Consider the following 82,816-nt stretch of genomic DNA (forward strand, 5'->3'; position numbering starts at 1 on the left):
TGTAGACGTCGTGGATATCGCCGGCCTCAAGGGTTGCGACATAGACGCCTTTGTTGGGCTGGCGGAGGAGGAGCCGCTCACCGGCCAGTTCGGCGAAAGCTTCACGGACCGTATTCCGGGAGACGCCCAGATCCTCGGCGATGGTGGCTTCGGTGAGCTTGGAGCCGGGAACAAGGAAGCCTTCTGCCAGTTGATACCGCAGTTCTTCGGCCACGCGCTCAGCCACGGACGGAACCCTGAGCCGCATTCTGGCGCGTGCACCGTCAAAGCCAGCGTGTTCGCTTGATTCCTGATCTGCACCGGCCATGACACTAAAATTACACGATCGCCGAAAATTAGGATCGCTGGATTGTTGAACAATCCAGCAGATTGGTGCATTCTTGATGTAACGCACATCACGAGGCAGGGATCACATCATGGCAATCATCGATCTGAACAGCGACGTCGGCGAGTCCTTCGGCCGCTGGACGCTTGGCGATGATGCGGCCATGTTTGAGTCGGTGTCCAGTGCCAACGTCGCGTGTGGATTCCACGCTGGCGACCCCAGCGTCATCCGCAGCACCTGCGAGAAGGCGGTGGAGGCCGGCGTCGTTATTGGCGCCCACGTCGGATACCGCGACCTCGCAGGCTTCGGCCGCCGCTTCATGGATATCGACCCCATGGAACTCGCGGACGACGTTGTGTACCAGATCGGAGCGCTGCAGGCGCTGGCCGCCACGACGGGAGCCAGCGTCCAGTACGTGAAACCCCACGGCGGTCTCTACAACGCGATCGTCAAGCACACCGCCCAGGCGCGTGCCGTCGTCGAGGCCGTGAAATCGGTAGACCCCAACCTTCCGATCCTCGGCCTCCCGGGCTCCGAAGTCCTCCGTCTCGCTGAAGACGCCGGTCTCCGAGGCATTGCTGAAGCATTCGCGGACCGCGCTTACAACCCTGACGGAACGCTCGTCTCGCGCAACCAGCCGGGTGCTGTTCTGCACGATCCCGCCGAAGTTGCGGAGCACGTCCTACGGATGGCCACCGAACAGTCCGTCAGGACCACGGACGGTTCCATCCTGAACATCCGCGCAGAAAGCATATGCGTACACGGTGACTCACCCGGAGCCGTTGCCATGGCCACCGCAGTGAAGTCCGCTCTGGCCGGTGCCGGCGTGACCGTCGGCTCGTTCCTCTAGCCCATCCCGGGCGCCCCGCACCATCCCTCATCCCCCGGAGGTCATCATGACCAGCACCAACAACGCAGCCAAGGCAGCGACAAGGAAGCCGCCACCCGGTGCGCTCAAGGCGTACGTCGCCAGCCTCACCGGCACCTCGCTGGAGTACTACGACTTCGCCATCTACTCAGTGGCGTCAGCACTCGTTTTCCCGAAGATCTTCTTCCCGGGCAATGACGAATTCGTTGCACTGCTGCTCTCGTTCTCAGCATTCGCGGTGGGCTACTTGGCCCGTCCGATTGGCGGCGTCATCTTTGGCCGCCTGGGTGACAAGATCGGCCGTAAGTACGTCCTGGTTTTCACCCTTGTCCTCATCGGGGTGGCAACTGTGCTCATCGGAGCGCTGCCAGACTACTCCGTCATCGGCGTCGCAGCCCCAACCATTCTGGTGCTGTTGCGCTTGGCCCAGGGCATCGGTGTCGGCGGCGAATGGGGCGGCGCTGTCCTCCTGTCGAGTGAATTCGGTGACCCCAACAAGCGTGGTTTCTGGTCCTCGGCAGCCCAGATCGGTCCGCCGGCGGGCAACCTGATGGCCAATGGCGTTCTTGCCATCCTGGCCGCCTCACTCAGCACCGAAGCCTTCCTTTCATGGGGCTGGCGTGTAGCTTTCCTCGCTTCAGCGCTTCTGGTGGTGTTCGGCCTGATTATCCGCCTCAGGCTCGAGGAAACCCCAGTGTTCAAGGCCATCCAGGCCCAGGGGGACCGCCCCAAAGCTCCCATTAAGGAAGTCTTCACGACGCAACCCAAGGCGTTGGTGGCTGCAGCACTCTCACGCGTTTGCCCCGACATCCTGTACGCGCTCTTCACGGTGTTCGTCGCCGTTTACGCCACCAAGCAACTGGGCATGACCACGGGCAACGTCCTGTCCGCCATCCTGATCGGTTCCGCCTTCCAGCTCTTCCTGATCCCGATGGCCGGGGCGCTGACCGACCGCTTCAATCGTCGCTGGGTCTACGGCATTGCCGCAGCAGCGACCGCAGCCTATATCCCCCTCTTCTTCCTGATGATCCAGGGCAAGTCCGTAGTAATGCTGACTATCGGCACTGTGATCGGTTTGGCACTTCACGCCTTCATGTACGGCCCCCAAGCAGCCTTTATCACCGAGCAGTTCCCTGCCAGGCTCCGCTACGCGGGCAGTTCGTTGGCTTACACGTTGGCCGGCGTGATCGGTGGAGCGGTCGCACCCATCATCTTCACGGCGCTCTACGGTGCCGCGGGCGGTGGCTGGTACTTGATTGCCGTCTACATCCTCGTTGCGGCAGTTGTCACGATCGTCGGGATGCTCCTGGGCCGCGACCCCAAGCCTGAAGAAGACGTTCGTTTGATGCAGGGGACGCACGCTCAGCCGGCGGCGTAGCGAAAAGATGGAAACCGTGATGCACACGACCACCGCAAAAAAGGTTCGATCCGTTCGTCCGGTCGGCACCCGGGCTGTACTGGCCGAACTGGATGGGCTGCAGGATGTCCTCGCCCTGCAGTACATGCTCAGCAAGGCGCCGTTGCCGGGGCAGGTGGACGTTCTTGCCGCCGCAGAAACGGTGATGGTGGTTGGTGAGTCCGCAGCGGCCACCCGCGCCATCGGCGCCCGGCTCCTGGAGTTGGAACTCAGTGCGCCGGAAGTCACTGATTCGGGCTTGGTTGTTATCGACACCGTGTACGACGGCGACGACCTCGCCGATGTCGCGGAGCTGACCGGCCTGAGCGTGGACGGCGTTGTCGCCGCGCACACCGGCCAGATCTGGACAGTGGCCTTTGCAGGCTTCGCACCCGGTTTCGGCTACATGGTGGGCGAAAATGAAGCACTCACGGTTCCCCGCCGTCCTTCACCACGCACGGCGGTTCCTGCGGGATCCGTGGCCCTCGGTGGACAATACTCGGCGGTTTACCCTCGCCGTTCCCCCGGTGGGTGGCAGCTGATCGGCCGGACAGGAGCCAAGATGTGGGATCTGGAACGGTCCCAGCCTGCCTTGGTTCGTCCGGGCGACCGGGTGCAGTACCGGGCGGTCCGCGAGGTTGTGGTGGCTGGTGCCTCACCGGCGAGCGAACCTGAAACGGAGCACCACCCTGACTCGGGTCTTCGAATTCTGAATCCGGGTGCCCAGAGCCTCATCCAGGACCTGGGCCGCCGCGGCTATGGTCCGCTGGGTGTCTCTGCTGCGGGTGCCTTGGACCGGGCTTCATTGCGACGGGCCAACCGGTTGGTAGGCAATGATCCCTCGGCCGCCGCCATTGAGAGCGTCAATGGCGGGCTCACTATCGAGGCGGTCGGCGACCAGGTGATTGCTGTGGCAGGTGCGCCGACGACGCTGGCTATCCAGTCGCCGTCGTGGGTTGAGCCTGAGGTCGGCGGCGCGCACCGGACTGTCCCGATGGCCGAACCTTTCGCGCTGCTCGACGGCGAAGTACTCACCCTGGGTGCCCCCGAGTCCGGCTTTCGGAATTACGTGGCCATCCGGGGCGGAGTAGACGTTCCCGAGGTCCTGGGTAGCCGTTCGGCGGACACGATGTCCGGGATCGGCCCGGCTCCTTTGGTTATAGGACAGATGCTCCCGGTGGGCGAAGCTACCGTTTCCACTGCTGTTGGCAGCCCCGAACTGCAACCCGAATTCCCGGGCAACGGCGTCACGGAGCTGGACGTAGTTCCCGGACCCCGGGCCGACTGGTTCGACCAGGAGGCGCTTGATTCGCTGTGCTCCCAGGAATGGGTGGTCACGCCGCAGTCCAACAGGGTGGGCATGCGTTTGGACGGCACCCCGCTGGAGCGTAGCCGCGAAGGTGAACTACCCAGTGAAGGCACCATGGCCGGAGCCCTCCAGATTCCACCCGCCGGACTGCCCGTGCTGTTCCTGGCCGACCACCCCATCACCGGCGGCTATCCGGTAATCGGCGTGGTGCGCGATGAACACCTGGACCGTGCCGCGCAGGTGCCCATCGGCGGACGAATCCGATTCCGGTTCGTTCCGGATTCAACGACTTTTATGAACACCCCAGAGAAGTGAGTATTTGATGCGCAAGGTCCTGATCGCGAACCGTGGCGAAATCGCCGTCCGCGTCGCCCGTGCTTGCGACGACGCCGGCATTGCCTCGGTGGCCGTTTACGCGGACATCGACGCCGATGCCCTGCACGTTGCCACTGCGGACGAAGCCTACAGCCTGGGCGGAAACTCTCCCGCTGAGAGCTACCTGAACATCGGGAAGCTGCTCGCGGTGGCGGAGCAGTCCGGCGCGGACGCCGTCCACCCCGGCTACGGCTTCCTCTCCGAGAACGCCGATTTCGCACAGGCAGTGCTCGACGCCGGGCTCGAGTGGATCGGTCCCTCGCCGGAGTCGATCCGGCAGTTGGGCAACAAGATCACGGCCCGCGAAATCGCCGTCCGCGCCGGGGCTCCCCTTGTTGCCGGCAGCGACGGCCCGGTTTCTTCGGCCGCCGAGGCTCGCGCGTTCGCTGAGGAACACGGACTTCCCATCGCCATCAAGGCTGCCTTTGGTGGTGGCGGCCGCGGACTGAAGGTGGTTCGCGAACTCGCCGAAGTGGAGGAAGCCTTCGATTCCGCCGTCCGTGAAGCTGTGGCAGCATTCGGTCGCGGCGAATGCTTCGTGGAGCAGTATCTGGACCGGCCGCGCCACGTCGAGGCCCAAATCATTGCGGACGTCCATGGCAACGTGGTGGTGGTGGGCACACGTGACTGCTCCCTTCAGCGCCGACACCAGAAACTCGTGGAGGAAGCTCCCGCGCCCTTCCTGAGCGATGCCCAGCGCCAGCAAATCTACGATGGCGCGAAGGCAATCGTCCGTGAAGCCGGCTACTTCGGTGCCGGAACCGTGGAATTCCTGGTCTCTGCGGATGGCGCCGTAGCCTTCCTCGAGGTCAACACCCGCCTCCAGGTTGAGCACCCCATCACGGAAGAAACCGCTGGAATTGATCTTGTGCAGGAACAGTTCCGGATCGCTGCAGGGTTGCCGTTGAGCATTACCGAGGATCCCGTGGCGCGCGGACACTCCTTCGAGTTCCGCATCAACGCGGAGGACGTGGGCCGAGGCTTCCTGCCCTCACCGGGCACCGTGGCTCTCCTCGAGGCGCCCACCGGACCGGGCATCCGTTTGGACAGCGGTGTACGCTCCGGTTCGTTCGTTGCGCCGCAGTTTGATTCGCTGTTGGCCAAGCTGATCGTCACTGGAGCAGATCGACAGCAGGCGCTGCGCCGTGCCCGCCGTGCCCTCGCTGAAATCAACATCACTGGGCTGGCGACTGTTCTACCGTTCCACCGAGCCGTCCTGGAGTCCGAGGACTTCACCTCCCCTGCCGGACTCAGGGTGCACACGCGGTGGATCGAAACCGACTTTGCGGACAAAATTCCCGTGGACCCCGAGTACAACGTGGTGGCCCCGGGAGGAGAACGGCGAACCATCACTGTCGACGTTGATGGCAAGAGGCTCGCCGTGGGTCTTCCAGCCGATTTGTTGGATGGTTGGGCCCGGTCAGGGCAGGGCGTCCCAGCCTTTTCTACATCGACCGATACGCCGGGTTCTGTCACCGGCATCGGTGCCGCACCCGCTGAGTCCGCACTGGTCTCCAGCATGGCGGGCACAGTGGTGAAGTGGCTCGTCGACCCGGGAGCCGAAGTTACCGCCGGTGATCCGTTGGTTGTCCTGGAAGCCATGAAGATGGAAACCCAGGTGCCCGCGCACCGGTCGGGCACCCTGTCAGAGGTAGTGTCGGCCGCTGGCGGAGTTGTTACGACGGGCGCTGTCCTGGCCCACATCGAGTAGGAGCCCTCGCCTATCGCGTTGCCAACCCGCTGTTCCGTCGCTGGCCAGCAACGGAACAGCGGCCCGGCAACGGCCTAGGTGGACGGCTAGGACCTAACGGCTACGCCCAGCACGCTGTCCAGGAGACCGTTGCGGAACTTGCCCGTGGGGTCGTTCGCCTGGACGAGCGCGCGGAAATCCCCGAAACGGGGGTAGAGAGCGGCAAAGTCGTACTGGCTGGGGGTGAAGAGTTTGCCCCAGTGCGGCCGGGCACCGAACGGACGCAGCGCTTCCTCGAGTTCGGGGAGTACCGCCTCCACCTCGGCCTGCAGGGGCTTCCACGTGAAGTGCAGCGCTACGCTTTGCTGCTGGTAGAAAGGGCTGAGCCAGAACTCGTCCGCGGCCACTGTGCGGATTTCGGAGATGAACAACAGCGGTGCCAACGTGGCCGCCAGGCCCCGGATAGCCTGCAGTGCCGCAGGCGCCTGGTCCAGGGGCAGCAGGAATTCGCTCTGGAGTTCCTCGCCATTGCTTGGCGTGAATTCGTGCCGGAAGTGCGGCAGGCGATCAAGCCACTTTCCGGGGACGTCCAGCTGCTCGGTGCAGTTCTCGGCGGACATATCAGGCAGCGGGTGCAGTGCCGCGGTCGCAGGCGTCCCGCCGAACAGGTCCGCAAAAGGAGCTTCGGTGTCCAGCGCCTTGAACCACACCTGGGGGATGGCATCTCCCGTGTAATTCGTGAAGAAGCTGACGCTGTAGGCGCTGGCCGCGATGGTGTGGAAGTTCGCCAGGGCGCCGTCCCAGGACAGATCAGTAAGGACACGCTGGCGGACCTCGTAGCTGGGCCTGACAGCAAGCTCCAATCCCGTCACAATGCCCAGGGCTCCCACGCCCACCACGCTGGCGAGGAATTCGTCGTCGTCCACGGTGAGTGTCACCAGCTCGCCGGAAGCGCGCACAAGGTCAACGCCCACGACGGCGGCAGCCAGGGAGGGGTTGTTGACCCCACTGCCGTGCGTGCCTGTTTGGATGGCGCCGGCGACGGAGATGTGGGGAAGCGATGCGAGGTTGTGGATGGCGTATCCCTGTTCCTCCAGCGCGCGTCCCAGCGCGCCGTAGCTGATCCCGCCGCTGACCTTGACGGTCCCTTTGTCTTTGTTGAGGGCAATTTCCTGAGGCAGGGCGTCGAGCACGATGTGGGTCCCGTCCGTGTCGGCGACGGTGTTGAAGGAGTGCCGGGAGCCGAGAGCCTTGATGCGGGACGCATTGGCGACGAGCTCCTGCAGCTCGCCAACCGACGTGGGTCGGTGCACTTCCGTGGAGGAGTACTCGAGGTTTCCTGCCCAGTTCTTCATTGAATGATCTTCCAGCTTGGGATACAGATAACTCCCGTAATTGTTAACGCTCTCAACTAATTGCGTCAAGGGGAGTCCAACTGGTTGAAGATAGAGTTCAGGAAATGCGCTGTCTACCAGGAGTCGCCCCGTGAGCAAGGGATCCAAGCCCACCATCCGTGACGTTGCGATGGCGGCCGACGTATCGCTGACCACGGTGTCATACGTGCTCTCCGGCCGGCACGGCGGCACAACCCGGATCAGCCAGCCCACCCAGGACCGGGTGCTGGCGGCGGTCAAAGAGCTGGGTTATGTGCCAAATCAGGCTGCCCGGGGAATGCGTCGGGGCAAGACGGATGTTGTGGCTGTGGCGATCGGGAACCTCGAGTGGCCTTGGGACCGGGCCTTGGCAACAACGGCCGCAAAGATCCTGCCCGAGCATGGGTTCCAGCCAGTGATCCTGTTGGGCGACGATTGGCGTCAGTTCATGATGTCCGGCGGTGCTGATGGTGTGATCATCGGCTACTTCCCGGAATCGAGGTCCGAGGACGAAACGGTCACGGAGCTGGCCCGCCGCGGGGTTGCCCAAGTGGTGATCTCGGGGACCATGAAACCGCAGGGATTCGACGTCCTGGCCCCTGAATCCGAGGCTGGGCTGAGGGAGTGCATGGAGTTCCTCACCGCGTCCCACCGCAGGATCGCCTGCATCCGCAGGGCCGATCCGGCAGGCCGCCGGAAGAGCCGCTATGCCGCATACGCTGCTTGGCTTGAGAGGGCCGGAATTCCGCTCGACGAGTCTCTGGTCAGGACGTCGAACCATCACCCGGCTACAGCGTACCGGTCGGCGCTCGAGCTGCTCCAGATGCCCAACCGGCCCACCGCCATGGTCTGCACCGACGACATGGAGGCGTTGCAGGCCATCCGAGCCGCCTACAGGCTGGGCCTTCGGGTGCCTGAAGATATCCAGATAGTTGGTGTGGGCAACTCAACGGAGGGTCAGGAATACGATCCCGCGTTGACCACCGTGGGACCTGACCCCATCTTCGAAAAGGTGGTCCATATGCTCCTGGACCGCCTGTCTGGCACCACTCCCGCCGCCGGCGTCCGGGTGGCCTCGCCGTGGAAACTGCACCGGCGCGGCACCACCCGGGGTTAGTCCTTCAGCGGACGCCGAGCCAGCCAGGCGGCGACAATCGCGCCGGAAATGTTGTGCCACAGGGAGAACACGGCGGACGGCAGTGCGGCCAGTGCGCCGAAGTGGGCGGTAGCCAGCGTGGCGGCCAGCCCCGAGTTCTGCATGCCCACCTCGAATGCGAGGGCACGGCGGGCTTTGTCGTCCAGGCGGCCGAGTTTGCCGGCCAAGTAGCCCAACCCCAGGCCAAAGCCGTTGTGGAGGACGACTGCCAGGAAGACAATTCCGCCGGCAGCAACGATCTTGCTGGCGCTGCCCGCCACGACGATCGCCACGATCAGGGAAATAACGACGGCGGACGCCCAGGGGAGTACCGGAAGGACCTTTGCGACCAGCTTGGAAAGGAACAAGCGGGCCAGCAGGCCTGCGATGACCGGCAGCAAGACGGTCTTTACGATGTCCAGGACCATGGCGCCGGCGTCGATGTGCAGGAAGGAGCCCGCCAGGAACAGCGTCAGTGCCGGTGTCACGAGGGGTGCGATCAGCGTCGAAACCGAGGCGACAGCCACAGAAAGGGCAACGTCGCCCTTGGCAAGGAACGCCATGACGTTCGAAGCAGTACCCGACGGAGCGCAACCCACCAGAATGAGGCCCACGGCCAGTTCCGGCGGCAATTGCAGAAGAACGGCGATGAGCCAACCGGCGCCGGGCATGATCACGTAGTGCGCCACAATACCCAGTGCCACGGCCCAGGGGCGGCGGGCAACCGAGGCAAAGTCCGGTGGGGTCAACGTCAGGCCCATGCAGAACATAATGGTGCCGAGCAGGTAGGGGACTGCGGTGCCCATGGGTTTGAAGACATCCGGAAGCAGGAACCCGAGGACACCTGCTGCCACCACCAGGAGCGGGAACACCGTCACGGCAATACGCGCAATCCTGGCCTCAGCGGCAAGGGCTGCGTTCGCGGGTTCTTGGGTCTTTGACGGGGTATTGGTTGCCTCAAGCATTCATCCATGCTCACACTTGGCGCGCGGCAGGGACGACTTCGTTACATTCACGGCCGTGTATATGTCAGATGACCGTCGTCTCATCCCGGGTTTGATCAGGAGTTGAGCTTCCCCGCCAGACGCTCCCGCATGCGCACGCTGGCCTCGTTCAGCCCAATGAACTCCACCTCGCGCCCATGGTTGCGGTACTTCTCAGTCACTGAATCGAGGACGGCCACCGTAGACGCATCCCAGATGTGCGAGCCGTGGAGATCGATAACTACGCGATCTATGCCTTCTGAGGAATCCTTTGCGTAGTCGAACTGGGTGTAGAGATCGTTGGATGAGGCGAAGAAGAGTTCACCGTCTACCGTGTACGTCGCCACGGTCTCTCCGTTGAGCTCCAGTTCGGTCCGCTCGACTGTCGCAAAATGGGCCACCCGCCGCGCAAACAGCACCATTGCGGTCAGAACGCCGACGCCGACTCCCACCGCCAGATTGTGTGTCGCCACCACAGCGGCAACGGTCACCAGCATCACCGCAGTCTCGGATTTCGGGAGGCGCTTCAGGGTTGAAAGCCGCACGGAGTGCCAGTCGAAGGTGATCAGGGAAACGAAGATCATGACGGCCACCAAGGCTGCCATGGGGATCATTCCCACAACGTCACCCAAGACGACCACCAACACCAGGAGGAAAACGCCTGCAAGGAACGTGGACAGCCGGCTGCGTGCCCCCGAGCCTTTGACGTTGATCATGGTCTGCCCGATGACGGCGCATCCGCCCAGGCCGCCCAGGAACCCGGTCACGATGTTTGCCGCACCTTGGCCCCACGAGACCCGTGTCTTGTTTGAACGGGTGTCCGTGATGTCGTCCACCAGCTTGGCGGTCATGAGCGACTCCAGCAGACCCACCAAGGCCATGGACAAGGCGAAGGGTGCGATGATCCGGAACGTCTCCAGGTTCAAGGGGACGTTGGGCAGGAAGAAGCCCGGGAGGCTGTCCGGGAGTTCGCCCTTGTCGCTCACGGTCGGAACGTCGATTCCACCAAGCACAGTGACCAAGGTGATGAGCACAATCGCCACCAAGGGAGCAGGAACAGCCTTGGTGAAGCGCGGCAGAAGAAACACGATCACCAATCCCACGATGACGATCGGATACACCGCCCAAGGGACGTTGAAGAGTTCCGGCATTTGCGACATGAACACCAGGATGGCCAGTGCATTCACGAAACCGATCATCACCGAACGCGGGATGAAACGCATCAGCCGTGTCACCCCCAGCACCGCCAGGATGATCTGGAAAACCCCGGCAAGGATGATCGTGGCAATCAGGTAGTCGAGTCCGTGTTCCTTCATCACCGGAGCGATCACCAGTGCCACCGCCCCGGTTGCCGCGGAGATCATGGCGGGACGGCCTCCCACCAGTGCGGTCACCACGCCCATGGTGAACGAAGCGAACAACCCGATCCGAGGATCCACGCCCGCAATCACCGAGAACGCGATGGCCTCCGGGATGAGTGCCAAAGCCACCACGAGACCCGCGAGGGATTCCGTCAGCAGGCGGCGGGGCGAACGGAACGTCACCCGCAGTGACATGAGTTGCTCGGGAGTCATGGGTCCTTATTGGGGGCGGTCTTTACAAAGCAGTCTGACGGTAGCGCTCAATCTGCTTAAGACGCCGCTGGAGGCTGTCGCGCCGCGGGTGCGGAACGACGTCGGGCGCCTCGGCGGTGAGATCAATGTGTTCGGTTCCGTACTGCCACAGCAGGAGGTCATCCAGGAGGCGGTCGGGGCCGGGGGAGTAGCGGTGGTCCAGGGCCTTGCGGACCTCGGTGATCCGGTTGGCGCTGAGCAGCCCAGCCAGTTCCACGGTCTTGGTCAGTCCGTGGGCGGCAAGCAGCTCGGCGGCCCATCCCCAGTCGTCATCAACTTTACGGTCAACGTGGGGAAGGAGCGTCCGCCAGACATCACGAACCCGGTTGGGAGTCAGGGGCGAACCGCCCTCACCCTCCAGGTCCCAGTAGCTGCGGACTTCCTCGTAGCGCTCATGGAGGTCGGCGAAGGCGCTCTCCACCGTTTCCAGCATTGCCGCGGTTGCTGTGAACTGACGGTCGAAATGGGGTGTCCAGGCGCGTGGATCTTCGGCCTTGAAACGGATGTCGTGCTCAATCTCGCTCCAGGCGTGCGCGAACACTGTACGGATCTGGCATTCGAAGAAATAGCTGCCGTTGGCCGGCATGTCCGGATTGAAGACGTGCTGGTACTCCTTGACGGCCTCGTTCTGGATAGTGCGAAGGATCAGGTGGCGGCTGGAGTAGCCGTAGGTCCCGGACTCGATGGAGCCGATGTCCTTCTCGCGGTCGCCACGGCAATCAAAGAGCTGACGCTGCCGCTTGATGATGTTGGCTACCGCAGCGTTTTCGGCGGGCAGCTTGGTGATGACACGGATGCCCACCATGTCGTTCAACGTGCGGAAAGGGTCCGGGAACTTGAGGACCCGCGGACCGCCCGGCTCCAAGGGATCATCCGTCCGGGAAATCTTTTCCCGGAACGACTCCACGGTCTTTGTCCGTCCCGTGACGAACAACGGCGTGACTTCGGCGTCGTTCAGCATGTCCCTCAACGTGAGCAGGACATCGCGGGTAACGCGCTTGAGGGCAGGGCGAACCCGCTCATAGAGGGCCACGTTCGCGTCCACTGCGTCGCGCTGGTCCTGGTCCAGGCTGTCCCAATTGCTTGCCATGCCCCCAGCTTACGGGTCGGGTCCGACACTGAACCCGGCCACTCGCCGTCGGGGTGCCCCTAGCCAAACTTCCGGATCGTCACGATAGGCTCAGTACAAAGGAGGGCGCAATGTTGCGGCACAAGTACAGCTACGGCGAACACCCCAGTCAGTGGGGCGAACTCTTCATACCTGAACCGAACAACGGGAACCATCGCGGCGCATCAGCAGCTGCCGGTGGAGTCGCCGTTGTGATCCATGGCGGCTACTGGCGCTCGCAGTACGGTGCGGAGCTCGGTGAGCCCCTTGCGCGGGACCTTGCAGCGCACGGCATCACGGCCTGGAACCTTGAATACCGGCGGGCAGGGAACGGCGGTGGTTGGCCCCATACTTTCGAGGACATCCTGGCCGGCATCGACCATCTGTCCGAAATCGCGGGCGACCACGACCTCCAGTTGGGCAAAGTGGTGGCACTCGGGCATTCGGCTGGCGGTCACCTTGCTGTCTGGGCCGCCGGTCGTGAGCGGCTTTCGGCCATAGGAACTCCCGACGCCGACCGCCAACTGGTGCGCTCACCCGAGGACAACGCGGTCCACCTGACAGGCGTGGTGAGCCAGTCCGGCTTGCTCAACCTTGCGGCCGCGGAGAAGCTCAACCTCAGCAACGGCGCAGTCTGCAACCTCATGGGCGGTGATTCGGCCAGATTCCCCAAACGGCATAAATACGCGGATCCCATGAGTTTGCTGCCCATCAACGTCCCCGTCTATGCCGTGCACGCCACGGAAGACGAGGACGTTCCTGCAAGCCAGTCCGAAGCCTACGTTGCTGCGGCCACGGCTGCCGGTAGCGCGGCCCAGCTGTTGCGCGTGCCCGGCGACCATTTCGACCTGATCGATCCCAAGGCAGTGGCTTACAAGAAGTGCCGCGAGCTGGTGCAGCGATTGCTCTCGTAATTGTTGGGCTGCGGAGGCCGCGCTCTGGCAGAGTGGTCCCATGCTGACTGTCATTGGTGAAGCCCTGGTGGACGTCGTTCAACGCTCCTCTGGAATCGAGGCGCATGTGGGCGGGAGCCCGCTCAACGTGGCAGTCGGGCTGGCGCGCCTGGACCACCCCGTCCAGTTCATCGGGCGGTACGGCCGCGACGCTTACGGCGACTCGATCGCCGCGCACCTGCGTTCAAGTTCGGTGATGGTGCCGCTGCCGCCGGACGACAAACCAAGCAGCGTCGCCACCGCTGAAATCGACGACGACGGCGCCGCCACCTACGCGTTCGACCTCGCTTGGGAGTTGCCCGGCCTCGCCCCGCGGCTGCCGCTGATGCTGCAGGGCACCACCCTGCTCCACACAGGTTCCATCGCCACTGCCTTGGAGCCCGGCGCCGCGGAGGTGCTTTCCGCCGTCGAGCATGCCCACCCGGCCAGCACCATCAGCTTCGATCCCAACTGCCGTCCAAGCATCATCACGGACGTCGACTACGCACGTAGGCAAGCCGAACGCTTCGTAGTGCTGTCCGACGTCGTAAAGGCCTCTGACGAGGACCTCGAATGGCTGTATCCCGGCGTCGATCCGACGGAATCCGCGCGCCGTTGGCTGGCCCTGGGCGGCGACGAAGGACCTGCGTTGGTGGTGGTGACCCGTGGATCACGCGGGCCATGGGGGATCACACGGGCCGGGGAAACGGAAGTGGCCGCGCCCTCCGTGAACGTCGTGGACACTGTGGGTGCGGGGGACTCGTTCATGGCCGGGCTGCTGTCCGCGATTGTGGACCACGGGCTGGACGGGGCGCAGAACAGGGACGCGCTCCGGGCCATGCCTGCGGAGACACTCGCCGCGATCCTGGATCATGCAACGCGTGCTGCCGCTGTCACGGTCTCGCGGGCCGGGGCCAACCCCCCGACCCGCGCCGAGCTCAACCAGGGTGCGGCTTAGGAGCTAGCCGGCCCCGTGCCCTGCGGCTACCTCTTCACCGGCCTTGACCGGGCCCGGTGGGGTGCCCTCACCAAAGGGGTTGCCGCCCAGGGCCTCGCGTCCGTGGTCGGTAAGCCACCCGGACAGGTCCGGGCCGGCAGGAACGATCTGCGTGGGGTTAATATCCTCATGCACTATGTAGTAGTGCTGCTTGATCTGCACGAAATCGATGGTGTCGCCGAAGCCCGGAGTCTGGAACAAGTCCCGGGCGTAGCCCCACAAGGCAGGCATTTCATTGAGCTTGTTCCGGTTGCACTTGAAGTGTCCGTGGTAGACGGCATCGAAGCGGGCCAGGGTGGTGAAGAGCCTGACATCGGCCTCCGTGATGGTGTCGCCCACCAGGTAGCGCTGGGTCGTCAACCGTTCCTCCAGCCAATCCAAGGCTGTCCACAACCGTTCGTAGGCGGCGTCGTAGGCCTCCTGTGAGCCCGCGAACCCGCACCTGTACACGCCGTTGTTGACCTCGGTAAAGACGCGCCTGTTGACCAGGTCGATCTCCTCGCGCAGGTGTTCCGGATAGAGCTGCGGGGCGCCGGGCCGGTGGAACTCCGTCCATTCCGTGGAGAAGTCCAGAGTGATCTGGGGGAAGTTGTTGGTGACCACTGCCCCGCTGGGGACATCGACAATGGCCGGAACAGTGATGCCTCGGGGGTAATCCGGGAAGCGGCGGAAGAACGCCTCCTGCAGCCGCTCAATGCCCAGCACGGGATCCTTGCCGTCCGGATCGAGGTCGAACGTCCAGGAGCGGGCGTCGTGTGTGGGTCCTGGCTGGCCGAGGCTGATGACGTCTTCGAGCCCAAGGAGCCTGCGGGCAATCACAGTTCGGTTGGCCCACGGACATGCCCGCGCTGCGATGAGGCGATACCGTCCCGGTTCGACAGGCCAGCCCGGTTCTCCGTCAGGTCCGGGTGCGCCATCGCGGGTGATGCGGTCCTCAATATAATTCGTGTCCCGGTTGAACTCACCGCCGGTGACATACGCGCCGCGTGTGCTGTGTTCTTCGATTGTTCCGGTCTTCTCGCTCATGAACCCACACTATGGGGCACTTCCAGGGCTGCGCTATCACTTGGCTTCGGCGGCGCCAGATCAGCAGCCCACTAGACTGGATTGATGCGGCTCGTAGCAAGCGATATTGACGGCACCATCCTCGGTCACGACGGCAAAATCAGTGACCGGACCATCAAGGCATTCCAGGCGTGCCGTGACGCAGGGGTGGAATTGGTCTTCGTCACGGGCCGGCCGCCGCGGTGGCTTTACCCGCTTCAGGAGCAGCTCGGCCACAGCGGAATCGTGATCTGTTCCAACGGCGCGGTCGTGTGGGATTTGGAATCCGAAAAAGCACTTTCCTCATGCGTCCTGGACGCCGCGTCAGTCTTTGAGGCCCGCCGCATCATCAAGTCCATCAGGCCCGATGCCCTGTTCGCGGTCGAAACCCTGACAGGTTTCCAGCTGGAGCCGGGCTTCATCGAGAACGAAACCAGTGAGCTGCTTGCCGAGTTCACCCCCCGGCCGTTGGACGAGACGCTGACGGCGGATGACGCCGTCGTAAAGTTCCTGGCGATCACCCGCAAGGGCACCCCTGACGATTTCCTTGCCGAGGTGCAGCCGGCAGTCGCCCACTTGGTGAGCACGACGCATTCGGCCCCACGCACGGCAATGCTGGAAATGTCCGTCCAAGGCATCAACAAGGCCGTCACCCTGGCCAAGTACGCCGAGTCGCTGGGGATCGAGGCCGCGGACGTCGTGGCGTTCGGGGATATGCCCAACGACATTGAGATGCTCCGTTGGGCGGGCCACGGCTACGCGATGGCCAGCGGACACCCGGAGGCCATTCTTGCCGCCGGCCAGCAGGCTCCCCACTTCGACGACGACGGCGTGGCCCAGGTTCTTGAGGCGAAACTCACCGAACAGCGGGTTTAGTTTCCGAACCGCGGGACCCAACAACGGACGTTGTCGCAGTAGCGGTCAAAGTCTGTGCCAAACCGTCGGCGGAGATCAGCTTCTTCGTGGGGCCTCACTGCGTAATTCCACACCAGCGAGCCAATCACCGCGTAGGCGACCACCAGCCACGATCCCAGCATGAGTCCGATGGCAGCGCCCTGCACGATTCCTGCGAGAGCCATCGGGTTCCTGATCCAGCGGTACGGCCCGGCGATGACCAAACGGTTGGGCATCGCGGACGGCAGCGGCGTGCCCTGTCCAAGGGTGGACATGGCCAGTGCTGAATAGATGCCCAGTGCGCTGGCAAGTACCAGGAGGACCGCGCCTATCACGCCTGCGATGCCAGGGATCGGCAGGGCGACAGCCCAGCGGTGCTCCAGTTCTGACACCGCGAGGGGAATCACTCCCAGGAAGAAGCTCCAGAAGAGCACGAGTTGCGCGAAAGTCGTCGCGACATGCGGAGCTGCCGTGGGGCGTTGCGCTGCTGGGCGGAACGCGAACGGACCGCGGAGAACCCACTCAGATGGCACTCGTCCGTAGGCAACGAGGCAGAGCGCCACTATGGAACATGCGGACGCGGCGGCCATGGCCACAACGCCCCACCCTGCTTCGGTGCTGATGGTGGCATAGCTTGCCAACGCCACGGTGACCAAGCAGGTCCAGGCGGTGGCGATGACAGCCGCCGCCTTGTTGCCACAGGCCGCCACGGCCGAAGCCACGACGAACAGCGGGATATCCGCACAGGCAACCATGACAGGATCCAACCGTCCAAGCGTTAATTCACGGATCAGTGGCAGGGCAAAGACTGAGATCCACCAGGCAGCCCCCGCCACGGCCTGCGCGGCAAAATATGCCCGCCCCCACGCAGGCCCCGTCACGGGTGCCGCACGCCCTTGCCCGCCAGCAGGGCGCGGTAGCCCTCCTTATATGTGGGGAAGGTGAGTTCGACCCCGGTGGCCCGTACACGCTTGTTCGAACAGCGTTTGTCGCCAGGGCCGGCGTCGGACGCGTCGCCGGGTGCCGCCGTCGGGGGTTCCGGGCAGCCCAGTTCAGCAGCAAGAAACCGCATGACCTCGCCCATTTCTGCCGCGTGATCGTCAACGCCTATGTACACCGGATCCGGAGCCTGGTCCATGGTGGTGAGGTGGACGATCATGGCTGCGGCGTCGTCCCTGTGGATGCGGTTGGTGTGCCGGGGCCGGGCGGGAATGACCGCTTGTCCTGTGCGGACCTGGTCAATCAGCCGGGTGCGTCCCGGTCCGTAGATGCCGCCCAGGCGCAACGAGATGGCCTCTGTGCTGGTGCCTCGGGTCCGAGAGAACAGCAATTCTTCGGCCTCCACCAGCACTTTTCCGCTGAAGCGCGTCGGCTCCGTGGCCGTGGACTCGTCCACCACAGCCCCGCCGGAATCCTTGTACACAGCCGTGGAGGAGACGAAAAGGATCCGGCGCGGCTCCAACCTTTGCCGCTCCAACGCGTCCAGCACGTTCCGGGTGCCCTCCAGATAAGCCGTGCGATAGGCCTCCTCGGTGGAGGTATCGGCTGCCACGGCAATCACCACGATGTCCACATCCGAGGGAAACTCCGGCAGGTCCTTGGCGAGGTCCGCGTACATTCCACGGATCTGGGGCGGCAGCTTTTCGGGGGACCGACGCAGGCCAACAACCTCACGGCCGGCGGCGGCGAAGCGAAGCCCGGCTTCGGTTCCGAGGTCGCCGCACCCGGCAATCAATACAGTCATGCCCCTAGTTTCGCAGGCCGCAGCTGTCACCGAGTTCCCAGCCTCCATACAACCGGCGTTCACGTGGCACCCGTAGGCTTTCAGCCACGGACTTGTTAGCACGTCGAAGGTGCAGGGGAACCATGGCAAAGCGTAGGATCAACGATTTCACCACTGCGCCGTTGCGGCGCATCGAACCGGACCATCACTGGCGCTCGCTGCGGCAGGGCGACCGCGTCAAGGTCACGCTCACCCCCGGTTACGAGTCCGCAGGTGTGGTGGACGCCGTCACCGGAGACGCCACAGCAGTTTGGGTGGAGCTCGACGGCGGTCGCGGCCGGACGCTGGTGCACGTCAGCGACGGCGTCGCGATCGTTCCACACGAGGCCTGACACACTTCTTTGGGGCGGACGTCGGCTACGCTACGGGTGTGAAGCTGCCCTATTTCCTCCGCAAGGACGGTTCGGTTGGCCCTTTGGCCTTCGCGCACCGGGGTTTTTCGTTGGACGGCCTGGAGAATTCCATGTCAGCCTTCAAAGCTGCAGTCGAATTGGGAACTGCGCATCTGGAAACGGACGTGCACACCACCCGTGATGGCGTGGTCCTTGTCTTCCATGACTCGTCCCTGGACCGGGTGACCGATTCCGTGGGCACCGTCTCCTCGCTGACCGCCGCGGAGGTTGCCAAGGCGCGCATTGGTGGGATGGAGCCGGTGCCAACGTTCGACGAGCTGGTTACCTCGTTGCCGGACGCCCGGCTGAACCTGGATGTCAAGGACTGGAACTCGGTGCGCCCCTTGGCGGAGGCCATTGAGAGGCATGGAATCCACCACCGGGTCCTGGTGACGAGCTTTTCGGACAGGCGCCGCCGCGCAGTCCTTCGGCTGTTATCACGGCGTGTGGCCTCCTCGGCCGGCAGCACTCTGACGGCGCTTTTTGTTCTTCTGGGTCCTGTCCTGCCCGCCACTTTGGCACGGAAGCTGCTTGCCGGCGTCGACGTTTTCCAGGTCCCGGTCCGCTACGGAAGGCTCCCGGTTGTGACTCCGGGTTTCGTCCGACGCGCCCATCGGCTGGGCCTGCAGGTGCATGTGTGGACCATCAATGAACCCGCGGAAATGGACCGGCTGCTGGATCTTGGCGTGGACGGTCTCGTGTCCGACCGGCTCGACCTCCTCAAGGAAGTCCTGGTCCGTCGCGGCGAGTGGGTGTGAGCGAGCGTTTGGTTGAAGCGGGTGGGATGTGAGCGAGGGTTGGGGGGAACCGGACCCTCGCTCACATCCCTACCGTTTCCCGTGGACCCTCGCTCACATCCCCAGGGTTTCGACGGCGCCCGACGGGTTGGGCTGACACCCAAAAACCTACGTGAGATGGTGGTCAGTACCAGCAGCCACTGTGCGAGGGAGATTGGCGTGACCCTGTTCCGTTTAGCGATCCTTGATGACTACCAGCAGGTCTCCGGGGATTACGCCCCGTGGGAGTCACTGCTCGACGACGACGTGAAGGTCAGTGTTTTCAGCGCACCTTTCGTGTCGGAGGAGCAGGCCGTGGCCGCCTTGGCGCCGTTCGACATCATTGTGGCGATGCGCGAACGCACCCGGTTCCCGCAGAGTGCCTTGGATGCCCTGCCGAACGTCAAGCTCCTGGTGACTACGGGCATGGCCAACGCCGCCATTGATATGGAAGCGGCAAAGGAGCGCGGGATTGTGGTGTGCGGGACGGCTGGTTCACCGGCGGCGGCACCGGAGCTGGCATGGGCGCTCCTGTTGGCATTTGCCCGGAACCTTCCTGTGGAGGAGAACTCGCTCAGGACGGGGGAGTGGCAAACGGGCGTTGGGTTCGAACTCGAGGGAAAGACCCTGGGCATTGTGGGCTTGGGCAAGATCGGTTCCCGAATGGCCCGCTACGCCAAGGCCTTTGGGATGGACGTCCTGGCGTGGAGCCAAAACCTCACCGCCGAAGCAGCCGAAGCAGCGGGCGCCCGGAAGGTGACAAAAGAGGAGCTGTTCCGCGAGTCCGACGTGGTCACGCTGCACCTTCGGTTGTCGGAGCGTACGGAGGGCATTGTGGGAGCCAAGGAACTCCGGCTTCTGGGCCCGGAGGGGCTGTTGGTGAACACGGCCCGGGGTCCGCTGGTGGACGAAGCAGCACTCGTACAGGCCCTGGAGGAAGGCTGGATCAGGGGCGCCGCCTTGGACGTCTTCGACGAGGAACCGCTTCCTTCCGGGCATGCATTGTTGCACTCTCCCCGGACGGTGCTTTCGCCGCACATCGGCTACGTGACGCACGAGAGTTACCGGCAGTTTTATGGTGGTGCGTTCGAGGACGTGAAAGCGTGGCTTGCGGACGCTCCGGTTAGAGTGTTGAACGGCTAGGTTACGCTGCGGCAAGCGCTTTCCCAGCAAAGCTGGCAAGATGGATCCATGCGTATCCTCATCGCCCCCGACAAGTTCAAGGGATCCCTGACCGCTGCCGAAGCCGCGTCAGCCATGGCCGAAGGCGCCCTCCGCGTCTACCCGGATGCCGTGACCACCCAGTTCCCGGTGGCCGACGGCGGCGAAGGCACACTGGATGCCGCCATCGCAGCGGGCTACGAAGAGCGGAACAACGCCGTGGTTGGGCCCATCCTCAAGCCTGTTGGCGCTTCCTGGGCGATCCGCAAGGACGCATTTGGCGGCGCCACTGCCGTGATCGAAACCGCGCAAGCATCCGGCCTGGCGCACATGGAGCCGACTCCCGAGAACTCGCTCCGCGCCCACAGCTACGGCTGCGGCCAGCTGATCGCCGCCGCTCTCGAAGCCGGTGCCACTGAGATCGTGCTGGGGTTGGGCGGTTCGGCAATGTCCGACGGCGGCAGCGGAGCCTTGCGTGCGTTGGGGCTCAAGCCCCTCGATGCCGCGAGGAACGTGGTGCCCCTCGGCGGCGGTTCGCTGGCCGACGTCGTCGCCTTGGATGTCTCCGGGCTGGATCCGCGGCTTTCGGCCGTGACGTTCCGCATCGCCGTCGACGTCCGGAACCCGCTGTACGGGCCTGATGGCGCCGCACATGTTTTCGGTCCGCAGAAAGGCGCCGATGAGGACGCCGTAGAGAAGCTCGACGCCGGCCTTCGCAACTGGGCATCGCTCCTTCGGGAAACCACCGGCCGCGACGTTAACGTGCCCGGAGCCGGAGCGGCAGGCGGGTTCCCGGCGTCGTTCCTGGCCTTTACTGACGCTGCGCTGGAAGGCGGCTTCGCGTTGGTCGCAGGCCTCACGGGCCTGGCCCAGCACCTGGGCGAGGCCGACCTGGTCATCACCGGCGAGGGGTCCATGGACGAGCAGTCGCTCACGGGCAAGGCGCCGATCGCGCTAGCCGACGCCGCCAGTGTGCACGGCATACCAGTGGTGGCCGTTGCGGGGCGCATCACGGTCACGCCGGAAGACCTGGCGAAGCACGGGATTGTGGCTGCCGCGCAGTTGCTGGACGTTGCACAGCGCAAGGATGGTGTTCCCGACGTCGCCGATGCCGTGGCTAATGCGGCCAAGTACCTGGCGTGGGCGACCAGCCAGGTGCTTGAAGGGGCGTAGCGCCTACTGGCGGTAGCCCTCAACCTCGTCGACCGGCCGGGGCTCGGCGTCGTCGGGGTTCTCGCCGGCGTTTTTCTTGGCGCGACGTTGGCGCAGCAGGTCCCAGCACTGGTCCAGCTGTGCCTCCAGCTGGGCGAGGCGGGCGCTGTCATCCCCCGCCCCAGTGCTGGTGGAGTCGCGCAAGCGGTGTTCCTCCTCGACCAGCGACTGAATACGTTCCAGCAGGTCCTGGTTATCCATGCTCTGTCTCCTTTGTGGTGGGACGCTTACGTTCGAACGTAGCCCAGCCGACGGGGTGCGTCTACTCTCAGCCGACGGCATACTTGGGTCATGAAATTCACTACGACCATCGTGGGCGATGGCAACAAGGCTGGCATCGAGGTTCCGGACGAGGTTGTTGACGGGTTGGGTGCCGGAAAGCGCCCGCCGGTGGTGGTGACCATCAACGGCCAGAGCTATCGCAGCAGCGTTGCGGTGATGGGCGGCAAATACATGGTGGGCGTCAGCTCGGCGAACCGTGAACTGACGGGCGCTTCCGCTGGGGACACGGTTGAGGTTGGCTTGGAAGTGGATACCCAGCCCCGCATCATCGAGGTGCCCCAGGACTTGGCTGCCGCGCTGGACGCCGAGCCTGGGGCGAAGGCCTTTTACGAGACCCTGAATTACAGTTCGCAGCGGAGGTACGTGGAGCCGATCGGGGACGCCAAGACGCCGGAAACCCGTGCCCGGCGGATCGCAAAGGTGGTTGCGGATTTGAAGGCCGGGAAGAAGTAGCTACACGCCGTTATCGAGCGAGCGAGTCGACCCGCCGCCGCGGCCACACGCCGTGGCCGCTAGGCTGGACTTTTCGAGCTTTGGAGGCTGGCAGTGGTTTACGACCCCGAGCGCGATCTGCGGGACGATGAAGTGTATGCCGAGCACAAGGAGGCCGTGGCCAATGGTCAGAAGCGAGTGCTCCGCAGGACCAGCACCGGCGAACTCCACAGTTATGCCGGCGATGAGATTGGATTCACGCCAGGTCGCGGCCAGGCGCAGGTGAGTTCCTGGTGGGGGATGGCGATTCTGTCGGCATTCGGATGCCTTGGGTTCGTTGCGTCGGTGGCGATGCTTCTGTCCCCGCTTTTTCAAGGAGATAGCCCCTCATGGGGCGCTCTTTGGGGTATGGGGCTGGCGGGGTTTATTGCCTGGTATGGATTCAACCTGTCCAGGGACGAGTACAAAGCCACGCGGCTTCGCAAACAACGCGGTTCTCCTATGCCGGGCACCGGTTACGTTGATGTGCAGCTGCTGGAAACAGGCCGGCGCCGCGCCAAACGAGGCAGGCGGGCTCCGCCGTCGTGCGTTTAGTCTTTCCGCAGACTGTACGTGCTCACCACGTTGCCCTTGCTGGTGGCGTACTGGTCCTCCAGCACCAGCCGGTTCAGCGGATCACCGTCCTCGAAGAGCCGACGGCCGGTACCGGCAATCACCGGGTGCGTCATCAGGGTCAGCTCATCGAGCACGCCCGCGAACAGCAGTTGGCGTACCAGCGAGATACTGCCGCACACGGCGATCTCACCGCCGTCGCGGTTCTTGAGTTCCGTGACGAACTGCTCCACGTCGCCCTCAATCAGGTGCGAGTTTTCCCATTCCAGCGGCTCAGCCAACGTGCGGGATGCGACGAACTTCTCGACGGGGTTAATGAATTTGGCGAAGTCGTCGTCCTGCGTCGCGTTCGGCCAATACTGGGCCCATTCCTGGTAGCTGATCCGGCCTAGGACCACAGTGTCCACGGTATTGATCATCTTGGTCAGGCCCTTGCCAAGGTCCTCGTCAAAGCTATCGAACTGAAACTTGAACGGATCCTGGACCACGCCATCGACGGAGTGGAACAGTCCGGCGGTAACTTTGCGCATCGGTGCCTCCTGTTAGGCTGCTCGGCTTGCTGTTTGGAATTCGCGGGACGGAAGGGCAGTCACGTTGCCGGGGGCAGGGTTGAGTTTGACCGGCATTTCATGGAGCTCAGCATAAACCTTGAGCTGATCCAGGGCTTCGGGATCCACCATCGCGTCCGTCAGGTCCATCTCGACGCCGAGACCGCCGCCCAGGCTCCTGGTCCGCTGAACCACCGGATACAGCCCCTGCAGGCTCTGTGCGGTCACGTGACCGGTCGCTGCGATCTGGATCTGTTCGCCGTCAACGTCGACGCGAACAACTACGGAAAGCTTCTCGCTGGTCAATGTACTGCCTTTCATCGTTGCTGCCACGCTGCAGCGCCCCCCAGCGTATGTGGCGAGTGTGACGTGCGCAACATTGCGACGAAAAGGCGAGTGCCGCCGTCGTACTTCTCGTGAAAGTACGACGACGGCACCCGGGTTTGGTGCCTCGGTGGCCGCTAGGCGGTCTGGCCGGCGTGTTGGCCTTCGGAGATTTCCTCCACGACCTTGGCGTTGAAGGCGGGCAGGTCGTCCGGTTTACGGCTGGTGACCAGGCCCTGGTCCACGACGACTTCCTCGTCGGTCCAGTTGGCGCCCGCGTTCTTCAGGTCCGTCTGGAGCGTGTGGTACGAGGTGACGTTGCGGCCCTTGATTACGCCGGCCTCGATGAGGAGCCATGGGCCGTGGCAGATCGATGCCACGGGCTTGTGCTGCTCGAAGAAGGCTCGTGTGAAGTTCTGGGCGTCCTTGTCGACGCGGAGGTTGTCCGCGTTCACGACGCCGCCCGGGAGTACCAGGGCGTCGAAGTCGGATGCATTGGCGTCTGACACCGCGAGGGTTGCATCGAAGGTGTCGCCTGGCTCGGTGCCGTTGTAGCCCTGGATGGTGCCCTTTTCAGGGGCGATGAGCGTAGGTTCGCCACCGGCGTCCTTCACTGCTTGCCATGGGCTGGTGAGTTCCACCTGCTCCACCCCGTCCGTCAGCAGGAATGCGACCTTCTTGCCCGAGATGTTGTGTTCTGACATTGTTCCTCCTCTTGTTCGGCTGCCTTTTGGGCACATGCCGTTGCTGCGAGAGTTGTTTGTCTGACCTGTTCCAGCCTAGGGAACACGGTCTTAGTAAGCAAGCTGACTATTTGCTCCGTCGGGCAGCGCTGCTCTTCCGAGTGGCTTTCGCGCCCGGGCCTGCACCGGCGTGTGGCTACCGGATAGTAGGCTGGGTCGCATGACGTGGGGGCGCCGGTTCCTCCCGCACCCCGGAGGACTCGACCCATCCACGCCCGGAGCGCTTCCCACTGGCTGGAAGACCTACACCCTGTGGCAGCACGCCGACTCGGGCGTCTCCCCGGGGACCAGAACGTCTTCAACGGAACGCTGACTCAGCTGAAGTCCTTCGCCACCAATCCCGGACCGATCTTCTCTGATATCTCCGGTGGCCAATTCACCACCGAGATCACCTGGCTTGCCAGCAAGGGCATCAGCACGGGCTGGACCGAAGCCAATGGAACCAAGACCTACCGGCCGCTTGAACCAGTTGCGCGTGATGCCATGGCCGCGTTCATGTACCGCCTGGCAGGTTCGCCGGCCTACAGCCCGCCCGCAAAGTCGCCTTTTGCGGACATTGCCACGAACAATCCGTTCTACAAGCAGATCACCTGGTTGGCGGCTAGCGGCACCAGTACCGGCTGGGCCGAGGCGAACGGAACCAAGACCTACCGTCCCCTGGAGCCGGTCGCCCGCGACGCCATGGCCGCACTCATGAGCCGCTACAACGCCAGGTTCGGGAGCAAGTAGCGGGCCGTTGCGGGGCTACTTCCCCTTGCGTCCCGTTCGCTTGGCGGCGGCGTTCATCGCCGACTTCACCGCAGGCGGCAGTCCCGCCGTCTCGGTCTCCGGTTCAGCAACGGTCCCACGCCAACGGGCGAGGCCTTTCATGCCGTGGTAGATCACCAGTGCTGCAGCTGACCCAAGGGCGATGCCGGTGAACTTCAGCTCGCCAATGGTCCACGTGTAGTCCGCGATCCCAATGATCAAAGCCACGGCAGCGGTGGTCAGGTTGATCGGGTTGGAGAAATTGACCTTGTTCTGCACCCAGATCTTCACGCCAAGGACGCCGATCATGCCGTAGAGCATCGTCGCGGCGCCACCCAGGACGCCCGGCGGGACGGTCGCGATCAGTTCTCCGAATTTCGGGGAGAAGCTCAGCAGAATGGCGAAGATACCGGCCACCCAGTACGCCGCCGTCGAATAGACCTTGGTGGCGGCCATGACGCCGATGTTTTCTGCGTACGTGGTTGTACCCGAACCGCCGCCGAATCCGGCAAGTACCGTCGCGGCGCCGTCGGCCATCAGTGCGCGCCCGGAGACGCCGTCGAGGTTTTGGCCGGTCATAGCGGCTACCGACTTCACGTGCCCGACGTTCTCGGCCACCAGCACCAGCACCACCGGCACAAACAGGCCCACAACCCCAATGTGGAACTCGGGCGTCTGGAAGAACGGGAGGCCAACCCAGGCTGCGGCGTCCATTTTTTCGTAGCTGACCTCGCCGCGCATCATGGCCACCAGGTACCCAACCACAACGCCCACCAGGATGCTCAGCCGTCCCAGGATGCCGCGGAACAGGACGGACACCAGGATGATCGTCACCAAGGTGACCAAGGCGGTGACGGGAGCGGCGTCGAAGTTGTTCTTCGCGGCAGGGGCCAGGTTGAGGCCGATCAGCGCCACGATGGCGCCGGTGACGATCGGCGGCATGAGCCGGTTGATCCATTCGGCACCGAACTTCTGCACGACGGCACCAATAAGGGCCAGTACGACGCCGGCCAGCACCACGCCGCCCAAGGCGCCGCTGACGCCGTATTGCTGTTGGGACGCCATGATCGGGGCGATGAACGCGAAGCTTGAACCGAGATAGCTGGGCACCCGGCCCTTAGTGACCACCAGGAAGAGCAGCGTCCCGATGCCCGAGAAGAACAAGGTGGTGGCTGGTGGCATGCCGGTGATGATGGGGACCAGGAAGGTCGCCCCGAACATGGCCACAACATGCTGCATGCCGATGCCGATGGTCAACGGCCACGCGAGCCGCTCATCCGGTGCCACCACGTGGCCGGGCCGGATGGACTTGCCGTTGCCGTGGAGCTTCCATTTGGTGCCGAGCATGCTCATGGCAGGCCTTCCTCAGAAGAGTGTTGGGATTCGGTGCAACATTACCGCCATTGCGGGGCCTGCTCTACGCGCTTCGCGCTGGATTCGGCACGCATGGCGGGCCCCGCAACGCAAAGAAGCGACACGCGGAGTCATGCTTTGTGCGCAACGTCACGCGCCGTCATGGGAAGAGGACAGGCAAGGTTGAAGTTGCAACCATGGAAAGCAGAAGTGCCCGGCCGCCCACAAGGCCTGGCCCAGCGAAAGGTTCATCCATGACGATTGCACACGAAGAAGCAGTCATTGACGCCGCAGCAGTCGACGCCATTTTTGCCGAAGCCCGTACCGCCAACAGCTTTGCCGGTGAGGTTACCGAAGAGCAAGCCCGCGCCATCTATGAGCTCACCAAGTTCGGCCCGACGGCTTTCAACTCCCAGCCGCTCCGCGTGACCTACGTCCGCTCGGACGAAGCCCGTGCCAAGCTGGTGGACCACCTGTCCCGCGGCAACCAGGCGAAGACCGCATCCGCACCCCTGGTCGCGCTCCTGTCTTACGACACCAACTGGCAGGGTCAGTGGGACAAGTTCCTTCCTGAGTACGGTGCGCCCAAGGCCATGTACGACGACAACGCTGAACTTGCTGCAGCCACGGGCAACAACAACGCCCACCTGCAGGCTGGCTACTTCATCCTGGCCGTCCGCTCGCTCGGCTTCGCCGCAGGACCGATGACCGGAGCCGACTTCGCCGCGATCGACGCCGAATTCTTCCCGAACGGTGACCAGAAGAGCTTCCTCGTGGTCAACATCGGCCAGCCCGGCCCGGACGCCTGGGGCGCAGCCAAGCCGAAGTTCTCCTACGACGACGTGGTCCGCACCGTCTAGCACTCCGAACACAGAACCGCCCGCTCACCTGAGGTGAGCGGGCGGTTCTTGTTTTAAGCGGCGGTTCCTGTTTAAGGGCCAGTGGTGTTCCAGGAGGCCGGGATGTGATAGAGCGTTGGGAAATCCCGTCGGTTTCGTGAGTGAGCGTTGGTACTCACCGACGCTCGCTCACGTCCCGCCTGCTTGGGGCGGACGCTCGCTCACCTACGAGATGACCCCGTCCACCAGCGCCTTGGCTTCTTCTTGAACCTGCTTCAGGTGGTCGGCGCCCTTGAAGGACTCCGCGTAGATCTTGTAGACGTCCTCGGTGCCGGAAGGGCGTGCCGCGAACCAGGCGTTCTCCGTAACCACCTTCAAGCCGCCGATCGAAGCGCCGTTGCCCGGTGCCTCGGTGAGCTTGGCGGTGATTTCTTCGCCGGCCAAGGAAGTTGCCGTGACGTCGGCGGCGGAGAGCTTGCCCAGCTTGGATTTCTGCTCACGTGTGGCGGCGGCATCGATTCGCGCGTATACGGGCGCACCGAACTGGTCGGTGAGGCCCTTGTACAGCTGCGAGGGGGAGGAGCCGGTGACGGCCGTGATTTCCGAAGCCAGAAGAGCGAGCAGAATGCCGTCCTTGTCGGTGGTCCAGACGCTGCCGTCGAGCTTGTTGAAGGATGCTCCGGCTGATTCCTCGCCACCGAATGCGCCTTCGCCGGAGAGCAGGCCAGGGACGAACCACTTGAAACCGACCGGCACCTCAACCAGCTTGCGTCCGAGCCCGGAAGCAACGCGGTCGATGATCGAGGAGGAAACCAGGGTCTTGCCCACCACTGATTCAGGGTTCCAGCCACTGCGGTTCCGGTAAAGGTAGTCGATGGCCACGGCAAGGTAGTGGTTGGGGTTCATGAGGCCGCCGTCGGGGGTGACGATGCCGTGGCGGTCAGCGTCGGCGTCGTTACCGGTAGCGATGTCGTAGGCGGCTGTACCGTCCGCACCCACTGACATTCGCTTGATCAGGGAGGCCATGGCCGACGGCGACGAGCAGTCCATGCGGATCTTCTCGTCCCAGTCCAGGGTCATGAAAGCCCACTGCGGATCGACCGTGGGGTTAACCACCGTGAGGTTCAACTGGTGGCGCTCGCCGATTTCGCCCCAGTAGTCCACCGAAGCGCCGCCCATGGGATCTGCGCCGATGCGGACGCCGGCCTCACGGATCGCGTCGAGGTTGAGCACTGAGGGGAGGTCGTCCACGTAGCTGCTCAGGAAGTCGAACTTGCCGGTGGTTTCAGCGTTCAAGGCATCGTTCAACGGAATGCGCTTAACACCACGCAGGCCGTTCTCCAGCAGTTGGTTGGCGCGGTCGGCGATCCAGCCTGTGGCGTCGGTGTCAGCCGGGCCGCCATGGGGCGGGTTGTATTTGAAGCCGCCGTCACCGGGCGGGTTGTGGCTGGGGGTGACCACGATTCCGTCGGCCTGGGGCGTGCCCGGGGCTGCTTCGCGGTTGTACTTCAGGATGGCGTGGCTCAGCGCTGGCGTGGGTGTGTAGGCGTGCCGTGCGTCAACCAGCACGGTGACTCCGTTGGCGGCCAGAACTTCAAGCGCGGAGTTCTGTGCCGGTTCGCTGAGGGCGTGGGTGTCCCGTCCTATGAACAGCGGCCCGGTGATGCCCTGGCGCCCGCGGTACTCGACGATTGCCTGCGTGATCGCGAGGATATGCGGTTCGTTGAACGACGCCTTCAAGCTGGATCCGCGGTGTCCAGACGTTCCAAACGCCACACGCTGCGCGGGATCACCCAGGTCAGGAGCGACGTCGAAGTACGCGTCCAACAGGGCTGTGATGTCTACAAGGTCTTGGGGAAGGGCAACTGTGCCCGCTCGGCTAGCCATGGGGTCCAGCATGCCAGACCTCGGGGCCTGCCGACAGGAAATGTCCGGGATCCGGTCCCTGTGACGCCGAATGGCGCCCACGGCTGCCGCCCCTGAATGAAGATTAACCCCTTGTTCAAGTACGGCTGCTAGCCAAAAGAACGCTCCGCCCCGGTCCAGTGAACAGGGGCGGAGCGGGGGTGTCAGAGAGGAGGCGCCGCTAGACAGCCGTGTAGCCGCCGTCGACGAGTACGTACGAACCGGTCATGAAGCTGGCCTTGTCAGAAAGGAGGAACGTGGTGACGTTCGCGATCTCTTCTGCCTTGCCCAGGCGGCCGAGCGAGTGCTTGGCTTCGAGGCCGTCGATAACTTCCTTCGGGGCGCTGGCCAGGAGCGGGGTGTCGATGTAGCCCGGGCCGATGGCGTTGACGCGCAGGCCCTGGGCGCCGTATTCGGCGGCTGCGTTTTTGGTCAGGCCGACGACGCCGTGCTTGGCTGCGGTGTAGGCGGCATTGCCGGGTGCGGCGACGGCACCGTGGATCGATGCCATGTTGACGATTGCGCCTTCGGAAGCGCCTGCTGCGAGGATGGCCGGGATCTGGTAGCGCATTCCGTACAGGACGCCGCTCAGGTTGATTCCAATAACGCGGTCCCAGTCATCGATGTCGACTTCGCCAATGGGGGCGTTGGCTCCGCCGATTCCGGCGTTGTTGACGGCGTAGTTAAGGGCACCATAGGTCTCGACCGCGAAGTCGACGGCTTTCTTGCTGTCCTCGGCAACAGCTGTGTTGCCCTGGAAGGGTACGGCCTTCCCGCCCGCGGCAGTGATCTCATTGGCTACGCGGGTGGCGGCGTCGAGGTTGACGTCCGTGACAACCACGTTGACGCCGTTCTTGGCGAGGTCCTTGCTGATCGCTTCGCCGAGCCCTGAACCGCCGCCGGTGACGAGCGCGGTTTTGCCTTCGAAGTTACCCATGATTCCTCCTTCGCGGGACGAATCCCGCAGATTCCGTAGTTAGCGCTGCTTACGTCGCTATTAGTGACAACCCTGCGCTTCCCGTTCATATTCCATGCATATGCATGAATCCCGTCACATGTGTCCTACTTATGCACCGCCCGCGACGGCGGTAGTGTTGGGATCAAAGACCAGATAGCAGGGGGATTCCTATGTCAGATCAGCCATCCAAGGACAACGAGGACAAGCCTGCGGGCTACCAACCGCCGCAGTACGTTCCGCCCGCACAGTTCAGCGCACCGGAGGCCAGCGCGCCGCAGCCCGCCACGCCGGATTACAGCACGCCGGATCAGGGGGCCAACGCCACCCAGCCAATCCCGCCGCATGAGCAAAGCGCCTATACGCAAAACGCCCAAGGCCAGAACGACTTCTACACCCAGCCGCAGCCCCCAAGCCAGAGCGCTTACTCGCCGGGTGACTACAGCCAGCAGCCGCCGTCGCCGTACGGCCAGCCGCCCAGCCCGTACCAGCAGCAGGCATTTGGCCAGCAGCCCTACGGCCAGCCGCAGTCACCGTACGGCCAGCCGGCGTACTACGCCATGCAGGCTGAACCCAAAGGCCTAAGCATCGCCAGCATGTGCTGCGGCATCGCCATCTTTGTGGGCTTCGGCTTCTTCATCCTGCCGCAGATCGCAGCGGTGATCCTTGGCCACATCGCGCTCAAGCGGGAACCAGCGGGCAAAGGCATGGCCATCGCAGGCCTGGTGATGGGCTACATCGGCATTGCACTGACCGTAATCTTCGGCATCATCTTCTTTGCCGCGATCGGGGCCTCCACCAGCCGGTACAACTACTAAGCAAAAGCGAACGACGGCGACCCTTGCGTCAGGTGGGAATCCCACCAGGCGCAAGGGTCGCCGTCGTTGGTCAACGTCCGGCTGTGTCGGTTGTCAGCGAACCCCGCCCATCAACTTCTTGATCGCGGGAGTTGCCGAAGCCAGGCCCACGGCGAGCACCACTGCCACGCCGCCGATGCCCAGGAAGTACGGCAGCTCGTCGTGCGGGTTGTAAAGACCGGCCAGGATGCCGGCCAGGGTGGTGCCGAGGGAGACGGACAGGAAGAACAGGGCCACCATCTGGGTGTGGAACGCCTTCGGGGCGAGCTTGGTGCTGACGGACAGGCCGATGGGGGAGAGGAACAGCTCCGCCAGCGTGAACAGGAACAGGATTCCCACCAGTGCCAGTAGCGGGGTCTTACCGTCGCCCGCCAAAGGGATGAAGGCCAGGAAAGCAATGCCCATGATGAACAGGCCCGCAGAGAATTTCAGCGGCGAGCTGGGCTGCTTGGGGCCCAGTTTGGTCCAGAGGGCAGCCATGACGCCGGCAAAGATGATGATGAATACCGGGTTGATCGATTGGACCCACGCGGCCGGCATTTCCCAGCCGAAGAGATTGCGATCCAGCTTCTCCTGCGAGTAGACGGCAATGAACGTGAACTGCTGCTGGAACAGTGCCCAGAATGCGGCGGATGCGATGTAGAGCGGGATAAAGGCCACCACGCGCTTGCGCTCCAGCCCGGAGACCAAGGGACTGCGGAAGATCAGGACCAGGTAGATCACAGAAGCTCCGATTGCGGCGTACGCCATGCTGCGGGCCAGGTTGTTGGCGTTGACGAGCCCCGTTCCCAACAGGACGCCTATCACCACAAGGATGCCCAGGAAGATCAGCCCGTACTTTGTGCGGTCCTTCGCCGGGAGCGGGTTGGGGACACGGTGTGCTTCCTCGGGCAGGCGCTTGCGGCCGAGCGCGTAAATGACCAGGCCGATAGCCATGCCCACGGCTGCGGCACCGAAGCCGATATGGAAGCCGAAACTCGTCTGCAGCCAACCGGTGACCAGCGGCCCAATGAGTCCGCCGATGTTGATGCCCATGTAGAAGATGGAGAAACCTGCATCGCGGCGCTCATCCTTCTCGCCGTACAAGGTGCCAACCAGGGCCGTGGCGTTGGCTTTCAGGCCACCGGAGCCGACGCCCACCAGTACCAAACCGGGAATGAGTCCCGGAATCCCCGGAATCAGTGCCAGGGCGATGTGCCCGCCCATGATCATGATGGCGGAGCCGAAGAGAACCTTCTCCGAGCCGAACAGACGGTCGGCGAGCCATGCGCCGAGGATCGTCGACAGGTAGACGCCTCCACCGTAGGCGCCCACCAGGCTGGCAGCGAGGCCCTGGTCAATGGAGAGGCCGCCCTGTTCGGCGGTGAAGTACATGTAGTAGAGCAGGATGCCCTGCATGCCGTAGAAGGAGAATCGCTCCCACATCTCCACGGAGAAGAGGCTGGCCAGCATTTTGGGGTGGCCGAAGAATGACGTATCGCCCGAAGCCTTTGTAGGCTCAGCCGTGGTTTGTGGAGTGCTCATTTTCTCAATGCTGGCACTGACCGCGGGCATTGTCACATCGATAGATGCTCAAGGCAAGCACTTTCCATATGCTAGACACGCGTGCCCGCGGTCAGGAATGAGCCTCCAGAGAAGCTGCCACTTGGAGAAGCTGCAGCTCAGAACCCATCCGGCCAATAAGTTGGATCCCCATCGGCAAGCCACCAACGGTTGTGTGAACCGGGATGCTGATGGCCGGCAGTCCGCACACGTTCACCATGGAGGACCACGGCGCGTACTCGCACTGCCTTCTGTAGTCGTCGTCGGCGTCGCCGGACCACTCGCTCGGCCAGCGCTCGCCGCTGTGCCCACCGCCGGTGAACCAGCCGATGGGCCGAGGCGTCTGCGCCAAGGTGGGCATGAGGATCAGGTCCCACGGAGAGTACTGCGCAATCGTGTCGTGCTGGAACTGCCGGAGGAAACCCAGCGCTTCGTTGACCTTGGATGCGCTCCGCTGTTGCGCCCGGCGCCGGAACGTCCGGGTCAGCGGAGTCAGCAGCGCCTCCCGTCGGGGTGCTATCCGGGCGCTTCCGACGCCGGCGGTCCAGGCTGCGGTGAACGCTTCCGGATAGCGGTTGTCGTACCGGATCTCCGCTTCGCTGACGCTGTGACCCGCCTTTTCCAGCAGCTCGCGGCCCCTCGCCAGAGCGTCCATCGCTTCAGGCTCAATCTCGAAGGGATAGATCCCGGCCCATGGACTAGCCAGGCTCATACCGATTTTCAGGGGCTCAGGCGCCCGACCCACGTTGGCGAGGTATCCGCCGTCGGGCGCCTGGTCCCGGGGGACCAGGGCGTCCATGAGCAAGGCGGCATCGGCGGCTGTCCGGGCGAGCGGGCCGGTAACCACCAACTGCGCCGTATCGCCGGTGCTGGTGCCCACGGGCACAGTGCCCCGCCCGGGCTTCAGGCCTACCAGTCCGCAGGCACCGGCCGGAATCCGGATGGACCCGCCGCCGTCGGTACCCGGCGCGAACGGCACCAACCCTGCGGCCACTGCGGCAGCGCTGCCGCCCGAGGAGCCGCCGGAGCTTCGCCCCGGTGAGTGCGGATTGCGCGACGGCGGTGCCACGCGGTTTTCGCTGTAGGCCGTCAGTCCAAACTCCGGAACCTGCGTCTTACCCAGTGGGATGACGCCGTGACGCCTCAAGTGCGCCGCCAACGCGCCGTCCTCGGACGCTGGCTTGTGGTCCAGGGCCGCGCTGCCGTGCGTGGTGGGAACCCCCGCGACGTCGGTGAGGTCCTTGAACGCCGTGGGCATCCCGTGAAGCAGGGGAAGTTCCTCCAGCCTGCCCTGGCGCGAGAGGCGGGCATGCAACTGGTCGGCGGTGTTGGCTGCGGTCAGGGCTTGTTCCTGGATGACCGTGATGAACGCGCCGAGGTGCTTGTTCCGCTCCTCGATGACGGAGAGGAAGTGTTGGGAGGCCTCGCGGGCGGACAGATCGCCGGAAGCCAACGCATCACGGAGTCCTACGGCGGTCAGGCCGGCCGGGGCCCGGGACGAAGGATCAGCCAAGGAAACGCGACTCCAACCGCTCCTCCACTGCCACGGCGTCCACGCTCTCGCCCGCACCGGCCGTCACCCGGAAGGCTGCCTTGTTCTTCACCTCGGAGACCACCTCCACCAGTTCCGTGCCCCGGTAAACCAGCCCGACGCCGTCGTCCGTGCAGTGGGTTTCACCCAGCGTGCCGTTGGCCACCAACGCGTGGATGGCCGGCGCGCGGCGGGGTTCGGAGTCGTAGTGCACGCCGCTGGCGTAGGGCAGGAAGCCGAGGGCGTCTGTGACCGGGCGCAGTTCCGGACCGAAGGAGTCGGTCACGCCGCCCTGGTACCAGCAGATCGAACCGGCGGAAACGCCGGCCAGCACCACGCCGCCCTCCCAGGCCTTCCGGAGGGCCCGGTCCAGCCCATGCGCGCGCCACACCGCCAGCAGGTTCACCACCGAACCTCCGTTGACCCACACCACGTCCTGTTCCAGGAGATGCGCTTCCGGGTCAGCGATGTTCGGCATGGTGAAAAGGTTGAGGTGGCTGAAGTCGAAACCCGCAATCCTTGCGGCCTGGTCCATCTCGGCGGCCCACCAGCGTTGATCGCCGGACGCCGTGCCGATGTGCGTCACCCGCGGCGCGCGGCCCGTCACGCCGGAGAGCTCCACGGCGTAGTGCATCAAGTGGTTGAACTCGATCCTGGTGCGTTCGCCCGGCTTGTATCCGCCGGACGTCGCCAGGATGGTGGGTTGCCCAGCAGGCACGGGGTGCTCCTCACGGTTTCGATGGATTGCTTCGGGTCCAGTCTTAACGCCTGCGCTCCCGTAAGCAACCGCCTGCGGGTCCAGGTTACTGCTTCGGGCTGCGAGGACTAGGCTGGATGCTGGACTTAAATCGATGGGAAGGGACCCCAATGAGCGACTTTGACACTGTGCCTGTTGGCGACATTCCGGCTGATGCCAGCATCCTGGACGTCCGCGAAGACTACGAATGGGTGGCAGGGCACGCCGAAGGTGCACGCCACATCCCCATGGACCAGCTGCCGGCGCGCCTGGACGAGCTTGACCCGGACGACGACCTCTTCGTCATCTGCCGCACCGGCGGCCGATCTTTCCGGGCAGTTCAGTGGCTGGTCGGCCAGGGCTACTCCGCGGTGAATGTTGCCGGTGGGATGGACATGTGGCTGGAAGCAGGAAAGCCGATGGTTTCAGACAACGGGCTCAAGCCGGTAGTTCTGTAACCAGCGCATATAACCATCAAGGAATATTAATGTCGGCAGTCACCTACACGTTCCTCGGCCCCGAGGGCACCTTCACCGAGGCTGCCCTCATGCAGGTGCCGGGCGCTGCTGATGCCACCCGCATTCCCTGCACCAACGTCAACACCGCCCTGGACCGGGTCCGGGCAGGCGAAGCCGATGCGGCCATGGTCCCCATCGAGAACTCGGTTGAAGGCGGGGTCACTGCAACCCTGGATGCGATCGCCACGGGCCAGGAGTTGCGGATCATCCGTGAGGCCCTGGTTCCCATCACCTTCGTTCTGGTGGCGAGGCCCGGCGTCGCGCTTTCCGACATCAAGCGGATCTCGACGCACGGCCACGCCTGGGCGCAGTGCCGCCTCTGGGTAGACGAACACCTGCCCAACGCGGACTACGATCCGGGTTCCTCGACGGCGGCCGCGGCCATGGGCCTGTTGGCGGACGACGCACCCTATGACGCGGCAATCTGCGCCCCGCTCATCGCAGCCGAACAGCCCGGGCTGAACGTCCTGGCCGCGAACATCGGCGACAACCCGGACGCCGTCACACGGTTCATCCTGGTGAGCCGCCCCGGCCCGCTTCCGGAGCGGACCGGAGCCGACAAGACCACAGTCGTGGTCCCGCTTCCGCAGGACCACCCCGGCGCCCTCATGGACATCCTGGACCAGTTCGCGTCCCGCGGCGTGAACCTCAGCAGGATCGAATCGCGGCCCACCGGACAGTATCTGGGCCACTACTTCTTCAGTATTGACGCCGATGGCCACGCCGCGGATTCGCGGGTAGCGGATGCGTTGGCGGGCCTGCACAGAATCAGCCCGGCAACCCGGTTCCTTGGCTCCTACGCCCGCGCGGACCGGCAGGCAGCCGTTGTGGCTCCGCACACGTCCGACGCGGCTTTTGCCTCCGCCCACGCGTGGGTGGACTCGCTGCTCAAGGGCTCGTAGGCGCTGTCCACAAGGCCCTTTCGCAGTGATGGAAGTGTGCGTATGCTTGCCTGATCCATAAACGGTGGATGAATTACCAACGAAGGGAGCGGTCATGACTGTCCACAGCGATGACAAAGACGGCCAGGGCATGATCGTCAATCCCAAGCCCTCGAGTGACAACAAAGATGACTGGGACGGCGACGATGCTGATCGTGCGGATCGCCTCCGCTTTGAAGAAGAACAGGCCATGATCAAGGAGCAGTCCGAAGCCCGGGCTGCCGCGAAAGCAGCGGCCGAAGAAGCCGAGCGGAACGCGGCCCAGCCTGACGCCGGGGCTGTCTAGGCGGTCTTCGCCTTCGGTACGCGCACCAGCAGGGAAGCTGGCTCAACCTGCACGGTGACCTTCGTGGCCTCACCGGAGGGATCGCCGTCGAGCTGTGTGGCCATCGGTTCCTGGCTGCGGATGGTCACCTTGCCCGAGCGGTAGAAGCTCATCATGGGCAGGTTGTGCTTGTGCTTGAAGAGGATCTTTGTGTACATGGCGATCCAGCCGAACGCGCTGCGCGGACTCATCACCACGATGTCCAGCATGCCGTCGTCAATCATGGCCTGCGGAATGAAGTCGATGCCGCCCGGGATCAGTCCACAGTTGGCGAAGAGCACGCTGCGGATCTTGCGTGCCTGTTCGGGCTCGTCATCCATGGTGATGCTGACGCGCTTCCGCCGGCCCGGCAGGTGGCGCACGCCGGCTTCGGTGTAGGCAAGCCAGCCAACGGTCTTCTTGAGCTCTTCCCGGGTATCGCCGACAACTTCGGCGTCCAGGCCCATGCCCGCGATCACCAGGAACGTGTGCGTGGATGCGTGGCCGGTGATGCTGTTGCTGATGGCCATGGTGGCGGTGTCGATGTAGCGCTGGTGGCCGAACAGCGCTGTCTGGATGCAGCCCTCCATGTCGGTGACATCCAGATCGACATTGCGTGCCAGCAGGTTTCCGGTGCCCACCGGAATGAGGCCCATCGCCACATTCTTGTGGGCCAGGCACTCGGCCACCACGCGGACGGTTCCGTCGCCACCGCACGCCAGGATGACGTCGGCGCGGTCGGCCAGCGCTTGCCGTGACTGGCCGTAACCGGGGTCGTCCACCGTAGTTTCATAGAAGCGGGGCGCGTCCCAGCCGGCGAGCTCGCACGCGTCGATGATGGCCTTGCGGGCAACCTCCGCGTTGTTCTTCACCGGGTTCAGGATGACGGCGACCTTTTGGTCGCCGGGGTTCGGCTTGTGGGCATCCTCCCGAACGGCGCTCCTGATGTGGCGGGCTTTCAATCGGCGCACACCCCACCAACTGGAGACGGCAAACGCCACGCCCCCAGCGAGAATCACGTACAGGATCCAGTCGCTCATGGTGCTCCAACACTATCCCGCTGGGCTGCCCTGTTTTGCCGGATCGTGGGCTGTCCGGCGTTTGGACGCCGGCGCACCGGTGTTCCGCGGGGGATTCGATACTCTTGTGTGGTGATCGACGTAAAAGACCTCAGCGAAAATCCGGACAAGTTCCGTGCCAGCCAGCGCGCCCGTGGTGCCGATGAGTCCGTTGTGGACGCGATCATCTCCGCTGACGCCGATCGCCGTGCAGCACTGATCCGACACGAAACCCTCCGCGCCGAGCAGAATGCTTTCGGCAAGAAGGTGGCCCAAGCCAAGGGTGAGGAAAAGCAGGCCCTGCTGGCCGAGGTCAAGGAACTCGCCAACTCAGTCAAGGCCGCTTCCGCTGAAGCCGCCGCAGCCCAGGCCAAGCAGGAGGAGCTCCTGCGGGTGATCCCCAACCTGGTGGTGGACGGCGTGCCCGAGGGCGGCGAAGACGACTACGTCGTGGTCAAGACCGTCGGCACACCCCGCGAATTCACCGATTTCGAGCCGAAGGACCACCTGGAAATCGGCGAACTGATCGGCGCGATCGACATGGAACGCGGTGCCAAGGTCTCCGGTTCACGCTTCTACTTCCTCCGCGGCGTTGGCGCCCGGCTGGAAATGGCGCTGCTGCAGATGGCCATGGAACAGGCAATCGATGCCGGCTTCGTCCCCATGATTACCCCCACTTTGGTGCGTCCGGAGACCATGCAGGGCACCGGTTTCGATGTAAAGCACGACGCCGAGATCTACCGTCTCGCTGAAGACGACCTTTACCTTGTGGGAACCTCGGAAGTGGCCCTCGCCGGCTACCACGCAGACGAGATCCTGGACCTCTCCGCAGGCCCCATCCGCTACGCGGGCCAAAGCTCCTGCTACCGCCGCGAGGCCGGTTCGCACGGCAAGGACACCCGGGGCATCATCCGAGTGCACCAGTTCAACAAGGTGGAGATGTTCATCTACACCACCGTTGAGGAAGCTGCCGCCGAGCATGAGCGCCTGCTGGCCTGGGAAGAGGAAATGCTGGCCAAGTGCGAGCTTCCTTACCGCGTGATCGACACCGCAGCCGGAGACCTGGGCATGTCCGCAGCCCGCAAGTTCGACTGCGAAGCCTGGGTCCCCACGCAGAACGCCTACCGCGAGCTCACCTCGACGTCCAACTGCACCACGTTCCAGGCACGCCGGCTCAACATCCGTGAACGCGTGATCAACGACGAAGGTGTCGCCAAGGGCACCCGTGCCGTGGCCACGTTGAACGGTACGTTGGCCACTACGCGCTGGATCGTGGCCATCCTTGAGCACCACCAGAACCCGGACGGCTCGGTCAATGTTCCCAAGGCGCTGCAGAAGTACCTTGGCGGACTCGAGGTCCTGCCGGTCCTCTAGGGGTTTTCGGTGGCAGTTACAGCAGGCCGCGCAAAACCAAGGCTGCGCCGTCGTCGAGCACTGACGCGGTGACCTCATCAGCAACGGCGAGAACCTCATCCGGAGCCTGGCCCATGGCAACGCCGCGGCCGGCCCACGTGAGCATCTCGATGTCGTTGCGGCCGTCGCCCACGGCCACTGTGTTGGCCTGGTCCGTGCCGAGCTTCTGCCGCAGCGCTTCCAAAGCGCTGGCCTTCGTGACGCCCTCAGCAGCGATATCCAACCAGGCCGTCCAGCCCACGGAATAGGTCACGCCGGACAGTCCAATGTGCCGGATTGCCTCGTTGAACTCTTCCGACGTGTTGTCGGTGCTGAAAACCACCACGCGGACCGCAGTGGCGTCCAGCATCGTTTGGAAGTCGACGCCGATGGACTCCACGCCGAAGCTGGCATCCTGGAAGCGTTCGGTGGAGAGGAAGTTTCCGTCCTCATCCTCGAGCGCGTACTTGGCGTTAGGCAGCCGTTTCCGCAGTGCCTGAAGCGCCGGAGCGGGATCAAACGTGGCCTTGTGGATAATTTCGTAGCCGGACTCCACTGCGGGGTCCAGCCGGAGCGTCACGCCGCCGTTGCAGCAGACCGCGTAACCCCGCTCCAGGCTGATCTGTTCGATGATGGGAAGCGTGGCATTGAGTGAGCGGCCCGTAGCGATCATGACGTCATGCCCGCTGGCCACAACGGCCTGTGCAGCGGACCGGACAGCCGGGGACATGTGGCCATCGTGATCGACGAGTGTGCCGTCGACGTCCAAAGCGATCATGAGCTTGTTGTTGTTTTTGAGCTGGTCATCGATGCCAGCAACTGGAGTATCAGTCAGAATAGTCATGCTTCCAGTACAGCAGACATCCCCGACACTGAACTAGGACCGGCGCCACAGCACGGGATTAACGGACCGTGAACAGTCATCACTGAACAGACATCACGGAACATTGTGGGTGCTTCGGAGGACTACCAGCTGCCGGGTTGCCCTGGTCATCGCCACATACTGGTCCACCGCGCCTTCCATGCCGTGGCCCGCGCCTCCCTCACCGAACTCTTCCGGGTCGACCAGGACGACGAGGTCGAACTCCAGCCCCTTCGCCAATTCCGGAGTGAGCCAGTAGACGCGGCCCTCGTGAGGACCGGCGTCGGAGTGTCCTTGTTTGCTGATGACGCACGCTGTTCCTTCAGCGTTGGCCGCGAGCCAGGTGTCCAGGACCAGATGGAGCGTATCCGCGTGCTGGTGCAGCACAGGAATCCCCGTGCTGCGGACCGAAACAGGCACGTTTGCGTCAGGGAGGACTGCCTTGATCACGGGCTCGGCTTCTGCCATGACCTCCTCCGGCGTCCGATAGTTGATGCTGAGTGTGGCCATCTGCACGCTTCCCATTCCCACACGCTCCAGGCGTTCCTCCCATGATTCGTTGAATCCGTGCCGGGCCTGGGCACGGTCGCCCACCACAGTGAAGCTTCGCGAAGGGCAGCGAAGCAGCAGCATCCGCCATTCCGCGTCGGTCAGCTCCTGCGCCTCATCGACCACAATGTGCGCGAATGGACCCGCGAGAAGGTCGGGATCGGTTGCCTCCAGGCCATCCTCGTCCACGAGCTTCTCCCGCATGTCATCGCCGCGCAGCATGTACATCTCCATGAGTTCGGAGTCGTCGGCCGCAATCAGGTCATCGACCACCCGGTCCATCAACTGCCGCTCGGCAGCCAAGGCGACCTGCCGCCGTCGTCTGCGTTGCGACGATTCAGGGTCACCCAGCCGCTGCCTGGCTGCATCCAGCAAGGGAAGGTCGGAGGTTGTCCACGCGGCCGGCTCGTCACGCTGCAAGGCGGCGATTTCCTCGGCATGCAGCCACGGTGCCGACAAGCGCAGGTAGGCGGGAACGCTCCAGAGGTCTGCCACCAGGCCCTTGTAGTCCAGCAGCGGCCACGCCCGGTTGAAGGCATTGCGCAGTTCGGCATTCTGCGAGAAGGCTTGGCGCAGGATGTCTTCCGGAGTGTCGTGATCCTCCATTTTGTCGATGAGGATAGCGAGCAATGCCTCCCACACTTCGTCGCGGGACTCGTTGTGTGGCGTACCGGGTTCGGCGGCATCGAAAGCCTCCGCCCAGTCCTCAGCGCCCACCCGGATGTCCGCGTACGGAGTTTCGACCGTCAGCTCCCTCGATGGCGGCTCCTCGTAAAACCGGACCGCCGACTCGATCGCTTTCACCATGTTCACTGACGACTTGAGCCGCGCCACCTCCGGATCCTGTTCATCCCCGGCGCCGGCTCCTTCCGGGACGAGGTCCTTGAGTGTGCACGTCTGCACTCCCTCTTCTCCCAGGCTGGGGAGGACATCGGCGACGTACGCCAGGTAAGCCTGGTGTGGGCCGACGAAAAGGACATCGCTCTTCCGGTGGTTGCTCCGGTGGCCCAGGCGGGGATCCGAGTACAGCAGATAGGCCGTGCGGTGGAGTGCAACCACCGTCTTACCAGTGCCTGGACCTCCATCCACCACCAGGGCACCCCGCGAGCCGGCCCGGATAATCGCGTCCTGATCAGCCTGGATCGTCCCCAGCACATCCCGCATCCGTGGGGAGCGTCTGGTGCCCAGGCTGGCTATGAACGCGGACTGGTCATCGAGGGCCTCGTTCCCCTCCAGCCCGTCGGCCGTAAACACCTCGTCCCAGTAATAGCTGATCCTGCCCCGGGTCCAGCGGTATCTGCGACGGCTCACCAAGCCCATGGAATTGGCGTGCGTTGCACCAAAAAACGGCTCGGCGGCCGGCGAACGCCAGTCGACAAGGAGGCGGCGTCCGCGCTTGTCGCTCAGGCCCAAACGGCCAACGTACACCGGCTCCTGAGTGTCTTCGGGGATCATCCGGCCCAGGCACAGATCCAGCCCAAAGCGGCGGAGCGCACGGAGACGGGCAGTCAGGCGATGGATCTCCTGGTCACGGTCCAACGCCCGTTGGCCGCGACCGGCTGGTTGCTTGCGGGTCTCCTCCAGACGGTCGGACAAATCGGCGATGGACTCCGCGAGGGTCTCAGCAATTGCCTCAAAGTGTTGCTCATCGCTGCCAATCAGCTTGGGGTTGGCTTTGCGGTTAAGGTGCTCGGGCAGGGCGAAAGCACTGGATTTCAGAGGGCTGGTTTCGGGCATCCCACGACTCCCTTTTTCTGTGGTGATGGGGTTCGTGAGTCAATTGTTCGGCAAGCAGGGGACCTTGCCGCAAGCCCCCGTGTGGGTTATACATTGAATATGGAAGGGAATATTTCCCTTCCTTTTTTGTGCCCGGATACTCGTTCCCGGCTCCGGATCCCGCCCTTGTACGAATATCCCGCCGGAGTACGGGTCGGCAGGCCAATGAGGCCCGGATTGGGCACCAGTTCATGTGGAAACGGTTCTCAGTAGCGCGGACTTTCCCGCGGGAGACAACCCGGCCGAGATGAGTTTCCTGCGCAGCCGCTCCGGATCCCGGACATGCGACCATCCCCATCGGACGAAAGCAAAGCCCAGTGCCCGGATACGGTCTTCGCGGATCTTTTCCTGGTAGAGGGCTTCCTCCGGACTGCCACCTCTTCTCATGAGGGCGTCCGTGTATTTGCCCTTGCCATCGAACTCCCCGACAACGCCCTTCCTTCCGTCCCGACCAGGCCACCAGAAGTCACTCCGGCCAATGAAGCCGTCAAGGTCGCTGAAGTCGTGCTGCAGTTCGGGCTGTTCAAAACCCAGATAATGAAAGGCTGCACGGCTGTAGGACTCCCCGGCGGACTCAACCAAGGGGTTCGAAAGGGCTAGTGCGAGTTCGGCACGATGCCGGGCCGCCGCGTGCGGGTGTGAGCGAACGGCAGCGGCGAGCTCCTGGTGCTCCAGGAGGCTGACGCCAGGCTCCAATTCTCCGCGGAGCCACAGCTTCCGGGCTGCGCCATCGGTGACTACCAATGACTGGCTCAGTTTGGAGGAGAAGGCCACATCAAGGACTGTTCGCAGAAGTCCAGTGCAGGTAAATTCTCCGTGGGTTTCCCGATGTCCTTCCTGGCCAAGGTGATACCGCAACGGGTAACCAGTTTCCCTTACGACGCGACCATCCTGATCAGTGGCTTGGTGGGCTAAGAAAGTGGGGCGTCGGCTACCGGATCGGCTCGGATGGGGCGTCAAGCATTCCACATGGGATGGCGTCTGAAGTATTGGTAACCCTGCGGCGAATGCAGCGGTTTCGCGGCAAAGAACGAGGCCAGGTATAGCTCGGGTGGCGGCCGCCAGGGTCCACGCGAACCGGTCCCAAGGCTTGGCCTCGACCCACTGGGAAGTTGGTACGTAGAACCCGCGCCGGATCCTCACAAGATTGCCGGCCATGAAGCTGCTGTGCACGGCATCGGTTCTGCCTCCGGAGCGGAGGATTGCGGGTGTCTCGATGAGCCCGGAAGGAATGTCCATACGAAAACACTGAGGCAGAAAGCGACTCTTCCGGCCACCCTGATGTCCCTATGTGCAAAACAGGAGCTGGGGAGGACTGGTGGGGGCGTGGGCCTCCGGCGTTGTTGGTCGGGCGCGCCGTTGAACGGTGGGCGTGGCGAAGAAGCGCGGGACTGGGGTGCCACAATCCTTGCGGCTACTGGAACACGGTCTGGATCGGTCCGCCCCCGGCTGAATCAACGATGGCCTGCGCCACTACACGGAGCTTGACGTTCCGGTTGCTGGAGGCTTTCTTGATGAGTTCCATGGCCTCGACCTGTGTGCAGCGGTTCTGGGCGATGATGATGCCCGTCGCCACGTCGATCACCGTCCGGGATTCCATGGCGGCCCTTAGGTTGGCCGCGGTTTGGCTGTGTTGCGCGATCAGCACGGCGAGCTGGAGGCCCTTGGATGCCTGTTGAACGTAGTCGTTGGCACGCTGCACGGCGGCTTGGTCGAAGGCGTGGGGCTGGTCTGAGTAGAGGTTAAGGCCAGCCATGGCGACCCCCTCGGACAGGGGGAATGGAACAGCCAGGACGGCGCGGACACCGTGGTCTGTGATGGCCTTGTTGTACTCGGGCCAGGTGTTGTCCTTCTCGAAATCCGGGATGTGGACCTGGGTGGCCTCGCGGCAGGCGTGAAGACAGGGCCCGTCCGCGAAGGAGTATTGGATTTCGTCGAGCTGGCGCGCGCGTTCACTGCTGCTGGCAACTGTGCCGGCGTTGCGCTGCCGCATCAGGGTGATGCCGCAATACACATCCTTTTCGGGAGTGCTGAACATGGCAGCTGAGTGCCGGGCCAACTCATGGAGAAAGTCCTCGACGTCAGGAGTGGCGAGCAGCAAGTCCTGAACCTCAGCCACCACGGAATTCGGCTCGAGGAGCTGTGGGTCTTCCATGTGTATCTCCGATCCGTGGCGGTGGCTACCTTTCGAGACTAACCTCCGGCACCCGTTGAAAGCCAATAGTAAGTGTGCTTCTCTTTTTAAGGAGTCTTGCCGTGGGCTCACCCCTCATCCGGTCAAAGGATCGAAGCCCATGCGTCAAACCCGACCTTTCGACGTCAGTACCAGGCCTCCGGTTGCCCCTGAAGGAAGCATCCGCCAAAGTTTTCAGGACAGCCTGGTCCTGGACCATCTCAATCTGGCCAAATCCATTGCGGCCAGGTATTCCGCCCATACCCACGACCTGGATGATGTCAGGCAGGTCGCCTACATGGGCCTCATCAAGGCCTCCCGAGGCTACGACGAGTCCAAAGGCGTCAGTTTTCCGGCCTATGCCGCCCCCACCATTGCCGGCGAGGTCAAGCGGTACCTCCGCGACCATTGCTGGGTTGTCAGGCCGCCCCGCACCATCCAGGACGTTCGCCGTCAGGTGTTGGCCCGGACGGAGGAAATGACACAGGTGCTGCAACGGACGCCATCCCCGGAGGAAGTCGCAGAGGACCTCCGGCTGGAACCCTGCCAGGTGCGCGAAGCGCTGATGGCGGGCACCAGTAAGCGTCCGGATTCCCTGGACGCTCCCGCGGGGGAGGGTCGTGAGGGGTTGCAGGGTTCCCTGTCTGCTTTTGGCTGCCCCACTGACCGGTTGGAGGATGTGCTGGCTCTCCGGAATGCGATTCGTGACCTTAGGCCTGAGGACCGCCACCTGCTGTACCGGCGCTACTACCGCGAAGAGACGCAGTCCACCATTGCTGAGGCCCTGGGAATGTCCCAGATGCAGGTTTCACGCAAGCTTTCCAAGGTCCTCGTCTCGCTCCAAACCAAACTTTTGGACGACGAAGTCCGGCTCCGGGACGGAACAGCCCTTTAGCCACACGACGACGGGCAGCTAGCAGTCCAGGCGCTCCACGGCATCCAGGACATCGCGCACGCTGACCGCCAGGAGTGCGGGGTCGGGGTCTGCGGAGAAGACGTCGCCGCGGCGAAGTTCGACGGCGGTCAGCACCACGTGCGGGCCCGGCGGCGGACCCCATTCCTCCGCGGGCGCGGGACCGAACAACACCACTGACGGGCGCTCGTAGGCAGAGGCAAGATGTGCCGCCCCAGTGTCAGCGGAGACCACCAGGCGCGCCTCTGCGATGGTGGCCGCAAACTCTGCGAGCCCCTGCCGCCCAGCCAGCAGGCCGTCGTCGAGGTTTGCTCCTTTGCGCTTGGCCAGGGCAGCCGTCTCCTCGGCGCGCCCGCGCTCCGACGTGCCGCCTGTGAGGACAATCCGGTGCCCTGCCGCAGCGAGTTGGACCGCGACGTCGGCGAATCGCTCCACCGGCCACAGCCTGCTGCCGTACGCAGCGCCAACATGGATCACTGTGGCGCCGGGACTCGGCGAAGGAACGGCGGGACGCTGCAGCCGGAAGTCCAGGGGATCGGCGTCAATCCCATGCCAATTCAGCAGCCTGGTCCAGCGTTCCCGCTCGGGTAACCCGGTGGACCAAGGAGGCCCCTCAAGGCCGGGCGATTCATGGGCGATCACCCGCCGGGCCTGCAACTCATCGATCCGCAGGCGGCTCTCGGCCCCGTTTCCATGCAGGTTCACGGCGATGTCCACCGCGCCCCGCGGGACCGTGAGGGGATCGTCGAGCCCCGGCGTGGGCAGGTGGTGGATGCCCCCAACCAGCTCCAATGCTTCAGCGATCCAGGCCGGCGCGGCGTACAGGATCCGGTGGTCGGGGAATGCCCTCCGCAGTCCCCGGAGTGCCGGAACAGCGACCAGGAGGTCGCCAAGCTTCAGGGCGCGCAGGGCGAGCAGCAAGGGTTGTTCGGTGCTATCGACAGTGTCCATGGAGGCCTCCCGCTAGGAGTCTAGCGGCACGAAACTTCTCGCGACCGCACTGTTTAGCGTCCGGAGAACTGGGGAACGTTGCGGGTATGGGAGGAACCGGAACGTTGAAGGCGGTCCTGTTTGACCGCGATGGAACACTTGTCGTTGACGTGCCATACAACGGCGACCCGAAGCTGGTGCAGCCCATGGATGGTGCCCTGTCCGCCCTCGAACGAGTGCGTCGGGCTGGACTGGCCACCGGAGTGGTAACCAACCAATCGGGCGTGGCCCGTGGACTGGTGACCCTGGACCAGGTCATGTCAGTGAATCAGCGGGTGGATCAACTCCTGGGCCCGTTCGATGTGTGGGAAATCTGCCCACATGGCCCGAAGGACGGATGCGACTGCCGCAAGCCCGCCCCCGGCATGATTCTGGGAGCCTGCAGCACGCTGGGTCTCTTGCCGGAGGAAGTCGCTTTCGTTGGCGACATCGGTGCAGACATGGAAGCGGCCGCCGCAGCGGGTGCCCGGAGTGTGTTGGTGCCAACGGACGTGACCCGGCGCGAAGAAATCGCCGCCGCCCGCTTTGTTGCCGAGGACTTGGGCCAAGCAGTGGACCTCGTACTCTCCGGGGCACTTGAAGAACAGGACACCCGTGTATGAGCCGGGTCTTGGTGGCCCGGCTGGACAGCATGGGCGATGTCCTCCTCTCCGGACCTGCCCTGCGCGCTGTGGCGAACGGAAGCCGGCCCGATGGGAGCCGGCCCAATGACGTGGTCCTGCTGTGCGGACCTGAAGGCGCAAGCGCGGGCGGGATGCTGCCCGGCGTTACCCAAGTGCACACATGGGCCTGCCCCTGGATTGTGAATCCCGCGCCCCCTGCCACGGAAGACACCACCAACGCATTGATCGAGTTCGTCCGCAGTTCCCGCATTGAGGAAGCCCTGATCCTCACCTCCTTCCACCAATCGCCGCTTCCGCTGGCGCTGTTGCTCCGCTTGGCCGGGGTCGGAAAGATCACGGGGGCTTCCACGGACTACGCCGGTTCGCTGCTGGACGTCCGGCTCAAACCAGGCGAGGACTTCCCCGAGGACCAGCCCGAAGCCGTCCGTGCCCTGGCGCTCGCCGATGCCGGAGGGTATGTCCTGCCCAACGGTGACGACGGCAAACTGCGGATCACGGCCGGCCCGGATCCGGACAAAACAGCTCAGGAACTGGCCAGCGAAGGCCCGTACATTGTGGTCCACCCCGGCGCGACAGCCCCCGCCCGGGCCTGGCCTGCGCTGCACAACGCAGCAACCGTGGAAGTCCTGCAAGCCTACGGACACCGGGTGGTGGTCACAGGGGGACCTGGCGAAACATCGCTCACGGCAACGGTCGCGGGGCCTTCGGCGAGGAACCTCGGGGGCGCAACCGACCTCCGCACGCTCGCAGCGGTACTCGCGGGCGCCGCCGTCGTTATTACGGGCAATACCGGCCCCGCCCATCTGGCCGCCGCGGTGGGTACCCCGGTGGTTTGCCTGTTCGCGCCGGTGGTTCCGGCGATCCGCTGGGCACCCTACGGCGTACCCATGGAGTTGCTGGGCGACCAGGAAGCTGCATGCAAGAACACCCGGGCCCGGACCTGCCCCGTTCCGGGGCATCCGTGCTTGAGCTCGGTCACCCCGGAGCAGGTCCTGGAGGCTGTCGAACGGTTGCTGGGGGGCGTGTCGTCGCTCTCCACCCGACGGAAGGTCTGGAAACCATGAGGATCCTGGTGTGGCACGTCCACGGCGGCTGGATGGAAGCGTTCGTCCGGGGCCAGCACGAATACCTCCTGCCCACATTGCCCGACGGCGGCCCTTGGGGTTTGGGGCGAGGGGGACGTGACTGGCCGGTCGCCGCCAAGGAAGTGGACCTGGGCACGCTGGACCCGGACAGTGTGGACGCCGTGGTCCTGCAACGGCCGGAGGAAATCGCAGCCGTCACCAAGGCCCTGCGCCGCCGCCCAGGGGTGGACGTTCCTGCGGTCTACCTGGAACACAACACCCCCAAGGGCGATGTCCCCTTTTCGCTGCATCCACTTGCCGACCAGGGAAGCATCCCGGTGGTCCACGTGACCCATTTCAACCAGCTCTTCTGGGATACGGGCTCGGCCCCCACTGCAGTGATCGAGCACGGGATTCCGGATCCGGGGCACCTCTACACCGGTGTGCGGGAGGAGATGGGCGTGGTGGTCAACGAGCCCGTCCGGCGTGGACGGGTCACCGGCACGGATTTGCTTCCGGGATTCGCCCGGGTTGGACCCCTGAGGGTGTTCGGGATGGGCACGGAAGCGTTGCCGTCCGCTTTGGACCTCGGCAGCCACGGCCTGGGCGGGGATCGACTCAGGATCTCGGGTGACGTTCCTGCCGCCCGCCTCCACCGGGAACTGGCCAGATGCCGTCTCTACCTGCACCCGCTGCGATGGACCTCGCTGGGACTTGCCCTGTTGGAGGCCATGCACCTGGGCATGCCGGTCGTTGCGCTGGCCACCACTGAAGCAGCCCGGGCAGTCCCGCACGGTACCGGCTTGGTGTCCAACGACGTCGACGATCTCCAAAAGTTCGCCCGGCGCCTCCTGGCCGACGCGGACGACGCCTACGCGATCGGTTTGAGGGCGCGCCAAGCAGCGCTGGAACGTTACGGGCTGGGCAAATTCCTCCGGGCCTGGGACGAGCTCCTCGCCGATCTTCCCGCCAAGCATGGACAGCGCCCGCAATCCGGGCTCATACCGCTCAGCCACCACACCCAGGCCAGCCATGACACCGAGAGGATGCACCCATGAAAATCTCCATGGTCTCCGAACACGCCAGTCCGCTGGCCGCCCTGGGAGGTGTCGACGCCGGTGGACAAAACGTCCACGTAGCGGCGCTCTCTTCCAGCCTGGCTGCCCGCGGCCACCACGTCACGGTCTACACGCGACGTGATGACCCCGATCTGCCGGCGAAGGTGCAGGTGGGGCCTGGACTCACTGTGGTGCACGTCGATGCGGGGCCCGCCCGGCGCATCCCCAAAGACGAGCTCCTGCCGTTCATGGGTGAGCTGGCGGACGGGATTTGTGCGGACTGGGGCGAGGACCTCCCGGATGTCGTGCACGCGCACTTCTGGATGTCCGGACTGGCAGCGATCCAGGCGTCCAAACGTGCCGGTGCCGCTGATCCCGTGCCCGTGGTCCAGACCTTCCACGCCCTTGGTTCGGTGAAGCGCCGCCACCAGGGCTCCGCGGACACCAGCCCACCGGCCCGGGCCTGGTTGGAGCCGTGGGTGGGCCGCACCGCAGACTGGGTCATCGCCACTTGCCCCGACGAAGTCTTCGAACTCAAGGCCCTGGGTATCAGCCGATCCAAAATCTCCATTGCCCCCTGCGGCGTGGACCTGACGCTGTTCCCCGGAACGTCCGACGCCGAACCCACCTCGCGCACGCATCGGATCCTGAGCGTGGGACGCCTCGTGGAACGCAAGGGGGTGGACCTGATCATCCGCGCACTCCCTCTCCTGGCGGACGCAGGCTTCAACGATGTGGAGTTGCTGATTGTGGGTGGTTCCGGTGACGCGCTCACCCTTGAGGAGGACCCCGAAGCGCAGCGCCTCCATGCCCTGGCCAAGGAACTCGGCGTCGAAGACAAGGTGACCATGCGCGGACAGGTCCCCAGGGACGCGATGCCGGGTATTTTCCGCAGCGCCGACGCCGTGGTGTGCACCCCCTGGTATGAGCCGTTCGGGATCGTGCCGCTCGAGGCCATGGCCTGCGGGGTGCCCGTGGTCGCGGCCGCCGTGGGCGGACTCCGGGAGACCGTCGTCGACCAGAAAACGGGGCTGCATGTTCCGCCGCGGGACCCGGAAGCGATAGCCGAAGCACTGGGGAAACTACTCGCCGATCCTGCCTTGCGCACCGAAATGGGGCGAGCCGGCGCACGCCGCGCCCGCTCGCGCTACACCTGGGACAGGATCGCCGCGGACACCGAGAAAGCCTACCGATCCGTCCTGGCTGCCGGCCTCTCCCGGCAAGCAGGCGATGGTGTGGAATCACTGGAAGGAACGGCCCTGTGACCATCAACAGCCCTGTGACCATCAAAAGCCCTGTGGCAGCCCCGGAACGGTGGACTCCCGAAACCGGCGGGCCCACGCACCAAAAGGCGGTGACAACGCACCTGGACAACGTCCTGCCCGCGCTTGAATCCCTGCGCTCGCAATCAGGGCGGTTGTGCGAATGGGGTACCGAACTCGCCAACCGGCTGTTGTCGGGCCAGCGGCTGCTGGCTGCGGGCAACGGCGGATCAGCTGCCGAAGCGCAGCACCTCACAGCTGAGCTTGTTGGCAGGTTCGACGACGAGCGGGCCCCTTTCTCTGCCATCTCCCTCCACGCCGAGTCCTCTGCTGTCACCGCGCTCTCCAACGACTACGGCTACGAGGAAGTGTTTGCCCGCCAGGTCAGGGCCCACGGCCGTGCGGGCGACATCCTGGTCCTCCTGTCCACCAGCGGCCGCAGCCCCAACCTGCTCAAAGCGGTGCGCGCAGCCCGGGAACGCGGCATCACCACCTGGGCCCTTACCGGAACCGGCCCCAACCCGCTCGCCGACGCCTGCGACCAGGCCATCACCGTGGACGCGATCGCCGCGAACGCGCAGGAAGGCCACCTGATCGCGGTGCACGCCGTCTGCCGGGCCTTCGACGCCGAGATCGCACGGCGGTCCGGCCCCTACACGGGCGGCCAGCCATGAGGATCACGGTGGTAGGCGACGTCCTCCTCGACGTTGACATCAATGGTGCCGCCACCCGGCTCAGCCCTGACGCCCCCGTGCCCGTGGTGGACGTCGCAGGCATCCGGCGCCGTGCGGGCGGAGCCGGCCTGGTGGCCACCGTCCTTGCCGGGGACGGCCACGACGTCACGCTGGTCACCGCCCTATCGGACGACGACGGCGCAAGCCACCTCAGGCGCGCACTGGCCGGCGTGTCGGTGCTCGCCGGCGACCCGCTGGCCCCTACCCCTACAAAGACCCGTGTGCGGATCGGGAGCCACCCGATGGTCCGTTTCGACGAAGGGTGTGCGCCGGCCCCCGTTCCGTCCAGCACCCCTGCAATGCTCGCGGCAATCACTTCCGCCGATGCGGTGGTCGTGGCCGACTATGGCCGTGGAATCACCGCCAACCGAGGGATTCGGGCGGCCTTGGCGGAGGTTGTCGGCCGCTTCCCGGTGGTGTGGGACCCGCATCCTGCCGGTTCGGAACCCGTGCCCGGAGTCGCCGTCGTAACCCCGAACCTGGCCGAAGCGCTCGCGTCCGCCAAAGCGGGCGGACTGAACCCCTCACGGACCGGTGCCGGCGAAGCCGCCGAGCACCTGCGGGAAAAGTGGCAGAGCAATGCCGTGTTGGTGACCAGGGGCGAAGACGGGGCGGTGTTGGTCGAAACATCCGGTGGAACGGTGGACATCCCCGCGCCCAGGACATCGGTGAGCGATCCGTGCGGTGCAGGGGATCGGCTCGCGGGAAGCCTGGCCGTGTACCTGGGCCTCGGGCTCGAACTGCAGGAAGCCGCCGCCAGGGCGGTGGAGGATGCGTCGGCCTTCCTCGCCAAGGGAGGCGCGGCGGCGCTGCCCGAAGCGCCCGCGGTGAGTGCCGCCGTCGGACTTAACAACGTCGAACCGATACGCCCTGACAGCCACATCCGCGACGGCGTCCAACTCGCCCAATCCATCCGGGATGCAGGAGGCACTGTGGTGGCAACCGGGGGTTGCTTCGACCTCCTCCACGCCGGCCACGCCCGCACGCTGGCGGCCGCGCGCAGCATGGGCGATTGCCTGGTGGTGTGCCTCAACTCCGACGAATCCGTCAGCCGGCTCAAGGGTGCACATCGCCCCATTGTCAGCGTCGAGGACCGCGCGGAGTTGCTCCTGGCACTTGAATGCGTCGACGCCGTAGTGGTCTTCGACGAAGACACCCCCGAGGCCTGCCTCCAAGGGATCCGGCCCGACATCTGGGTCAAGGGCGGCGACTACGAACCCGACGAACTGCCGGAGGCCCGCCTTGTCGCGGGCTGGGGAGGGCGCTGCGTCACTGTGCCCTTCCACCCGGCACGCTCCACCAGCGGCCTGGCTGCAGCACTGGCCAAAGTCAGCTGACCCACGAGTTGGAAATCAACGAAAGGAACCGCATGAACACGCAAACACCTGGCCGCGTCATCGTCACTGGAGGCGGCTCCGGCCTGGGAGCAGCAATCGTGGAAGCCATCCGGGACGCCGGCGGTACGCCGTTCGTCTTCGACCGGGACGTCAGCAACGTCTCGGGTGCCAAAGCCCTGGAAGTGGACGTTTCCAACCGCGAAGCAGTGGAAGCTGCCGTCAAGGAAGCCGCCGACAGCCTGGGCGGCCTGGACGGGGTGGTCACCGCGGCAGGGATCGATCGTTGCGGGAAGCTGGGCGACGTCGCTGCCGAGGAATGGGAAAAGGTCATCGGAGTGAACCTCCTGGGTACCGTTTCCACCATCCGTGCGGCCCTGCCTTACCTCAAGGGATCCCGCGGCCGCGCAATCACCATCGCGTCGACGCTGGGCCTCAGGGCCTTGCCGGACGCCACCGCCTACTGTGCTTCGAAGTTCGGCGTGATCGGTTTCAGCCGTGCGCTCGCAGCGGAGACCGGGGGAGTCATTGGCGTCACCACGATCATCCCGGGCGGCATGAAGACCCACTTCTTCGACGACCGGGACGAACAGTACAAGCCGCAGGACGACTCCAAGCTCAATGACCCCGCCAACGTGGCCCAAGCAGTGGTGTTCGCACTCTCGCAGCCATTCGGCAGCGAGGTCCGCGAACTCCTGATTACCCCCGCAGAAGAAGGGTCGTGGCCGTAAGGTCCAGCACGTCCTGAACAACATCGGCCACGGCGATGCCCCTGATCAGGGTGTCGTCGTGGCCGCAGTGCGGAGCGGTCCAGCCCACCTGCGTTACATCCGCGCCGCAGCGTGGGCAGTGGGTCACCCACGACATGTGGACGCGGTGCAGGCCTCGTCCCCGCGGTGCGGCATTGAACGCGTTGCCCACCCAATAGATGCCAACGGTCGGGGTGCCCACGGCCTGCGCCAGGTGCCGCGGACCGCTGTCGCTGGCAAGCATCACCGTGGCTTCGGCCAGGAGCGCTGCCAATTCACCGATGCCCAATTCGCCGGCCACTGACCGCACTGCCTGCCGGTCCGTTGCCGGGAGTTGGCGAACCGCCAGCTCCGCGACTTCCTGGGCCAAAGCCTTCTCTGAGCGGTCACCCACCACCAGCACCTGCGCGCCTTCTGCCGCCAAGGCGGCAGCGGCATCGGCAAAGTTCCACGCCGGCCAACGACGCCGTGGATCGGTGGCACCGGGATGGAGAACCACCAAGGAATTCCGGGCTTGGTCCCGCAGGCCGGCAACGTCCTGCCGGTGGTCCGGGTGCGGCTGCAGCGGCGGTGGGACCACGGTGGGTGCTCCGGCGAGGCCCGCCACTTCCAGCCACCGGTCCGGTTCGTTCTGGTAGTAGACGTAGTCGAGGTTCCGCTCCAGGGGCATGGCGTCCTTGGTGCGCGTGCCGACGGTGTGCCGCGCGCCCAGCCTGAGGAGGAAAGGATTGGAAAACCGTCCACCTCCGTGCATCTGGACGGCCAGGTCAAACGCTTCCGCGCGCATGGCCTCAAAGAATTGTTCCTGGGCGGCAACGTCCTCAGCGTCGTCGTCGAACCGCTCGCCGTTGCGGGGACCGTCGTAGACGCCGCGCGCCACAGGCAACATCACGACGTCGTCCACCGGCCCCGTGGTTGCGCCCGCGACTGCGGCATGGACAGGCGTCCCCAGGAGTGTGATGTAGGCATCCGGGTACGCAATCTTCAGGGCATACAGGGCCGGGTAGGTATAAATCAGGTCCCCCAAGCCGCCACCCCTGAGGACGGCAATCCGCCTGACGTCGCCGAATTTTTCCAACACCGGGCCGATTCCGGGTGTGGGAGCCGTGGCCATGAGAACTTCCCTTCGTCGTCAATAGCGGAAACTCCAAGGCCGGCGTGTAAAGCCCGTGCCGCGGGGTACCTGTCGGGAACAGGAAACTGTCATCCAACCGGAAGGTACCCCATGGCACGCCTCTCCAATCAAGAAGGCCTGGCTGACTGGTTGCCAGCCCGCTTGGCCCAGGAACGTCCTGTTGTGACAGTCATCGGCGACTCCATCCTGGACGGCTGGTGGGATGGAACAATTGAACGGTTCTGCCGCGAAGCGCCCGCCCCGGTGGTCCAGGTGCAGCGCCGCGACTTTGCGCCCGGAGGGGCCGCCAACACAGCCATGAACCTGGCGGCGATGGGAGCGGAAGTACGGTTCGTCTCCGTTGTGGGAGACGACGCCGCGGGCCTCCAGCTCCTCGAGCAGCTGGAGGATGCCGGCGTTGACGTCTCCCACGTCGTGTCACATCCGGAGATGGTCACCACCACCAAATACAGGGTCAGCAGCGGGGGGCAAGTGATGCTGCGCTTGGATGACGCAGCCCCCGGGTTGCCGGCAGAAGGGCTCGAGGTGATGGCCGCGTTGGTGCCTGAGGCCATTGAGGGCGCTGCGGCCGTGGTGCTGTGCGATTACGGCGCGGGTGCCTTGTCAGGGCCGGTCCGCTCGGCGCTCCTTGACCTGCTGGCACCCGCCAAGCGCCAGGACAGGCTGGTGGTTGTTGATGCCCACGATCCCGGTGCCTGGGCAGGGTTGAAGCCCCACCTCGCTACCCCGAATGCCCAGGAGGCCTCGCGGTTGCTTGGCGTCGAATTCCCGGGAGGTGCCGCGCGTTGCCCCTTCGTGGAGGCACACGCGGAGCAGCTCCTGCGCGCCTCCGGTGCGTCCGCCGTCGTCGTGACACTGGACCGGGAGGGGACGCTGACGGTGAAGTCCGGCCCCGACACCGACGAGGTTGCCACCCACCGGACCTGGGCCCGTCCGCAAGCCGAGAAGCAGGCCTCAGGTGCGGGCGATACCTTCGTGGCTGCCTTGACCCTGGCCCGGGCGGTCGGTTTGCCGCTGACCACCAGCGTCGACCTTGCCCAGGCCGCTGCCGACATCGTGGTCCACCGGCCAGGGACATCGGTGTGCACCACCGATGAACTGACGCGGCACCTGAGCGGGTTCGCGGATACAGCGCTGACGGCAGGGGAGTTGGCCCGGCATGTTGAAGAGCATCGCCGTGAGGGCCGCAGGATCGTGCTGACCAACGGCTGCTTCGACGTCCTGCACCGTGGCCACACCCGCTACCTCAACCAGGCCAAGCAATTGGGGGACGTCCTGGTGGTCGCCCTGAACAGTGACTCATCCGTGCGGCAGCTCAAGGGACCGGACCGGCCCGTCAACCATGAAGCCGACCGGGCCGCAGTGATTGCTGCCCTCAGCTGCGTGGACCACGTAACGGTTTTCGACACTCCAACGCCTATTCCATTGATCGAGCTCCTCCGGCCGGACGTCTATGCCAAAGGCGGTGACTACACGCCGGAAATGTTGGCAGAAACGGCGGCTGTGGAACGTTGCGGCGGCACCGTGACCATCCTGGACTACGTGCCCGAGCACTCCACCACGGCCGTACTGGAACGCATCCGCTCCACGGGCGACAACCCGCAACCCTGAGGAATTCCGCCATGCGCATTGTGATCACTGGAGCCACCGGACACGTCGGTACGGAAGTCCTGAAGCGGCTACAAGCGGCCCGTTCCGAGGAAGGCGCCGATCTTGAACTGGTGGGCGTGGTCCGTCGCCACCCTGACCTGGACGCTGCCCCGTACCGCGGCGTCGACTGGCGCACCTTGGACATCGGCGCCGCCGTGGACCAGCCGGCCTTGGAGGCTGCGCTGTCCGGAGCGGATGCCGTGGTGCACCTTGCCTGGTTGATCCAGCCAAACCACCACCGGGAAATGCTCCGGCAAACCAACGTGGCCGGAACGGCCCATGTTTTGGCTGCGGCACGGAAAGCCGGGGTTCGGCACATCGTGTGTGCGTCCTCGGTGGGAGCTTACTCGCCTGCTCCCAAGGACCAGCGAACCCAGGAGGGCTGGCCCGCGGCGGGGATTCCGAAGTCGCACTACAGTGTGGATAAGGCTGCGCAGGAGCGGCTGTTGGACGATTTCGCCAAGGACAATCCGGAGATTGTGGTGGCCCGGCTTCGTCCGGCATTGACCTTCAGTGCAGGAGCCGGGAGCGAGGTAGGGCGGTACTTCCTGGGCCGGATCCTGTCACGCTTGGTGCCGCCCAAACCGTGGTTCCCCCTGCTGGCCCTGCCCAAGGAACTGGTGTTCCAGGCGGTGCATGCGTCCGACGTCGCCGACGCCTACTGGCGTGTCCTCGAGCGCAGGGCGGAGGGTGCCTTCAATATCGCCGCAGAGCCTGTCATCGACCCCAATGCCCTGGCGTGGACCTTCAACGCCCGGCGGCTGCTGCCGTTCCCGCTCCCGGTGCTGCGCGCCGTCGTCGAGGTCAGTTGGCGGCTCCGCCTCCAGGCGACCGACGGCGGCTGGGTGGACATGGCCGCGAACGCGCCCATCATGGACACGGGACGCGCACGCAGGCTGCTGGGTTGGTCGCCGAAGCATTCATCGCTGGAATCCCTGGCCGAAATGCTGGACGGGCTGGGGACGGGGAAGGGTCGGAAAGCGTCACCGCCGCTCAAGCCCCGCTGACTTACTCGGCGGACAACACCACGGTGAGGATCCGCCGCAGGCTCATGGCCACCGACGCCGGTGCGTTCACCGGTGACTGTCCCGCGGCGGCCTCGGCCACTGCATCGCTCAGCGCGGATATCGAGTCCTTCGCCTCCGTCAACAGAGTGCCGAGTTCATCCGATTCGCCGTCCCGCCAATGGTCAATGACCAGGGCCGTGGACTCCAATGCGTCCGAAAGGTAGCCCACCACGGCGTCGGGGATGACCGTCCCCGCGTCCTTCTCCCAGATGGCGCTCGCAAGGACGTCGGTGATGTCCTGCACGTGGAACGTGAGCCGTTCGAGTGTCCGTAAACCAGCCAGGTCCCCAGGCAAACGGGTTGCCAAGCGGCGGGAGCGTGGGTTCGCCTTGGCACTCAGTTCGGCTTGGTGGACAGCAGTCCGGACTTCGGCGGCCGTCAGGGAAAGCTCGTCACTCCTGCTGGCCCACGCTTCATGGTTGGGTGGCCACGATTCCTCCATGGCCCGGGCCATGTCCTTGAGCTGCCGGGAGAGGGCGCCCTGGTGCCCACTGATGGCGGGGTCGATCGCGTCCAGGTGCAGCGGGGGAATCACCAACCAGTTCACGGCGAATCCCACCGTCACCCCCAGGGCCATTTGGAGGACGTACCCGAAGGAGAAGCCCTCTGCGTTCGAGCCGCCCAGCACCAGCACGAACAGTGCAGCCATGGGGATCCAGTCCGAACCCGATCCCAGGCGTGGAAGTCCTCCGATCAGCACTCCCAGCCCTACCACCAATGCCACGGAGAAGGAGTTGGGTTCGGCGAAGGAAGTGACAACGAAAGCCATGCCGATCCCTAGGACCAGCCCGGCGAGGCTCTGCAACCCGTGTTTGGCGGAGTCCGCCACGGTGGGGTGCATGCTGACCAGTGCGCCCAACGGTGCGTAGTAGGGGTAGGCCGCGGCAGGACCGGGCATGTAGGGGGCAAGCCACCAGGCAAGACCTGCTGCAACCGCTGTTTTGGCAGCGAACAGGAGCCGGTGCCTGGTGATTGTTTTCCGAAGCGCGGGGATCAGCCGCCGCCTGTAGGGCATGTGGCTCATCGGTCCAACGTTCGCAGGTATTCCTGGAAGTGTCGAGCGGGATCATGCTGCATGTGATGCGACCATCTTTTCAAAATTGCGCGATTAGAACAGCGGCAAGCGGGTACACAACCATTGATAGTAACGATACTTACTATCCCGGCTGCTGTCCGCAGCCTGCCAACTGTGGAAAGAGAGCGACAATGACTGAGAGCCAATCGCCGCAGGACGGAAGCTTCGCGGCACCAAGGAACGGCGGCACCGCGGGTACCGAACCGTTTACCGGAAGCTACCTGGACTCGCCGGACGTGGAATTCGACACCGCAGGAACCACCACCAGCGCTCCGGGCACCGGAACTGACAGCTCCGGCAAGGTTGACGCTGCAAAGCATGAAGCCGCAGGAGTGGCCAGCACCGTCGGCGACGCTGCCGGTGGCGTGGTCGATACCGCCAAGACCGAGGCTGGGCACGTTGCCCAGGAGGTCAAGGTGAACGCCCGGCAACTGCTCACCCAGACCAAAGGCGAGCTGACCGACCAAGCACAGGCCCAGCAGCAGCGCGTTGCCGAAGGCCTGCGTTCCATCTCCGACGAACTGTCCACCATGGCCAATTCGACGAATAACGGTGGTGTGGCCACGGACTTGGTCCAGCAGGCGGCCCAGCGTTCGTCCTCGATTGCGCAGTGGCTGGAGAGCCGGGATCCCGGTTCCCTGCTGGACGAAGTCAAGGGCTTCGCCCGCCGCAAGCCCGGAACTTTCCTCTTGCTGGCCGCCGGAGCCGGTGTCCTCGCCGGTCGTCTGGGTCGTGGCATGGCAGGGGACGCCACCGAATCCGCCTCAACCAGCGGCACTGCTGCTGCCGGGACGCCGCGGGCTGCGTATTACCCCACCCAGGGCGTGCCCTCCCAGGGCGGCGCCGTTACCCCGCCGGCCGTTGACCTGCCGGGACCCACCACTACCACCGCGGGATACGGTTCGGCCACCACCACCGGATACGACGCCGGAACCACCGGATACGACGCTGGAACCACGGGCGGCTACGACGGATCCACGCTTCCCTACCCGGAGACCGACGCCGGCGGCGTCAAGGCGCAGGGCGACCCGCTGGCTGGCCCCCTTGATCCCGACGGCCTTGAGCGCCCCGACGATCCCCAGTACGGAGGTCACCGATGAGTAGTCCTGCCGACCTGCCTCCCACAACAACCGCGCACGAGAAGGCTGAAACCCTTCCCCTGGGCGAGCTGTTGAGCGACCTGACGCGCGACGTTTCCACGTTGATGCGCCAGGAAGTGGAGCTGGCCAAGGCGGAACTCAAGGAGTCCGCCACCAAGGCTGGCAAGGGCGCGGGAATGCTGGGCGGTGCAGCTTACGCCGGCCACATCACCGTACTTTTCCTGTCCATTGCCCTCTGGTGGGCTTTGGGCCAGCTCATTGGCCTCGGATGGTCCGCCGTTGTTGTGGCGGTTATCTGGGGAATCGTCGCTGCCGTGCTGGCCTCCATGGGCCGCAAGGAACTGAAGACCATCAACGGCATGCCGCGTACGGCCGAAACCGTCAAGGAAATACCCCCCGCTTTGAAACCGAACACTGAGGAGACACGATGACGCAGAACCCCGACGCCCTGCGCGCCGATATCGAAGAAACTCGCCGGCGGCTGAGCACCAACGTTGACGCCGTGGCGGATAAGGTCACCCCGTCGCACATCGTCAACCGCCGGGTGGACAGGATGAAGACGGCCGTGTTCGGTGCCCGCGACGACGTCTCTGATGCTGCAGGCAACGTCGCGCACCGGGCCGGGGATGCCGTTTCAGGCGTCGCTGACAATGTCTCCGGTGCCGTCTCGGATCTGGGCGACGCACCGCAGGTGCTGAAGAGCAAGGCCCAAGGCAGCCCGATCGCCGCGGGGCTCATCGCCTTCGGTGCAGGCCTCCTGGTGTCAGCGCTGTTCCCGCCGTCGGAGAAGGAACGCGAAGCCGCCCACGCCCTTAAGGACGCGGCCCAGCCGCTCACCGATGAATTGAGCCACGCTGCGCAGGAAGTGGCCGAGCACCTCAAGGAACCTGCCCAGGACGCGATGCAGAACGTCAAGGACAGCGCCACCGAAGCAGCGGCAAACGTCAAGGACGAAGGGCAGGCCGCGGCCGCCGACGTTCAGGACCGCGCCACCGCAGCAAAGGACAACATCAGCAACCAGTAGTCCGCTGATTTAGCCAAGCGAGTGACAGCAAACGCCCTTCTGACCGTTCTGAAGGGCGTTAGCTGTCACTCAGTTCTGCTTTAAGGGGTGCGTCAGCGCACTTCCAGGATCATTTGCAGCAAACGTGCGGCGGCCGGGCGGGCTGCATGCTCTTCGGCCCACTGCGCGCGGGCCAGCGTCTTGCTGACCGCCTGGGTGGAGATGCCAAGTTCCTGCGCAACCGTCTTCTGCTGGCCGCGTACCCCGGGCGTCAACAGGTCCAGCACGCGCCATTCCGCGGCACTTCGGTGTTGCACAATGTGCCCGAGGAGCCGCAGCACAGCCTCGGCTTCGGAGGCCAGCGCCGTGAGGGGGCCGTCCACCGCCACCGGAATGCGTTCCTTGCCGTTACGCAAACGGTCCACTGCCCGTCGGGCATAGACGAGCCCATGCCCGGAAGCATCCCGGACCAGGTTGGGCAAAGGCTCGTTGATCGGCCCCACCCCGATCCCCACGTACCACTGGCTGGGCCGGAGGGCGATCAACGCCGTCTCCACAGCCTGATGGCTGGACTCGACAATGCCCTGCACTTCATCCTCCACCGAACGGTCGAAATCCAACCGCGCCGGAATGTGGCGAAGGTCCTTGAGCAACTGGGGCACAAGGTCGCCGTCGCGGCGGCTGTCGCGTTGGTTGATGGTGAGAGTGAACATAGTGGATCACATGCTACCGGCTGGTAGCGGCTCTGCAAGGGGAAAATCTGCCTGTTACTTTGTCCGGAGCGGCGCTTCCGGCTAGCCCAGTGCGGTGCGTTCGGTCAGCACGACGGCGGGAAGCGCGCCCGCCGCTGCAAGGCCGGCGCCGGGTATTCCGGCCTGGCGCAAACAGGTGTGGACCGCGCCCACCATGGCTTCCAGGTCTTCGTTGGTGGCGAACACCCAGAAGGTTTCGCGCGCCCGGAACACCAATGCGTTGACTCCGCCGGCTCCCAGCGAAACCTTCTGCTTCGCCACCAGGCGCCGCTCCGGATCAGTGCCGTCCAGGGTGGTCACCACTTTGAGGGACGCGGGAGCTATGTCAGCCCAGGGGAACAGCAGCAGGGTGTGTTTTTGAGAGTATTTGGCGACTATCCCGCCGTCGAACACCAAGAGCTTTCGGAAGCTGCCCAGCAACGTCATGGACCAGAGCACAAGCCCGGTGAGGATGCTGGTCAGGACATAGAAGAGGGGATCGTTGAAGTGGCCGGCCTCCCGCGTGGAGCGGATGGGGCTGACGAACTCAGCGATGGCCCCGAACACGAACCCCACCACCAGGCAGGGAACAAGGACCTTCCAGAAGATGCGCCGGGAAGAAGCTACGTAGCGGAGCCGCCCAAGCTGCGGTTCCAGCCGCCGCTCAACGCGGCGGACCAGCCAGTTACGGCCGCGCATCCGGCCGCTGGCCGTAAAGGTTGGGGAGGCCTTCCTGTTCCGCGGCTGCGGCTTTTTGGGCGGCGGCAGCTTTGGGGTCCGGGATTGGCGGCATTCCTTGGGCCAGGCCGGAGCGACGGTCGATGGCGGCGAACTTGGGATCCCAGGTGTCGCCCGATCCGCCACTAAAAGCCGCGGCGATGACCATCACCACGAAGAACGGGAAGAAGGACCAGCAAATGGCCCGCCAACCACCCAACCAGGCGCCCGCCGTCGTTCCGTCCTTGATCCGCACGGAGCGCATACCGGCAGCGGCGTCGCCGACGCTTCCCACGGTTCCCCAGATCATGCCGTAGACGAACAGGCCAACGAACCACAGAACCACGTAGATGGTCAGCCAGGCGCCGTCGTTGTAGCCCAGCGCGGAGCCGCTGTTCATCATGGATTGACGCACTACGGCAGCAATGACCGCCAGCACGGAGTACCCCACCAGGAAAACGATCGCATCCAGGACCCGGCCCCAGAAATGCGCGGTCCCCGAGGCTTTGACGAAGTACGCCCCGGTGTCTGTGTGGCGCCGGACGGCACGGCCGTTGGCGGCGTCAACCAGTCCGGTGGCGGTGGTGGACTTCGGATTGCTCATGAGGGGCTTTCGGCTCGACGGCAGTAGGCAGCGTGGGGAGGAATCGTCAGGCCAGTCCGGCGAGCCCGCCGAGGACGCTGGCCAGGGATGCCTGGGACGTTTCCTTCAGCTCAAGGGTGACGGTCTCGCCCGTGACCCGGGGTGTCAGGACATGGACGCCCGACGGGCCCGTGTAGACGGTAACGGTGGGAAACTCGTCTGTGTCGGCGTTGAATGCCACCACGTTGCTGGCAGCCTGGGTGTCTGCAAGTGCGGTGGCCGCGTGCTCCTCGAACTGGGGTTCCGTGTACACGGTCGGGGCGGTGTCGCGCTGGGCTGCCTTCTCCGGGTCCACGAATTCGGCCAACCGGGGCACCAGCTGTTCGCGGGTCACGGCGGTGAAGCCGTGGAGTCCGCCTTCATCCACTTCTTCGAGGAGGGCGCCGTCGTCATGGAGGTAGCCGTACAGCCAGCGCTTGCCGGTGGATACGGTGCGCTCAATGGAGATCACGCTGCTGCCGCTGCGCCGCAGGGTCAGGGCGCCGGTGATGTCCTCTGTTGCATGGAGACGGGAGGGCTCAGTCTCACCCTCAAAAATCACCGGGTACACGAGCTCCTTCGCCAGCAGCCCGCGCAAAGCGATGGCACACATCAGTTCCTTGTTGGCATCCTGGGCAGAGAGCCAGGGCGTGGCCACCAGTTGCTCATGCTGAACGCCGTCCAGGGCCACCACTTCTTCGTCGGTCAACGTGGGCAGCGGCGTTCCCGTGGCAGTGGCTGATGCCAGTACCTTGGCGGCGGCCTCAATGTCCCGCTGGGTCCATTTCATGGTGCTGGTGGTCATCCGAATATCCCTCCGACAAAGTTTCCAACTGACTTGGCGGCATTACCGACCCCGTCTGCCACCTTACTGCCTACGTCCTTGGCGAAACCCGCCACCTCCTTGGCGCCGTCGGCTATGTAGCTGCCGGGGTTCCGCGCGAAGTTGGAGATGGAGTCCCAGTTGTCCGCTACGAGGTTGCCCAGCGCCCAGGCTCCGGCAACGATTCCGGCCCCGATCACGATCGGGGCACCGATGGGTCCAAGAAGCGCAGCGCCGCCGGCGGTCATGAGCATGATGCTGCCCACGCCGCCCACCACGGACAGGCCTCCGGCTACCCGGTCGCCGGTACCGCGCCAGCCGTCGTGCTCGGGGTTGATCATGTCGCTGATGCCGCCCACGATGTTCAGCGGTGCGGCCAGGGCGCCCGCCACGCGAAGGCCTTTGGAGAACTTGCTCGCGTCCTGGAACGCCTGGCTGTAAGGGATGTTGGCTTTGAGATCGGTGAGGACATCGGTGACTTTCTCACCGTTCCGCAAGGCCGTCATGGCATCGCGGACAACAGTTCCGCCGGCACGCCAGTTGGTGAGGACTTCGCGCGTCTTGACCCATTCCGCGTGGCCCAGCTTGCCGTACTTGTAGGCCGTCCAGAGCTGGGCTGCCAGGTCCTTGACGCCCATGCCGCTGTCGTAGACGTCCTTCAGGACTCCCACAGACGTACCGGAGCCGTCGTTGTGGCTGGCGAATTCCTGCTGGTTGGCGTGCTTCTTCAGCTGGCTCGCGTTTTCGCGCAGCATGTTTGCGGCCTTCATCAGGCTCTGCCGGTGCTGGCTGTTCCACTCGCCCTTGAACACTGTGGCGTCCCTGCCCTGCCACGCCGTCGTGGAGTTGATGGCATTGGACAATTGCGTGCCCTGCAGGCTGATGGCGTCGGCAGCTTTGCCCATGACGCCTGCCAGACTGCGAAGCTGTGCGATGTCCGCACCGTAGAACCCAGCCATGAGGAACCCCCTGTTTACATGCAGTGAAAAGTCTCGTCCCAGCCTAAAGGGACCAACGGTATGTCGCGATGGGGAGCGGTGCCCATCCATTCGTTAAAGAACGACGGCGGCTGGTGGGGTTCACGGGGAACCGCACCAACCGCCGTCGTACGCTAAAAACGCAAAAATCAGTGTCCCGCAGCCGGAACGTAACGCTTGATGGAAGCTTCCAGCTCGGCTTCGGCAGCGGCGCGGTCGCCCCAGCCCTCGGCCTTGACCCACTTGCCGGGCTCCAGGTCCTTGTAGCGCGTGAAGAAGTGCTCGATTTCCTTGATCAGGAACTCGCTGACGTCGCTGACTTCCTGGATGTGGTCGAAGCGTGCGTCAACCGGGACGCAGAGGACCTTGGCGTCTCCGCCGCCGTCGTCGGTCATGTTGAAGACGCCGATCGGGCGGGACTCAACGATGACGCCCGGGTGGAGGTCGAAGTCCTGCAGGAGCACCAGTGCGTCCAACGGATCGCCGTCTTCGCCCAGGGTGTTCTCGAAGAAACCGTAGTGCGTGGGGTACTGCATGGAGGTGAACAGGACGCGGTCCAGGCGGACACGGCCGGTTTCGTGGTCAACTTCGTACTTGACGCGCGATCCCTTGGGGATCTCGATGGTCACGTCGTGCTTCATGGAATGCTCCTTGACGGGTGTGGGTGGGGCGTCGCTCCGCCGAAGCGGCCGTCACGGGTGACGGTGCCTCAGGCAGGCTGCTCAGCCCGGGGCTGGCGGCAGGCAAAATTGCAGCCGGTGCCGCCGACTACTATTGAGGATATAGCGAGAGGCCCGGGTTTCTTGAACCGGCGGGGACAATTCAGGACTGACAGGATCACGCAACTTCCATGATGGGCGTTAAAAACGGGGATGCCCGCGCGGGGTTATCCGCGGCGTGGGGGCGCTTGAAATGGCCGGTGCTTTTGGCCTCAGTCCTGCTGTGCCTCGGTGCCGTTGTGGTGGCCGGGATGATGCCCGGGCTGCTTTCACTGCCCAAACCAGAAGCCTCAGTGCCCGCCTGGCAGCTGGAACCCGCCCATCTTTCCAACGCCAGCGGGGTCCTTCCCTTGGACGCAAACGCCCCGCTCCCGACGTCCGCCGAAGTCACGGCACTCCTCGATGCAACGTTGAAACCGGACGGCGCGGGCAGCATCAGCGGGGTGGTCATGGACGCTTCCACCGGCAAAGTCCTCTTTGACCGTGATGCGGCAGCCAACCGGATCCCGGCGTCGAACATGAAGCTGCTGACCGCCGTCTCAGCACTAAAAGCACTCGGCCCGGACACGCGCTTCACGACGCGGGTACTGGGATCCGCAAATCCCTCCACGGTTGTACTGACTGGGGGAGGGGACGTGCTGCTGGGTGCTTCCGCCTCCGATCCCAACGCCGTGTTGGGCCGGGCCGGCCTGGCATCCCTGGCCGCAGATACGGCCACCGCGTTGACGGCCGCCGGAGTCAAGGGGCCCGTCACCGTCCAGGTGGACGACACCCTGTTCAGCGGCGCACCCCTTAACCCGGCCTGGAGCCTGGACGACGTCGCCGCCGGCGAGACCGCACCCCTCTTTCCGCTTGCGTTGAATTCGGGCCGATACTCGCCAACCGTGATGACCGGGCCCCGTCCACAGGATTCCGCTGTCACCACCGCCCAGGCCTTCGCCGAGCAGCTGGCGGCTGCCGGCGTCGCGGTGAGTCCCGGCGTCGAACGCGGCAAGGGCCTGCCTGCCAAGGTGCTGGCCGCAGCTGAGTCCGCCACTGTCAGCGAGCAGGTGGACCTCATGCTGGAGACCTCGGATAATTTCCTCGCCGAGGCCTTGGGGCGGATGACCGCAGCCGCGTCCGGCAAGGAAACCACGTACGACGGCGCCACCGCGGCCGTGCGGCAAAGGCTGGCGGAGCTGGGAATCGCCACGGATTCGATGCAGTTGGCTGACGTATCCGGCCTTGCCCTGGAAAACCAGGTCAGCGCCCTGCAGTTCGTCCAGGTCGTCCGTGCAATCACCAGCGGCCCGGACCTTTCCCTCAGGGCGGCACTGGACGGCTTCCCGATCGCAGGGCTGACCGGCACCCTGGATAACAGGTACGTGGACGCCAGCACGGCCGTTGGTGCTGGCCTGGTCCGCGCCAAGACCGGGACGCTGAATTCCGTGATCGCCCTGAGTGGGTACGTGGTCGATGCGGATGGGCGCCTGCTGGTGTTCTCGTTCATCGGCAACGGGCTCGAACCGGGTGCCGCCGGAAACAAGGTGGCCATGGACCGGGCAGCGTCAGGCCTGGCTTCGTGCGGCTGCCGCGGCTGAAGCTCCGCGTCCAGCGAACTTAAGGGCTCATTGTCAGCCGCGTGTGGTGTGATGGTCCGTATGGTGTCATCTGCCCGCGATTCGTCAGCAGGGGCCCAGTCCCTGATCAACTGGGACCTGGCTGCCTCTACGGCTGGCCGGCTTGCCCCTCCAGGTCCTGAGCTCAGCGCAGGGGAGATTGGCAAGGCGGTGGATAACCTGCGTTTCAACGCGGACATCTCCGTCCCCCACGTGCACGACATCACCGGCCTGGACGCTGCGAGGGACCTGAGGGACTCCCACGTCCTGGTGGTGGACCGTGCCTCCTGGTCCAAGGCCAACACGCAGAGCTTCGCCGTGATGCTCCAGCCCGCGCTGCAAAAGATGCTGGAGAGCCGCAGCAGCGTGGCCATGACCCCTGCAGCCGCAGCCGCCAGTGGTGCCATCACCGGCACGCAGCTTGGGGCCGTCCTCGCTTTCCTCTCCAGCAAGGTCCTGGGGCAATACGACCCCTTCGCGGCCCTTGCCCCGGGCGCCAACGTTCCTCCGGGCGGCCGGCTCCTGTTGGTGGCACCCAACATCATCTCCGTGGAGCGCGAACTCAACGTCCACCCCGACGATTTCCGGCTCTGGGTCTGCCTCCATGAGCAAACCCACCGCGTACAGTTTGCCGCGGCGCCGTGGCTCAGGCATCACATGCTGGACGAGATCGAAAAGCTCAGCGGCAACCTGCTGGGGAACATGGACTCCCTGGTGGACCGGGCCGGGGCCATCGCCAAATCGCTTAAGGATCGCAGTCCCTCAGACAAAGTGCCCGGCCGTGGGGCCATCCTGGACCTGCTCCAGAACCCCGAGGAAAAGGCCTCCCTGTCCCACATCACCGCCGTGATGAGCCTCCTCGAGGGTCACGCCAACGTGGTGATGGACGCCGTGGACGCCAGCATCGTTCCGTCCGTGCGGACCATCCGCCAACGCTTCAACGACCGCGGCAAGGAACGTGGCATGGTGGAGAAGTTCATCCGCAACCTCCTCGGCCTGGACGCCAAGATGCGGCAATACACGGACGGCGCCAAGTTCGTCCGTGAAGTTGTTGCCGTGGCCGGGATGGAGGGCTTCAACAGGGTCTGGGACGCGGCCGAACATCTTCCCACCGAAGAGGAAATCCATAACTCCAAGCTGTGGCTGGAGCGGATGGGGCTTTGAGCTTTTCCCATGAATTGGCCGCCTCTGCTGACACGGCGGGCGACCCTCCCGTTGCGGCGGCCACCACTGGTAGGGGACGACGGCGGCCAGGGCGTCTGGCGCCGGTCGTCGGCAAGGCGCGGAAGCAGTTGCAAAACGCCCTTGCCGCTGCCGGCTACCCGGAGCGTGTGCTCGTCGCATGCAGCGGCGGACCGGATTCGCTCGCGCTCGCAGCGGTCGCTGCCTACTTTGCCCGGCGCGGACACGTGGATGGCCGTCCGGTATCCGTAGCAGCGGTGGTGGTTGACCACCAGTTACAACCCGGCTCAGCTGAAGTCGCTGCCCGGACCGCATCGGCGTTGCGTGAGCTGGGGCTCGCGCCGGTGGAAGTGCGCACCGTGGACGTCGCTGCCACCGGATTTGGCCCCGAGGCCGCTGCCCGGGACGCACGCCACGCAGCCCTCGACGCCGCCGCCGACGACCTCGGTTGTGCTGCAATCCTCCTGGGCCACACCTTGGACGACCAGGCAGAACAGGTGCTCCTGGGGCTGGCCCGGGGTTCGGGAACCCGTTCCCTGGCAGGAATGCGGCCCGCCCGCGGCCGCCTGCTCCGGCCTTTCCTGGGCCTTCGGCGTGAAGAGACACTGGAGATCTGCGAGGTCGAAGAACTGGATCCCTGGCATGATCCGAGCAACGCTGATCCCGCTTATGCCCGTTCACGCACACGGGTGGAGGTCATGCCTGTCCTGGAAGAGAAACTTGGGCCGGGAGTGGCCGAGTCCCTTGCCCGGACGGCCGCTATCCTTCAGCAGGACGCAGATTTCCTGGAGAACCTGGCCAACGAGACCTATCTCTCACTTGTCCGGCGCGAGGATGGGGACGTGTGGTTACCCGAGGACGCCGTCCGGGAACTGCCGGCGGCCCTGAGGTTCCGCGTCATCGCCAAAGCTGCGTCCGACGTCGGGGGCCAGCAGCCCGGCTACGGAAGGCTCCAAGCCGCGGAGGCGTTGCTTCGCCGGCAGGGATCCGCCGGTCCGGTGGAACTCCCCGGGCACGTCAGCGTATTCCGTTTATCCCTCAGCGATCTGGAACAGGAGCGGCGGGGCCTTCCAGGTTCTGCGGCTGCCGCTCCGGGGGCCGCGACCACCTCCGCGGGCCCGGATTCGGCCGAAGCCGGTCCCCGCGATGCCGCCCGCTGTGGGAAGCTAGTATTCCGGCATCAGAAACCGTCCCAACAGTAGCCGCACCCGAGCATCAAAACAGGAGCCATTGGTGGATTCAAACGACGTCCAGGCAGATCTCAAGCACGTTCTTTACACCAAAGAGCAGATCCAGACACGCATCGCGGAACTCGCGGCGCAGATCGACAAGGACTACGAAGGCCGCGACATCCTCGTCGTCGGCGTCCTCAAGGGTGCGGTGATGGTCATGGCTGACCTGGCACGCGCGCTGCACAGCCACGTCAGCATGGACTGGATGGCCGTCTCTTCGTACGGTTCGGGAACGCAGTCCTCCGGCGTGGTCCGGATCCTCAAGGACCTGGACACTGACCTCATGGGCAAGGATGTCCTGATCGTCGAGGACATCATCGATTCCGGCCTGACCCTTTCCTGGCTCAAGTCCAACCTCGAATCCCGCGGCACGGCCAGCGTCGAGATCTGCACGGCATTCCGCAAGCCGACCGCCGCCAAGGTGGAAATCGACGTCAAGTACGTCGGCTACGACATCCCCAACGAATTCGTCGTGGGCTACGGCCTCGACTACGCCGAAAAGTACCGCAACCTGGACTTCGTCGGCACGCTGGCCCCGCACGTCTACGAGTAGACAACACCGCGCCGCACCACTTCTCACCGCCGCTCTCCGCCGCCGCACCACTTGCCGCTTTCCGCACCCACAACCACTGGTGCGCTGGGCGGCAAAGGGTGCGGCGTGTGCGCTTAACGGGGGCGACGGGCGGCAAAGGGCGCATGATTGAGCTGTTTCCGCCCTCGGATGGCTGCCCTGCGCGGAGCTAAACTGAAATATGACCGGTGCCCCCGCCCGTCCATTCCTTTGGCTCGTCGTCGTGGCGACCATCCTTACGGGATGCACTCCTTCTTCCGGTGCCGGGGAAATCGTCTCCGCTCGGCCGCAGGCATCCATCACGGCAACCCAGCCGCAGGGCGGGCCCGCACCGTCATCGCCGCTCCCGGGCGATTCGCAGACAACAACCCAGCCGCAGGCCGCGCCCGCACCGTCATCGCCGCTCCCGACCACAATCCCGGCCCCGCCCGCCGTACCCCAGCCGTTTGCCCTCAACCTGTACCAGGAGGGCGATTTCGTGCCGCAGTACACGTTCGAATGGTGCGTTGCGGCAAGCATCCAGATGGCTCACAACCTGGTGGATGCCACGGGCGGTGGCGCATGGACTGCTTCTGCGCAGCAAGGAGAGCTGTGGGAAATGGCCAGGGCGAGATCATCGGATTCGTTCAACGGGGCCAACCCCTATGGCTGGGCGCAGGTACTCACTGAGGTTGGAATGGGTCCTTACAAAGTGGTGAGCGTAGCCCTTTACGATGACGCACTCCGGACCGCGGCCAAGGCGATCACCGAAACCGGCCGACCCGTGGGCTTAGTGATGTGGAGTGGCCGGCATGCCTGGGTGATGAGCGGTTTCGAATCCATGGGGGATCCTCGGGTCTTCGCTGACTTCTCGGTCACGGGGGTTCGTGTTCTGGATCCGTTGTATCCGTACGGTTCCGGTCAGTGGGGGCCATCCCCGGAACCCAATAGCCTGGTCAGTCCTGCGCAATTGGCCACCCAGTTCGTGGTCCGTGAGCCACGGCGTTGGAGCAGTCAGTTGCCCACGGGCTACTTGCTGGTGCTGCCGGTTGGCGCCGTCAGCGGTTAGGGAGCCACTTACGCCGCCCGCCGGGATCTCAGCCCACCATCATTCAAGATCCGGGCGAAGGTTCGAGGATTCATCATTTCCGTCCAGTCCCAGCGAATAACGGTCAGGCCCAGGGCCCGCAGCGCGTTCTCACGGGCCTTTTCGGCCATCACTGCTTGCTGAATGGTTTGTTGGCCCCGCAACTTGCTGCGCAGGTATTTTCCCTGACCGTCGAACTCACCCACGAGGTCGAGTTCCGGCCACCAAAAGTCGGTTCGCGCGGTTCGTCCGTTCCTCAACGTGAACGAGCCCTGGAGTTTGGGTTCGGGGAAGTTGAGCAGAACCATCTGCGCCCGGCTGATGGATTCGCCCACGGATTCGGACTTGTCTGTTGATAGTTCGAGCACCCCGGCCACTCGTCGTTGTCCCGTCCGGTGAGCAAGCCCGGAAGCAGCGGCCCGCAAGTCTTCTGCGCTTGACGCTGGACCCCATGCTTTCTCCTTATCCCAGTCGCCGGCATCCACGGAGTCCCTTGTCGTGTGTATCCGTCGGCTGGTGTCCACCACCGCCAATGCTTCAGCGAAGTTCAATCTCGACGCCAGTTCAACGGTTGTCCGGACCTTATCCGTGACGCGAAAGCCACCCAACTGCGTCACCCCATCATCCAAGGATCCGAGGGTTCTTCGGATGCCGTGCTTCGATCGTCCGCCCCTCTGGTCCGGCGTGACCGTACACAGTCGGCTTGGTGTCCCCACCAAGCCCAGCCCCCAGAGGAGTGCGGCCGTTTGCAGGTTGAAGGTGGGCGGCATCAATGTTGTATTGACCAGTGCTGCCGCTTGAAGTCCGTGGCGCTGGCGGTCGTTCAGGCCGGCCCAGTAAGCGGCTGGAACGTAAGCGCCCCTGCGAACGCGGACCAACTCGCCGCGTTTGCAGCGCTTGGCGAGGAGCCGGGGGTCCTGTCCTAGCCGCGCCATATCTGAAGAGAGAATCAACTCGTAGGCTGCCATGAGCCCAACGCTTTCATTGCAGCCACAGACCCACGAGCGGCAAAAACGCGTATGTGGATAACGACGGGTGCCCGGCGACGCACCCCTTCGCGCCTTGCGCACCCGAGTGTGGCTCACGACGCGTCCCGTTCCGCCCAGCGCCCCAGGTGTTACGGGGGCGGGAGGCGCAAAAGGGTGCGCCCCGCAGGCCGCCCCCGTGCTGCGGTAGCCAAAAAGCCTGTCGCGCCGCCTTGGACACGAGTATCCTGTGTACGCCCAGAGGGAACTTTTGGACTTTCCAGTGCGTGAATTACTGGGAACGGTGTATAGCTTGAAACTGAAGCAGCACCACTCGCGCGCAGAAGTTGCGCCTTGCAGCACTACCAGGAGGGACGGGGCAAAACCCCGATCAGATGAAAGCTAAGAGTTTCTTCAAGGGCCCGGGCATCTGGATTGTTGTCGTTGTTGGCTTGCTCCTGGTGGCATTCGCGACACTGGCTCCGGGCGGTTCAACGCGCATTGACACCAAGGAAGGCCTCGAGCTCCTTTCCCAGAGCGGGAAGGTTGAGCAGGCCAAGATTTTCGACGCCGAGAATCGCGTTGACCTGGTACTCAAGGACAACCTGAACCTGGATGGCCAGGACAAGGGCAAGAATGTCCAGTTCTTCTATGTCACGGATCGCGGTCCTGATGTGGTGAAGGCTGTTACCAACGCCAACCCGGACAAGGGCTTCACGGACCAGCCGGTCGAGAACAACTGGTTCTCCGGGCTGTTCTCGCTTCTCATCCCGGTGCTGCTGCTGGGCGTCCTGTTCTGGTTCCTGCTTTCGCGCATGCAGGGTGGCGGTTCCAAGGTCATGCAGTTCGGTAAGTCCAAGGCCAAACTGGTCAACAAGGACATGCCGCAGGTGACTTTCGCCGACGTTGCTGGTGCCGACGAGGCCGTCGAGGAACTCCAGGAAATCAAGGAATTCCTCCAGGAACCCGCTAAGTTCCAGGCAGTCGGCGCCAAGATCCCCAAGGGTGTGCTGCTCTACGGCCCTCCAGGTACAGGTAAGACCCTGCTGGCCCGTGCTGTTGCCGGCGAAGCCGGTGTTCCTTTCTTCTCCATTTCCGGCTCGGACTTCGTGGAAATGTTCGTCGGTGTTGGTGCTTCCCGTGTCCGCGACCTTTTTGAGCAGGCCAAGGCAAGCTCTCCGGCCATCATCTTCGTCGATGAAATCGATGCCGTGGGCCGTCACCGTGGCGCCGGTATCGGCGGCGGTAATGACGAGCGCGAGCAGACGCTTAACCAGCTCCTCGTGGAGATGGACGGCTTCGACGTCAAGACCAACGTCATCCTGATCGCCGCCACCAACCGTCCGGACGTCCTGGACCCGGCCTTGTTGCGCCCGGGCCGTTTCGACCGCCAGATCACCGTGGAAGCCCCGGACATGATCGGCCGCGAACAGATCCTCAACGTGCACGCCAAGGGCAAGCCGATGGCGCAGGGCATCGATCTCCGGGCTGTTGCCAAGAAGACCCCCGGCTACACCGGTGCAGACCTGGCAAACGTGCTCAACGAGGCTGCACTGCTGACCGCGCGTTCAAACGCCAACCTGATTGACGACCGCGCCTTGGACGAGGCAATCGACCGCGTCATGGCCGGCCCGCAGAAGCGAAGCCGCGTCATGAAGGAACTTGAGCGCAAGATCACCGCGTACCACGAGGGTGGCCACGCGCTGGTTGCTGCGGCACTGCGCAACTCGGCCCCGGTCACCAAGATCACCATCCTTCCCCGTGGTCGCGCCCTCGGCTACACCATGGTCATCCCCGAGGACGACAAGTACTCGGTTACCCGTAACGAACTACTGGACCAGATGGCCTACGCCATGGGCGGCCGTGTTGCTGAGGAAATCGTGTTCCACGACCCCTCCACTGGTGCTTCCAACGACATTGAGAAGGCCACGTCCACGGCCCGGAAGATGGTCACGCAGTACGGCATGAGCGAACGCGTTGGTGCCGTGAAGCTGGGCCAGGGTGGCGGCGAGCCGTTCCTCGGACGCGATGCCGCACAGGAGCGCAACTTCTCGGACCAAATCGCCTACGTGGTGGACGAGGAAGTCCGCCGCCTGATCGACCAGGCGCACGACGAGGCCTACGCCATCCTCACCGAAAACCGCGACGTCCTGGATCGCCTGGCGCTGGAACTGCTGGAACGGGAAACCCTGAACCAGGCTGAGATCGCGGAGATCTTCCACGACATCCGGAAACGTGATTTCCGCGAGATCTGGCTTTCCAAGGAATCCCGCCCGGTCCAGTCGATCCCACCGGTCGAAAGCCGTGCCGAGAAGGCTGAGCGCGAGGCCCAGGAGGAAGCCAAGAAGGCCCGCCTGGACGAGCCTCTGGACGTCGTGGCCCCGCATGCCCAGGGCGTCAGCAGCCAGGAGTCCTTCGAGGCACCGAATCCCAACGGCGGCCCCGACCACCCGCATCACGGCTAAGCTTTCTGCTGTGACTCATTTCGACGACGACGACGACCTCGCCGCCGCCCACGGTTCTGCCACGGGCTCCAAGCACGGCCAAAAAGTGGATCGCCCGCGCATTGAAGCGGCGGTCCGGGAGATTCTCCTTGCCATTGGGGAAGATCCCGAGCGTGGCGGTCTCCAGGACACGCCAAAGCGGGTGGCCAAGGCCTACGCCGAGGTCTTCGCGGGCCTCCACCAGCACCCGGAGGAGGTCCTGTCCACCACCTTCGACCTCGACCATGAAGAGCTTGTCCTGGTGAAGGACATTCCCTTCTACTCGACGTGCGAACACCATCTGGTGCCTTTCCACGGCGTCGCGCATGTCGGTTATATTCCGTCACATGATGGCAAGGTCACTGGGCTTAGCAAGTTGGCGCGGTTGGTGGATATTTATGCCCGGCGTCCCCAGGTGCAGGAGCGGCTCACCACTCAGATCGTTGAGGCCCTTGTCACGCACCTGAACCCGCGCGGGGCGATTGTTGTCGTCGAATGCGAGCACATGTGCATGTCCATGCGCGGCATCCGCAAGCCCGGCGCGAAGACCGTCACCAGCGCGGTGCGCGGTCAGCTCCATGACCCGGCCACCCGCGCCGAGGCCATGAGCCTCATACTCGGAAGGTAAGCATTATGGACTCCCTCGCTGCAGCACCCGGAACCGGCCCGGCCACAAGCCCGTTGCCGGTTCTCCGTAAGCCGCGACCCGCGGCCAGGTTCGAGGACCTGCCAAAGGACCGCACGCTTGTCATGGGAATCCTCAACGTCACCCCGGATTCCTTCAGCGACGGCGGCGCCCACCGGACGCCTGATACGGCCATCGCCCTCGGTTTGCGTATGTTCTACGCGGGCGCCGACATCATCGACGTCGGTGGAGAATCCACGCGCTCCGGCGCGGAGCCCGTTTCCCCTGAAGAAGAACAGCGCCGGGTTATCCCGGTGATCCAGGCGCTCGTCAAAGCGGGCGCGTTGGTCAGCATCGACACGATGCACACTTCCACCGCCGCGGCTGCCGTGGAGGCCGGCGCGGCGATCATCAACGATGTGTCCGGCCTGACCATCGAACCCGACATGCCTGAACTCGTGGCCCGCACCAAGGTTCCCTATATCCTCACGCACCGCCGCGGTGATGCGCTGACCATGGACAGTCTCACGGACTATGACAACGTCGTTGACGATGTCGTGGCGGAGCTCAGCGGTGTCCGCGACAAGTTGTACGCAGCGGGCGTTGCCCCGGAGCAGATCATCATCGATCCGGGCGTTGGTTTTTCCAAGAACGAGGACCAGAACTGGGAGATCCTCAAGAACCTCGACAAGCTTTTTGGCCTCGGCCACAAGGTGATGGTGGCTGCTTCCCGCAAGCGGTTCCTCGGTTCGCTCCTGACTGTTTCGGGCAAGTCGGCTGCGCCTCTTGAACGTGACGCTGCGACGGCGGCCATTACCGCTTTGAGCGCCACCAAGGGCGCCTGGGCTGTCCGCGTTCACGACGTCGGTCCCAGCCTTGACGCCGTCAAGGTCGCCGCCCGTATCGCCCGCTGATTGGACAATGCTGTGGACAGGATCACGCTGACCGGCGTCACCGCCGTCGGTTATCACGGGGTGTTCGATTTCGAACGCCGTGACGGCCAGCCGTTCGTGGTGGACGCAGTGCTGCACACGGACTTCACCAAGGCTGCCCAGACCGATGACCTGCAGTACACGGCGCATTATGGCGAAGTTGCCGAGCTGATCACCAAGCACATCGAGGGTGAGCCGCTGAACCTGATCGAGGCCCTGGCTGTCAGGATCGCCGAGGGCATCCTGGCGAACTACAGTGTGGCCGCCGTCGACATCACAGTCCACAAGCCCAAGGCGCCCATCGAGGTGCCTTTTGGAGATGTCACTGTCAGCGTCCACAGGGAGCGGTCATGACACCTGTCTACACCAAGGCCATCCTGGCTCTGGGCAGTAACCTTGGCGAGCGGAACGATACCCTCTCCACCGCAGTGGCCGATCTTGTGGATCCTCCCGAGGTCAGGTTGCTGGGTGTGTCTCCGGTCGTCCAGACCAAGGCTGTTGGCGGACCGGAGGGCCAACCCGATTTCCTGAACATGGTCATGGCGGTCGAAACGACCCTCACGCCGTTGGAACTCCTTAAGCATTGCCACGATGTGGAACAGAAGCATCACCGTGTCCGCGAGGTCCGTTGGGGTCCCAGGACCTTGGACGTGGACATTATTGTCTTCGGTGACCTTGTCAGCGAAGATCCCATCCTGACCATCCCGCATCCGCGGGCAGCCGAGCGGGCGTTCGTGCTGTACCCGTGGTCGCTGTTGGAACCGCACGCACAACTGGAGGGGCGCAGCGTAGCTGAACTGGCTGCCGTTGCCTCCGATATGCCGGATATCCGTCGTTTTGACGGCTTTGGTGACGTTGCCGGCGTGCCCGCCACGGGTGCGTTGGAGTAGCCATGAAAGCAATGCGTCCCGTGGTCCTGCTGCTGATCGCCGTGGTGGCTGCCGTCGTTGCCTGGTTGGCTACGGTTGCCACGAACCGTTTCAGCATGGCTACGCCGGTTCTTCCTGAATCTGCCCTGATCACCATGGGCGTTATCGCCGGGCTCACCCTGATCATGGGTATCCGGGTGCTGCGCTGGCGGAACGGCAAGAAGAAGAACATGCTGAACCCGATCCTGGCTGCGAGGACGTTGATCCTGGCCCAGGCTTGTGCGTATGCCGGGACTCTTCTCCTGGGGTGGCACGCCGGCATCGCGATCGACCTCCTCAGGGTCAGCCTCCGAAGTGGCGAGGGCATCCTCTGGAACGCGTTGCTGATGGGTGGCGGCGGAGTGGCGATGGTGGTGGTGGGGATCGTGGTTGAGCGGTTCTGCCGGATACCCCCTGAAGATTTCGAGGGCGGTACGCCCGGCCCTGACACGCGCAGGGGCGAGACCAAAGGCGAGGGCGAATATGCCTACCGCGGCGATTGATCCGCCGGGCGTCCAGTGGCTCAGGGTCTCCCCGAAGTACGTCACGGTTCGCTTGGTGGAGTGGGCCATTGGCAACCTGGTGTTGTTGCTGGTCCTCAGTTTGCCGGTCCTTTTTGTGCTTCTTGGGTGGTGGCGCTGGCCGCCGCTGTGGCTTGCCATCACGGTTCCGGCGGTGATGCTGGGCCTGGCATTGTGGCGCCTGGTCCTGATCCCGCGCCAGGTGCGTGCCATTGGTTACGCGGAACGCGACGACGACCTCCTTATTCGGCGCGGCATATTCTTCCAGCGCACCATGGTGGTCCCGTATGGCCGCATGCAATATGTTGATGTCGCCGTTGGCCCTGTCGAGCGCAGCCTGGGGTTGTGCACCTTGAAGCTCCACACCGCCTCTGCCGGTACCCATGCCCACCTGCCCGGACTTCCCGCAGAGGAAGGTGCGCGCCTCCGCGAGCAGTTGTCGGCCCGCGGAGAAGCCCGGCTGGCCGGGCTGTGAGCCCGGAGGGAAGCGTGGCTGCAAGCCTTCGGGATGAAACCGTCGACGGCGATTGGCGGCGGGTCCACCCGGCGTCGCCGTTCGTCCGCGGCTGGGTAGCGCTGGCCGCCGTCGGATATTTCTTTGGCCGCGACGCTTTCGAGCGCGTCCTGCAGGGCCGGGAATTCGTGGATCCCACCCTCAACAGCCGGGCCCCGTGGCTGCTTGCCGGCGGAGGTGTGCTCCTGCTGCTGACCGTTGGCGGTTTTATCCTCAGCTGGTACTTCACGCGCTACCAAGTGGCTGGGGGCTATGTCAGGGTGAACACCGGTTTCCTGTTCAAACAGCAACGACAGGCGCGCCTGGACCGTGTCCAGGCCATCGACATCGTCCAGCCGCTGCTGGCGAGGATCTTTGGCCTCGCCGAACTTAAGTTCGAGGTCGCCGACGCCGGAGAGTCGGCTGTGCGACTGGCGTACCTTCCGGTTGACCAGGCCAAGCAACTGCGCGCAACCATCCTCGCGCGGGCTGCGGGCGTAGTCAGTGGCCGGGAGGCCGCCGGGGAGGAAGTGCCGGAAGCGCCCGAGCATGTGGTGCTGTCAGTACCCCCGGGGCGGCTCATCGGTTCGCTGCTTTTGAGTGAGCAGACCGTGGGTATCCTGCTTGGTGCGGCCGCGGTGGTGGGCGTTTCCGTCCTGATGGACAACCAGGCGATTTTCCTGGCGTTGATCCCTGCCGTCCTGGGTATCGGGGCCGCGTATTGGAGTTCGTTCAACAAGGGCTACAACTTCACTGCTGCGATCTCGCCGGACGGTATTCGGCTTCGGTATGGACTGCTGGACACCCAGGCGCAGACGCTGCCGCCCGGGCGCATCCAGGCCCTGATGGTTGTACAGCCGCCAATCTGGAGGATTTTCGGCTGGTACCGGATGCACGTCAATGTGGCCGGCTATGGAGCCGCGGGCACAGAAGGTGCTGGGCGGACCATGTTGTTGCCTGTTGGGCTGAAAGCTGACGTCATGCGGATGATGTCGTTGGTGCTGCCTGATCCCGGCGTGGACGATCCCGAGAAGGTGTTCACTGCTGGTTTGACGGGTCTCGCCCGGGGCGCACGGTCGGCTGCCCCAAGCGATGACGGCTTCGTGGTAACCCCGCGGCGGGCACGTTTGCTGGCCCCACTGGGTTGGCGGCGCAACGGTTTCTTCGCCACCAGGACTGCCTTGTTGATCCGCTCCGGCCGGTGGTGGCGCACACTGGTGGTTGTTCCGCATCAGCGGACACAGTCGATGGCGCTGCATCAAGGCCCCTTGGCCCGGCGCTTCCGGGTGGCCGACCTGGTGCTCCACACCACGGCCGGACCCGTTTCGCCCAGGGTTTTCCAAGCCGGGGTAGAGCAGGCCGTCGCCTTGTTTGACCACCAGGCGGCGCGGGCCCGGGAAGCACGGAAACGGCAAACCAGCGAACAATGGCTGGCGCAGGTAGCCCCGCAGGCCCCGGAAGTCGCAGCTGCTGTGACGTCGCAACCACAAAGTTCCCCGTCACTACAACAACAGGAGGACCGCCAGGATGGCTAGGCCAGGACGACTCGGAGTCGGGATCATTGGCGCCGGGAAAGTGGGCGCCGTGCTGGGTGCGGCCTTGCGCGCGGCCGAGCACGCCGTCGTCGGGGTTTCCGCGGTGTCCGAGGCGAGCCGCGAACGGGCCGACAACCTGCTTCCGGGTGTCCCGATCCTGGAAATCCAGGACATCGTGGAGCGCTCGGAACTGGTGCTGCTTGCCGTCCCGGACGATGCCCTGGGTGAGCTGGTGGGGGGACTGGCGAAGCTTGGCGCCTGGCAGCCCGGCCAACTGGTGGCTCACACCTCGGGCCGGTTCGGCGTCGGAATCCTGAACCCGGTCCGCGCGGCCGGCGCGATTCCGCTGGCCCTCCACCCCGCCATGACCTTCACGGGCATGAGCCTGGACCTGGCCCGCCTCATGGATTGCACGTTCGGCGTGACCGCGGATGCCCCCATGCTGCCCATCGCCCAGGCGCTGGTTGTGGAGATGGGTGCCGAGCCGGTGGTTATCGCCGAAGGTGACCGGACGCTCTATCACGCATCCCTTGCGCACAGCTCCAACCACATGGTGACGTTGGTGGCGCAGGCGTCGCAAATGCTGCGGGAGATCGGCGTCGAGGCCCCGGAGTCCATGCTGGGCCCGTTGCTGCGGGCGACGCTGGAGAACGCCCTTGCCTCCGGTGAATCCGCGTTGACGGGTCCGGTGGCCCGTGGGGATGCAGGCACCGTTTCCGCGCACGCCCAAGCACTTAGGGAATACGACGGCGGCGCAGGCGGCGATGTCCTGGCCGCCTACCAGGCCATGGCTCAGGCCACCGCGCGCCGGGCAGTGAACCGCGGATTGCTGCGGCCGGAACAACTTAACGAGATCAGCAAGGCTTTGGGTGAGGAGCCCGGGGCGTTGGAAGGAAACTGAACAGCATGGCCATCAAACTCGTCACCACCGCGGCCCAGCTTCGCGCCGAAAGTGCCAGGATCCTGGCTGCCAAAAACGGGAATTCCCAGGGACTGGTACCTACCATGGGCGCCCTCCACGCCGGCCACGCCGCCCTCGCCCGGACCGCCGTCGCCGAGAACGACGTCGTGGTTGCCACGATCTTCGTGAACCCGCTGCAGTTCGGTGACGCCGTCGACCTCGACCGCTACCCGCGCACGCTCGAGGCCGACATGGCACTGCTGGATGCGGAAGGCGTTGACCTGGTCTTCGCGCCGTCAGTTGACGAGGTGTACCCGGGCGGCCAGCCACTGGTTCGCGTTACTGCCGGCCCGCTTGGCGACAAGTGGGAAGGCGCCTCACGCCCCGGCCACTTCGACGGCGCCCTCACTGTGGTGGCCAAACTGCTGCACTACGGGCTCCCCGGAGGTGCTTCAGCGGACGGCACGACGGCGGCCTACCGGGCTTACTTTGGCCAGAAGGACGCGCAGCAGTTGGCCTTGGTGAAGCGCATGGTTTCGGACCTGAACTTCCCTGTGGAGATCGTCCCGGTGCCCATCGTCCGCAGTGAGGACGGCCTGGCATTGTCGAGCCGGAACCGTTTCCTGTCGGATGAAGAGCACGACGCTGCACTGGTGCTTTCGCGGGCACTGCGCCTCATTGAGTCCCGGGCGAACGCCCACGAACCGCTGGACCTGGACTCCGCCGTCGAACTCGTTGCATCCCAGCCACTCGTGGAACTGGACTATTTCGACGTCGTTGACCCTTCCACGCTGGAACCGCTGGCGGAAAACTGCAAAGAGACCCCGTTCCGGGGCGAGGGGTTGGCGATCATCGCAGCCAAGGTAGGTCCGGTGCGGCTTATCGATAACGCACCATTGTTTTCCTAGCGTTTGGAAATTTCCTACTGACGGGAATTCGGTGGGCGCTTAGACTGTTCTTGTCTTCACCGGCATAGATCGCCGGCCACCAAAAACCAAACCTTGGGGAATCCTCATGTCTACCGACGTCTCGTCCGACGCCAGCGGCAAGCCCGAATCCGGCGCGCCCACCGGCGGTGCCACTACGGAGGCTTCGCGCCCCCAGGCCCCTGGAGCCCAGGCCCCAGCGTCTGGAAAGATGTCCCGTGAGTCGGTGACCGTCATTGTGACCTTGTTGGTGGCCACGTTCGTCGTGATCCTCAACGAGACCATTATGAACGTCGCCCTGCAACGCCTCATGACGGATCTCCAGGTGAGCGCCTCCACGGTGCAGTGGCTCGCCACTGGCTTCATGCTGACCATGGCCGTTGTCATTCCGACCACCGGTTTCATCCTGCAGCGTATGAGCACCCGCGGAGCGTTCATGCTCGCCATGGGCCTGTTCAGCGGAGGCACCTTGCTGGCAGCATTGGCGCCGGGATTCCTTGTGCTCCTGCTGGCGCGGATCGTCCAGGCAGGTGGGACGGCCATCATGCTGCCGCTGCTGATGACCACCATCCTGACGTTGGTCCCCATGGCCAAGCGAGGCGCCGTCATGGGCAACGTCAGCATTGCCATTTCGGTGGCTCCGGCCATGGGGCCCACTGTCTCCGGCATCATCCTGGATAATTTCTCGTGGCGCTTCATGTTCGTGTTCGTGCTGCCGGTCGCTTTGGCTGCCTTCGCGATCGGTGCCAAGTACCTCACCAACGTGGGCGAGCGTGGAAAGACCACCTTGGACGTCTTCTCCGTGATACTCACCGTGCCTGCCTTCGGTGGGCTCGTGTACGGCCTGAGCCAGATCGGTGGTGCAGACGCCGGAGTTGTACCTGTCATCGCCTTGGTAGTTGGCCTCCTCTGCTTGGCGCTGTTCGTCTTCCGGCAGCTCAAGCTCCAGAAGTCGGACTCGCCGCTGCTGGACCTCCGCGCCTTCAAATTCCGCATGTTCACCGTGTCGACGCTGTTGATGGTCGTCGCCATGATGGCGCTTTTCGGTGGCGTGATCCTGTTGCCGCTGTACTTGCAGAACACCCTGCACCTGCAGCCGCTGGAGACCGGCCTGGCACTGCTGCCGGGTGGTTTGGCCATGGGCTTGCTGGGTCCGGTCATCGGACGGATTTTCGACAAGGTAGGTCCCCTGCCGCTCACCGTCTCCGGTTCGGTGCTCATGGTCCTGACCCTGTGGCAGTTCTCCCGCTTGGACGAAGGCAGCCCGCTTGGCTGGGTTATTGCCCTGCACGTCACCCTGAGCCTTGGCCTTGCCATGCTGTTCACGCCGGCGTTCACCACAGGCCTGAACCCGTTGCCGCCGCACCTCTACTCGCACGGTTCGGCAATCATCAGCACCGCGCAACAGGTTTCCGGCGCGGCAGGAACAGCGTTGCTGGTCTCCATCTACTCCGTGGTGGCCGCATCGTCCGGCCTGGTGGCCGGCATGCACGCAGCTTTCCTGGCTGCGACCGTCATAGCACTGGCCGCGGTAGTCCTGGGTGCCATGATGCGCAAGACCGAAGGCGCCGGCGGCCACGGGGGCCACTAACGCTCTCTCACGTTCCGCCTGTTTGGGGCCGACGCCCATTCACTTACCGGCCCATTCCAGCAAACGCTCTCTCACTTAGGTGGGGGAGCGTTTCTGGTTTCCGGGCGGTGCTCGGCGTGGGGCCAATTCCTCGGTGCGCATGCACGGGACACTCTCTCAGCTTCCGCCGGTTTCGGGCCGGACGCTCTCTCACGTTCCGCCGGTTTGGTTGGGTGTTCGACGGCGGTGGGTGGGGTTGGTGTTTTCGCCTGTTGTTGCGGTGGTTGGGTGGTGTGACGGGCTTCACGGGGAGGTCTTGCGGGGATTTGCGCGGGTTTGGGGGTGTTGATGGGGTTGTTTTCCGGTTGTCTGCGGGGTTTTTGGGTGGTGTGGGGGTGGATTTGGTTAGGGGGCGGGGCGCGTGTAAAGTTATGTGAGTCGCCGCCGCTGATGCGGAAATAATGGTGACAAACTCCCTTAAAATTGCCGGTTTCGGTAGTGCTTTCATGCGCTCCTGTTGCGGTGGGGGAGGCCCGGTTCTGGTTTGCTTTGTGCGGCCGGTTCGGGTAAGTTTGAAAAGTTGCTCCGGAGCGATCCTGGACCCCTTGTGGGGTGTG

Annotated in this window: 83 protein-coding genes (1 of these 83 running past the window's edge); 50 read left to right on the plus strand and 33 right to left on the minus strand. The window is 64.5% G+C overall.

The features are described 5' to 3' along the window. A protein-coding gene (locus QRM57_RS15000; RefSeq protein WP_284987163.1) for a GntR family transcriptional regulator crosses the window boundary here: on the minus strand, nt 1-307 show its beginning. It extends 392 nt beyond the left edge of the window; 307 of the gene's 699 nt are visible here — the first part of the coding sequence; it begins with the start codon at nt 305-307; its stop codon lies off the left edge, out of view. 109 nt (nt 308-416) lie between these two features. On the opposite strand from QRM57_RS15000, the gene QRM57_RS15005 reads away from it, so the two are divergent. Genes QRM57_RS15005 through QRM57_RS15020 form a run of 4 tightly spaced genes read left to right on the plus strand, consistent with a single transcriptional unit; the run spans nt 417 to nt 5,984 of the window. Next, complete coding sequence (locus tag QRM57_RS15005) at nt 417-1,175, plus strand: LamB/YcsF family protein (protein WP_284987164.1); 759 nt, start codon at nt 417-419, stop codon at nt 1,173-1,175. A gap of 46 nt (nt 1,176-1,221) precedes the next feature. Beyond that, nucleotides 1,222-2,571, plus strand: a complete 1,350-nt coding sequence (locus tag QRM57_RS15010; RefSeq protein WP_284987165.1) for an MFS transporter — start codon at nt 1,222-1,224, stop codon at nt 2,569-2,571. Nucleotides 2,572-2,578: 7 nt separating this feature from the next. After that, nucleotides 2,579-4,213, plus strand: a complete 1,635-nt coding sequence (locus tag QRM57_RS15015; RefSeq protein ID WP_284987166.1) for a 5-oxoprolinase subunit B/C family protein — start codon at nt 2,579-2,581, stop codon at nt 4,211-4,213. A gap of 7 nt (nt 4,214-4,220) precedes the next feature. Then, the gene (locus QRM57_RS15020; RefSeq protein ID WP_284987167.1) at nt 4,221-5,984 is read left to right on the plus strand and encodes an acetyl/propionyl/methylcrotonyl-CoA carboxylase subunit alpha; all 1,764 of its coding nucleotides are present in this window, start codon (nt 4,221-4,223) and stop codon (nt 5,982-5,984) included. Between the two features lie 86 nt (nt 5,985-6,070). Here the strand turns inward: QRM57_RS15020 and QRM57_RS15025 are convergent, their stop codons facing one another. Further along, entirely contained in the window at nt 6,071-7,318 is a 1,248-nt protein-coding gene (locus QRM57_RS15025; protein WP_284987168.1) for a D-arabinono-1,4-lactone oxidase, read from the minus strand. A 130-nt stretch (nt 7,319-7,448) separates the two neighbouring features. On the opposite strand from QRM57_RS15025, the gene QRM57_RS15030 reads away from it, so the two are divergent. Further along, nucleotides 7,449-8,453 carry a LacI family DNA-binding transcriptional regulator gene (locus tag QRM57_RS15030; RefSeq protein ID WP_284987169.1) on the plus strand — a complete coding sequence of 335 codons (1,005 nt, stop codon included), beginning with the start codon at nt 7,449-7,451 and terminating at the stop codon, nt 8,451-8,453. On the opposite strand, the gene QRM57_RS15035 is transcribed toward QRM57_RS15030, so the two are convergent. The 3 genes from QRM57_RS15035 to QRM57_RS15045 form a co-directional block, all read right to left on the minus strand. Further along, a complete protein-coding gene (locus QRM57_RS15035) occupies nt 8,450-9,436 on the minus strand; it encodes a bile acid:sodium symporter family protein (protein WP_284987170.1) in 987 nt (328 codons plus the stop codon). The genes QRM57_RS15030 and QRM57_RS15035 overlap by 4 nt on opposite strands. A 95-nt stretch (nt 9,437-9,531) precedes the next feature. Further along, complete coding sequence (locus tag QRM57_RS15040; protein WP_257370010.1) at nt 9,532-11,028, minus strand: SulP family inorganic anion transporter; 1,497 nt, start codon at nt 11,026-11,028, stop codon at nt 9,532-9,534. A gap of 22 nt (nt 11,029-11,050) precedes the next feature. Continuing rightward, nucleotides 11,051-12,157, minus strand: a complete 1,107-nt coding sequence (locus QRM57_RS15045) for a GTP pyrophosphokinase (RefSeq protein ID WP_144649037.1) — start codon at nt 12,155-12,157, stop codon at nt 11,051-11,053. Nucleotides 12,158-12,267: 110 nt separating this feature from the next. Between QRM57_RS15045 and QRM57_RS15050 the strand changes: the two genes are divergently transcribed. Beyond that, on the plus strand, nt 12,268-13,089 hold the full coding sequence (locus tag QRM57_RS15050; protein ID WP_211710383.1) for an alpha/beta hydrolase fold domain-containing protein: 822 nt from the start codon (nt 12,268-12,270) through the stop codon (nt 13,087-13,089). Nucleotides 13,090-13,129: 40 nt separating this feature from the next. Then, a complete protein-coding gene (locus QRM57_RS15055; protein WP_284987171.1) occupies nt 13,130-14,065 on the plus strand; it encodes a carbohydrate kinase family protein in 936 nt (311 codons plus the stop codon). Between the two features lie 3 nt (nt 14,066-14,068). Here QRM57_RS15055 and QRM57_RS15060 read toward each other — a convergent pair whose 3' ends face one another. Continuing rightward, on the minus strand, nt 14,069-15,130 hold the full coding sequence (locus tag QRM57_RS15060) for a glutathione S-transferase family protein (protein ID WP_284987172.1): 1,062 nt from the start codon (nt 15,128-15,130) through the stop codon (nt 14,069-14,071). Nucleotides 15,131-15,214: 84 nt separating this feature from the next. Here QRM57_RS15060 and QRM57_RS15065 point away from each other — a divergent pair, with 84 nt between their 5' ends. Then, on the plus strand, nt 15,215-16,024 hold the full coding sequence (locus tag QRM57_RS15065) for an HAD family hydrolase (protein ID WP_284987173.1): 810 nt from the start codon (nt 15,215-15,217) through the stop codon (nt 16,022-16,024). Here QRM57_RS15065 and QRM57_RS15070 read toward each other — a convergent pair. Together QRM57_RS15070 and QRM57_RS15075 are read right to left on the minus strand one after the other, a co-directional pair. Further along, nucleotides 16,021-16,923 (minus strand): methyltransferase family protein, encoded by a 903-nt coding sequence (locus tag QRM57_RS15070; RefSeq protein ID WP_284987174.1) that lies wholly within the window; start codon nt 16,921-16,923, stop codon nt 16,021-16,023. The two genes, QRM57_RS15065 and QRM57_RS15070, sit on opposite strands and share 4 nt — an antisense overlap. Then, nucleotides 16,920-17,834 carry an SDR family oxidoreductase gene (locus QRM57_RS15075; protein WP_257370015.1) on the minus strand — a complete coding sequence of 305 codons (915 nt, stop codon included), beginning with the start codon at nt 17,832-17,834 and terminating at the stop codon, nt 16,920-16,922. Before QRM57_RS15075 ends, QRM57_RS15070 begins: the two co-directional genes overlap by 4 nt. Before the next feature lie 74 nt (nt 17,835-17,908). Between QRM57_RS15075 and QRM57_RS15080 the strand changes: the two genes are divergently transcribed. From QRM57_RS15080 to QRM57_RS15095, 4 genes are all read left to right on the plus strand, one after another. Continuing rightward, a complete protein-coding gene (locus QRM57_RS15080; RefSeq protein ID WP_211710388.1) occupies nt 17,909-18,157 on the plus strand; it encodes a hypothetical protein in 249 nt (82 codons plus the stop codon). Between the two features lie 38 nt (nt 18,158-18,195). Beyond that, nucleotides 18,196-18,975 (plus strand): glycerophosphodiester phosphodiesterase family protein, encoded by a 780-nt coding sequence (locus QRM57_RS15085; RefSeq protein ID WP_284987175.1) that lies wholly within the window; start codon nt 18,196-18,198, stop codon nt 18,973-18,975. Nucleotides 18,976-19,173: 198 nt separating this feature from the next. Then, a complete protein-coding gene (locus QRM57_RS15090; protein WP_284987176.1) occupies nt 19,174-20,136 on the plus strand; it encodes a D-2-hydroxyacid dehydrogenase family protein in 963 nt (320 codons plus the stop codon). A gap of 48 nt (nt 20,137-20,184) precedes the next feature. Continuing rightward, nucleotides 20,185-21,327, plus strand: a complete 1,143-nt coding sequence (locus QRM57_RS15095; protein ID WP_284987178.1) for a glycerate kinase — start codon at nt 20,185-20,187, stop codon at nt 21,325-21,327. Between the two features lie 3 nt (nt 21,328-21,330). On the opposite strand, the gene QRM57_RS15100 is transcribed toward QRM57_RS15095, so the two are convergent. Beyond that, nucleotides 21,331-21,567, minus strand: coding sequence for a DUF2630 family protein (locus QRM57_RS15100; RefSeq protein ID WP_284987179.1), 237 nt, complete (start codon nt 21,565-21,567; stop codon nt 21,331-21,333). Nucleotides 21,568-21,657: 90 nt separating this feature from the next. On the opposite strand from QRM57_RS15100, the gene QRM57_RS15105 reads away from it, so the two are divergent. Continuing rightward, nucleotides 21,658-22,101: a YdeI/OmpD-associated family protein gene (locus QRM57_RS15105; protein ID WP_284987180.1), complete on the plus strand. Its 444-nt coding sequence runs from the start codon at nt 21,658-21,660 to the stop codon at nt 22,099-22,101. Between the two features lie 93 nt (nt 22,102-22,194). After that, complete coding sequence (locus tag QRM57_RS15110) at nt 22,195-22,674, plus strand: hypothetical protein (protein WP_284987181.1); 480 nt, start codon at nt 22,195-22,197, stop codon at nt 22,672-22,674. Here QRM57_RS15110 and QRM57_RS15115 read toward each other — a convergent pair. The 3 genes from QRM57_RS15115 to QRM57_RS15125 form a co-directional block, all read right to left on the minus strand. After that, the gene (locus tag QRM57_RS15115) at nt 22,671-23,222 is read right to left on the minus strand and encodes a dihydrofolate reductase family protein (RefSeq protein WP_284987182.1); all 552 of its coding nucleotides are present in this window, start codon (nt 23,220-23,222) and stop codon (nt 22,671-22,673) included. The genes QRM57_RS15110 and QRM57_RS15115 overlap by 4 nt on opposite strands. A 12-nt stretch (nt 23,223-23,234) precedes the next feature. Next, nucleotides 23,235-23,561 (minus strand): hypothetical protein, encoded by a 327-nt coding sequence (locus QRM57_RS15120; protein ID WP_284987183.1) that lies wholly within the window; start codon nt 23,559-23,561, stop codon nt 23,235-23,237. Nucleotides 23,562-23,701: 140 nt separating this feature from the next. Then, a complete protein-coding gene (locus QRM57_RS15125) occupies nt 23,702-24,268 on the minus strand; it encodes a type 1 glutamine amidotransferase domain-containing protein (RefSeq protein WP_284987184.1) in 567 nt (188 codons plus the stop codon). A gap of 291 nt (nt 24,269-24,559) precedes the next feature. Here QRM57_RS15125 and QRM57_RS15130 point away from each other — a divergent pair, with 291 nt between their 5' ends. Beyond that, entirely contained in the window at nt 24,560-25,036 is a 477-nt protein-coding gene (locus QRM57_RS15130) for a hypothetical protein (RefSeq protein ID WP_502868654.1), read from the plus strand. Between the two features lie 15 nt (nt 25,037-25,051). Here the strand turns inward: QRM57_RS15130 and QRM57_RS15135 are convergent, their stop codons facing one another. Then, complete coding sequence (locus QRM57_RS15135; RefSeq protein WP_284987185.1) at nt 25,052-26,407, minus strand: uracil-xanthine permease family protein; 1,356 nt, start codon at nt 26,405-26,407, stop codon at nt 25,052-25,054. Nucleotides 26,408-26,661: 254 nt separating this feature from the next. Here QRM57_RS15135 and QRM57_RS15140 point away from each other — a divergent pair, with 254 nt between their 5' ends. Then, nucleotides 26,662-27,267, plus strand: a complete 606-nt coding sequence (locus tag QRM57_RS15140) for a malonic semialdehyde reductase (RefSeq protein WP_257370027.1) — start codon at nt 26,662-26,664, stop codon at nt 27,265-27,267. A gap of 204 nt (nt 27,268-27,471) precedes the next feature. Here the strand turns inward: QRM57_RS15140 and pgm are convergent, their stop codons facing one another. Together pgm and QRM57_RS15150 are read right to left on the minus strand one after the other, a co-directional pair. Next, the gene (gene pgm, locus QRM57_RS15145; protein WP_257370028.1) at nt 27,472-29,133 is read right to left on the minus strand and encodes a phosphoglucomutase (alpha-D-glucose-1,6-bisphosphate-dependent); all 1,662 of its coding nucleotides are present in this window, start codon (nt 29,131-29,133) and stop codon (nt 27,472-27,474) included. Between the two features lie 199 nt (nt 29,134-29,332). Beyond that, on the minus strand, nt 29,333-30,088 hold the full coding sequence (locus QRM57_RS15150) for an SDR family NAD(P)-dependent oxidoreductase (protein WP_284987186.1): 756 nt from the start codon (nt 30,086-30,088) through the stop codon (nt 29,333-29,335). A 191-nt stretch (nt 30,089-30,279) separates the two neighbouring features. On the opposite strand from QRM57_RS15150, the gene QRM57_RS15155 reads away from it, so the two are divergent. Beyond that, complete coding sequence (locus QRM57_RS15155; RefSeq protein ID WP_257370030.1) at nt 30,280-30,924, plus strand: DUF4190 domain-containing protein; 645 nt, start codon at nt 30,280-30,282, stop codon at nt 30,922-30,924. Nucleotides 30,925-31,017: 93 nt separating this feature from the next. Here QRM57_RS15155 and QRM57_RS15160 read toward each other — a convergent pair whose 3' ends face one another. From QRM57_RS15160 to QRM57_RS15170, 3 genes are all read right to left on the minus strand, one after another. After that, nucleotides 31,018-32,517 carry a peptide MFS transporter gene (locus tag QRM57_RS15160; RefSeq protein ID WP_284987187.1) on the minus strand — a complete coding sequence of 500 codons (1,500 nt, stop codon included), beginning with the start codon at nt 32,515-32,517 and terminating at the stop codon, nt 31,018-31,020. Nucleotides 32,518-32,578: 61 nt separating this feature from the next. Then, on the minus strand, nt 32,579-34,018 hold the full coding sequence (locus tag QRM57_RS15165) for an amidase (protein ID WP_284987189.1): 1,440 nt from the start codon (nt 34,016-34,018) through the stop codon (nt 32,579-32,581). Then, nucleotides 34,011-34,754, minus strand: a complete 744-nt coding sequence (locus tag QRM57_RS15170) for a Type 1 glutamine amidotransferase-like domain-containing protein (protein ID WP_284987190.1) — start codon at nt 34,752-34,754, stop codon at nt 34,011-34,013. Before QRM57_RS15170 ends, QRM57_RS15165 begins: the two co-directional genes overlap by 8 nt. A 149-nt stretch (nt 34,755-34,903) precedes the next feature. On the opposite strand from QRM57_RS15170, the gene QRM57_RS15175 reads away from it, so the two are divergent. The 3 genes from QRM57_RS15175 (at nt 34,904) to QRM57_RS15185 (ending at nt 36,517) form a co-directional block, all read left to right on the plus strand. Further along, nucleotides 34,904-35,230: a rhodanese-like domain-containing protein gene (locus QRM57_RS15175; RefSeq protein WP_235518011.1), complete on the plus strand. Its 327-nt coding sequence runs from the start codon at nt 34,904-34,906 to the stop codon at nt 35,228-35,230. 29 nt (nt 35,231-35,259) lie between these two features. After that, entirely contained in the window at nt 35,260-36,192 is a 933-nt protein-coding gene (gene pheA, locus QRM57_RS15180) for a prephenate dehydratase (protein WP_284987191.1), read from the plus strand. 94 nt (nt 36,193-36,286) lie between these two features. Beyond that, complete coding sequence (locus QRM57_RS15185; protein WP_257370035.1) at nt 36,287-36,517, plus strand: hypothetical protein; 231 nt, start codon at nt 36,287-36,289, stop codon at nt 36,515-36,517. Here the strand turns inward: QRM57_RS15185 and QRM57_RS15190 are convergent. After that, nucleotides 36,514-37,575 carry a diacylglycerol/lipid kinase family protein gene (locus QRM57_RS15190; protein ID WP_284987192.1) on the minus strand — a complete coding sequence of 354 codons (1,062 nt, stop codon included), beginning with the start codon at nt 37,573-37,575 and terminating at the stop codon, nt 36,514-36,516. The two genes, QRM57_RS15185 and QRM57_RS15190, sit on opposite strands and share 4 nt — an antisense overlap. A 111-nt stretch (nt 37,576-37,686) precedes the next feature. Between QRM57_RS15190 and serS the strand changes: the two genes are divergently transcribed. Next, complete coding sequence (gene serS / locus QRM57_RS15195; RefSeq protein ID WP_211710411.1) at nt 37,687-38,967, plus strand: serine--tRNA ligase; 1,281 nt, start codon at nt 37,687-37,689, stop codon at nt 38,965-38,967. A gap of 16 nt (nt 38,968-38,983) precedes the next feature. On the opposite strand, the gene QRM57_RS15200 is transcribed toward serS, so the two are convergent. The 4 genes from QRM57_RS15200 to QRM57_RS15215 form a co-directional block, all read right to left on the minus strand. Beyond that, nucleotides 38,984-39,829 carry an HAD family hydrolase gene (locus QRM57_RS15200; RefSeq protein WP_284987193.1) on the minus strand — a complete coding sequence of 282 codons (846 nt, stop codon included), beginning with the start codon at nt 39,827-39,829 and terminating at the stop codon, nt 38,984-38,986. 93 nt (nt 39,830-39,922) lie between these two features. Beyond that, nucleotides 39,923-42,133 carry an RNA polymerase recycling motor ATPase HelR gene (gene helR / locus QRM57_RS15205; RefSeq protein ID WP_284987194.1) on the minus strand — a complete coding sequence of 737 codons (2,211 nt, stop codon included), beginning with the start codon at nt 42,131-42,133 and terminating at the stop codon, nt 39,923-39,925. 228 nt (nt 42,134-42,361) lie between these two features. Continuing rightward, nucleotides 42,362-42,946, minus strand: a complete 585-nt coding sequence (locus QRM57_RS15210) for a hypothetical protein (RefSeq protein ID WP_284987195.1) — start codon at nt 42,944-42,946, stop codon at nt 42,362-42,364. A gap of 640 nt (nt 42,947-43,586) precedes the next feature. Beyond that, a complete protein-coding gene (locus tag QRM57_RS15215) occupies nt 43,587-44,327 on the minus strand; it encodes a GAF and ANTAR domain-containing protein (RefSeq protein ID WP_257370040.1) in 741 nt (246 codons plus the stop codon). A gap of 139 nt (nt 44,328-44,466) precedes the next feature. Here QRM57_RS15215 and QRM57_RS15220 point away from each other — a divergent pair, with 139 nt between their 5' ends. Next, complete coding sequence (locus tag QRM57_RS15220; protein ID WP_257370041.1) at nt 44,467-45,240, plus strand: sigma-70 family RNA polymerase sigma factor; 774 nt, start codon at nt 44,467-44,469, stop codon at nt 45,238-45,240. Between the two features lie 18 nt (nt 45,241-45,258). Here the strand turns inward: QRM57_RS15220 and QRM57_RS15225 are convergent, their stop codons facing one another. Next, the gene (locus QRM57_RS15225; RefSeq protein ID WP_284987196.1) at nt 45,259-46,209 is read right to left on the minus strand and encodes a glycosyltransferase family 9 protein; all 951 of its coding nucleotides are present in this window, start codon (nt 46,207-46,209) and stop codon (nt 45,259-45,261) included. Between the two features lie 86 nt (nt 46,210-46,295). Here QRM57_RS15225 and QRM57_RS15230 point away from each other — a divergent pair, with 86 nt between their 5' ends. The 7 genes from QRM57_RS15230 to QRM57_RS15260 are packed head-to-tail and all read left to right on the plus strand — an operon-like array spanning nt 46,296 to nt 53,054. Then, entirely contained in the window at nt 46,296-46,850 is a 555-nt protein-coding gene (locus QRM57_RS15230) for a D-glycero-alpha-D-manno-heptose-1,7-bisphosphate 7-phosphatase (protein WP_284987197.1), read from the plus strand. After that, nucleotides 46,847-47,935: a glycosyltransferase family 9 protein gene (locus QRM57_RS15235; protein ID WP_284987198.1), complete on the plus strand. Its 1,089-nt coding sequence runs from the start codon at nt 46,847-46,849 to the stop codon at nt 47,933-47,935. The genes QRM57_RS15230 and QRM57_RS15235 overlap by 4 nt, the downstream gene beginning before the upstream one ends. Beyond that, on the plus strand, nt 47,932-48,993 hold the full coding sequence (locus QRM57_RS15240) for a glycosyltransferase (protein WP_284987199.1): 1,062 nt from the start codon (nt 47,932-47,934) through the stop codon (nt 48,991-48,993). Before QRM57_RS15235 ends, QRM57_RS15240 begins: the two co-directional genes overlap by 4 nt. Then, nucleotides 48,990-50,258 (plus strand): glycosyltransferase, encoded by a 1,269-nt coding sequence (locus QRM57_RS15245; protein ID WP_284987200.1) that lies wholly within the window; start codon nt 48,990-48,992, stop codon nt 50,256-50,258. Before QRM57_RS15240 ends, QRM57_RS15245 begins: the two co-directional genes overlap by 4 nt. Next, on the plus strand, nt 50,255-50,929 hold the full coding sequence (locus tag QRM57_RS15250) for a D-sedoheptulose-7-phosphate isomerase (protein ID WP_502868655.1): 675 nt from the start codon (nt 50,255-50,257) through the stop codon (nt 50,927-50,929). The genes QRM57_RS15245 and QRM57_RS15250 overlap by 4 nt, the downstream gene beginning before the upstream one ends. Then, complete coding sequence (locus QRM57_RS15255; protein WP_284987201.1) at nt 50,926-52,326, plus strand: PfkB family carbohydrate kinase; 1,401 nt, start codon at nt 50,926-50,928, stop codon at nt 52,324-52,326. Before QRM57_RS15250 ends, QRM57_RS15255 begins: the two co-directional genes overlap by 4 nt. A 32-nt stretch (nt 52,327-52,358) precedes the next feature. Then, nucleotides 52,359-53,054, plus strand: a complete 696-nt coding sequence (locus tag QRM57_RS15260) for an SDR family oxidoreductase (protein ID WP_235517991.1) — start codon at nt 52,359-52,361, stop codon at nt 53,052-53,054. On the opposite strand, the gene QRM57_RS15265 is transcribed toward QRM57_RS15260, so the two are convergent. Then, nucleotides 53,023-54,186, minus strand: a complete 1,164-nt coding sequence (locus QRM57_RS15265) for a glycosyltransferase family 9 protein (protein ID WP_284987202.1) — start codon at nt 54,184-54,186, stop codon at nt 53,023-53,025. The two genes, QRM57_RS15260 and QRM57_RS15265, sit on opposite strands and share 32 nt — an antisense overlap. A gap of 111 nt (nt 54,187-54,297) precedes the next feature. On the opposite strand from QRM57_RS15265, the gene rfaE2 reads away from it, so the two are divergent. Both rfaE2 and QRM57_RS15275 read left to right on the plus strand, forming a co-directional pair. Continuing rightward, a complete protein-coding gene (gene rfaE2 / locus QRM57_RS15270) occupies nt 54,298-55,818 on the plus strand; it encodes a D-glycero-beta-D-manno-heptose 1-phosphate adenylyltransferase (RefSeq protein WP_284987203.1) in 1,521 nt (506 codons plus the stop codon). 11 nt (nt 55,819-55,829) lie between these two features. Next, nucleotides 55,830-56,864 carry an NAD-dependent epimerase/dehydratase family protein gene (locus QRM57_RS15275; RefSeq protein WP_284987204.1) on the plus strand — a complete coding sequence of 345 codons (1,035 nt, stop codon included), beginning with the start codon at nt 55,830-55,832 and terminating at the stop codon, nt 56,862-56,864. Nucleotide 56,865: 1 nt separating this feature from the next. Here QRM57_RS15275 and QRM57_RS15280 read toward each other — a convergent pair whose 3' ends face one another. Further along, on the minus strand, nt 56,866-57,948 hold the full coding sequence (locus QRM57_RS15280; RefSeq protein WP_284987205.1) for an FUSC family protein: 1,083 nt from the start codon (nt 57,946-57,948) through the stop codon (nt 56,866-56,868). Between the two features lie 182 nt (nt 57,949-58,130). Between QRM57_RS15280 and QRM57_RS15285 the strand changes: the two genes are divergently transcribed. From QRM57_RS15285 to QRM57_RS15295, 3 genes are read left to right on the plus strand one after another with little or no spacing between them, the layout of a single operon-like run. After that, complete coding sequence (locus QRM57_RS15285) at nt 58,131-59,099, plus strand: hypothetical protein (protein WP_284987206.1); 969 nt, start codon at nt 58,131-58,133, stop codon at nt 59,097-59,099. Beyond that, nucleotides 59,096-59,530 (plus strand): phage holin family protein, encoded by a 435-nt coding sequence (locus QRM57_RS15290; protein WP_257370053.1) that lies wholly within the window; start codon nt 59,096-59,098, stop codon nt 59,528-59,530. Before QRM57_RS15285 ends, QRM57_RS15290 begins: the two co-directional genes overlap by 4 nt. Then, complete coding sequence (locus QRM57_RS15295) at nt 59,527-60,123, plus strand: DUF3618 domain-containing protein (protein WP_284987207.1); 597 nt, start codon at nt 59,527-59,529, stop codon at nt 60,121-60,123. Before QRM57_RS15290 ends, QRM57_RS15295 begins: the two co-directional genes overlap by 4 nt. 92 nt (nt 60,124-60,215) lie before the next feature. On the opposite strand, the gene QRM57_RS15300 is transcribed toward QRM57_RS15295, so the two are convergent. The 6 genes from QRM57_RS15300 to QRM57_RS15325 form a co-directional block, all read right to left on the minus strand. Further along, complete coding sequence (locus tag QRM57_RS15300; RefSeq protein WP_284987208.1) at nt 60,216-60,815, minus strand: hypothetical protein; 600 nt, start codon at nt 60,813-60,815, stop codon at nt 60,216-60,218. A gap of 81 nt (nt 60,816-60,896) precedes the next feature. Beyond that, nucleotides 60,897-61,532, minus strand: a complete 636-nt coding sequence (locus tag QRM57_RS15305; protein ID WP_257370055.1) for a hypothetical protein — start codon at nt 61,530-61,532, stop codon at nt 60,897-60,899. Then, nucleotides 61,519-62,154, minus strand: a complete 636-nt coding sequence (locus tag QRM57_RS15310; RefSeq protein ID WP_284987209.1) for a hypothetical protein — start codon at nt 62,152-62,154, stop codon at nt 61,519-61,521. Before QRM57_RS15310 ends, QRM57_RS15305 begins: the two co-directional genes overlap by 14 nt. A gap of 46 nt (nt 62,155-62,200) precedes the next feature. Further along, nucleotides 62,201-62,977 (minus strand): hypothetical protein, encoded by a 777-nt coding sequence (locus QRM57_RS15315; protein WP_257370057.1) that lies wholly within the window; start codon nt 62,975-62,977, stop codon nt 62,201-62,203. Next, nucleotides 62,974-63,954, minus strand: a complete 981-nt coding sequence (locus QRM57_RS15320; RefSeq protein ID WP_284987210.1) for a hypothetical protein — start codon at nt 63,952-63,954, stop codon at nt 62,974-62,976. The genes QRM57_RS15315 and QRM57_RS15320 overlap by 4 nt, the downstream gene beginning before the upstream one ends. Nucleotides 63,955-64,121: 167 nt before the next feature. Then, the gene (locus QRM57_RS15325; protein WP_039239147.1) at nt 64,122-64,613 is read right to left on the minus strand and encodes an inorganic diphosphatase; all 492 of its coding nucleotides are present in this window, start codon (nt 64,611-64,613) and stop codon (nt 64,122-64,124) included. A gap of 212 nt (nt 64,614-64,825) precedes the next feature. On the opposite strand from QRM57_RS15325, the gene dacB reads away from it, so the two are divergent. The 5 genes from dacB (at nt 64,826) to QRM57_RS15350 (ending at nt 70,322) form a co-directional block, all read left to right on the plus strand. Beyond that, nucleotides 64,826-66,271: a D-alanyl-D-alanine carboxypeptidase/D-alanyl-D-alanine endopeptidase gene (dacB, locus tag QRM57_RS15330; protein ID WP_284987221.1), complete on the plus strand. Its 1,446-nt coding sequence runs from the start codon at nt 64,826-64,828 to the stop codon at nt 66,269-66,271. 60 nt (nt 66,272-66,331) lie between these two features. Further along, nucleotides 66,332-67,453 carry an Rv3626c family coenzyme F420 biosynthesis-associated protein gene (locus QRM57_RS15335; RefSeq protein WP_284987211.1) on the plus strand — a complete coding sequence of 374 codons (1,122 nt, stop codon included), beginning with the start codon at nt 66,332-66,334 and terminating at the stop codon, nt 67,451-67,453. 128 nt (nt 67,454-67,581) lie between these two features. Continuing rightward, on the plus strand, nt 67,582-68,673 hold the full coding sequence (gene tilS / locus QRM57_RS15340; protein ID WP_350309851.1) for a tRNA lysidine(34) synthetase TilS: 1,092 nt from the start codon (nt 67,582-67,584) through the stop codon (nt 68,671-68,673). 31 nt (nt 68,674-68,704) lie between these two features. Continuing rightward, nucleotides 68,705-69,256 carry a hypoxanthine phosphoribosyltransferase gene (gene hpt, locus QRM57_RS15345; RefSeq protein WP_026540856.1) on the plus strand — a complete coding sequence of 184 codons (552 nt, stop codon included), beginning with the start codon at nt 68,705-68,707 and terminating at the stop codon, nt 69,254-69,256. A gap of 199 nt (nt 69,257-69,455) precedes the next feature. After that, nucleotides 69,456-70,322, plus strand: a complete 867-nt coding sequence (locus QRM57_RS15350) for a hypothetical protein (RefSeq protein ID WP_284987212.1) — start codon at nt 69,456-69,458, stop codon at nt 70,320-70,322. 8 nt (nt 70,323-70,330) lie between these two features. Here the strand turns inward: QRM57_RS15350 and QRM57_RS15355 are convergent, their stop codons facing one another. Next, a complete protein-coding gene (locus tag QRM57_RS15355; RefSeq protein ID WP_284987213.1) occupies nt 70,331-71,308 on the minus strand; it encodes a type IV toxin-antitoxin system AbiEi family antitoxin domain-containing protein in 978 nt (325 codons plus the stop codon). A gap of 392 nt (nt 71,309-71,700) precedes the next feature. On the opposite strand from QRM57_RS15355, the gene ftsH reads away from it, so the two are divergent. From ftsH to QRM57_RS15410, 11 genes are all read left to right on the plus strand, one after another. Then, on the plus strand, nt 71,701-73,770 hold the full coding sequence (ftsH, locus tag QRM57_RS15360; protein WP_235517968.1) for an ATP-dependent zinc metalloprotease FtsH: 2,070 nt from the start codon (nt 71,701-71,703) through the stop codon (nt 73,768-73,770). A gap of 10 nt (nt 73,771-73,780) precedes the next feature. Further along, on the plus strand, nt 73,781-74,416 hold the full coding sequence (folE, locus tag QRM57_RS15365) for a GTP cyclohydrolase I FolE (RefSeq protein WP_235517967.1): 636 nt from the start codon (nt 73,781-73,783) through the stop codon (nt 74,414-74,416). Between the two features lie 5 nt (nt 74,417-74,421). Beyond that, on the plus strand, nt 74,422-75,327 hold the full coding sequence (gene folP, locus QRM57_RS15370; protein ID WP_257370063.1) for a dihydropteroate synthase: 906 nt from the start codon (nt 74,422-74,424) through the stop codon (nt 75,325-75,327). A 12-nt stretch (nt 75,328-75,339) separates the two neighbouring features. Further along, nucleotides 75,340-75,699, plus strand: a complete 360-nt coding sequence (gene folB, locus QRM57_RS15375) for a dihydroneopterin aldolase (RefSeq protein ID WP_257370064.1) — start codon at nt 75,340-75,342, stop codon at nt 75,697-75,699. Next, the gene (folK, locus tag QRM57_RS15380; protein WP_235517963.1) at nt 75,696-76,235 is read left to right on the plus strand and encodes a 2-amino-4-hydroxy-6-hydroxymethyldihydropteridine diphosphokinase; all 540 of its coding nucleotides are present in this window, start codon (nt 75,696-75,698) and stop codon (nt 76,233-76,235) included. Before folB ends, folK begins: the two co-directional genes overlap by 4 nt. 2 nt (nt 76,236-76,237) lie before the next feature. Beyond that, nucleotides 76,238-76,756, plus strand: coding sequence for a DUF3180 domain-containing protein (locus QRM57_RS15385; RefSeq protein WP_284987214.1), 519 nt, complete (start codon nt 76,238-76,240; stop codon nt 76,754-76,756). Next, on the plus strand, nt 76,737-77,249 hold the full coding sequence (locus tag QRM57_RS15390) for a PH domain-containing protein (protein WP_284987215.1): 513 nt from the start codon (nt 76,737-76,739) through the stop codon (nt 77,247-77,249). Before QRM57_RS15385 ends, QRM57_RS15390 begins: the two co-directional genes overlap by 20 nt. Before the next feature lie 14 nt (nt 77,250-77,263). Next, the gene (locus QRM57_RS15395; protein ID WP_284987216.1) at nt 77,264-78,802 is read left to right on the plus strand and encodes a PH domain-containing protein; all 1,539 of its coding nucleotides are present in this window, start codon (nt 77,264-77,266) and stop codon (nt 78,800-78,802) included. Then, complete coding sequence (locus QRM57_RS15400; RefSeq protein WP_257370067.1) at nt 78,795-79,703, plus strand: Rossmann-like and DUF2520 domain-containing protein; 909 nt, start codon at nt 78,795-78,797, stop codon at nt 79,701-79,703. Before QRM57_RS15395 ends, QRM57_RS15400 begins: the two co-directional genes overlap by 8 nt. Before the next feature lie 5 nt (nt 79,704-79,708). After that, nucleotides 79,709-80,611 carry a pantoate--beta-alanine ligase gene (gene panC / locus QRM57_RS15405; protein WP_257370068.1) on the plus strand — a complete coding sequence of 301 codons (903 nt, stop codon included), beginning with the start codon at nt 79,709-79,711 and terminating at the stop codon, nt 80,609-80,611. Between the two features lie 106 nt (nt 80,612-80,717). After that, the gene (locus tag QRM57_RS15410) at nt 80,718-82,220 is read left to right on the plus strand and encodes a DHA2 family efflux MFS transporter permease subunit (protein WP_257370069.1); all 1,503 of its coding nucleotides are present in this window, start codon (nt 80,718-80,720) and stop codon (nt 82,218-82,220) included. Nucleotides 82,221-82,816 lie beyond the last annotated feature (596 nt).

It is taken from the genome of Arthrobacter sp. fls2-241-R2A-172 (genome assembly GCF_030208885.1).
Classification (GTDB): domain Bacteria; phylum Actinomycetota; class Actinomycetes; order Actinomycetales; family Micrococcaceae; genus Arthrobacter.

Excerpts from the sequence above, each read along its gene's own strand:
- QRM57_RS15005 (WP_284987164.1), top strand. The coding sequence starts at position 417 with ATGGCAATCATCGATCTGAACAGCGACGTCGGCGAGTCCTTCGGCCGC.
- QRM57_RS15010 (WP_284987165.1), top strand. The coding sequence starts at position 1,222 with ATGACCAGCACCAACAACGCAGCCAAGGCAGCGACAAGGAAGCCGCCA.
- QRM57_RS15015 (WP_284987166.1), top strand. The coding sequence starts at position 2,579 with ATGGAAACCGTGATGCACACGACCACCGCAAAAAAGGTTCGATCCGTT.
- QRM57_RS15020 (WP_284987167.1), top strand. The coding sequence starts at position 4,221 with ATGCGCAAGGTCCTGATCGCGAACCGTGGCGAAATCGCCGTCCGCGTC.
- QRM57_RS15025 (WP_284987168.1), bottom strand. The coding sequence starts at position 7,318 with ATGAAGAACTGGGCAGGAAACCTCGAGTACTCCTCCACGGAAGTGCAC.
- QRM57_RS15035 (WP_284987170.1), bottom strand. The coding sequence starts at position 9,436 with ATGCTTGAGGCAACCAATACCCCGTCAAAGACCCAAGAACCCGCGAAC.
- QRM57_RS15040 (WP_257370010.1), bottom strand. The coding sequence starts at position 11,028 with ATGACTCCCGAGCAACTCATGTCACTGCGGGTGACGTTCCGTTCGCCC.
- QRM57_RS15045 (WP_144649037.1), bottom strand. The coding sequence starts at position 12,157 with ATGGCAAGCAATTGGGACAGCCTGGACCAGGACCAGCGCGACGCAGTG.
- QRM57_RS15050 (WP_211710383.1), top strand. The coding sequence starts at position 12,268 with ATGTTGCGGCACAAGTACAGCTACGGCGAACACCCCAGTCAGTGGGGC.
- QRM57_RS15055 (WP_284987171.1), top strand. The coding sequence starts at position 13,130 with ATGCTGACTGTCATTGGTGAAGCCCTGGTGGACGTCGTTCAACGCTCC.
- QRM57_RS15060 (WP_284987172.1), bottom strand. The coding sequence starts at position 15,130 with ATGAGCGAGAAGACCGGAACAATCGAAGAACACAGCACACGCGGCGCG.
- QRM57_RS15065 (WP_284987173.1), top strand. The coding sequence starts at position 15,215 with ATGCGGCTCGTAGCAAGCGATATTGACGGCACCATCCTCGGTCACGAC.
- QRM57_RS15075 (WP_257370015.1), bottom strand. The coding sequence starts at position 17,834 with ATGGAGGCTGGGAACTCGGTGACAGCTGCGGCCTGCGAAACTAGGGGC.
- QRM57_RS15080 (WP_211710388.1), top strand. The coding sequence starts at position 17,909 with ATGGCAAAGCGTAGGATCAACGATTTCACCACTGCGCCGTTGCGGCGC.
- QRM57_RS15095 (WP_284987178.1), top strand. The coding sequence starts at position 20,185 with ATGCGTATCCTCATCGCCCCCGACAAGTTCAAGGGATCCCTGACCGCT.
- QRM57_RS15100 (WP_284987179.1), bottom strand. The coding sequence starts at position 21,567 with ATGGATAACCAGGACCTGCTGGAACGTATTCAGTCGCTGGTCGAGGAG.
- QRM57_RS15105 (WP_284987180.1), top strand. The coding sequence starts at position 21,658 with ATGAAATTCACTACGACCATCGTGGGCGATGGCAACAAGGCTGGCATC.
- QRM57_RS15115 (WP_284987182.1), bottom strand. The coding sequence starts at position 23,222 with ATGCGCAAAGTTACCGCCGGACTGTTCCACTCCGTCGATGGCGTGGTC.
- QRM57_RS15120 (WP_284987183.1), bottom strand. The coding sequence starts at position 23,561 with ATGAAAGGCAGTACATTGACCAGCGAGAAGCTTTCCGTAGTTGTTCGC.
- QRM57_RS15125 (WP_284987184.1), bottom strand. The coding sequence starts at position 24,268 with ATGTCAGAACACAACATCTCGGGCAAGAAGGTCGCATTCCTGCTGACG.
- QRM57_RS15135 (WP_284987185.1), bottom strand. The coding sequence starts at position 26,407 with ATGAGCATGCTCGGCACCAAATGGAAGCTCCACGGCAACGGCAAGTCC.
- QRM57_RS15140 (WP_257370027.1), top strand. The coding sequence starts at position 26,662 with ATGACGATTGCACACGAAGAAGCAGTCATTGACGCCGCAGCAGTCGAC.
- pgm (WP_257370028.1), bottom strand. The coding sequence starts at position 29,133 with ATGGCTAGCCGAGCGGGCACAGTTGCCCTTCCCCAAGACCTTGTAGAC.
- QRM57_RS15150 (WP_284987186.1), bottom strand. The coding sequence starts at position 30,088 with ATGGGTAACTTCGAAGGCAAAACCGCGCTCGTCACCGGCGGCGGTTCA.
- QRM57_RS15155 (WP_257370030.1), top strand. The coding sequence starts at position 30,280 with ATGTCAGATCAGCCATCCAAGGACAACGAGGACAAGCCTGCGGGCTAC.
- QRM57_RS15160 (WP_284987187.1), bottom strand. The coding sequence starts at position 32,517 with ATGCCCGCGGTCAGTGCCAGCATTGAGAAAATGAGCACTCCACAAACC.
- QRM57_RS15175 (WP_235518011.1), top strand. The coding sequence starts at position 34,904 with ATGAGCGACTTTGACACTGTGCCTGTTGGCGACATTCCGGCTGATGCC.
- pheA (WP_284987191.1), top strand. The coding sequence starts at position 35,260 with ATGTCGGCAGTCACCTACACGTTCCTCGGCCCCGAGGGCACCTTCACC.
- QRM57_RS15185 (WP_257370035.1), top strand. The coding sequence starts at position 36,287 with ATGACTGTCCACAGCGATGACAAAGACGGCCAGGGCATGATCGTCAAT.
- QRM57_RS15190 (WP_284987192.1), bottom strand. The coding sequence starts at position 37,575 with ATGAGCGACTGGATCCTGTACGTGATTCTCGCTGGGGGCGTGGCGTTT.
- QRM57_RS15200 (WP_284987193.1), bottom strand. The coding sequence starts at position 39,829 with ATGACTATTCTGACTGATACTCCAGTTGCTGGCATCGATGACCAGCTC.
- helR (WP_284987194.1), bottom strand. The coding sequence starts at position 42,133 with ATGCCCGAAACCAGCCCTCTGAAATCCAGTGCTTTCGCCCTGCCCGAG.
- QRM57_RS15215 (WP_257370040.1), bottom strand. The coding sequence starts at position 44,327 with ATGGAAGACCCACAGCTCCTCGAGCCGAATTCCGTGGTGGCTGAGGTT.
- QRM57_RS15220 (WP_257370041.1), top strand. The coding sequence starts at position 44,467 with ATGCGTCAAACCCGACCTTTCGACGTCAGTACCAGGCCTCCGGTTGCC.
- QRM57_RS15225 (WP_284987196.1), bottom strand. The coding sequence starts at position 46,209 with ATGGACACTGTCGATAGCACCGAACAACCCTTGCTGCTCGCCCTGCGC.
- QRM57_RS15230 (WP_284987197.1), top strand. The coding sequence starts at position 46,296 with ATGGGAGGAACCGGAACGTTGAAGGCGGTCCTGTTTGACCGCGATGGA.
- QRM57_RS15235 (WP_284987198.1), top strand. The coding sequence starts at position 46,847 with ATGAGCCGGGTCTTGGTGGCCCGGCTGGACAGCATGGGCGATGTCCTC.
- QRM57_RS15240 (WP_284987199.1), top strand. The coding sequence starts at position 47,932 with ATGAGGATCCTGGTGTGGCACGTCCACGGCGGCTGGATGGAAGCGTTC.
- QRM57_RS15245 (WP_284987200.1), top strand. The coding sequence starts at position 48,990 with ATGAAAATCTCCATGGTCTCCGAACACGCCAGTCCGCTGGCCGCCCTG.
- QRM57_RS15255 (WP_284987201.1), top strand. The coding sequence starts at position 50,926 with ATGAGGATCACGGTGGTAGGCGACGTCCTCCTCGACGTTGACATCAAT.
- QRM57_RS15260 (WP_235517991.1), top strand. The coding sequence starts at position 52,359 with ATGAACACGCAAACACCTGGCCGCGTCATCGTCACTGGAGGCGGCTCC.
- QRM57_RS15265 (WP_284987202.1), bottom strand. The coding sequence starts at position 54,186 with ATGGCCACGGCTCCCACACCCGGAATCGGCCCGGTGTTGGAAAAATTC.
- rfaE2 (WP_284987203.1), top strand. The coding sequence starts at position 54,298 with ATGGCACGCCTCTCCAATCAAGAAGGCCTGGCTGACTGGTTGCCAGCC.
- QRM57_RS15275 (WP_284987204.1), top strand. The coding sequence starts at position 55,830 with ATGCGCATTGTGATCACTGGAGCCACCGGACACGTCGGTACGGAAGTC.
- QRM57_RS15280 (WP_284987205.1), bottom strand. The coding sequence starts at position 57,948 with ATGAGCCACATGCCCTACAGGCGGCGGCTGATCCCCGCGCTTCGGAAA.
- QRM57_RS15285 (WP_284987206.1), top strand. The coding sequence starts at position 58,131 with ATGACTGAGAGCCAATCGCCGCAGGACGGAAGCTTCGCGGCACCAAGG.
- QRM57_RS15290 (WP_257370053.1), top strand. The coding sequence starts at position 59,096 with ATGAGTAGTCCTGCCGACCTGCCTCCCACAACAACCGCGCACGAGAAG.
- QRM57_RS15295 (WP_284987207.1), top strand. The coding sequence starts at position 59,527 with ATGACGCAGAACCCCGACGCCCTGCGCGCCGATATCGAAGAAACTCGC.
- QRM57_RS15300 (WP_284987208.1), bottom strand. The coding sequence starts at position 60,815 with ATGTTCACTCTCACCATCAACCAACGCGACAGCCGCCGCGACGGCGAC.
- QRM57_RS15305 (WP_257370055.1), bottom strand. The coding sequence starts at position 61,532 with ATGCGCGGCCGTAACTGGCTGGTCCGCCGCGTTGAGCGGCGGCTGGAA.
- QRM57_RS15310 (WP_284987209.1), bottom strand. The coding sequence starts at position 62,154 with ATGAGCAATCCGAAGTCCACCACCGCCACCGGACTGGTTGACGCCGCC.
- QRM57_RS15315 (WP_257370057.1), bottom strand. The coding sequence starts at position 62,977 with ATGACCACCAGCACCATGAAATGGACCCAGCGGGACATTGAGGCCGCC.
- QRM57_RS15320 (WP_284987210.1), bottom strand. The coding sequence starts at position 63,954 with ATGGCTGGGTTCTACGGTGCGGACATCGCACAGCTTCGCAGTCTGGCA.
- QRM57_RS15325 (WP_039239147.1), bottom strand. The coding sequence starts at position 64,613 with ATGAAGCACGACGTGACCATCGAGATCCCCAAGGGATCGCGCGTCAAG.
- dacB (WP_284987221.1), top strand. The coding sequence starts at position 64,826 with ATGGGCGTTAAAAACGGGGATGCCCGCGCGGGGTTATCCGCGGCGTGG.
- QRM57_RS15335 (WP_284987211.1), top strand. The coding sequence starts at position 66,332 with ATGGTGTCATCTGCCCGCGATTCGTCAGCAGGGGCCCAGTCCCTGATC.
- QRM57_RS15350 (WP_284987212.1), top strand. The coding sequence starts at position 69,456 with ATGACCGGTGCCCCCGCCCGTCCATTCCTTTGGCTCGTCGTCGTGGCG.
- QRM57_RS15355 (WP_284987213.1), bottom strand. The coding sequence starts at position 71,308 with ATGGCAGCCTACGAGTTGATTCTCTCTTCAGATATGGCGCGGCTAGGA.
- ftsH (WP_235517968.1), top strand. The coding sequence starts at position 71,701 with ATGAAAGCTAAGAGTTTCTTCAAGGGCCCGGGCATCTGGATTGTTGTC.
- folP (WP_257370063.1), top strand. The coding sequence starts at position 74,422 with ATGGACTCCCTCGCTGCAGCACCCGGAACCGGCCCGGCCACAAGCCCG.
- folK (WP_235517963.1), top strand. The coding sequence starts at position 75,696 with ATGACACCTGTCTACACCAAGGCCATCCTGGCTCTGGGCAGTAACCTT.
- QRM57_RS15385 (WP_284987214.1), top strand. The coding sequence starts at position 76,238 with ATGAAAGCAATGCGTCCCGTGGTCCTGCTGCTGATCGCCGTGGTGGCT.
- QRM57_RS15390 (WP_284987215.1), top strand. The coding sequence starts at position 76,737 with ATGCCTACCGCGGCGATTGATCCGCCGGGCGTCCAGTGGCTCAGGGTC.
- QRM57_RS15400 (WP_257370067.1), top strand. The coding sequence starts at position 78,795 with ATGGCTAGGCCAGGACGACTCGGAGTCGGGATCATTGGCGCCGGGAAA.
- panC (WP_257370068.1), top strand. The coding sequence starts at position 79,709 with ATGGCCATCAAACTCGTCACCACCGCGGCCCAGCTTCGCGCCGAAAGT.
- QRM57_RS15410 (WP_257370069.1), top strand. The coding sequence starts at position 80,718 with ATGTCTACCGACGTCTCGTCCGACGCCAGCGGCAAGCCCGAATCCGGC.